The 113,392-nt window shown below is 64.8% G+C and carries 111 protein-coding genes, 1 tRNA gene and 1 pseudogene (2 of these 113 cut by a window edge); 65 read left to right on the top strand and 48 right to left on the bottom strand.

The features are described 5' to 3' along the window. The 4 genes in view from ACZ46K_RS04550 to ACZ46K_RS04535 are tightly spaced (at most 42 nt apart) and all read right to left on the bottom strand, a layout consistent with a single transcriptional unit that may run on beyond the window. Positions 1-312: the 5' portion of a metal-sensitive transcriptional regulator gene (locus tag ACZ46K_RS04550; protein ID WP_054805603.1), read on the bottom strand. The gene continues 36 nt to the left of window position 1, outside the view; only the first 312 of its 348 coding nucleotides appear in the window; the start codon lies at positions 310-312; its stop codon lies off the left edge, out of view. A gap of 42 nt (positions 313-354) precedes the next feature. After that, the gene (locus ACZ46K_RS04545) at positions 355-2,592 is read right to left on the bottom strand and encodes a heavy metal translocating P-type ATPase (RefSeq protein ID WP_464746893.1); all 2,238 of its coding nucleotides are present in this window, start codon (positions 2,590-2,592) and stop codon (positions 355-357) included. A gap of 26 nt (positions 2,593-2,618) precedes the next feature. Beyond that, a complete protein-coding gene (locus ACZ46K_RS04540; protein ID WP_464746891.1) occupies positions 2,619-3,548 on the bottom strand; it encodes a hypothetical protein in 930 nt (309 codons plus the stop codon). A gap of 35 nt (positions 3,549-3,583) precedes the next feature. Then, on the bottom strand, positions 3,584-3,790 hold the full coding sequence (locus ACZ46K_RS04535; protein WP_054805604.1) for a heavy-metal-associated domain-containing protein: 207 nt from the start codon (positions 3,788-3,790) through the stop codon (positions 3,584-3,586). A gap of 223 nt (positions 3,791-4,013) precedes the next feature. Between ACZ46K_RS04535 and ACZ46K_RS04530 the strand changes: the two genes are divergently transcribed. The 6 genes from ACZ46K_RS04530 to ACZ46K_RS04505 all read left to right on the top strand — a co-directional run bounded on the left by ACZ46K_RS04530 (position 4,014) and on the right by ACZ46K_RS04505 (position 8,924). Beyond that, positions 4,014-4,421, top strand: coding sequence for a YciI family protein (locus tag ACZ46K_RS04530; protein WP_054805609.1), 408 nt, complete (start codon positions 4,014-4,016; stop codon positions 4,419-4,421). 1 nt (position 4,422) lies between these two features. Beyond that, the gene (locus ACZ46K_RS04525; protein WP_054805605.1) at positions 4,423-5,568 is read left to right on the top strand and encodes an RNA polymerase sigma factor; all 1,146 of its coding nucleotides are present in this window, start codon (positions 4,423-4,425) and stop codon (positions 5,566-5,568) included. A gap of 65 nt (positions 5,569-5,633) precedes the next feature. After that, positions 5,634-6,137, top strand: a complete 504-nt coding sequence (locus ACZ46K_RS04520; protein ID WP_054805606.1) for a hypothetical protein — start codon at positions 5,634-5,636, stop codon at positions 6,135-6,137. Positions 6,138-6,230: 93 nt separating this feature from the next. Beyond that, positions 6,231-6,746: a copper chaperone PCu(A)C gene (locus ACZ46K_RS04515; RefSeq protein WP_464749235.1), complete on the top strand. Its 516-nt coding sequence runs from the start codon at positions 6,231-6,233 to the stop codon at positions 6,744-6,746. Beyond that, a complete protein-coding gene (locus ACZ46K_RS04510) occupies positions 6,739-7,911 on the top strand; it encodes a Dyp-type peroxidase (protein ID WP_464746889.1) in 1,173 nt (390 codons plus the stop codon). The genes ACZ46K_RS04515 and ACZ46K_RS04510 overlap by 8 nt, the downstream gene beginning before the upstream one ends. A 44-nt stretch (positions 7,912-7,955) precedes the next feature. Then, positions 7,956-8,924, top strand: coding sequence for a R2-like ligand-binding oxidase (locus ACZ46K_RS04505; RefSeq protein WP_464746887.1), 969 nt, complete (start codon positions 7,956-7,958; stop codon positions 8,922-8,924). An 18-nt stretch (positions 8,925-8,942) separates the two neighbouring features. Here ACZ46K_RS04505 and ACZ46K_RS04500 read toward each other — a convergent pair whose 3' ends face one another. Further along, positions 8,943-10,103, bottom strand: coding sequence for a hypothetical protein (locus tag ACZ46K_RS04500; protein ID WP_464746885.1), 1,161 nt, complete (start codon positions 10,101-10,103; stop codon positions 8,943-8,945). A gap of 121 nt (positions 10,104-10,224) precedes the next feature. On the opposite strand from ACZ46K_RS04500, the gene ACZ46K_RS04495 reads away from it, so the two are divergent. Then, on the top strand, positions 10,225-11,928 hold the full coding sequence (locus ACZ46K_RS04495) for an alpha/beta hydrolase (RefSeq protein WP_464746883.1): 1,704 nt from the start codon (positions 10,225-10,227) through the stop codon (positions 11,926-11,928). 61 nt (positions 11,929-11,989) lie between these two features. Continuing rightward, positions 11,990-13,282 carry a lipase family protein gene (locus ACZ46K_RS04490; RefSeq protein ID WP_054809839.1) on the top strand — a complete coding sequence of 431 codons (1,293 nt, stop codon included), beginning with the start codon at positions 11,990-11,992 and terminating at the stop codon, positions 13,280-13,282. Between the two features lie 87 nt (positions 13,283-13,369). Here the strand turns inward: ACZ46K_RS04490 and ACZ46K_RS04485 are convergent, their stop codons facing one another. Together ACZ46K_RS04485 and ACZ46K_RS04480 are read right to left on the bottom strand one after the other, a co-directional pair. Continuing rightward, a complete protein-coding gene (locus tag ACZ46K_RS04485) occupies positions 13,370-15,310 on the bottom strand; it encodes an acyl-CoA dehydrogenase family protein (RefSeq protein WP_464746881.1) in 1,941 nt (646 codons plus the stop codon). 199 nt (positions 15,311-15,509) lie between these two features. Continuing rightward, positions 15,510-16,217, bottom strand: coding sequence for a TetR/AcrR family transcriptional regulator C-terminal domain-containing protein (locus tag ACZ46K_RS04480; RefSeq protein WP_464746879.1), 708 nt, complete (start codon positions 16,215-16,217; stop codon positions 15,510-15,512). 117 nt (positions 16,218-16,334) lie between these two features. Between ACZ46K_RS04480 and ACZ46K_RS04475 the strand changes: the two genes are divergently transcribed. The 3 genes from ACZ46K_RS04475 to ACZ46K_RS04465 all read left to right on the top strand — a co-directional run bounded on the left by ACZ46K_RS04475 (position 16,335) and on the right by ACZ46K_RS04465 (position 19,042). Beyond that, positions 16,335-16,781 carry a hypothetical protein gene (locus tag ACZ46K_RS04475; protein WP_464749234.1) on the top strand — a complete coding sequence of 149 codons (447 nt, stop codon included), beginning with the start codon at positions 16,335-16,337 and terminating at the stop codon, positions 16,779-16,781. 142 nt (positions 16,782-16,923) lie between these two features. Next, the gene (locus ACZ46K_RS04470; RefSeq protein WP_054810802.1) at positions 16,924-18,195 is read left to right on the top strand and encodes an acyl-CoA desaturase; all 1,272 of its coding nucleotides are present in this window, start codon (positions 16,924-16,926) and stop codon (positions 18,193-18,195) included. Further along, positions 18,188-19,042, top strand: a complete 855-nt coding sequence (locus ACZ46K_RS04465) for a DUF1206 domain-containing protein (RefSeq protein WP_054810800.1) — start codon at positions 18,188-18,190, stop codon at positions 19,040-19,042. Before ACZ46K_RS04470 ends, ACZ46K_RS04465 begins: the two co-directional genes overlap by 8 nt. 19 nt (positions 19,043-19,061) lie before the next feature. Here ACZ46K_RS04465 and ACZ46K_RS04460 read toward each other — a convergent pair whose 3' ends face one another. Then, entirely contained in the window at positions 19,062-19,529 is a 468-nt protein-coding gene (locus ACZ46K_RS04460) for a hypothetical protein (protein ID WP_054810801.1), read from the bottom strand. A gap of 106 nt (positions 19,530-19,635) precedes the next feature. Between ACZ46K_RS04460 and ACZ46K_RS04455 the strand changes: the two genes are divergently transcribed. Together ACZ46K_RS04455 and ACZ46K_RS04450 are read left to right on the top strand one after the other, a co-directional pair. Then, positions 19,636-20,163, top strand: a complete 528-nt coding sequence (locus tag ACZ46K_RS04455) for a peptidylprolyl isomerase (protein WP_054810799.1) — start codon at positions 19,636-19,638, stop codon at positions 20,161-20,163. 45 nt (positions 20,164-20,208) lie between these two features. Further along, positions 20,209-21,135, top strand: coding sequence for a rhomboid family intramembrane serine protease (locus ACZ46K_RS04450; protein WP_464746876.1), 927 nt, complete (start codon positions 20,209-20,211; stop codon positions 21,133-21,135). Here the strand turns inward: ACZ46K_RS04450 and ACZ46K_RS04445 are convergent. Then, a complete protein-coding gene (locus ACZ46K_RS04445; RefSeq protein WP_054807071.1) occupies positions 21,120-21,590 on the bottom strand; it encodes a PH domain-containing protein in 471 nt (156 codons plus the stop codon). The genes ACZ46K_RS04450 and ACZ46K_RS04445 overlap by 16 nt on opposite strands. An 85-nt stretch (positions 21,591-21,675) precedes the next feature. Then, entirely contained in the window at positions 21,676-21,942 is a 267-nt protein-coding gene (gene crgA, locus ACZ46K_RS04440; RefSeq protein ID WP_054807072.1) for a cell division protein CrgA, read from the bottom strand. 104 nt (positions 21,943-22,046) lie between these two features. On the opposite strand from crgA, the gene ACZ46K_RS04435 reads away from it, so the two are divergent. Both ACZ46K_RS04435 and ACZ46K_RS04430 read left to right on the top strand, forming a co-directional pair. After that, positions 22,047-22,772: a DUF881 domain-containing protein gene (locus tag ACZ46K_RS04435; RefSeq protein ID WP_054810456.1), complete on the top strand. Its 726-nt coding sequence runs from the start codon at positions 22,047-22,049 to the stop codon at positions 22,770-22,772. A gap of 22 nt (positions 22,773-22,794) precedes the next feature. Then, positions 22,795-23,457, top strand: coding sequence for an aminodeoxychorismate/anthranilate synthase component II (locus tag ACZ46K_RS04430; protein ID WP_464746874.1), 663 nt, complete (start codon positions 22,795-22,797; stop codon positions 23,455-23,457). 28 nt (positions 23,458-23,485) lie between these two features. On the opposite strand, the gene ACZ46K_RS04425 is transcribed toward ACZ46K_RS04430, so the two are convergent. After that, positions 23,486-24,493: an ABC transporter substrate-binding protein gene (locus tag ACZ46K_RS04425; protein ID WP_464746872.1), complete on the bottom strand. Its 1,008-nt coding sequence runs from the start codon at positions 24,491-24,493 to the stop codon at positions 23,486-23,488. 133 nt (positions 24,494-24,626) lie between these two features. On the opposite strand from ACZ46K_RS04425, the gene ACZ46K_RS04420 reads away from it, so the two are divergent. Then, entirely contained in the window at positions 24,627-25,454 is an 828-nt protein-coding gene (locus ACZ46K_RS04420; protein WP_464746870.1) for an AraC family transcriptional regulator, read from the top strand. Positions 25,455-25,487: 33 nt separating this feature from the next. Here the strand turns inward: ACZ46K_RS04420 and pknB are convergent, their stop codons facing one another. From pknB to ACZ46K_RS04385, 7 genes are all read right to left on the bottom strand, one after another. Continuing rightward, positions 25,488-27,407, bottom strand: coding sequence for a Stk1 family PASTA domain-containing Ser/Thr kinase (pknB, locus tag ACZ46K_RS04415; protein ID WP_054810453.1), 1,920 nt, complete (start codon positions 27,405-27,407; stop codon positions 25,488-25,490). Further along, on the bottom strand, positions 27,404-28,984 hold the full coding sequence (locus ACZ46K_RS04410) for a serine/threonine-protein kinase (protein WP_464746869.1): 1,581 nt from the start codon (positions 28,982-28,984) through the stop codon (positions 27,404-27,406). The genes pknB and ACZ46K_RS04410 overlap by 4 nt, the downstream gene beginning before the upstream one ends. A 1-nt stretch (position 28,985) precedes the next feature. Further along, entirely contained in the window at positions 28,986-30,470 is a 1,485-nt protein-coding gene (locus ACZ46K_RS04405; protein ID WP_464746867.1) for a peptidoglycan D,D-transpeptidase FtsI family protein, read from the bottom strand. Further along, on the bottom strand, positions 30,467-31,915 hold the full coding sequence (locus ACZ46K_RS04400; protein ID WP_054807619.1) for an FtsW/RodA/SpoVE family cell cycle protein: 1,449 nt from the start codon (positions 31,913-31,915) through the stop codon (positions 30,467-30,469). The genes ACZ46K_RS04405 and ACZ46K_RS04400 overlap by 4 nt, the downstream gene beginning before the upstream one ends. Continuing rightward, a complete protein-coding gene (locus ACZ46K_RS04395; protein ID WP_464746865.1) occupies positions 31,915-33,417 on the bottom strand; it encodes a PP2C family protein-serine/threonine phosphatase in 1,503 nt (500 codons plus the stop codon). Before ACZ46K_RS04395 ends, ACZ46K_RS04400 begins: the two co-directional genes overlap by 1 nt. Beyond that, the gene (locus ACZ46K_RS04390; protein WP_054713680.1) at positions 33,414-33,875 is read right to left on the bottom strand and encodes an FHA domain-containing protein FhaB/FipA; all 462 of its coding nucleotides are present in this window, start codon (positions 33,873-33,875) and stop codon (positions 33,414-33,416) included. Before ACZ46K_RS04390 ends, ACZ46K_RS04395 begins: the two co-directional genes overlap by 4 nt. 156 nt (positions 33,876-34,031) lie before the next feature. Next, positions 34,032-35,402 carry a DUF3662 and FHA domain-containing protein gene (locus ACZ46K_RS04385; protein WP_464749233.1) on the bottom strand — a complete coding sequence of 457 codons (1,371 nt, stop codon included), beginning with the start codon at positions 35,400-35,402 and terminating at the stop codon, positions 34,032-34,034. Between ACZ46K_RS04385 and ACZ46K_RS04380 the strand changes: the two genes are divergently transcribed. Further along, complete coding sequence (locus ACZ46K_RS04380; protein ID WP_464749523.1) at positions 35,292-35,594, top strand: hypothetical protein; 303 nt, start codon at positions 35,292-35,294, stop codon at positions 35,592-35,594. The two genes, ACZ46K_RS04385 and ACZ46K_RS04380, sit on opposite strands and share 111 nt — an antisense overlap. 53 nt (positions 35,595-35,647) lie before the next feature. After that, positions 35,648-35,730 (top strand) — tRNA-Leu (locus ACZ46K_RS04375). A gap of 178 nt (positions 35,731-35,908) precedes the next feature. Here the strand turns inward: ACZ46K_RS04375 and ACZ46K_RS04370 are convergent. Then, positions 35,909-36,178: a metal-sensing transcriptional repressor gene (locus tag ACZ46K_RS04370; protein ID WP_054809871.1), complete on the bottom strand. Its 270-nt coding sequence runs from the start codon at positions 36,176-36,178 to the stop codon at positions 35,909-35,911. A gap of 227 nt (positions 36,179-36,405) precedes the next feature. Between ACZ46K_RS04370 and ACZ46K_RS04365 the strand changes: the two genes are divergently transcribed. Further along, positions 36,406-37,785 carry an MBL fold metallo-hydrolase gene (locus ACZ46K_RS04365; protein ID WP_464746863.1) on the top strand — a complete coding sequence of 460 codons (1,380 nt, stop codon included), beginning with the start codon at positions 36,406-36,408 and terminating at the stop codon, positions 37,783-37,785. Between the two features lie 544 nt (positions 37,786-38,329). Then, complete coding sequence (locus ACZ46K_RS04360) at positions 38,330-38,809, top strand: nucleoside deaminase (protein WP_054806892.1); 480 nt, start codon at positions 38,330-38,332, stop codon at positions 38,807-38,809. A gap of 30 nt (positions 38,810-38,839) precedes the next feature. Here the strand turns inward: ACZ46K_RS04360 and ACZ46K_RS04355 are convergent, their stop codons facing one another. Next, positions 38,840-39,277 carry a carboxymuconolactone decarboxylase family protein gene (locus tag ACZ46K_RS04355; protein ID WP_054806891.1) on the bottom strand — a complete coding sequence of 146 codons (438 nt, stop codon included), beginning with the start codon at positions 39,275-39,277 and terminating at the stop codon, positions 38,840-38,842. Positions 39,278-39,482: 205 nt separating this feature from the next. Here ACZ46K_RS04355 and ACZ46K_RS04350 point away from each other — a divergent pair, with 205 nt between their 5' ends. The 3 genes from ACZ46K_RS04350 (at position 39,483) to ACZ46K_RS04340 (ending at position 41,040) form a co-directional block, all read left to right on the top strand. Beyond that, positions 39,483-39,986 (top strand): NADPH-dependent FMN reductase, encoded by a 504-nt coding sequence (locus ACZ46K_RS04350; RefSeq protein WP_054806890.1) that lies wholly within the window; start codon positions 39,483-39,485, stop codon positions 39,984-39,986. Then, positions 39,983-40,465 (top strand): flavin reductase family protein, encoded by a 483-nt coding sequence (locus tag ACZ46K_RS04345; protein WP_054806889.1) that lies wholly within the window; start codon positions 39,983-39,985, stop codon positions 40,463-40,465. The genes ACZ46K_RS04350 and ACZ46K_RS04345 overlap by 4 nt, the downstream gene beginning before the upstream one ends. A gap of 179 nt (positions 40,466-40,644) precedes the next feature. Next, positions 40,645-41,040, top strand: coding sequence for a RidA family protein (locus tag ACZ46K_RS04340; protein ID WP_464749232.1), 396 nt, complete (start codon positions 40,645-40,647; stop codon positions 41,038-41,040). A gap of 20 nt (positions 41,041-41,060) precedes the next feature. Here the strand turns inward: ACZ46K_RS04340 and ACZ46K_RS04335 are convergent, their stop codons facing one another. Continuing rightward, positions 41,061-41,600, bottom strand: coding sequence for a putative immunity protein (locus ACZ46K_RS04335; RefSeq protein ID WP_054809868.1), 540 nt, complete (start codon positions 41,598-41,600; stop codon positions 41,061-41,063). 105 nt (positions 41,601-41,705) lie between these two features. Between ACZ46K_RS04335 and ACZ46K_RS04330 the strand changes: the two genes are divergently transcribed. Beyond that, a complete protein-coding gene (locus ACZ46K_RS04330; protein ID WP_054805675.1) occupies positions 41,706-41,894 on the top strand; it encodes a ChaB family protein in 189 nt (62 codons plus the stop codon). 171 nt (positions 41,895-42,065) lie between these two features. Here the strand turns inward: ACZ46K_RS04330 and ACZ46K_RS04325 are convergent, their stop codons facing one another. Then, the gene (locus ACZ46K_RS04325) at positions 42,066-42,542 is read right to left on the bottom strand and encodes an SRPBCC family protein (RefSeq protein WP_054809867.1); all 477 of its coding nucleotides are present in this window, start codon (positions 42,540-42,542) and stop codon (positions 42,066-42,068) included. Between the two features lie 470 nt (positions 42,543-43,012). Between ACZ46K_RS04325 and ACZ46K_RS04320 the strand changes: the two genes are divergently transcribed. From ACZ46K_RS04320 to ACZ46K_RS04290, 7 genes are all read left to right on the top strand, one after another. Continuing rightward, positions 43,013-43,750 (top strand): ABC transporter permease, encoded by a 738-nt coding sequence (locus tag ACZ46K_RS04320; protein WP_464746861.1) that lies wholly within the window; start codon positions 43,013-43,015, stop codon positions 43,748-43,750. Further along, positions 43,740-44,483, top strand: a complete 744-nt coding sequence (locus tag ACZ46K_RS04315) for an ABC transporter ATP-binding protein (RefSeq protein ID WP_054809866.1) — start codon at positions 43,740-43,742, stop codon at positions 44,481-44,483. The genes ACZ46K_RS04320 and ACZ46K_RS04315 overlap by 11 nt, the downstream gene beginning before the upstream one ends. A gap of 65 nt (positions 44,484-44,548) precedes the next feature. Then, on the top strand, positions 44,549-45,619 hold the full coding sequence (locus tag ACZ46K_RS04310; protein WP_464746859.1) for a PhnD/SsuA/transferrin family substrate-binding protein: 1,071 nt from the start codon (positions 44,549-44,551) through the stop codon (positions 45,617-45,619). Positions 45,620-45,687: 68 nt separating this feature from the next. Then, positions 45,688-46,605 (top strand): TauD/TfdA dioxygenase family protein, encoded by a 918-nt coding sequence (locus ACZ46K_RS04305; protein WP_054809865.1) that lies wholly within the window; start codon positions 45,688-45,690, stop codon positions 46,603-46,605. A gap of 19 nt (positions 46,606-46,624) precedes the next feature. Beyond that, positions 46,625-47,875, top strand: a complete 1,251-nt coding sequence (locus ACZ46K_RS04300; protein ID WP_464746857.1) for an MFS transporter — start codon at positions 46,625-46,627, stop codon at positions 47,873-47,875. A gap of 208 nt (positions 47,876-48,083) precedes the next feature. Then, entirely contained in the window at positions 48,084-48,437 is a 354-nt protein-coding gene (locus tag ACZ46K_RS04295) for a VOC family protein (RefSeq protein ID WP_054809870.1), read from the top strand. Positions 48,438-48,458: 21 nt separating this feature from the next. Beyond that, the gene (locus tag ACZ46K_RS04290) at positions 48,459-48,809 is read left to right on the top strand and encodes a hypothetical protein (protein ID WP_054805680.1); all 351 of its coding nucleotides are present in this window, start codon (positions 48,459-48,461) and stop codon (positions 48,807-48,809) included. Positions 48,810-48,821: 12 nt separating this feature from the next. Here the strand turns inward: ACZ46K_RS04290 and ACZ46K_RS04285 are convergent, their stop codons facing one another. Then, complete coding sequence (locus ACZ46K_RS04285; RefSeq protein ID WP_464746855.1) at positions 48,822-49,928, bottom strand: alpha/beta hydrolase; 1,107 nt, start codon at positions 49,926-49,928, stop codon at positions 48,822-48,824. 20 nt (positions 49,929-49,948) lie between these two features. Then, positions 49,949-50,383 (bottom strand): anthrone oxygenase family protein, encoded by a 435-nt coding sequence (locus ACZ46K_RS04280; protein ID WP_054805681.1) that lies wholly within the window; start codon positions 50,381-50,383, stop codon positions 49,949-49,951. Positions 50,384-50,633: 250 nt separating this feature from the next. Here ACZ46K_RS04280 and ACZ46K_RS04275 point away from each other — a divergent pair, with 250 nt between their 5' ends. Beyond that, on the top strand, positions 50,634-51,275 hold the full coding sequence (locus ACZ46K_RS04275) for a dihydrofolate reductase family protein (protein ID WP_054809869.1): 642 nt from the start codon (positions 50,634-50,636) through the stop codon (positions 51,273-51,275). A gap of 9 nt (positions 51,276-51,284) precedes the next feature. Here the strand turns inward: ACZ46K_RS04275 and ACZ46K_RS04270 are convergent, their stop codons facing one another. The 3 genes from ACZ46K_RS04270 to ACZ46K_RS04260 form a co-directional block, all read right to left on the bottom strand. Further along, the gene (locus tag ACZ46K_RS04270; protein ID WP_464746853.1) at positions 51,285-51,650 is read right to left on the bottom strand and encodes a hypothetical protein; all 366 of its coding nucleotides are present in this window, start codon (positions 51,648-51,650) and stop codon (positions 51,285-51,287) included. Positions 51,651-51,731: 81 nt separating this feature from the next. Beyond that, positions 51,732-52,382, bottom strand: a complete 651-nt coding sequence (locus tag ACZ46K_RS04265; RefSeq protein ID WP_464746851.1) for a PaaI family thioesterase — start codon at positions 52,380-52,382, stop codon at positions 51,732-51,734. 118 nt (positions 52,383-52,500) lie between these two features. Beyond that, on the bottom strand, positions 52,501-53,436 hold the full coding sequence (locus ACZ46K_RS04260) for an ABC transporter substrate-binding protein (RefSeq protein WP_464746850.1): 936 nt from the start codon (positions 53,434-53,436) through the stop codon (positions 52,501-52,503). Between the two features lie 107 nt (positions 53,437-53,543). On the opposite strand from ACZ46K_RS04260, the gene ACZ46K_RS04255 reads away from it, so the two are divergent. The 4 genes from ACZ46K_RS04255 (at position 53,544) to ACZ46K_RS04240 (ending at position 57,143) form a co-directional block, all read left to right on the top strand. Next, positions 53,544-54,494: a sucrase ferredoxin gene (locus ACZ46K_RS04255; RefSeq protein WP_464746848.1), complete on the top strand. Its 951-nt coding sequence runs from the start codon at positions 53,544-53,546 to the stop codon at positions 54,492-54,494. Positions 54,495-54,550: 56 nt separating this feature from the next. Further along, positions 54,551-56,116: an MFS transporter gene (locus ACZ46K_RS04250; RefSeq protein WP_464746847.1), complete on the top strand. Its 1,566-nt coding sequence runs from the start codon at positions 54,551-54,553 to the stop codon at positions 56,114-56,116. Between the two features lie 141 nt (positions 56,117-56,257). Further along, positions 56,258-56,530, top strand: a complete 273-nt coding sequence (locus ACZ46K_RS04245) for a GlsB/YeaQ/YmgE family stress response membrane protein (RefSeq protein ID WP_054805683.1) — start codon at positions 56,258-56,260, stop codon at positions 56,528-56,530. A 130-nt stretch (positions 56,531-56,660) separates the two neighbouring features. Continuing rightward, a complete protein-coding gene (locus tag ACZ46K_RS04240) occupies positions 56,661-57,143 on the top strand; it encodes a DinB family protein (RefSeq protein WP_464746845.1) in 483 nt (160 codons plus the stop codon). Between the two features lie 10 nt (positions 57,144-57,153). On the opposite strand, the gene ACZ46K_RS04235 is transcribed toward ACZ46K_RS04240, so the two are convergent. Then, positions 57,154-57,594 carry a winged helix-turn-helix transcriptional regulator gene (locus ACZ46K_RS04235; protein ID WP_054805684.1) on the bottom strand — a complete coding sequence of 147 codons (441 nt, stop codon included), beginning with the start codon at positions 57,592-57,594 and terminating at the stop codon, positions 57,154-57,156. Positions 57,595-57,713: 119 nt separating this feature from the next. Here ACZ46K_RS04235 and ACZ46K_RS04230 point away from each other — a divergent pair, with 119 nt between their 5' ends. The 6 genes from ACZ46K_RS04230 to ACZ46K_RS04205 all read left to right on the top strand — a co-directional run bounded on the left by ACZ46K_RS04230 (position 57,714) and on the right by ACZ46K_RS04205 (position 62,587). Next, positions 57,714-58,631, top strand: a complete 918-nt coding sequence (locus ACZ46K_RS04230; RefSeq protein ID WP_054805685.1) for an NADP-dependent oxidoreductase — start codon at positions 57,714-57,716, stop codon at positions 58,629-58,631. Positions 58,632-58,703: 72 nt separating this feature from the next. Beyond that, the gene (locus ACZ46K_RS04225; protein ID WP_054805693.1) at positions 58,704-59,276 is read left to right on the top strand and encodes a carboxymuconolactone decarboxylase family protein; all 573 of its coding nucleotides are present in this window, start codon (positions 58,704-58,706) and stop codon (positions 59,274-59,276) included. Beyond that, positions 59,273-60,136, top strand: coding sequence for an RNA polymerase sigma-70 factor (locus ACZ46K_RS04220; protein WP_464746843.1), 864 nt, complete (start codon positions 59,273-59,275; stop codon positions 60,134-60,136). Before ACZ46K_RS04225 ends, ACZ46K_RS04220 begins: the two co-directional genes overlap by 4 nt. A gap of 47 nt (positions 60,137-60,183) precedes the next feature. Beyond that, positions 60,184-60,519: a DUF6412 domain-containing protein gene (locus ACZ46K_RS04215; protein ID WP_054805686.1), complete on the top strand. Its 336-nt coding sequence runs from the start codon at positions 60,184-60,186 to the stop codon at positions 60,517-60,519. A 59-nt stretch (positions 60,520-60,578) separates the two neighbouring features. Then, positions 60,579-61,220, top strand: a complete 642-nt coding sequence (locus ACZ46K_RS04210) for an ABC transporter ATP-binding protein (RefSeq protein WP_054810584.1) — start codon at positions 60,579-60,581, stop codon at positions 61,218-61,220. After that, positions 61,211-62,587 (top strand): DUF6297 family protein, encoded by a 1,377-nt coding sequence (locus ACZ46K_RS04205; RefSeq protein WP_464746841.1) that lies wholly within the window; start codon positions 61,211-61,213, stop codon positions 62,585-62,587. Before ACZ46K_RS04210 ends, ACZ46K_RS04205 begins: the two co-directional genes overlap by 10 nt. A 44-nt stretch (positions 62,588-62,631) precedes the next feature. Here the strand turns inward: ACZ46K_RS04205 and ACZ46K_RS04200 are convergent, their stop codons facing one another. Next, positions 62,632-63,165, bottom strand: coding sequence for a hypothetical protein (locus ACZ46K_RS04200; protein WP_464746839.1), 534 nt, complete (start codon positions 63,163-63,165; stop codon positions 62,632-62,634). A 157-nt stretch (positions 63,166-63,322) separates the two neighbouring features. Between ACZ46K_RS04200 and ACZ46K_RS04195 the strand changes: the two genes are divergently transcribed. After that, the gene (locus ACZ46K_RS04195; RefSeq protein ID WP_054810581.1) at positions 63,323-63,676 is read left to right on the top strand and encodes a hypothetical protein; all 354 of its coding nucleotides are present in this window, start codon (positions 63,323-63,325) and stop codon (positions 63,674-63,676) included. Here ACZ46K_RS04195 and ACZ46K_RS04190 read toward each other — a convergent pair. Genes ACZ46K_RS04190 through ACZ46K_RS04175 form a run of 4 tightly spaced genes read right to left on the bottom strand, consistent with a single transcriptional unit; the run spans position 63,666 to position 67,682 of the window. Next, a complete protein-coding gene (locus ACZ46K_RS04190) occupies positions 63,666-64,337 on the bottom strand; it encodes an NUDIX domain-containing protein (protein ID WP_464746837.1) in 672 nt (223 codons plus the stop codon). The two genes, ACZ46K_RS04195 and ACZ46K_RS04190, sit on opposite strands and share 11 nt — an antisense overlap. A gap of 7 nt (positions 64,338-64,344) precedes the next feature. Next, positions 64,345-65,619: an adenylosuccinate synthetase gene (locus ACZ46K_RS04185; RefSeq protein ID WP_464746835.1), complete on the bottom strand. Its 1,275-nt coding sequence runs from the start codon at positions 65,617-65,619 to the stop codon at positions 64,345-64,347. Positions 65,620-65,631: 12 nt separating this feature from the next. Further along, complete coding sequence (locus ACZ46K_RS04180) at positions 65,632-66,618, bottom strand: hypothetical protein (RefSeq protein ID WP_464746833.1); 987 nt, start codon at positions 66,616-66,618, stop codon at positions 65,632-65,634. A 5-nt stretch (positions 66,619-66,623) separates the two neighbouring features. Then, the gene (locus tag ACZ46K_RS04175; RefSeq protein WP_464746832.1) at positions 66,624-67,682 is read right to left on the bottom strand and encodes a protein kinase family protein; all 1,059 of its coding nucleotides are present in this window, start codon (positions 67,680-67,682) and stop codon (positions 66,624-66,626) included. Between the two features lie 186 nt (positions 67,683-67,868). On the opposite strand from ACZ46K_RS04175, the gene ACZ46K_RS04170 reads away from it, so the two are divergent. The 15 genes and pseudogenes from ACZ46K_RS04170 to ACZ46K_RS04100 all read left to right on the top strand — a co-directional run bounded on the left by ACZ46K_RS04170 (position 67,869) and on the right by ACZ46K_RS04100 (position 82,733). Beyond that, complete coding sequence (locus ACZ46K_RS04170) at positions 67,869-68,351, top strand: nuclear transport factor 2 family protein (protein WP_054807449.1); 483 nt, start codon at positions 67,869-67,871, stop codon at positions 68,349-68,351. Between the two features lie 19 nt (positions 68,352-68,370). After that, positions 68,371-69,207, top strand: a complete 837-nt coding sequence (locus ACZ46K_RS04165; RefSeq protein WP_464746830.1) for an SDR family NAD(P)-dependent oxidoreductase — start codon at positions 68,371-68,373, stop codon at positions 69,205-69,207. Between the two features lie 86 nt (positions 69,208-69,293). After that, the gene (locus ACZ46K_RS04160; RefSeq protein ID WP_464746828.1) at positions 69,294-70,526 is read left to right on the top strand and encodes an HNH endonuclease signature motif containing protein; all 1,233 of its coding nucleotides are present in this window, start codon (positions 69,294-69,296) and stop codon (positions 70,524-70,526) included. A gap of 258 nt (positions 70,527-70,784) precedes the next feature. Beyond that, a complete protein-coding gene (locus tag ACZ46K_RS04155) occupies positions 70,785-71,516 on the top strand; it encodes a Clp protease N-terminal domain-containing protein (protein ID WP_054806216.1) in 732 nt (243 codons plus the stop codon). A 29-nt stretch (positions 71,517-71,545) separates the two neighbouring features. Next, the gene (locus ACZ46K_RS04150; RefSeq protein ID WP_054810097.1) at positions 71,546-72,208 is read left to right on the top strand and encodes a superoxide dismutase family protein; all 663 of its coding nucleotides are present in this window, start codon (positions 71,546-71,548) and stop codon (positions 72,206-72,208) included. 90 nt (positions 72,209-72,298) lie between these two features. After that, the gene (locus ACZ46K_RS04145) at positions 72,299-72,469 is read left to right on the top strand and encodes a hypothetical protein (RefSeq protein ID WP_464746825.1); all 171 of its coding nucleotides are present in this window, start codon (positions 72,299-72,301) and stop codon (positions 72,467-72,469) included. A 171-nt stretch (positions 72,470-72,640) separates the two neighbouring features. Further along, a complete protein-coding gene (locus tag ACZ46K_RS04140) occupies positions 72,641-72,808 on the top strand; it encodes a putative ATP-grasp target RiPP (protein ID WP_464746823.1) in 168 nt (55 codons plus the stop codon). Positions 72,809-72,867: 59 nt separating this feature from the next. Continuing rightward, positions 72,868-73,245 (top strand): annotated as a pseudogene (locus tag ACZ46K_RS04135) (MvdC/MvdD family ATP grasp protein); the annotation flags it as partial. Between the two features lie 27 nt (positions 73,246-73,272). After that, positions 73,273-73,932 carry a hypothetical protein gene (locus ACZ46K_RS04130; protein ID WP_464749522.1) on the top strand — a complete coding sequence of 220 codons (660 nt, stop codon included), beginning with the start codon at positions 73,273-73,275 and terminating at the stop codon, positions 73,930-73,932. Continuing rightward, a complete protein-coding gene (locus ACZ46K_RS04125) occupies positions 73,929-75,035 on the top strand; it encodes a TIGR04500 family putative peptide maturation system protein (RefSeq protein ID WP_464746822.1) in 1,107 nt (368 codons plus the stop codon). The genes ACZ46K_RS04130 and ACZ46K_RS04125 overlap by 4 nt, the downstream gene beginning before the upstream one ends. After that, positions 75,032-77,182 (top strand): peptidase domain-containing ABC transporter, encoded by a 2,151-nt coding sequence (locus tag ACZ46K_RS04120; protein ID WP_464746820.1) that lies wholly within the window; start codon positions 75,032-75,034, stop codon positions 77,180-77,182. Before ACZ46K_RS04125 ends, ACZ46K_RS04120 begins: the two co-directional genes overlap by 4 nt. Positions 77,183-77,238: 56 nt before the next feature. After that, the gene (locus ACZ46K_RS04115) at positions 77,239-80,064 is read left to right on the top strand and encodes a BTAD domain-containing putative transcriptional regulator (RefSeq protein WP_054810098.1); all 2,826 of its coding nucleotides are present in this window, start codon (positions 77,239-77,241) and stop codon (positions 80,062-80,064) included. Positions 80,065-80,073: 9 nt separating this feature from the next. Next, complete coding sequence (locus tag ACZ46K_RS04110; RefSeq protein WP_464746818.1) at positions 80,074-81,555, top strand: carboxylesterase/lipase family protein; 1,482 nt, start codon at positions 80,074-80,076, stop codon at positions 81,553-81,555. A gap of 287 nt (positions 81,556-81,842) precedes the next feature. Next, on the top strand, positions 81,843-82,346 hold the full coding sequence (locus ACZ46K_RS04105) for a DUF4383 domain-containing protein (protein WP_054806210.1): 504 nt from the start codon (positions 81,843-81,845) through the stop codon (positions 82,344-82,346). A gap of 117 nt (positions 82,347-82,463) precedes the next feature. After that, a complete protein-coding gene (locus ACZ46K_RS04100; protein WP_054806209.1) occupies positions 82,464-82,733 on the top strand; it encodes a DUF4235 domain-containing protein in 270 nt (89 codons plus the stop codon). Between the two features lie 164 nt (positions 82,734-82,897). Here the strand turns inward: ACZ46K_RS04100 and ACZ46K_RS04095 are convergent, their stop codons facing one another. The 5 genes from ACZ46K_RS04095 to ACZ46K_RS04075 all read right to left on the bottom strand — a co-directional run bounded on the left by ACZ46K_RS04095 (position 82,898) and on the right by ACZ46K_RS04075 (position 87,848). Further along, on the bottom strand, positions 82,898-83,221 hold the full coding sequence (locus tag ACZ46K_RS04095) for a YbaB/EbfC family nucleoid-associated protein (protein ID WP_464746815.1): 324 nt from the start codon (positions 83,219-83,221) through the stop codon (positions 82,898-82,900). A 16-nt stretch (positions 83,222-83,237) separates the two neighbouring features. Then, positions 83,238-84,020, bottom strand: coding sequence for a hypothetical protein (locus ACZ46K_RS04090; RefSeq protein ID WP_464746812.1), 783 nt, complete (start codon positions 84,018-84,020; stop codon positions 83,238-83,240). 20 nt (positions 84,021-84,040) lie between these two features. Beyond that, positions 84,041-86,404: a TPR repeat domain-containing protein gene (locus ACZ46K_RS04085; protein ID WP_464746810.1), complete on the bottom strand. Its 2,364-nt coding sequence runs from the start codon at positions 86,402-86,404 to the stop codon at positions 84,041-84,043. Then, positions 86,405-86,740 carry a hypothetical protein gene (locus ACZ46K_RS04080; protein WP_054805247.1) on the bottom strand — a complete coding sequence of 112 codons (336 nt, stop codon included), beginning with the start codon at positions 86,738-86,740 and terminating at the stop codon, positions 86,405-86,407. 76 nt (positions 86,741-86,816) lie between these two features. After that, entirely contained in the window at positions 86,817-87,848 is a 1,032-nt protein-coding gene (locus ACZ46K_RS04075; RefSeq protein ID WP_464746808.1) for an FAD-dependent oxidoreductase, read from the bottom strand. A gap of 67 nt (positions 87,849-87,915) precedes the next feature. Here ACZ46K_RS04075 and ACZ46K_RS04070 point away from each other — a divergent pair, with 67 nt between their 5' ends. From ACZ46K_RS04070 to ACZ46K_RS04050, 5 genes are all read left to right on the top strand, one after another. Next, a complete protein-coding gene (locus tag ACZ46K_RS04070) occupies positions 87,916-88,497 on the top strand; it encodes a TetR/AcrR family transcriptional regulator (RefSeq protein WP_054805248.1) in 582 nt (193 codons plus the stop codon). 302 nt (positions 88,498-88,799) lie between these two features. Continuing rightward, positions 88,800-93,395 carry a glutamate synthase large subunit gene (gene gltB / locus ACZ46K_RS04065; RefSeq protein ID WP_464746806.1) on the top strand — a complete coding sequence of 1,532 codons (4,596 nt, stop codon included), beginning with the start codon at positions 88,800-88,802 and terminating at the stop codon, positions 93,393-93,395. Next, positions 93,388-94,839: a glutamate synthase subunit beta gene (locus tag ACZ46K_RS04060; protein ID WP_464746804.1), complete on the top strand. Its 1,452-nt coding sequence runs from the start codon at positions 93,388-93,390 to the stop codon at positions 94,837-94,839. The genes gltB and ACZ46K_RS04060 overlap by 8 nt, the downstream gene beginning before the upstream one ends. A gap of 124 nt (positions 94,840-94,963) precedes the next feature. Further along, positions 94,964-95,758: a YncE family protein gene (locus ACZ46K_RS04055; RefSeq protein WP_464746802.1), complete on the top strand. Its 795-nt coding sequence runs from the start codon at positions 94,964-94,966 to the stop codon at positions 95,756-95,758. A gap of 116 nt (positions 95,759-95,874) precedes the next feature. Continuing rightward, positions 95,875-96,783 carry a cutinase family protein gene (locus tag ACZ46K_RS04050; protein ID WP_464746800.1) on the top strand — a complete coding sequence of 303 codons (909 nt, stop codon included), beginning with the start codon at positions 95,875-95,877 and terminating at the stop codon, positions 96,781-96,783. Between the two features lie 18 nt (positions 96,784-96,801). Here the strand turns inward: ACZ46K_RS04050 and ACZ46K_RS04045 are convergent, their stop codons facing one another. The 7 genes from ACZ46K_RS04045 to ACZ46K_RS04015 form a co-directional block, all read right to left on the bottom strand. Then, the gene (locus ACZ46K_RS04045; protein WP_054810087.1) at positions 96,802-97,710 is read right to left on the bottom strand and encodes an SDR family NAD(P)-dependent oxidoreductase; all 909 of its coding nucleotides are present in this window, start codon (positions 97,708-97,710) and stop codon (positions 96,802-96,804) included. 46 nt (positions 97,711-97,756) lie between these two features. Then, positions 97,757-99,352 (bottom strand): molybdopterin-dependent oxidoreductase, encoded by a 1,596-nt coding sequence (locus ACZ46K_RS04040; protein WP_054810086.1) that lies wholly within the window; start codon positions 99,350-99,352, stop codon positions 97,757-97,759. A 97-nt stretch (positions 99,353-99,449) separates the two neighbouring features. Further along, a complete protein-coding gene (locus ACZ46K_RS04035; RefSeq protein ID WP_464746797.1) occupies positions 99,450-99,806 on the bottom strand; it encodes a hypothetical protein in 357 nt (118 codons plus the stop codon). Positions 99,807-99,867: 61 nt separating this feature from the next. Continuing rightward, a complete protein-coding gene (locus ACZ46K_RS04030) occupies positions 99,868-100,467 on the bottom strand; it encodes a histidine phosphatase family protein (RefSeq protein WP_054805255.1) in 600 nt (199 codons plus the stop codon). 68 nt (positions 100,468-100,535) lie between these two features. Continuing rightward, positions 100,536-102,464 (bottom strand): sensor histidine kinase, encoded by a 1,929-nt coding sequence (locus ACZ46K_RS04025; RefSeq protein WP_054805250.1) that lies wholly within the window; start codon positions 102,462-102,464, stop codon positions 100,536-100,538. A gap of 172 nt (positions 102,465-102,636) precedes the next feature. Then, the gene (gene lysX / locus ACZ46K_RS04020; RefSeq protein ID WP_464746795.1) at positions 102,637-105,975 is read right to left on the bottom strand and encodes a bifunctional lysylphosphatidylglycerol synthetase/lysine--tRNA ligase LysX; all 3,339 of its coding nucleotides are present in this window, start codon (positions 105,973-105,975) and stop codon (positions 102,637-102,639) included. Between the two features lie 46 nt (positions 105,976-106,021). Then, positions 106,022-108,160 carry an MMPL family transporter gene (locus tag ACZ46K_RS04015; RefSeq protein WP_464746793.1) on the bottom strand — a complete coding sequence of 713 codons (2,139 nt, stop codon included), beginning with the start codon at positions 108,158-108,160 and terminating at the stop codon, positions 106,022-106,024. Between the two features lie 231 nt (positions 108,161-108,391). On the opposite strand from ACZ46K_RS04015, the gene ACZ46K_RS04010 reads away from it, so the two are divergent. After that, on the top strand, positions 108,392-109,693 hold the full coding sequence (locus ACZ46K_RS04010; protein ID WP_054805251.1) for a Fic family protein: 1,302 nt from the start codon (positions 108,392-108,394) through the stop codon (positions 109,691-109,693). Between the two features lie 202 nt (positions 109,694-109,895). On the opposite strand, the gene ACZ46K_RS04005 is transcribed toward ACZ46K_RS04010, so the two are convergent. Continuing rightward, positions 109,896-111,401 carry an HNH endonuclease signature motif containing protein gene (locus ACZ46K_RS04005; protein ID WP_054805252.1) on the bottom strand — a complete coding sequence of 502 codons (1,506 nt, stop codon included), beginning with the start codon at positions 111,399-111,401 and terminating at the stop codon, positions 109,896-109,898. Between the two features lie 178 nt (positions 111,402-111,579). On the opposite strand from ACZ46K_RS04005, the gene ACZ46K_RS04000 reads away from it, so the two are divergent. After that, the gene (locus ACZ46K_RS04000) at positions 111,580-112,380 is read left to right on the top strand and encodes a putative protein N(5)-glutamine methyltransferase (RefSeq protein WP_464746790.1); all 801 of its coding nucleotides are present in this window, start codon (positions 111,580-111,582) and stop codon (positions 112,378-112,380) included. 16 nt (positions 112,381-112,396) lie between these two features. On the opposite strand, the gene ACZ46K_RS03995 is transcribed toward ACZ46K_RS04000, so the two are convergent. Then, positions 112,397-113,140 (bottom strand): anti-sigma factor, encoded by a 744-nt coding sequence (locus ACZ46K_RS03995; protein WP_054810503.1) that lies wholly within the window; start codon positions 113,138-113,140, stop codon positions 112,397-112,399. Further along, positions 113,130-113,392: the 3' end of a sigma-70 family RNA polymerase sigma factor gene (locus ACZ46K_RS03990; protein WP_464746788.1), read on the bottom strand. 313 nt of this gene lie beyond the right edge of the window; 263 of the gene's 576 nt are visible here — the last part of the coding sequence; its start codon lies off the right edge, out of view — the gene reads right to left on this strand; it ends in the stop codon at positions 113,130-113,132. Before ACZ46K_RS03990 ends, ACZ46K_RS03995 begins: the two co-directional genes overlap by 11 nt.

Raw genomic sequence — 113,392 nt, 5'->3', positions numbered from 1 at the left:
TTCCTTGATCTTCGCGTCCGCTTCCGGCCCACCGGCGACCGCGGCGTCGACGACGCAATGGCTGATGTGGTCTTCGAGCAGGCCCATCGCGACGGCCTGCAGAGCCTTGGTCATCGCCGAGACCTGCGTGAGAATGTCGATGCAGTATTTCTCGTCTTCGACCATCCGCTGCAGTCCGCGGGCCTGGCCCTCGATGCGCTTGAGTCGCTTGAGATAGGCGTCCTTCTCGGTGATGTATCCGTGTCCCGCGTGCTCATGGCAGTCGGCTTCTGGAGCCTCGGGTGGTGTGGCCGAGGGGGTGGGGGTGGCCATGGTGTCCTCCTGGCTGTCATGTGGCACATCGTCGATTATGGCTCAGCGGAATCGGCGAAGCCGCAGGCTGTTGCTGACCACGAACACCGACGAGAAAGCCATGGCGGCGCCCGCGATCATCGGGTTGAGCAGACCCATCGCCGCCAGCGGCAGTGCTGCGACGTTGTAGGCGAAGGCCCAGAACAGGTTGCCTTTGATCGTGCCCAGGGTACGACGGGAGAGGCGAATCGCATCCGCTGCCGCCCGCAGGTCGCCGCGGACGAGAGTCAGATCGCTGGCCTCGATCGCGACGTCGGTGCCAGTGCCCATCGCGAGTCCGAGGTCGGCCTGCGCGAGGGCGGCGGCATCGTTGATCCCGTCGCCGACCATGGCTACGACCTTGCCCTGATCCTGCAGCCGTTTGACGACGTCTACCTTTTCGGACGGCAGTACTTCGGCGATGACCTCGTCGATTCCCACCTGCCCTGCGATCGTTGTGGCCGCGGCGGTGTTGTCGCCGGTGAGCATGATCGGTGTCAGACCGAGATCACGCAGCTGGGCGATTGCGTCGGCAGAGGTGGGCTTGACCACGTCGGCCACCACCAGCACTGCACGCGCAGCGCCGTCCCAGCCGACCGCGACGGCGGTCCTGCCCTCGGCTTCGGCTGCCTTCATGGCGGCGTCGAGTTCGGCGGGCAGATGCTGAGCGAAGTCGTCGAGCAGCCTGGCTCGGCCGACGAGTACCGCATGGCCGTCCACCGTGCCCTGTACGCCGAGACCCGCGATGTTGGTGAACTGGTCCGCTGTCGGCAGGTCGCCGACCTTCTCGCGGGCGCCCTTGGCGATGGCTTGTGCGATCGGGTGTTCGGACGAGTCCTCGAGGGCTCCTGCCAAGCGCATGACCTCGCCTGTGTCCACTCCGTCGGAAACGATCACGTCGACCAGGGTCATCCTGCCGGCGGTGACGGTGCCGGTCTTGTCGAGAACGACGGTGTCGACGCGGCGGGTCGATTCGAGGACCTCGGGGCCCTTGATCAGGATGCCGAGCTGGGCTCCGCGACCGGTGCCGACCATCAGTGCGGTGGGTGTCGCCAAACCGAGAGCACAGGGGCAGGCGATGATCAGCACGGCGACCGCTGCGGTGAACGCGGTCGCGACCGCGCCACCGGTGCCGAGCCAGAACCCCAGGGTGCCCACCGACAAGGCGATCACGATCGGGACGAAGACTCCGGAGATCCTGTCGGCCAGTCGCTGGGCCTGGGCTTTACCGGTTTGAGCGTCCTCGACGAGCTTGGCCATCTGCGCAAGTTGGGTATCGGATCCGATACGTTCGGCGCGCACGACGATCCGTCCGCCCACGTTCACGGTGGCGCCGACGACGTGGTCGTCCGGCCCGACCTCGACCGGTACGGATTCGCCGGTGATCATCGAGGCGTCCACAGCAGAAGAGCCGTCGACGACGACACCGTCGGTGGCGATCTTCTCGCCGGGACGGACCACGAACTCGTCACCGACAGTCAATTCCTCGATCGGGATCCGTTGTTCGGCGCCGTTGCGGAGCACCGAAACTTCCTTGGCGCCGACTTCGAGCAGTGCGCGCAGCGCAGCCCCGGCGCGACGCTTGGAGCGTGCTTCGAAGTATCGGCCGGCGAGGATGAAGGTGGTGACCCCGGCGGCGGCTTCGAGGTAGATGTTGCCCGAGCCGTCGGAGCGAGCGATGGTGAACTCGAACGGGTGCGTCATACCGGTGATTCCGGCTGTACCCCAGAACAGGGCGTAGATCGACCAGCCGAATGCGGCAAGTGTGCCGACGGAGACGAGGGTGTCCATCGTGGCGGCACCATGACGGAGGTTGGTGAAAGCGGCCTTGTGGAACGGCCAGGCACCCCATGCGACGACGGGAGCGGCGAGGGTCAGCGAGAGCCACTGCCAGTTCGGGAACTGCAGGGCAGGAGCCATGGCCATCGCGATCACGGGGACGCTGAGGACCAGTGAGATCAGCAGACGCTGTCGCAGCGCGGCGGTCGGATCCGGTTCCGCGACGGGTTCTGATTCTGCGGCGGCCGGAGGTGTGGGAAGTGACGCGGTGTATCCGGCTGCTTCGACAGTGGTGACGAGGTCGGTGGGCGACACGTCGCCGACGTAGTCGACGCGCGCCTTCTCTGTGGCGTAGTTGACGGTGGCTGTGACACCGTCGAGCTTGTTGAGTTTGCGTTCGATCCGGTTGGCGCAGGACGCGCAGGTCATGCCGCCGATGTCGAGTTCGATCCGACCGTCTGAAGCGTGGGTTACCGGGTTCATTCGGTTTCTCCTCTCGGATGTGGCGGTCAGTGTCCGTGCCCGTCGGGCGTAGGAGCGGTGCCGGTGGTGGTGTCGGGTGAAGGTGCGGGCCCGGCGGTCAGAGTGAACTCGGCGGTCCGCACCACTCCGTCATGTCGGAAGTCCAGGAACAGTCGGTAGTCGTCGGCGCTGGGAGTCGTGACCGAGAAGTCGATACCCGGGCCGGGGGGAGTGATCCCGTCACCCGGGTGTCCGTCCGGGTGCACGTGGAGATAACCCAGGTCGGTGGCTCGCAGCGCCACAAGATGTCCGTAGGCGCCGAGGTAGGGCTGCAGGTCGGTGACCGGGTGCCCGTCCCGCGACACCGTCGCGGTCACCGTGGAGGCCTGGCCGGGGGTCAGAACTCCGTCGAGTGTCACGGTGTAGCCGTCGACCGTGGTGGTCGCGGTCGTGGGAGGGAGTGGGCGGGGATCGAAGTGTCCGGCCACGTGTAGTTCGGCACCCAGCGTCAGGGGTGCGCCGCCGTCGGGCGTGAAGTCGGCGAAGAGTCGATACGTTCCCGCTTCGTCGAGGTCGAGCGGCACAGTCCAGGTTCCGGTGTCGTCGAGGACCGGGTGCACGTGCGCGTACTCGGTCAGGTCGCGTCGAACCGCGATCAGGTGGAGTTGCTTGTCGTGACTTTCGACGTACCGGGTGACCGGCTGTCCGTCGGGGCCTTTGATGCGGAAGTGCACCGGGACCTGTGTGCCCGCGTCGACATCGGCCGTCTCGAGGGAGAAGGTGTAACCGGCGTCGGTGGACGTCAGTCCTGCAAGGCTCCCGTCGGTGACCGGCGATGCCGTCCCGGTCGCGACTTCGTCGCCGGGGGTGTCGGGTGTGGTGTTCTCGGGGCCGGCCAGGGCGCCGGCCCCGAGGGCCAGAGCGAAGACTGCGGCCAGGCCGAGGATGAATCCGGCGACCTTCGTCGATGTGTTCATCGGGTGGGGCTCCTGTCCGAGTCCGAATGGGTGGATCAGTCGGCGATCTTGTAGCCGGCCTCATCGACGGCTGCTGCGATCGATGCACTGTCGATTTCGGTGCTCGACTCGATGTCGACGCGTCCGCTTTCCAGGTCGACGTTCACTCCGGTGACGCCGGGGATCCCGCTGATTTCTTCGCGAACCGACGAGACGCAGTGCCCGCAGGTCATGCCGGTCACGGTGATGGTGTTGGTGCTCATGAGTCCTCTTCTCGATCGCTGCACGTCGGTGTTCCGCAATTCAATATACCTATACCCCCCATGGGTATCAACCCTCGGTCGGAGTGGACCGCTCGATGACCGCGTGGTATCTCGAGGGCGAAAACTTTCGAGAATTTCTGACGAGGATGTCGAGACCGGACGAACAGCTCCGTCCCAGGTGTAGATGCGGCCACACCGGTTGCACAGAACCGAGGAGATCATGATGGCGAAGTACCTGCTGCTCAAGCACTACCGCGGCGCACCCGAGTCCGTGAACAGCGTCCCCATGGATCAGTGGACTCCGCAAGAGATCGACGACCACATGAAGTACATGCAGGATTTCGCGGCGAAACTCGAGAAGACCGGTGAATTCGTCGACGGTCAGGCACTCGCGCCCGAGGGTACGTTCGTGCGATACGACGGGGAAGGACGTCCGCCGGTCACGGACGGCCCCTTCGCGGAGACGAAGGATCTCATCGCCGGTTGGATGGTGATCGACGTCGACTCCTACGAGCGCGCCGTCGCCCTCGCCGGTGAGTTGTCGGCGGCGCCCGGCGCCGGCGGCAAGCCGATCCACGAGTGGCTCGAACTGCGTCCGTTCCTCACCGCACCTCCGACGATCACCGAGTGACATGGACGAACTGCTGCTGAGGGAGCTGACTCCCGCAGTGATCGGCGTCCTCGTGCATCGCGGAGTCGACTTCGCGACAGCCGAGGACGCCGTGCAGGAGGCGCTCATCGAGGCGACCCGGACCTGGCCGGATCGTCCACCGGCGGATCCGAAACGTTGGCTGGTCGCGGTGGCCTGGCGCAAGTTCCTCGACATGTACCGCTCCGAGGTCGCGCGGAGGGATCGCGAGCAGCGAGTCGAGATCGAGCCCCCACCCGGACCGACCGAGGCTGCCGACGACACGCTGCACCTGTTTCTGCTGTGTGCTCATCCAGCGCTGACCCCGACGTCGGCGGTGGCGCTCACGCTGCGCGCTATCGGAGGTCTGACGACCAAGCAGATCGCTTCGGCCTACCTCGTCCCGGAGTCGACGATGGCGCAACGGATCAGCCGTGCCAAGAAGACCGTCAGCGGTGTGCGATTCGAGGAATCGGGCGATCTCGCAACGGTGCGGCGCGTGCTCTACCTCGTCTTCAACGAGGGCTACACGGGAGATGTGGATCTGGCTGCCGAAGCGATCCGGCTCACTCGGCAGCTTGCGGACATGAGCGATGAGGAGGAGACCGCCGGGCTGCTGGCGTTGATGCTGCTGCACCATGCCCGACGCTTCGCACGCACACGCGAGGATGGGAGTCTGGTCCCGCTCGCGGAGCAGGATCGGTCGCGATGGGTCACCTCACTCATCGCCGAAGGAGTCGAGATTCTGCAGGCCGCTCTGGCTCGGGACCGGCTCGGCGAGTTCCAGGCCCAGGCTGCCATCGCTGCCCTGCACGCCGACGCAGTACGTGTCGAAGAAACCGATTGGGTGCAGATCGTCGGTTGGTACGACGAGCTTCTCGGGCTCACCGGAAGTCCGGTCGTGGCACTCAACCGCGCCGTCGCGGTCGGTGAGGCCGACGGACCGGCGGCAGGTCTTGCGGCCTTGGCTGCAGTGGATCCAGGCCTGCCGCGATACAGCGCAGCATCTGCGCACCTCCACGAGAAGGCCGGTGATCTCGAGGACGCTGTCCGGATGTACACCGAGGCAGCTCGGGCGGCTCCCAATCTGGCCGAACGTCACCATCTGGCGAGGCAAGCGGCGAGGGTGAGTCGGCTGCTGCACGGGTAATTGCATGTTTCACGTGAAACGGTGCCCCTGTACGACAGTCCGTAGTATCGACGTATTCTGGCTTCATGTCCACCGAATGGAGGCTCGTGGCGCGCATGCGCGGAGGCTTCGTCGGTGGCGCTTCCGGCGCGGTGAGCATCGCCGCTCACGCGGCGGCCGGGGGAGCGGTACCCGGTCAGAGTGCGGCCGTGCTCCTCCTTCTGGCATCGGTTGCCGTCGGAGCAGTCGCGGCGGGAACTCGGCTCCCCGTGATCGCGGTCCTCGCTGCGGGCCAGGTCGTCGGCCACCTCGCACTCGCTCTCGAATTCGGGCACATGCACGTGCCGAGCCCCGCCATGGTGGCCGCGCACATCGCAGCGGTGGGAGTCGCGGCCTTCTTGATCACCGGTGCCGAGCGGGGCTGCCGTATCGCCTTGGCAGCCCTGCATCGTCTCGTCCCTCGCGGCTACAACGCCCCACCCGTGCGCTCTCGCATCACCCCGTGCGTCGCGCACCGTCCGCACACCCGTCGTGTGCTTCTTCCCGCTGCCGGGCTCGGCACGCGAGGTCCACCGGTCGTCGCGGCCTGACCTCGACCTCGTTCACGAGTCCCTCCCGGGATCGCTGCCGTGCGGCGATCGGCGCTGCCGCATGCCCGGAAGACAGCATGGAGAACCACAGTGATCAAGACTTTCAGAACATCGCTACTGCTCACCGCCGCCGCCGTTCTCGTCGCGGGATGCAGTGCCGACAGCAATGACACCGCCGCCGCGGACTCGCTCGTCGTCTCGTCATCCTGGGCGAAGGCCGCCGACTCCGGCATGACGGCCGCATTCGCGGAACTCGAGAACACCGGTGACGAAGACCTGCACATCGTGGCGGCGACGAGCTCCGCTGCGGGCAGCACCGAACTGCACGAGATGGTCGCGGGCGACGGCGGCGCGATGGTCATGCGCGAATCCGAATCCGGGTTCGTCGTCGAGGCCGGCAGCGTGCACAGCCTTGCGCCCGGAGGAGACCACCTCATGCTCATGGACCTGACCGGGCCGATCGTCCCAGGATCGGATGTGAGCTTCACCCTCACCTTCGACGACGGTTCCACGAAGGACTTCACAGCGCAGGTCCGGGACTTCGCGGGTGCACAGGAGGAATACACCCCCGGGCACGGAGGCGGGGAGGGAACCGGTCACAGTGGCTGAATTCAGTCGTCGTCGACTGCTGGGTGGTGGTGCCGCGGTGCTGGGTGCGGCAGGTCTCGGCGCGGCGGGCGCGGGAGTTGCTGCCGCAACGCGGGAACCCGAGCGGATGGGCGCGAACAGCGTCGATCCCCACGGTGTGCACCAAGCAGGGATCGACACCGAACCGCAGGCGTTCGCTGCGTTCGTCGCACTCGACCTGAAGCCGGATGTCGATCGAGTGGGTGTGATCGGTGTCATGAAGGTGTGGGCGGAGGACACCCGCCGACTCGCCCGGGGCGTTCCTGCGCTGGGCGATACCGAACCCGAGCTGGCGGTGGACCCCGCGCGACTCACCGTCACAGTCGGCTACGGAAGCGCCGTGTTCGATGCGGCAGGCTCGGTTGCTGCGCGACCGGCGTGGCTTCGGCCGCTGCCGCCGTTCGACATCGACAGGCTCGAGGACCGGTGGTCGGGTGGAGACCTGCTGCTGCAGGTGTGCGGCGACGATCCGGTGACGGTGTCGCATGCGGTGCGCACACTCACGAAGAGCGTGCGGTCGCGTGCGTCGGTGAGGTGGGTACAGCGAGGCTTCCGTCATGCCGTGGGTACCCGACCCGACGGCCTGACGATGCGCAACCTCATGGGCCAGGTCGACGGCACTGTCAATCCGCAACCGACGACCCCGGATTTCGATCGCCAGGTCTGGAATGCGGGCGAACCGGCGTGGCTGGCCGGCGGGACGTCCCTCGTACTGCGTCGGATTCGTATGGAGCTCGACACGTGGGACGAGCTCGACCGTCCCGCGAAAGACCTCGTGATGGGGCGTAGGCAATCGGACGGTGCACCGCTCACCGGCACCTCCGAGCGCGACGACGCCGACTTCGAGGCGGTGGACGGCCACGGGATCCGGGTGATCCCACCCGAGTCTCATGTAGCCCGGGCTCGGCCGAGCAGCGCCGACGAACAGTTCCTCCGCCGGGCCTACAACTACGACGACGACGGTGCAGGCCTGCTGTTCGCTGCGTATCAGGGCGATGTGGATCGACAGTTCGTTCCCGTGCAGAGGCGGCTCGCGATGCACGACGCACTCAACACCTGGACCACTCCGGTCGGGTCCGCTGTCTTCCTCATACCACCTGGATATGGGCCCGATGGGTATCCGGGGGATGTGCTCTTGGAGAACTGACCGAAAGTGTGACTCCAGGCTCCGACAGCGCTAGCCTGATTGATGTGACCTGGATAACACAGGAACGTCAGGGGTTTGCGTCGCTGCGGGAAGGCGGCCTCAACTGGGACGCCTTCCCGCTTCGGCTCTTCTCGAAGGGCAACGCCAAGTTCTGGGATCCTCACGACCTCGACTTCTCCCGCGACGCCGCGGACTGGGCGGCTCTGAACTCGGAGCAACAGCGCAGCTCGACGTTCCTCGTGGCGCAGTTCGTTGCCGGTGAGGAGGCCGTCACCCAGGACATCCAGCCGTTCCTGCGTGCGATGGCGGCAGAGGGCAGGATCGGCGACGAGATGTACCTGACGCAGTTCTGCTTCGAGGAAGCCAAACACATGCAGGTGTTCCGGCTGTGGATGGACGAAGTGGGCCTCACGTCGGATCTGCATCCGTATGTGGCGGACAACCCGTACTACCGACAACTCTTCTATGAAGAACTACCGCACTCGCTCAAGGTGCTCGACTCAGATCCGTCACCCGCGAACCAGGTGCGGGCGAGTGTCACCTACAACCACGTGATCGAAGGCAGTCTCGCCCTGACCGGCTATTACGCCTGGCAGAAGGTGTGCACGACACGGGGAATCCTGCCGGGCATGCAGGAACTGGTAAAGCGCATCGGCGACGACGAGCGCCGTCACATGGCATGGGGGACGTTCACGTGCCGGCGACACGTCGCGGCCGACGACTCGAACTGGAATGTCGTGCAGGAGCGGATGAACGAGCTGCTCCCCATGGCTCTCGGGATGATCGGGTGGGTCAACGACCAGTTCGACGAACAGCCCTACGGTCTCGATCCCGAGGAGTTCGTCGCCTATGCGGCCGACAGAGCGCAGCGTCGTCTGGGGGCGATCGAATCCGCCCGTGGGCGACCCGTCCAGGAGATCGATCTCGACTACACCCCCGAGGTTCTCGAGGAGAAGTTCGGTGCCGAGGACGCAGCGGAACTTGCGTCGATCACCGGGGCGGGCACGGCCTAGTGGCCGGAACGCTGGTGGTCAGAGCATCAATGCGAGTATGAGGATCACGACGATCACTGCACCGATCCCGGCCAGCGCGTATGCGCGCGTCGACACCTTCGGTTCGGGGGGCGGCTCGGAGATGTTCGCGCCGGTCAACGCCGCTTGATCTTCGCCCACCACTTCGGACCTCGAGGGGCCTCCGGCCGACTTTCCTGCCGCAATCGAATCGGTGGTGGAGGCAATGGCCACAGGTGGGTCTTCCTCCGAGTCGGACTCGGCTTCGCGCACGCGGGCGAAGCCTCCGGTGAGAACGTCGGTTCGGTCGTACGACGGTGGAAGGCCGATGCGTGCCTTCTTCTCTCGCGCAGGTGTGAAGCCGGTTGCGAGGATCGCGGCGCCGAGCGCAGCGGTCTGCTCGGGCCCGGGACCGACGAGGCTCCGCACCATCAATTTGGTCGCGAGGCTGTTCGCGATGTCCTGAATGTGCGAACGGTCGCGTGCGATGAGTCCGTCGCCCATGACGACGACGGCGTCGAGGTTGTCGGGCATCCATCCGAACGCCCCGAGGGCCCTCGCGAGTTGCGCGGCCGGGGAGGGCGCACCTTTGGCCGCGACACGGAAGGCCTTTCCTGCCGGCACGCCGGAGCGAACCAGTGTGACCGTGGATCCGGCGTCGTCCACGTGGTAGACGCCGATGAGCAGACCTGGGGTTTCGGAGATTTCCGAGGCGTACCAGGTCGCGGCACCCTGGGCGTCGGAGACGAGGTCGACGTGCCTCAATTCGGCGTAGTCGAGCGCGGCGCGGAGCACCGAGACCCTCGTCGGATCCCAATGCGACGGGTAGGTGGCGGTGTAGCCGGGGTCGGTGTCCCGGTCCATGCCCCCGAAGGTCGGGAGCGGGTGGCATTCGTTGAGCAGGCAGTGAACCGCGGTTGCCATGGCGTCCTCGGCGCGGTAGACGCGGCCGTCGCTTGCTGCAATTCCCCCGGGGTCTCCGACACGGGACAGGAACCCGGACAGGGTGCGTGCCTCGTCGATCGTGCGTGTGGAACCACCGAGTTGCGAGTTGCCGTCGTGGTCGATGTGCAGAACCGTGTCGCGGGCGATGACAACGGGATCCGGGGTACCGGGTTCGTTGGACGCCACCACAGCTGTGGAGACGATCCTGCCTATCCGAAGCCCTACCCCGATCGCCATCCGAACCCTCCCTGTAACGATTTGCTTACATCATGCCCCCTTGTACTACCGGGAGGGCGTGGCACGCCGCATTGGCCACCGTAACCCGCACTTGCCCTGAATATCCCTTTAGACTCCAGCGATGACACAGCAGGAGGGACGATCGGGCACCAGGTCGTTCCGGGATATCGTCTATCGGCGCGCAGCTCATCCGGTCGGCCTCGCCGTCGCACTGTTCTTCTTTGCGCAGTCGATGACACCGTCGCTACTGCCGCGCGTGTGGTACCTGCAGGGCGTTGCCACAGGAATTTCGGTGGCCACAGGCTACGGACTCGGCTGTCTTGTCGCTTGGATTCTGCGCAGGTGCGGTGTGCACCCTCAATGGTCTGCCGAGACCCGCCGCCGCGGGTGGTGGGTGCTCGCCGCCGTCGCGGTGGTGGTGATCCCGACCTTCCTGATCCTCGGGTCGTGGTGGCAGCAGATCGTCCGTGAGCTGGTCGGCCTCGAACGACTCGAACGCCTTCTCTACCTGCCGGTTCTGCTCGTCGCCGCGGCGGTGGCACTCGTGCTGATCGCAGTGGCACGGCTCCTGCGGTTCGGGGTGGAATGGCTGTCGGCGTTCTCCGCGCGGTTCCTGCCCGACGGGGTCGCGAAGGTCGCCGCGGTCGTCGTCGTCGTGCTGTTGCTCGTCGTGGTTCTCGACCACGGGGTGTACCGAGGAATCCTCTCGGTTGCAGAGGGTTCCGCAGCTGCATCCGATCACGGGACGGCGAACGGCGTGAACAGGCCGAGTGCACCCGAGCGGTCGGGTTCACCCGACTCGCTCGAAGACTGGGACACGCTGGGAAGGGAAGGGCGCACCTTCGTCGCAGGTGGCCCCACGGCCGATGAGATCTCCGATGCCACCGGCGAACCCGCGCTGACGCCGATTCGCGCATACGTGGGAAAGGAATCCGCAGACACGGTCGCCGAAGGCGCCGAGAAAGTGGTCGCTGAGCTGGAGCGCACGGGCGCGTTCGATCGGTCGGTCTTGGCGGTGGTGACCACGACCGGACGTGGCTGGGTCAACGAGAATGTTGCAGGGGCATTCGAATTCGTGAGCGGTGGTGACTCCGCGATTGCGGCCATGCAGTATTCGTTCCTGCCGAGTCCGTTGGCCTTTCTTGCTGATCGTGAAACACCGCAGGATGCCGGACGCGCACTGTTCGACGCGGTGTACGAGCGGTGGGACGAACTGCCCGAGGATGCTCGCCCGAAACTCGTGGTATTCGGGGAAAGTCTCGGATCATACGGCGGTCAAGCGGCTTTCGCGTCCGGTGATGCGCTCGTCGAACTCACCGACGGCGCGTTGCTCGTGGGGACACCGAACTTCGCCGAGCCGTGGGGGAGGATCACCGAGGGGCGCGATGAAGGCACCTTCGAGCGTCTGCCGGTCGTCGACGGTGGCCGGAACATCAGGTTCGCATCCGTTCCGGGCGATGCGGATCTTCCCGCCGAGTGGGAGCTTCCGCGTGTGGTGTTCTGGCAGCACGCGAGTGACCCGATCACGTGGTGGTCGTTCGATCTGATCCTGCACAAGCCGGATTGGTTGCGGGAACCGCTCGGCCCCGACGTGGACCCCGGGATGCGCTGGATTCCGTTCGTGACGTTCTGGCAGGTGACGCTGGACATGGTCTTCTCCGCGGAGGTACCCGACGGCCACGGCCATTCGTACGGAGTGGACGCAGCGGATCTGTGGGTGGACATTCTGACTCCGCAGGGGTGGGACAGTGACGACACCATACGGGTGCAGGAAGCTCTTTCTGGCAGGTCACAGACGGCGGAGCTGGAAGCTACTGGAGAGTAGATACATGTTACATTTCGTACCGCCGTGATGGGCGGCACACAATTCGAGCATGGAGGAACCGATGGCAGGTCGAACCCGGCGATGGGGGATGACGGCGGGGTTGGCGTCTGCGGCGCTGATGGCAGGCCTGATGGTCACCCCGGCAATCGCGAATGCAGAAGGAGACTTCTATCAGCCGCCGGAGGTGCTCGGAGGAGCACCGGGCGACCTCATTCGTACCGAATCATCCGATCTTGCGATCCGCGTGCCCACGCCCGACGGTGTGTTCCCCGCTCAGGGAACACGGTTGCTCTACCGCAGCAACGACGCCAACGGCGCCGCGAACGCAGTGAGCGGCACCTACCTCGAACCGTCCATGGCGTGGAACGGGCCGGGTGAGCGACCGCTGATCGCGTTGGCACCCGGAACGCAAGGTCAGGGCGACCAGTGTGCACCGTCCAAGGCTCTCAATCAGGTCGTGCAGTACACGCCGCCACTCGATCTCTTCACTGAATACGAGCTGGTCTCGATCAACGCGATGCTGTTGCAGGGCATCGCCGTGGTGGTCACCGACTACGACGGCCTGGGCACCCCCGGACACCACACATACGTCAACCGCGCGGCCGAAGCCCACGCGTTGCTCGACTCCGTCCGCGCCGCCCAGAACCTGCCCGAGGCCTCCATCCCGGAAGACGGACCTGTCGGCCTCTTCGGCTACTCGCAGGGTGGTGGCGCTGTAGCGGCCGCGGCGGAACTTGCGCCCAGTTACGCCCCCGAACTCGATCTCGTGGGTGCCTATGCGGGAGCTCCGCCGGCAGATCTGGTCGCGACGCTCGAACAGATCGACGGCACTGCCCTCACCGGCGCTATCGGTTACACCATCAATGGTCTGGTGGAGGCGTACCCGCAGTTGTCGGACGTCCTCGATGCCGAGGTCAATGATCGCGGTCGCGAGATGCTCGCGGCGGTAGGGAATCAGTGCTTGCCCGAGACCCTGTTCCGTTTCGGATTCCAGCAGACCAGCGACTACACGCGCACGGGCGAACCGCTCGGCGTGGTGATCGGACGGATCCCCGAGGTCCAGGAGGTCATCGCAGAACAGCGTATCGGTTTGCGGGCGCCCCAGATTCCGGTCCTGGTGCAGCACGGCACCCAGGACGACACCGTGCCGTACGGTCAGGGACGGCAGATGGCGTTGGATTGGTGCGCGCAGGGCGCCACGGTGCAGTTCTCCCCGAACAACACCCCGCCGATCCTTCCCGGATTCATCGTCAACCATGCGCTGCCCATGCTCGGCGGAATGCCCGAGGCTGTTGCGTACATGAACGATCGCTTCGCGGACAGGCCCGCGCCGTCGAATTGCGGCGCATTCTGATCACTCCGAATTGCGGCGCATTCTGATCCTGACACAACCGTAGAGTTCGGCCCACATTCCTCGAATGTGGGCCGAATTCTGTTGCAGCTAAGCTGGGTTCTGCGTCAGACCGAAGCGGCGCGCCAGGTTCTCGTCCGAAGACGGTCCTGATGTCCATTCGGAAATCCACGGTCCGGTGCCTTCGCTCTGATCGAGCACCCCGTTCTCGAGCCAGGTGTAGCGACCCTCGAGTACGCCGTGGGTGAGTGCGACATCGGCGTCGTCGGTGTTGGCCCAGAGCCCGTCGAAGAGTGCATCGACTCGGACGCGTGCCTGGTTGCAGAACGTGTCGGCGAGCTCGAACGCACCGTCGGATCCGGGATGGCCGTCGGCACGTTGCCGTTCGGCGCGCACACAGCATGCCGACATTGCGAACAGTTCGGCACCGATATCCACGATGCGCCCCAAGAAATTCTGCCGCTTCTCGAGTCCGGCCTGCCAGCGGGCCATCCCGTAGAACGTCGAGCGTGCGAGCTTGCGAGACGCACGTTCCACATACCTGAGATGGTGGGCCAGAGAACCGAATTCGCCGTAGGCTTTCGGAAGCTGACCCTTGCCGGTCACCAGCTTGGGGAGCCACTTGGCGTAGAAACCGCTCGCCTTCGCTGCGGCCCTCGCCTTGGCCTCACCGGAGGCCTTCGGATCGGCGAGGTCGCCCGCAGCCTTCAAGTGCGCGTCGACCGCTTCTCTCGCGACGAGCAGCCGCATGATCTCGCTCGACCCTTCGAAGATCCGGTTGATACGCAGATCCCGCACCAATTGCTCTGTCGGCACGGCACGTTCGCCGCGTGCCGCAAGTGACTCCGCGGTCTCGTATCCGCGACCACCACGGATCTGTACGAGCTCATCGGCGATGATGCACGCCATCTCGCTGCACCAGAGTTTCGCAAGCGCGGCCTCGATGCGGATGTCGTTGCGCTTCTCGTCGCACATCTGCCCGGAGAGCTCCACGACGGACTCGAGCGCGTAGGTCGTTGCAGCGATGAACGAGATCTTCGACGCCACCGCGGCGTGCTCGCCGACCGGCCTGCCCCACTGGACTCTCGCCGCCGACCATTCGCGCGCGATCTTGAGCGACCACTTTCCCGCCCCCGCACACATCGCGGGAATCGCGAGGCGACCGGCATTGAGGGTGGTCAACGCGATCTTGAGGCCATCGCCTTCACGACCGATGAGGTTCCGGGCGGGGACACGCACCTTGTACATGCGCGTCACGCCGTTCTCGATGCCCTTCAGACCCATGAAGGTGTTGCGGCGTTCTACCGTGATGCCCGGTGAGTCGGCTTCGACGACGAACGCGGAGATCCCGCCTCTGTGGCCGTCGCTCCGTGGAACACGCGCCATGACGACGAGCAGTTCGGCAACGACCCCGTTGGTGGTCCACAGCTTGACCCCGTCGAGTTCGTACGCGTCGCCGTCGTCGATCGGGGTAGCCGTCGAGGCGAGTCGTGCGGGGTCGGAGCCGACGTCGGGTTCGGTGAGCAGGAACGCGGAGATGGCGCCTTTCGCGCATCTCGGGAGGTATTCCCGCTTCTGCTCGTCGGTGCCGGCGAGCGCGAGTGGCTCGGGCACGCCGATCGACTGGTGGGCCGATAGTAGGGCACCGATGCTCGGGTGCACGCTCGCCCCCAGCGTCAACGCGTGGTTGTAGGCCACCTGGGAGAGCCCGAGACCACCGTATTCGGGCTTGATCTTCATGCCGAAGCAACCGAGATCGGCGAGGCCGGCGACGTAGTCGTCGGGGATCCTCGCGTCGCGTTCGATGACGCCGCCGTCCATGGTCCGGCACAGGTTCCGAAGCTTCGTCAGGAACTCTTCGGTGCGTGCGTCCTCATCGGGGGTGGGTCGCGGGAACGGGTGGACGAGGTCGAGGGTGAGCCGGCCGAGGAACAACTCTTTCGCGAACGAGGGCTTGTCCCAGTCTGCTTCACGTGATTCTTCGGCGACTGCGCGCGCTTGTTCTTCGGTGACGTGCGCGGATCCGGTCATGATGCGCCTCCATCGGAGAGTGTCTACCCGCGAGTATCCACTCTTCTGTGGTAGGCGTCACTCGGTTCGGTGAATTCGATACCGGCCGGTAACCCACGCCGTCCCGCGGGAGAGGGAGGCGAGAGGTCCTTCTCCGTCGCGATGTGCAGCCCGCGGCGCTCTTCTCGCACCGGGTGCCGCCCGGCGCGTGCACCGCGCTTCAGGGGCGAGGGGGCGCGAGGGTTGCAGTCAGTCCGGCGAACACGATGTCGAGCCCACGCTCGAGTTCTGCCGCACCGTCGTACGAGGCGAGGACCGGTGCGAGACCGCGCAACAGCGGGAAGTCGCCGATCGGAAGTCTGTGCAGCCCCAGGCGTAGCACGTCGTCGGATTCTTCGGGTCGCTCGACCAGTTCTTGCAGTTCGTCGAGGACGTGGCCATGCAGGAACCCGAACAGTGCTCGATAGACGTGCAAGGCGTCCGACGAGCCGAAACCCGCACCGGTGAGCAGCCTCAGAATGTCCTCGAGTGGACGTAGTGTTCCCAGTGGACGAAGTCCGAGCGGCGTAGCCAAGGGTCGGGTGACCAACAGTGGCACCACGTGCGGATGGTCGAGCGCCAGCCGGCGGAAGTCGCGCGCGACCTCGCGGAGCTGTGCCACCCAGTCGCCGTCCGTCGAGCCGACAGTGAGCTGGGCGAGGACGATTTCGGCGACTCCGTCCAGGACGGCGGCCTTGCTCGGTGCGTGCCGGTACAACGTCATCGGATCGCGACCCAGGGCCTTTCCGAGACGTCGCATCGAGAACCCGTCGATTCCGTCGTGATCGATGATTTCGAGTGCGTGCGAAAGAATCAGCTCTCTGGTGACCGGTCCGTTGTCAGGAGGGCTGCCGGGGTCGGCCGTGCGACGCGCGGGTGTCCTCGCCATGACACGCTCTCCCTTCGTTCCCTGTCTACACAGTAGACCACAACCGTAGGTCTACACCGTTGACATACGATGGAATTCGGCGTTGACTGGTGCTACTACCAGGCCTTGGAGGCCGGCATGATCATCATCTTCGGACTCGTTCTTCTGCTCGCCGCCGTGGTCATCGGAACCACGGGTGTACTGAGCAACAGCGGAGCCGCACACACATTGACCGACGATTTCGCGGTGTTCGGTTACCACGTCACCGGCTCGACCGGTGTGTTGTTCCTCTACGGCATCGTCGTCGGCGCTGTCGGTCTGCTCGGCTTGAGCGTGTTGCTGGCCGGCGCGCGGCGCACCTCCCGGCGCGGCCACGCGGCCCGCCACGATCTGAAGGAAGCACGCCATGAAACCGAGGTCGTGAGCCGAGACCGCGATCATCTTGCCGCCCAGCGTGAGGTCGGGAGCGGCGATCTCGACCGGGGCGAAACCGCACCTCCGAGCGCCGCACGCAGCCACGCGTCCACGACAGGACGCGACTGGAGGCATCCGTTCGGCCACCGCACCGGTGGCGCCACCTCCTGACCGGCGGCCTCGGAACCGAACGGTAACCCTGATCCACCCAAATCATATGCATCACAATCTAATACGATGAGACATCCGGTCTTCATCGTGATCGGTGCCCGAGTTCGCGGGGTACCGGATGTCCGAATCGGAAGCGATCGCCATGGCTATCACCGACATCGAGGAATACGCCCACCTCACGCGGGAGGACGTTGAGGCACTCAGCGACGAACTGGACCGCATCCGCGGCGAGGTCACTGCCTCGCTCGGTGAAACGGACAGTACATATATTCGTCGCACCATTGCTTTTCAGAGAATTCTGGACATCTCGGCGCGGTTCGTGATCATCGGCAGCAGGTCCACGGCCGCGTGGGCTCTCGGGACGACTGCCCTCGCGGTGGCCAAGAGTGTGGAGAACATGGAGATCGGGCACAACGTGTCCCACGGCCAGTGGGACTGGATGAACGACCCGGAAATCCACTCGAGTACCTGGGAGTGGGATCAGGTGGGGCCGTCAGTGCAGTGGCGGTACGCGCACAATTACCGCCACCACAAGTACACCAATGTGGTCGGTATGGACGAGGATGTCGGGTTCGGAGTGATGCGAGTGACCCGTGACCAGGAATGGCGGCCGATCCACCTGATCCAACCGCTGCAGAACCTCCTGCTCGCCGCAACCTTCGAGTGGGGGATCGCGCTACACGACCTGCAACCGCCGGAGCAGGCCGACAGAGTCCGGCGAGGTCTGCGACCGCCGGTCCGGGCGCTGCTCGGCAAGATCGGTCGTCAGGCAGGCAAGGATTATCTGCTCTTCCCTGCGCTGAGCGGGCGCCGGTGGCGTAGAACCTTGAAGGCGAATCTCGTCGCGAATCTGCTGCGAAACGTCTGGGCGTACGTGGTGATCTTCTGCGGGCACTTCCCTGACGGAGCCGAGAAGTTCACCATCGAAGAACTCGAGAACGAGACCCGGGCGGAATGGTATCTGCGGCAGATGCTGGGGACTGCAAACTTTCGGGCCGGGAAGCTGATGGCATTCCTGTCCGGTAACCTCTGCTATCAGATCGAGCACCACCTCTTTCCCGATCTGCCCAGCAATCGGTACGCAGAGATATCCACTCGGGTGCGGGAGCTGTGCGCGAAGTACGAGCTGCCTTACACCACCGGTTCTCTTGCGCGCCAATACTTCTTGTCGATGCGCACCATCCACAAGCTCGCGCTGCCCGATCGTTTCCTGCTCGCGACCTCCGACGATGCGCCCGAGACCTCCTCGGAGCGAAAGTTCCGCACGCCCGGCGACGTACGGCTCACGGCGGCTAACCCCGACCGGACGATCGGCCTCGTCACCGCGCTACAGGCCCTGCGCACTTCCCGGCGCACCCGCCGGTGGAACCTTCTACCACCGTGCACACCGGAAGGGGTCGTGCATCATGGCTGACATCTCGTCCAGCCCGCCCACGGACGGATCGGCGTCGTATGCCAATTCTTCTTCCACCGCAGGCCGACTCGCTCAGAACAGTGTGTTCGAACGCTTCGCCCGCGCCGGCTTCGTCATGAGTGGCATCGTCCATCTGTTGATCGGATACATCGCCATTCGACTCGCTCTCGGCGGTGCTTCCGGCACTGCCGACCAATCCGGGGCAATGACCGAAGTGGCGGCCAAACCGGGCGGTGTCGTGGCCCTGTGGTTCGGTGTCGTCGCCTTTGCCATCATGGGACTCTGGCGGCTCGCCGAAGCTGCTCTGGGCAGTTCCTCACGGCCCGACGCCGATAGCAGGAAAGCGGAGCTTCTGGATCGTGTCAAGGCCTTCGCCCTTGCAGTGGTCTATTTCGCCTTCGCGTTCTCGGCGTTCGGATTCGCCCGCGGCGCCGGAACATCCAGCAGCGATCAGAGTACCGATATCACCGCCCGATTGATGAACACTGTCGCCGGTACGGTCGCGCTCGTCGCAGGCGCGTTGATCATCATCGGGATCGGTGGATATCACGTGTACAAAGGTGCGAGCCGGAGTTTCCTCGACGATCTCGCGGGATCGACGAGTCCTTTCGTACGGCGTCTCGGCACGGTCGGGTACATCGCGAAGGGACTGGCCATCGCGGCGATCGGTGTACTGGTGATCCTCGCCGTGGTTCGGTCTGCACCCGACGAAGCCACCGGACTCGACGGTGCCTTCAAGACGCTGGGAGCTCAGCCGTACGGCGTGGCTCTCCTCGTCGCGGCCGGCCTGGGGATCATCACCTACGGCCTCTACAGCTTCGCCATGGCCCGATCCGCCAAGATGTGACCGGTGCGACCCTCGTGGATCAGTTGCCGGTGGGCTCGTTGTCGGTGACGACCGGCTGCAACCGCGGCGGCTCCGGCGCCACGGGCGGGAAAGACGGGCGACGACTGCGGTAGAAGGCGACACCTCCGAGGACGACGGCGCCGAGGACACCGGTGATGAACAGCGCTTTCCGTCGACCCCGTGGCGTCGAGGTGGTCTTCTCGACGGCGCCCTTGTCGACCAGGGCCTTCTCGGTGGCCGCCTTGATCAGCGGCGATGCTTCTTCCCGTGCACGACGTGCGCGCGCAGCGAGCTCCTTGGATACCTCGACACCCTTGCGGGCGACGACGAGGCCGGCTGCTGCCGAACCCTGAGCCAACGCCACAGCACCGTCGCCGGCGACACGCAGTGCACCTCCGAGATCGGTGGTGTCGTCGATCGGACGTACGAGTTCGCGGAGAGACTCGGGGAGGTCGTATTCGGAACGGAACTCGCTCACACTCGGCATGGCTCCACATTGCCACAACGGTTCCTCCTTGCGGCAGATCTGCGCGAGGCGCATCACAGTCGGAGGAGTGCCGCGCCGAACCACACAAGGATGGCAACATGGGGGTGTGACTTCACCCAACCAGACAGCAACAGCCACTCTCCACACCAACCGGGGAGACATCGTCATCGCCCTGTTCGGCAACCACGCGCCGAAGACCGTCGAGAACTTCGTCGGCCTGGCCGATGGCTCGAAGGAGTACAAGACCCAGAACGCGAAGGGCGAGGCCACCGGCCCGTTCTACGACGGCGCGATCTTCCACCGCATCATCGACGGCTTCATGATCCAGGGTGGCGACCCGACCGGCACCGGTCGCGGCGGCCCGGGCTACCAGTTCGGTGACGAGTTCCACCCGGAGCTGCAGTTCGACCGCTCGTACCTCCTCGCAATGGCGAACGCGGGGCCGGGCACCAACGGCTCGCAGTTCTTCATCACCCTCGGCCCGACCCCGCACCTGAACCGTCGCCACACCATCTTCGGTGAGGTCGTCGATGCGGAGTCGAAGAAGGTCGTCGACGCCATCGGCGGCGCCGCGACCGATCGCGGCGACCGTCCGACCGAGGACATCGTGATCAACAGCATCACCATCGCCTGATCAGACGCACACTCTGATCAGAAATACAGTCTGAGAGAGATACATATGACGAACCCCGGCTGGGGCGAGGCGGCCGAGGGGGGCGGCCCCGCGTCCCAGCCGCGGTGCGTCCGTCACCCCGACCGCTCCACGCTGCTCGCGTGCACACGGTGCGGTCGACCGTTCTGCTCCGAGTGTCTCCGCCCCGCGTCGGTGGGGCATCAGTGCGTCGAGTGTGTCGCCACTGCACAGCGCTCCGTGCCGCAGGCCCGTACGGTCGCCGGTGCGCCGGTGCGCACCGACCGGCCGACTCCGCTGGTCACCTACATCCTCATCGCGCTCAACGTCGTGATCTTCGGGATCACCGCCGCGCAGTCCGGCAGTGTGATGAACAACGAGCAGGCGTCACGCCTGTTCTTCGATTGGGCGCTGTGGCCACCCATGATCGCCGCCAACGGCGACTACATCCGTGTCGTCGGCAGCGGTTTCCTGCACTACGGCCTGATACACCTCGCGGTCAACATGTTCGCGTTGTGGATCATCGGCCGTGACACCGAGTTGGTGCTCGGTCGTGCCCGCTATCTCGCGGTGTACGCGGTGTCGATCATCGGTGGTTCCGCCGCAGTGATGTTCCTGCAGCCTGATGCGGTCACCGTCGGAGCGTCGGGCGCTGTGTTCGGTCTGCTCGGCGCCCAGGCCATCATCTTGCTGCGGTTGCGCCGTAGCCCCGCGCCGGTCCTCGCCGTGGTCGTGCTCAACATCTTCATCAGCATCACGATCCCCGGCATCTCGCTGTGGGGACACCTCGGCGGCCTGGTCGCGGGCGCCGCATCGACGGCGGCCCTCCTCTACGCGCCGCAGTATCTCGGCGCCGGTACCGACCGGAAGAAGATCGTCAGCACGGGATGGATCGCGCTCGCAGCAGTGGCGGTGGTGTCGCTCGTGCTGGTGATGCTCGCCGTGCTGCGTCTGCGCTCTCAGTTGGGGGTGTGATCGGGCGCCAGGCCGTGCACCGCAAGTGCGTCGTACACGTCGCGCGGATCGGTGCCCAGATCCCAGCGTCCGAAGATCATCAGTCGTTCGTCGCCGGTTTCGGGGTCGAGCGTGTCGATTTCGAGCATCGGGACCCGCCGCCCGAGTCGTGGGTATCGGACGATGCGCACCCGGTGCAACTGAGCGCGCGGAAATTCGCGGCGACCGGTCAGACGGGTGGTCGCGATTCCCGATGCCGGTCCGTCGGAGTCGCCGAGTACCTCGAGACGAGGACGCTGACGGGCCGCCGTGAGCGCCATCGAAAGTACGAGTAGCGCAGCAAATCCGATCAGAACCTTGCCCACCGCGTCGGGGACCGCGAACATCGCGGCCACCGCAAGGACGACTCCGCCGACTGCAAGCGCCGCGACAGCGACGGGCGGCGTGGACCATTCGAGTGGAGATCGCTCGGTCATACCGCTACTTCCACACAGTTGTGCACAGGGTTCTCCACAGGTGGGGATGAATCACACGTGTGTAATCCGGGGCGATCCGCGGTCGTCAACGCCACTTCATCGTCATGATCAGACCTGCCACCATGAAGCCGAATCCGATGAGGAAGTTGTACGCACCGAGGCTGTCCATGAAGGAAATGTGCTCTGCGGCGAGGTAGTACACGATCAGCCACAGCAACCCGATGATCATCAGTCCGAGCATCACCGCGACGTAGATTGCGCTCGACGGCATGGCCTTCACCTTCACCGGTGTCCGGCTGACCGACCGTTCGACCGCATCGTCCTTCTTTTTCCTGACCTTCGACTTGGGCATGGTGTCCTCGCTGGTACGACTCCGCCTCCTGCAGGCCGGCAGAGTAGGTTGGGCATCTACCTGTGCTGTACACGCTAACGCAGTAGCCGAAACGGAGGTTCGACGTGTCGAACGGTCGGCTGCGCACTCTGGCCTGGGGATCGGCGACGGTCGTCGTGTGCCTGGTTGCGGGGCTTCTCCTCGGCACCACTCGCGGGGTTTCCGACGGCACCGAACTGCGCGCGAGTGACTCTCCGCGCCTGTCCGATCTCGTGCGCGTAGCGCAGTCCGAATCGGACGATCTCGCGGCCTCTCGCGACGCGCTGGCCACGCAGGTCGCGCGGCTCCAGAGCGGTGCGGCCACCAACGACGACGAGGTCGCCGCCGTGCTCGATCAGCTCGCCGAGCTAGAGGATCCGGCGGGACTGACCGAACAGCAGGGCACCGGCGTCACCGTCACATTGACCGATGCACCGCGTAACGTCGACGGCCGGTATCCGGCCGACGCCTCGCCCGACGACCTCGTCGTGCACCAGCAGGATGTGCAGAGCGTGCTCAACGCGATGTGGGCGGGCGGCGCCGAAGCCATCTCGATGCAGGATCAGCGGATCGTCGCGACCTCGGCGCCCCGCTGCATCGGCAACACCCTTCTCCTGCACGGCCGCACCTATTCGCCGCCGTATGTCATCACGGCACTGGGGGATTCCGCGAAGATCGCGGCATCACTCGACGCCGAACCCGGAGTGCGCATCTTCAAGCAGTACTCCACGCGCTATGGTCTGGGCTTCACACAGCAGGTGGGGTCCGAGCTCACTGTCCCCGCCTACACCGGTGGAGCCGCGGCGCGATAACTCGGTGAGTACTCTTCTCACCATGCGCATTCTCGTCGTCGACAACTACGACAGCTTCGTGTTCAACCTCGTGCAGTACCTCGGTCAGCTCGGGACACGGGCAGAAGTGTGGCGCAACGACGACGAGAGGCTGACTGCGCCCGGCGCACTCGAGAAGGTCGTCGACGAGTTCGACGGTATCCTGCTCAGCCCCGGCCCCGGCACCCCCGAACGTGCGGGTGCGAGCATCGACCTCGTCAAGGCCTGCGCCGCCTCACGCACCCCGCTGCTCGGTGTGTGCCTCGGCCACCAGTCGATCGGTGTCGCATTCGGCGGAACCGTCGATCGCGCCCCGGAACTCCTGCACGGCAAGACCAGCCTCGTACACCACGACGGCACCGGTGTCCTCGCCGGTCTCCCCGACCCGTTCACCGCAACCCGCTACCACTCGTTGACCGTGCTCCCGGAAACGATGCCCGACGAACTCGTCGTCACTGGGCAGACCGGTAGTGGTGTGATCATGGCGCTGCGGCACGCGGAACTGCCCATTCACGGTGTTCAGTTCCATCCCGAATCGGTGCTCACCCAGGGGGGTCATCGCATGCTGGCGAATTGGCTCGCAGTGTGCGGTCAGGCGCCGCAGGAATCACTCGTCGCGCAGCTCGAGGGCGAAATGGCCCGGGCGCTCGACGGCGGCGCAGCCTGACGCCCGGGCCACTACAGGGAGATCTGTCCTACTGTGCGGACGCCTCGGCGACCTGGGGTGCGAGTTGGTCGACGGCCCACGACAGGCTCAACGGTGACGGAAACGCGATTGCGAACGGAACACCCTCGGTTTTGGGAACGACGAAGTAGGCGCCACGCTGAACCGCGGGAAGAGCGTTCCACAGCGGGTTGTCCGTCAGAACGCCGAGCTGCTCCGGGTTGTCCGGGATGACCCACAGGAGATCTGCGTCCAGCTGGGGGACATTCTCCCAGGAGATAGCGGCCTTGCCGCCGTCGCACTCGACCGACTGCGCGTAGTCGCTGAGCTTCAACCCGAAGTCGGCCATCACGCGCCCCATGTTGTCCTCTTCGGAGCACAGGATGTAGATCTCGTCGGGGGACGGGGAGATGACCGCGTTGAAGGTCTTGCCCACCAGTTCGGGGTGGTCGACCGAAACCCGCTCGACCTTCTCGTCCGCATCCGAAATGGCTTCATCGGCTTCGCCGACGCGACCGACCGCTTCCGCAATCTTGCGGGTGGATTCCTGCCACCCGTCCGCGTTGGCCTCGGTGTCGTAGTGCACCACCGGTGCGATCGCGGCGAGGTGCGCGTAGGTCGCGTCCGTCAATCCCCAGAAGGCGGTGGCGACGATCAGGTCCGGCGCGGCCTCGGCGATGGCCTCGACGTTCACCTCGGTCGTCGACGCATCGATCTTCGGGGTGCCCGCGGGGTAGAGCGGCACCTGCCACGGGTACATGCTCGTGCCGTTCGTGGCGGCGTCGGTCTGTGGCATCGACGGGACCGCGATCGATGCCACACCGACAGAGAACAACATGTCGGCGTCGGTGGTCGACAGCGCGAGGACCCGCTCGGGCTGCTCGGTGACGACGGCATCGCCGAACGCTCCGGTCGTCGTGACCGTCTCCCAGGTGGAATCGGTACTGTCACCCTCCGTCTCCGAACCTCCGGAGCAGGAGGTCAGCGCCACCGTCGACGCGAGAAGGGCGGCGGCGACAGCCAATGATCGACCGGACACGCCGGAAAATTTCGGAGACATGGCAGTGGTGACTCTCTCTCATGTGATCAACGGTGGAAGCTCAACTTAGCCTTGGCTAATAAGTAACGCTATCCTTCGGAAACGACATGAAATCCTGAGCAGGAGACGACAAATGTCCGTTGAGGACGATCACGATGCCGTGCACAGCCCTGATAACTGCACACATACGTGTCGCCGGACATGGGATCAAGTTTCCGCGTTCCGGCACCGATTGGCATTCTCGGTGTCGTTTCCGGAGCACGTGCACGAAGAGAACCAGATCATGTGGATCACGCAGGGAAGCGCGATGATCTCGTCGGCGATGGGTTCGTGGATGGTCGCTCCCGGCAACGCCATCTGGATGCCGGCCGACACGGTCCACACGATGGCGATGGCCGCCCCGGCCGAGTTCCACAGCGTGTACCTCATGCCGGAGGTAGGTCTGCGGGAGTCCCGCTGGGCGTTCTCCCACACCTTCGAAATGGACGATCTCCTCGCGGCACTCATCGGGCGACTCGAGCTGCGCACCCTGAGCGATGTGCAGCGAGGAAGATGCGTCGACGTTCTCGTCGACGTTCTCGACGAGTCGGCCATCAGCAGCGGGACGGTTCCGTTGCCGCGTGACGAGCGCGCAGCAACGGTCGCGGCGGCGATTCTCAGTGACCCCGCGGATCGTCGTGAACTCCGATTCTGGGCCGACGAACTGAGCATCAGCACCAAGACCCTCGCCCGCGCTTTCCGGTCGGAGACCTCGCTGACATTCAGCGCGTGGCGCACACGTGCGCGCCTCAGCGCGTCGCTTACTCTCCTCGCCTCAGGTGTCTCCGTCGAGCAGGCCGCTCGAGAGGTCGGATACCTCACGACCTCGGCATTCATCGCAGCATTTCGCGCCCAGATCGGAATCAACCCTGGCGCCTACGCACGCCGCTCACGCGCCGCGGCGGCCCCTCCGATGGAGTAGGCCGCCGCGGCAGGTGACTTCGGGAGCGCTGTGTCAGCGGATACCGAGTACCCCGACGCCGATGCTCACGGTGTCGGTCTTGGAGATCTCCGAACCGGGCGGCTGCTGCTGGGTGATGACCGTGCCCACGAGACCGGCATCGAGTGTGGCCTCACGGGTCTGCACGAGCTGAGCAGCCGAGCCGGTCCAGCCGGCCGCACGGAGCGCCGACAGAGCCTGCGACACCGAGCGATTGGTCAGCACGGGCATCTCGATCCGGTCGCCGTTGGACACCTGGATCGTGACGGTTCCGCCATGATCGGTCGTGGCGCCACCGGACGGGCTGGTCGACACCACGGTGCCGGCCTGCTCGCTCGACTCGATCTGCTCGACGACGACCTCGAAGCCTGCCCCCTCGATGTTTCCGCGGGCAACCTCTTCGGCCTGGCCTACAACGTTCGGAACACGGACCTGTTCGGGCCCCGAACCGAGCGTGATGGTCACCGTGGACGCACGATCGATGTTCGCGCCGGCCGATGGGTTCTGCTCGACGACGGTGTCGATCTCGTCCTCGTCGGACGGTGCTCGCATCACATTCGGATCGAGACGCAGGCCGACCGCGTCGAGTTGCTGGGCGGCCTTCTCCTGCGAGAGTCCGTCGAGCCGCGGGATCTGCACTTGTTCGGGACCACTCGACACCTCGATGGTGACCGTCGAGCCTTCGTCGGCCTGGCTACCCGGAACCGGTCGTGTGTTGACCACGTTGCCTTCGGCCACCACCGAGTCGGGTTTCTCCTGCAACGACACCCGGAAGCCACTGTCCTGGAGCTGACCTTCGGCCTCACTCGCCGCGAGATTGCGGACGTCCGGAATGGCGACCTGCGCCGCGGTGGAACCCGGGCCCAACGACCACAGGAACACACCGACGATGCCCACGACGATCACGGCCGCAACACCGAGCAGGATCTTGCGTAGCGCCGAACCGCCACCACCTCCGGAATCGTCGCCGGCGGCGACACCACCTGCAGCGCCGGCTGCGGCGGCGGGACGGTAGTGCCGGCCGGTGTTCTGGTCGACCGAGTCGATCAGGGTGGTGCGGTCTTCGTCGGTCATGACCATCGGGGCACTGGGACGCTGACCGCTGAGGACTCGGATGAGGTCGCTGCGCATCTCTGCCGCGGACTGGTAGCGATTGGCGGGGTTCTTCGCCATCGCCTTGAGGATCACCGAATCCAGCTCGGGTGGGACCTGCCGGTTCACCGACGACGGCAGCGGCGGATCCTCACGAACATGCTGGTAGGCGACCGCGACCGGCGAATCACCTTTGAACGGGGGCTCTCCGGTCATGATCTCGAACAGCACGCAGCCCACGGAGTACACGTCGGAGCGCGCATCGACCTGTTCACCCCGCGCCTGCTCGGGTGACAGGTACTGAGCGGTGCCGATCACGGCGGCCGTCTGCGTCATCGGGCTCGACGCGTCGGAGATTGCGCGGGCGATGCCGAAGTCCATGACCTTGACCGCGCCGGCCTTGTTGATCATGACATTGGCGGGTTTGACGTCGCGGTGCACGATCCCGTTGCGGTGACTGAAGTCGAGCGCCGCGCACACGTCGGCGATCACCTCCATCGCCCGCTTCGGCGGCATCGGTCCCTCGCCGCGCACGATGTCGCGCAAGGTGTCGCCCTCGACGAACTCCATGACGATGTACGGGATCGGGCCGGCTTCCGTTTCGGCTTCACCGGTGTCGTACACGGCGACGATCGCCGGATGGTTCAACGCAGCCGCGTTCTGGGCTTCGCGACGGAACCGCAGGTAGAACGTAGGGTCTCGCGCGAGGTCGGCGCGCAGAACCTTGATTGCCACGTCACGGCCGAGCCGCAGATCCCGTGCCAAATGCACCTCGGACATGCCACCGAAGCCGAGGATCTCACCCAGCTCGTAGCGTGAGGAGAGCTTGCGCGGTGTGGTCATGACGTTCCTTGTGTGTCCGGCGGTGCGTTGTTCGTACCGTTGCTGGCTGCGGGCTCTTCGTCGCCTCCCGTACCTCCGTCGCCTTCCCCGCCACCCGAGGCGTCGCCTGGCGACTCCTCTCCTCCTTCGACGGGTTGCGTCGTGGTGGCGGTGGCGGTGGTTGTCGGTGTCGCGGTGGTCGTGGTCGGAGTTTGAGTGGTCGGAGTCGGAACCTCGACCGTGGTCGTCGGCTGGACTGTCGTCGGAACCTCGACCGTGGTCGTCGGCTCGAACGTCGGCGGTTCCGTCGGAACCGGGAGCGGAGCAGTCCACTCCGACGTCGTGGTCTGTGGTGCGCGCGTCGTCGTGGTGGGCCTTTGCGTCGTCGTGGTGATCTGCGTGGTCGGCGACTGCCCTGTCTCGGGTTCGTCCTTGTCGTTACTGGTCAAGACGATGAACAGGGTGACCACAGCAAGCACGATCGCGATGCCCGCGGCCCAGGCGAGTGCTGTGGGGCTGGGCATCTTCCGGTTGTCGTCCCCACCCGGCGAGGCAGCCGCGGCGGCACCGTACGGAGGCGGACCGGACGTCGGTGGCTGAGACGCCCCGGTGTACGGCGCCTGCGTGTACGCAGTGGGCGCGTACTGCTGCGTCTGCGGTTTCCCGGACTGCATGGGCACCGTGGTGGTCGCTCCCGGTACACCCGGAGGCAGCACCCGGTTCGCGCTCGTCACCGGCGGCACATTGCCCGGAGGAGGCGCGGGCCGGCCCGACCGCACGGCCGCCACGGCATCGGCGAACTCGCCGCCACTCGAGTACCGGTACTTCGGGTCCTTCGTCATCGCGATGTCGATGAGGTCGTGAACCTCGTGCGGGAGGTCGGCGGGCATGGGTGCAGGAGTTTCCTGCACATGCTTCATCGCGACCGTGACGACACTCTCCCCGAGGAAAGGGCGCCGACCCGACAGGACCTCGTAGCCGACGGCACCGAGCGAATACACGTCACTCGCCGAAGTCGCCTCCTGGCCGAGCGCCTGCTCCGGCGCGATGTACTGCGCCGTGCCCATGACCATGCCGGTGCGCGTCACAGGGGACGCATCCACGGCCTTCGCGATACCGAAGTCGGTGATCTTCACCTGGCCGGTCGGGGTGATCAGGATGTTTCCGGGCTTGACGTCGCGGTGCACGACACCCGCATTGTGCGCGGCCTGCAATGCGCGACCGGTCTGCTCGAGCATGTCGAGCGCCTGCGTCAGTGACAGCCTGCCCACACGGGAGAGAACTGCGTTGAGCGGCTCGCCGTGCACGAGTTCCATCACCAGATAGGCGACGGACTGCCCTTCTTCGTCGGTGGTCTCGCCGTAGTCGAACACTCCGGCGATACCCGGATGGTTGAGCTGCGCGGTGGTGCGTGCCTCGAACCGGAACCGAGTCAGGAAGTCCTGGTCATGGGACAGTTCTGCCTTGAGGACCTTCACCGCGACCCGACGGTCGAGTCGCGTGTCCAGACCTTCCCAGACCTGACCCATGCCGCCGGTTGCGATGAGTCGAGTGAGGCGATAGCGGTCGGCGACCATGGCGCCGCTGTACAAAGCCATGTCAGCCTCCCTGTATTCCGGCCGCAATCACGGCCCGTCCGATGGGTGCAGCCACTGAGCCGCCGGTCGCGGCGAGGGAGCGGTCGCCGCCGTTCTCCACGATCACAGCCACCGCCACTGTGGGCTGTTGCGCGGGTGCGAACCCGATATACAGCGTGTGGGGCGGGGTGTTACGCGGGTCGCTGCCGTGCTCGGCGGTGCCGGTCTTCGACGCGATCTGAACACCGGGAATCGCACCCTGCCCACCCGACCATTCTTCGGAACCGATCATCAGATCGGTCAGTGTTGCCGCGACCGAGGGGTCGATGGCCTGCCCGAGGGATTCGGGCTTGGTTTCCTCGAGGAGCGCAAGATCGGGCCCCTCGAGACGTTCGACGAGATACGGCTTCATGCGCACACCGCCGTTGGCGACGGTCGCTGCGATCACCGCGTTCTCCAGTGGAGTCAACGCAACGTCGCGCTGACCGATGGTGGACTGCCCGAGCGCGGCGCCGTCCGGGATGGACCCGACGGTGCTCTCCGCGACCGGCAGCGGGATGTCCATGGTCTCCCCGACACCCAGCGCCTCCGCCTGATCGATGAGAGCCTCACGACCGGTGTTGATGCCCATATCGACGAACGCGGTGTTGCACGAGCGTGCGAATGCCTCGCGCAGAGTCACCGTGGGTGCACTGCCACACGCAGCGCCGCCGTAGTTCTCCAGAGTCGTCGCCGTGTCGGGCAGCGTGATGTTCGGGGCCGCGGTGAACTGGTCGTCGGGGGTGACGCCGGCGTCGAGAGCCGCGGCGGTCGTGACCACCTTGAATGTCGACCCCGGCGGGTAGGTCTGGGAGATCGCACGGTTGAGCATCGGCTTGTCGGGGTCGGCGTTCAGCTCGTCCCATGCCTCCGACGTCGCTGCGCCGTCGTGGCCGGACAACCGGTTCGGGTCGTAGCTGGGCGTACTCACCATCGCGAGAATCCGGCCCGTCGACGGCTCGATGGCCACGACCGACCCGGTGTATCCCTTGGACGTCAGCTCGTCGTACGCGACCTGCTGCATGGCCGGATCGATCGTCGAGACCACATTGCCGCCGCGCGGGTTGCGCCCCGACACGAGATCGAACAACCGGCGTCCGAAGAGCAGGTTGTCGGATCCGTTGAGCAGTTCGTCCTCGCTGCGTTCGAGGCCGGTGCTGCCGTATTGCATCGAGTAGAACCCGGTGACCGGTGCGTATGCGAGCGGACTCATCGGCTGTGCGGGCGTCGACGGGTACTGACGTAAGTACTTGTAGCGGCTGTCGGTGGGGATCGAGACGGCCAGTGCCTGTCCGGCCGCAGAGATCTGGCCGCGCTGACGCGAGTACTCGTCGAGGAGCACACGCGAGTTGCGCGGGTCGGTACGCAGGTCGTCTGCCTTGATGACCTGGACATAGGTGGCGTTGGCGAGCAGCGCGACGACCATGAACATCACGGCCATCGCGACCTTACGGAGCGGTGTGTTCATTCGCGCCCCATCATTTCCGTCTGCGCTTCCGCGATGGGAGTCACCGGCTTCTTCCGTGGCTGGACGGGTTCGCGCGCGGCATGCGAGATCTTCATGAGCAGAGCGAGCAGTAGGTAGTTCGCGAGCAACGACGATCCGCCGTACGAGACGAACGGTGTGGTCAGGCCCGTGAGAGGAATCAGTTTCGTGACACCACCGACGACGACGAACAACTGGACGGCGAGCGTGAACGACAGACCGGCGGCGAGCAGCTTGCCGAAGCTGTCGCGCACTGCGAGGGCGGTGCGCAAACCGCGGATGACGAGGATGAGGAACAGCAGCAGGATCGCGGCGAGCCCGATCAGGCCGAGCTCCTCACCGATCGCGGCGATGATGAAGTCGGTCTTCGCGAACGGCACCTGTGCCGGTCGTCCGCTACCGAGACCCGTGCCCGCGACACCACCGGTGGCAAGGCCGAACAGCGACTGCGAAATCTGATAGCCCGTGTTGCTGTAGTCGGCGAGCGGGTCGGCCCACGTCTGGACGCGGACGCGGACGTGACCGAACATCTGATACGCGAACACGAAGCCGACGGCGAGCAACGAGAACCCGATGATCAGCCAACCCACCCGTTCCGTCGCGATGTAGAGCATCACGAGGACCGTGGTGAACAGCAGCAGCGACGTGCCGAGATCCTTCTCGAACACCATGACGCCGATGGAGATGATCCACGCGGCGAGGATCGGACCGAGGTCGCGTGCACGAGGGAAATCCATGCCGAGGAAATGTTTACCGGCCGTGGTGAACAGATCACGTTTCGCCACGAGGACGGACGCGAAGAAGATGATGAGCAGGATCTTCGCGAATTCACCCGGCTGGATGCTGAATCCGGGGAGCCGGATCCAGATTTTGGCGCCGTTGACCTCGGAGAACTGCGATGGCAGCAATGCGGGGATCGCGAGGGCGATCAACCCGATCAGACCGAGGGTGTAGCTGAAGCGGGCGAGCAGTCGGTAGTCGTGCAGGAATACGAGCACAGCGATGAACAGCGCGATACCGAACGCGGTCCACAGGATCTGCTGGTTGGCGTCGGGTGACGGCATCGACAGACCCATGTAGCGCGCGTTCTCCTGGTCGGCGAGGTCGAGCCGATGGATCAGCACGAGACCGAGACCGTTGAGCAACGCGACGATCGGCAGCAGTAGCGGATCGGCGTATTTGGCGTACCGCCTCACCGCCAGGTGCGCGACGAGGAACAACCCGGCGTAGGTGAGCCCGTACTTCGCGAGGTCGAACGTGAGCGCCTGCTCGAGCGATGCCTCGACGAGCATCATCGATACAGTCGTGATGCCGATCGCGACGAGCAACAGTCCCAGCTCGGTGTTGCGCTTCGTGGATTGAGCAGGGGCCGGAGCGAAACCACCGGGGGGGCTCGGAAAAGCCCCCGCACCATGGGTCACCGACATCAGGCGCCCACCCTGCAGTTCTGGCCGGGGACCTGGGGTACGGGCGCCGGTTCCGGTGCCGCCATCGTTTCGGTTCCACCGTTTTCGGGAGTCTGCTCGCCCGGCGCTGGCGCTGCCTCGCCCGGCGCTGGTTCGACAGGTGCGGGCTCGCTCGGCGGAGCCGGTGTCTCACCGGGCACGGGTGCACCTGGTGTGGGCTCACCGGGCGCAGGTGCGGGCGTCGGGGCCGGCTCGGGCTCCTCGACCTTGCACACCGGGAGCAGGTCCTGTTCGGCGAGACGCGCCATCTGCACGCTCGCGTCGTCGAGCGACCCGGACGGAAGCCCGGCGCGAACCTGTTCGCGCGCGGCGGGCTGAAGGTCGTCGACCATCATCACCCGGCACTGGGCGTTGCCCGGGTCGACGAGGGTCAGGTCACCTTCGTCGGTCACACACGCGATGCGCGCCGGGTCCTGCAGCGAGTACCCGAACACGTTGCCCGGAAGTCCGCGTAGCACGGTGACACGGGCATCGTCGGCGCTGACGTAGTAGTTGTTCTGGATCATCTGCCGACCGAAGAAGCCGCCGACGGCGATCAGGCCGAGCACCACGAGCGCGATGAGCGGAGCCCACCAGCGGCTACGACGCTTCTTCGGCTCCTCGGGAGCTTTGTTGATGACGCGCTTGGGCGTTGCGCGCGGCGGCCGCATTGCGGCGGCGCGACCGGCCGCAGTGTTCGGTCGGGGAGCGTCGTCCTCGTCCTCACCCGACGCTGCTCCAGCGACGATGGGGTTGCTCTGCCCGTAGTCGAGGTCGATGACGTCGGCGACGACCACGGTGATGTTGTCGGGACCGCCGCTGCGCAACGCAAGCTCGATGAGCCGGTCGGCGCACTCGTCGTGGCTGCCCTCGCCCAGGGTGTTGGCGATCGTCTCGTCGCTCACGACGTCGGACAGACCGTCGGAACAGATCAGGTAGCGGTCCCCGGCGCGTGCCTCGCGCACCGTCAGCGTCGGCTCCACCTCGGCGCCGGTGAGCGCCCGCATGATCAGCGAACGCTGCGGATGCGTGTGCGCCTGTTCCGCGGTGATGCGGCCCTCGTCGACGAGCGACTGCACGAACGTGTCGTCGCGGGTGATCTGGGTGAGTTGGTCGTCGCGCAGCAGGTAGGCGCGGGAGTCGCCGATATGGGCCAGGCCCAGTTTGCTTCCGGCGAAGAGGATGGCGGTGAGTGTGGTGCCCATGCCGTCGAGTTCGGGTTCTTCCTCGACCTGATCGGCGATCGCTGCGTTGCCTTCTCGCACTGCGTCGTCGAGCTTGCCGAGGAGGTCTCCACCCGGCTCGTCGTCGTCCAGATGCGCGAGCGCGGCGATCATCAGTTGCGAGGCAACTTCACCGGCGGCGTGGCCACCCATTCCGTCGGCCAGCGCAAGCAGGCGCGCGCCGGCGTAGACGGAGTCTTCGTTGTTGGAGCGAACGAGGCCGCGGTCACTTCGGGCGGCGTAGCGCAGTACAAGTGTCACGGGCGGAGCTCGATCACAGTCTTACCCACGCGCACAGGAGTGCCCAGGGGTACGCGGACAGCGGTGGTGACTTTCGCTCGGTCCAAGTACGTTCCATTCGTCGAGCCGAGGTCTTCGACGTACCAGTCGGAGCCGCGCGGAGAGAGCCGCGCATGACGAGTGGACGCGTAGTCATCGGTGAGTACGAGTGTCGAATCGTCGGCCCGACCGATCATCACCGGTTGCGTGCTGAGCGTGATCCGGGTGCCTGCGAGTGCGCCCTGCGTCACAACCAGATACTTGGCGGTCTTGTTGCGGCCGAGTGATGGCAATACCGACTGTTTGGGGGAGTAACGAGGTAGCGGTCGCGCAGATCCGGCATAGATATCCGAACGCAATGCACGCAGCACCGCCCACACGAACAGCCACAGCAGCAGAAGGAAACCTGCCCGGCTCAGCTGCAGAATCAGCCCCTGCACGGCATGTCCTCCTTCGGCATGTGCGACCGGTGCGCGGTCGTCCGGTTCGGTGCGGTCACTCACAATACGGACATCGACCGACTCCATGCAGAGTCAGATCCGCAGCTCGCGCTTCGGACGAGTTCTGCGGATCCGGTGAGCCGGTTTTCCCGCTGGTCAGAGGATGCGAACCAGGATTTCCGAGTGGCCTGCACGGATCACATCGCCGTCGGCGAGCTGCCAGTCCTGCACTGAAGCACTGTTCACCGTAGTGCCGTTGGTCGACCCGAGATCGGAGAGCATCGCGACCTGTCCGTCCCAGCGGATGTCGATGTGGCGGCGGGACACACCCGTGTCGGGGAGGCGGAACTGAGCGTCCTGCCCGCGACCGATGATGTTGCTGCCCTCGCGGAGCTGGTAGTAGCGCCCGCTGCCGTCCTCGAGTTGCAGGGTGGCCGTCAGAACGCGGCCGGCAGCGGCCGGGGGCTGCTGGTAGCCGCCACCTGCGTATGCCTGCTGTTGGTAGCCCGGGTCGGCTTGCTGGTAGCCGGGGTCTGCGTAGCCCTGATCTGCGTAGCCCTGCTGGCCGTATGCCTGCTGTTGGTAGCCCGGGTCGGCCTGCTGGTAGCCGGGGTCTGCGTAGCCCTGGTCGTAGCCCGCACCTGCTGCGTACCCCTGCTGCTGGTAGCCGGGGTCGGCCTGCTGGTAGCCCGGGTCGGCTTGCTGGTAGCCGGGGTCTGCGTAGCCCTGCTGGCCGTAGTCCTGGCTGTAGGCCTGCTGTCCGTAGGCCTGATCGGCCTGCTGGCCGTACGCCTGGTCCTGGCCGTAGGCCTGATCCTGCGGATAGCCGCCCTGGTCCTGCTGGTAGCCCTGTGCGCCGTAACCCTGCTGGTCGTACCCCGGCTGCTGGTAGCTCTGCTGGTCATAGGCCTGCTGGTCGTAACCCTGAGCGCCGTAGGCCTGCTGGTCGTAACCGCCCTGATCGTCGTACCCGCCGCCCTGGGGAGCGTAACCACCGTTGTAGCCCTGTGCGTAGCGCTGATCCTGGCCGCCGTGCGCGTGACCGTTTCGTGCGTACTGTGCTTCCGCCTCGGCGGGGTCACGGCTTGGTTCGTAGCCGGGGTTCTGCGTCATGGAGCCAACTCCTGGTTCGGGGGTCACTGTTGGACGGTTCTGCGGGGTCCGCTGTGACGGGGCGTGCGTCTGCGGACGCCCTGCCTCGGGGTCGACCGAGCCGTGTGTGCGGAACTGCCCGGTGTGCAGTGCCGAAGAAGACTCGAATACAACCTGGATCTCACCGTATGTCTGCCATCCCTGTTCGCGAATGAAGTCCTCAAGGTGACGCGCGAACGCCTTCACAGTCAAGTCCCGATCCGCCGCCAAGGCCTCGTGATCGGAGTCGCTGATGGTGATGACGTACTTGTTCGGGGCCAACATATGGCCACGATCAAGCTGCTGGACGCCGTCGGTTGCCTCCTGCTGGAGTGCAGCTTCGACTTCTTGGGGGACGACACCGCCACCGAAGACGCGGGCGAACGCGTCGCCGATCGCAGCCTGGAGCTTTCGCTCGAAGCGTTGGGCGATACCCATGACGACCCCCTTTCCGGTCACAGCGTGTCGTGGGTGCAGATCTCGCTACTGCATGGTATCTACTTTTGCTCGGATTCGACCGGGCGGATTACTCCGCGTGTTCAACCTGACATGTTGCATGCCTCGATCCACCCACAAAAATGGCCCTGACCTGGTGAATCGGTGTTTTGGTATGCCCTGTGTTACTGTTTTCTGCGTTGCTCGGGCGAGTGGCGGAATGGCAGACGCGCTGGCTTCAGGTGCCAGTGTCCTTCGGGACGTGGGGGTTCAAGTCCCCCTTCGCCCACAGAATGCAATTCGATGAATTGCAGCAGGCGAGGTCACGAACTCGAAAGAGTACGTGACCTCCTTTTGTATGCCGACCGTCGTATCTATGGACAAGCGCACGCTCCAGACAGATGCAACACGTCACGGGTGCTGTATCTGTCTGGAAGCAGCGGAAGTCTGCCTGCCATCACATTGCTTCAGGCCAGTGCCAGGAACAGTTTCTCGAGTTCCGCTTCGGTCATAGGTTCGCCCGACTCGGTCGAGTCGCCGGAGAGGCATTCACGCAAGCCGGTCGCCACAATTTTGAAGCCGGCGCGGTCGAGTGCTCGTGAGACAGCGGCGAGTTGAGTGACGACCTCTTTGCAGTCCCGTCCGTCCTCGATCATCGTGATCACACCCGCCAATTGACCCTGGGCGCGCTTGAGCCTGTTGAGTACGGTCTTGATGGCTTCGTCGTCTCCGACCATGGTGATGCCTTTCTCGATGGTTGCGTCCACAGTACCCCCGGGGGTATGTGGGTGCGGTCGTGGTGGCGGCGAGGTGTTGTCTCCGACCCGATTGATTTCAACGGACAGCATGTCCAATGGGACGTTTCGAGGTATACCCCCAGGGGTACTTGCATACCCCTGGGGGTATATGCCACCCTTGTCCAGGAGGCAGGGGGCCCTGCTGGTCAAGCCTGAAGGAGGAACGCATGATTCTCGAGCGGTACTACATCGAGTGCCTGTCGCACGCGTCGTACCTGATCGGCGACGAGTCCACCGGAAGGGCGATCGTGGTCGACCCACGCCGAGACATCGACGAATACCTTTCCGATGCAAAGAAATACGGACTTACGATAGTTGGTGTGATCAACACCCACTTCCACGCTGACTTCGTCTCCGGGCATCTCGAACTGGTGGATGCGACGGGTTCGTGGATCGGATTCGGAGAGGTCGCAGAGACCGACTACCCGATCCGTCGTTTGGTGGACGGCGAGCGCATCTCGCTCGGCACCGTCGAACTCGAGATCCTCGCTACACCGGGACACACCTGGGAGTCGATCTCGGTTCTCGTGCGTGAGAATCCCACCGCGACCCCGACTGCCGTCCTGACCGGTGACTCACTGTTCATCGGTGACGTGGGGCGCCCCGATCTGGTCAACATCGGAGATTCGTCGACCGAAGACCTGGCCAAGGCCATGTACAACACGGTGCACGAGAAGCTGCTGACGCTCCCCGATGAGATTGTCGTCATGCCTGCACACGGTGCCGGTTCCTCGTGCGGAAAGAACCTCTCGACCGAGCTCACCTCGACTATCGGCGAGCAGCGTGCCACCAACCCCTCGGTGCAGCCGATGAGCGAAGATGATTTCGTTGCACTGGTCACCGAAGGTCAGCCTGCCGCCCCGTCCTACTTCGCGGTAGACGCCGCGATGAACAAGCGGGTGCACCCCCTGCTTCCTCACGATCGCACCATCAGCGAGCTGAGCCTGACGGAGGCGCGTGTCGAACTCGAGTCCGGCACCAGGGTTCTCGATGCCCGCAGCGTCGACGACTTCGCCGCCGGACACCTGCGGGGATCGGTCAACGTCGGTTTCGACGGACGCTTCGCCGAAACCGGAGGCATGGTCGCCGACGTGGGGGCGAGGATCGTGCTGGTTACCTACCCCGGGGAAGGCCAGGACGCCGCAATGCGCCTCGCCCGGATCGGCTCCGACAACGCGATCGGTTATCTCGCCGTCGACCATGGCGGTGTGTTCCCGGTGGCACTGGAGGACCTGGTTCGATCCGCCCCGAGGGTGACCGTCGAGGAGCTCGACGAGCTCCGCGCCGAGGATGCTGTCACAGTCCTCGACATCCGCAACCCCGGCGAGCACGAGGCGGGGTGGATCCCCGGATCGTGCTCGATTCCGTTGGCACAGATCCGCGCTCGCATCCGTGAGGTGACCACCGACAAGCCGATCGTCGTGCACTGTGCCGGTGGATGGCGCTCGAGTGTTGCGGCATCGTTGTTGCGTGCCGAGGGCATCGAGAACGTGACGGATCTCGTCGGCGGATACGACGCCTGGGCCGCCGCGCGAATCCCGGCTTGATCACCACACCGGTCACCGACACCCCGACGATTCACCACCAGAGGAGAAACTCACAGTGTGCTATCCCGTTACCTGCCCGAACTGTGGAAAGACCGGCTGGGACGGATGCGGACAACACGTCGACGTAGTCATGCGTTCCGTGCCCGTTGCCGACCGTTGCACGTGCAGCACCGAAAGTACTCGGAGCGCAGAGCGTCCCCGGACGTGGCGACGGATCCTCCGCCGTTGATCCGGTCATCCATGGATGAGGTCGGGGCGAGACCAGGAACGGCCGGAGCGACTGCTTCCTCCCGCGCGCTCCGCGAGATTCAGCCCCGCGATGAGTACCACCGCTATCGTCGTGGCTCATCGAGGTCATGTGTTCATTGTTCGGCGCCGTCGACGAAGTGTCCTAGTGGCTCTGACTCGAGTCCGCGTCGATAATCCCGTGCTCTGGACCGTTGCCGATGGTTGCATGATCATGGCATGAATCACCGATCCATCGACGTGGTTGTGCGAGCGCAGCATGTGCTGCGCCGGCTACTCGAATGAAGGGACACGGACTGTGGTGAACGACGCGGATCTCGAGCGCCTGCATCGGTGCATCGAACTCGCTGAGGAGGCGCTGCTCGCAGGCGACGAGCCATTCGGATCGGTACTCGTCGATGCAGACGACCGAGTCCTCGCGGAGGATCGCAACCGTATCGCGGACGGTGACCACACTCGTCATCCCGAATTCGCCCTGGCCAGGTGGGCGGCTGAGAACATGACGCCCGACAGCCGCGCGGGCGCAACGGTCTACACCTCGGGAGAGCACTGCCCCATGTGTGCAGCTGCGCACGGCTGGGTCGGCCTCGGAAGAATCGTTTATGCCGCCTCCTCACAGCAGCTCAGCGGATGGCTCGAGGAAATGGGCGTGCCGCCGGCACCGGTGCGGCCCCTTCCCATCGAGGTGGTTGCTCCGGACATCATCGTGGAAGGTCCGGCACCTGAACTCGAGGACGCGATCCGTCGGTTGCATCGCAGATGCCATCTCGGTGAGTGACCTCGTTTCGGCTGCGCGGGGGACCATGGGTCAGGGGGCGACGGGATAGTGGCTGGTGATCGCCACCCGATTCCACGCGTTCATCACAATCGCAAGCCAGCTCACCGCTGACGCTTGTTCCGCGGTGAGGGATCCGTCGTCCCACGCATCGGATTCAGGAACCGGTAGTCGAGTGACCTGCTCGGCAAGGGCGAGCGCGGCCTGCTCCTGAGCGGTGAAGTACTGCGACTCCCACCACGCCGCGACCACGGCCAGCCGATCGGTCGTCTCACCCTTGGAGAGTGCGTCGCGCGTGTGCATCCGCAAGCAGAATGCGCACCCGTTGATCTGCGATATCCGGATCTTCACCAGTTCGGCGAGGAGCGGGTCCAGACCCGCCTCCTTCACCGCCGTCTCGGCCTGCTCGTTCAGGCTTGCCAATTGCTTGTACGCAGCGGGGTGCTGCTTGCTGAGATTCACATCGCTCATCTGTCGTCCTCGAGTTGGTACTACGCCGCGAATGCGGCCCGGACCTGGTGGCAACGGTAGCGAAATCGTCTGTGCGCCGCGGGGCATCAGGCGTCGGAGATTCACTCGAGGTGCGTGAAAGGGTTCCCGGAGGCGAGGTGAAAGTGGAGGATGGCGGGTGCCCTCGTCTTCCGAACGGTGGCATCCGAAGGATTGGAAGGTGACTATGTCGATCGTCGTCGTGGCGGGCAATCCGAAGCCCGGCTCCCGAACTCTCGATGCCGGAACTCGGCTCGCGACCGCGCTGACCGGGCGGGAACCCGACCACGTGATCGATGTGATCAGCCTCGGCGCAGGTCTCCTCGGGTGGGGTGACGAGGCCGTCGCCGCCGCGGTGTCGACCGTCGCCGAGGCCGACCTGGTGGTGTTCGCCAGCCCGACGTTCAAAGCCACATACACCGGCGTACTGAAACTGTTCCTCGATCAATTCGCCACCGGCGACGGACTGCGCAACGTGGTCGCGGTGCCACTCATGCTGGGTGCCGGTCCGGCGCATGCACTGGCGCCCGACCTGCTGCTCAAGCCGGTATTGGTGGAACTGGGCGCAACGACGCCGGCGCCGGGCCTGTACCTCCTCGACTCGACCTACACGACGGACACCGCCATCGCCGATTACACCGAACGCTGGTCGCCGGTGTTGGCTGCAGCAACCAGGACGGAGGCAGCATGAGCGCGCTCGACGGCACGGCACTGCGTGAGGCATTCGCCCACGTCCCATCGGGTGTGGTTGCGATCTGCGCTGACGTCGACGGCGAACGCGTCGGGATGGCGGCGAGCACGTTCGTGCCGGTGTCGCTCGACCCGCCGCTCGTCTCGTTCTGCGTGCAGCACACCTCGACCACTTGGCCGCGTTTGTCCGTTCTTCCACACCTGGGGATAAGTGTGTTGAGCGATGTGCACGACGGTGCCGCCAGGGTCCTCGCCTCGAAGAACGGCGACCGGTTCGCCGGTATCGACACCGAGACCCGCAATGGGGGAGCACTGTTCGTTTCGGGGACGAGTGTGCGGATGGATGTGACGGTCGAGCAGGAAGTTCCGGCGGGTGACCATTCGATCGTGGTGCTCCGAATCAAGGAACTGCTCACCGACTGCGATGTCGAACCGATCGTGTTCCACCGCAGTTCGTTCCGTCGCCTGATCGCGTCCTGACTTGTCAGGACGGCGCTCCGTAGAGGGTGGCGATCGCAGCGGCACGGTCATGGAAGGACGAGCGCAACCACTGCGTTCCTGCCAGGCTCGGTCCAGATCGACCCGAGTCGGTCGCGTCACGGTGGCTTCCGCGCTGTTGGACGTACGCACGGTCGAATCGAAATGGAGCTGATGTGGCAATGGAACGTATTGCGGTGAACCCGGTGAAGTGGTCGATGGAGATGGGTTTCAATCAGGGAGAGATCGTCTCCGGACAGACTCGGACGCTGTACTGCTCAGGGCAGACGGCGACGAACGGCGACGGTGAGCCTCAGCATGACGGCGACATGGCGGCTCAGTTGACGCTGAGTCTCGACAACCTGGAGGCCGTGCTCGGCGAGGGTGGTATGTCCCTTGCGAACCTCGTCCGGCTCAACGTCTACACCACCGACATCGACCTGCTTTTCCCCCACTACGGCCTACTGACCTCGCGGCTGGACGTCGCCGGGGTGGCACCTACCAGCACGTTGCTCGGAGTGGCACGGCTGGCGATCCCCAGTCTGATGGTCGAGTTGGAGGGGACCGCGGTCGGGTGACGGGTGGGTAGCGGCAGGAGTCAGCGGGATGCTCGGAGCGAGGCGTCCAGGACGGTCAAGAGGTGCGCGGCGCGGCTCCTGCCTGCCGGCGCGGCGGGATACCGGCACAGCACGTCGATCAACACCGGAGTGGCTCGTGTGCGCGCCCGCTCGATCATCTCGTCCCCGACGGCAGGGTCGTCGCCGGCTTCGATCTCGGCGATACGCGCTACGTTGACTGCCGCACGAAGGATGTGCCCGACCTGGTGGGCCTTCGCGATCGGGTGCAGATAGGCAGCCGACGCGGCGTCGCCGGCGGCTTGTGCCGCCAGACGGGTGACCTCGGTGGGAGCGTCGGCGGCCGCGCGGTGCGCGTCCATCGAGGTGACGCGCTGGAGCTTGGTGCGGCGTGCACCGCCGATGAACTCCCAGGCGGCATCCAGGGCGGCGCGAGGTCGGGGATCGTCGGGCCTGATCGTCTCGAACAGGGGCAGAACCTCCTGTGCAGACTCGGCGACGTAGCGGGCCACTACGCGCAGTTCCTCGTGCGTCAGTTCGAAGTCACCGATCACGGACGTCATGGCTCGATCCTCTCATCGTCGAACTCGCCCGATCGGCACCGCGCTGCGGCCGACCGACCCACAATGGGTGCACAGCATGTCCGTCGCCGAAGAAGGGATGCCCACGTGGATCGGTTCGAGCTTCCACACACGCTGCGTCGATCGTCGAAGGAGGTACAGGAGTTGTACGGCTCCGCCTATGAAGCCGCGGCGAAGAGGGTCGGTGAGGGCGAGGAGGCCGAGCGCGCCGCCTATGAGGCGGTCAAGGAGAAGTACGAGCTCGAGAACGACCATTGGGTGCCGAAGCAGGATTGATGCACGGCGACAGCTGTGGAGGCAGCTGATGGTGGCCGCGACCTCTGATGTGATCAGGAACCCCGAAATCCTCGTTCGAGCGCGTCGAATGCGTGCGCCACGGTGCGGGAGAGTTGCTGGTCGACATCGAATGCCTCCACCGTGCCCTCGGCGAGCGCGAATGGACTTTGATCAGTGTGGATATCCGCGGTGTACGGTGCGCGCGAGGATTCCGAGGGTTGCCTTCAAGGACCCTTCGGCGATGACCGGGAAGATCCCTGCCTCACGCCATTTCGGGTCGATATCGGACCAGTCGTAGTACGAGGTCACAAGGGAACCGCCGTCGACCGGTTCGATCCGGTAACCGTAGACGTGCCCGATCGGCGGGCGGATGGTTCCCAGGATGGTCCAGGCAATCTCACGGTTCGGAACAAAAGTCTCGATGGCCACCGTCACGTCGTATTCGCCCATGGGAATATCGCCGAGAGCTTCACGATCCATGTGTACGACGAAGCTGTCGCCGACCGAGTTCACCACGTCGCCGTCTGCATCCATCAGCATTCCGGATCCGTCGATGGCAACGTGCCCCTGAGGGTCACAGAGCACCGAGAATATCGATGCGGGATCGGCTTTGATGGTGCGTTGCACTTCGATGCGCTCAGTCGACATTCGACGATGCTGTCAGATGATCGGCGTCTGTGCACCTGCGGCTCCCGGAACTGAAGCGTCATTCGCCCGGCGGTTCGGGTCACGCGACAACGACAGCCCGTGGAACGACACGCTCGCCGTCCAGCAGGCAGGCCCGCGGAATCGACGAGTCCTTGTAATCAAGCCGATTTCAATGGTCGTCGCGCATCGCTCCCACGTTCTACATTCGACGAACACATGACCCGGAGTTGAACTTCCGGAGTCTGATTCAGAGTGACGAGGGAGTTCGCATGCCGCGCAACAACTCGCGACGCCGGTTGTTCGGCGCAGCGATCGAGGAGGGCTGAGCGATGGCGGCGATCCTCGACAGGGCACGGAAGTCGGATGTGCGAGTGCCGACGACGGCTGACGCGGAGTCCGCGCTCATCGATCCGACAGCGCTGAGCAGGAAGACTCAGAGCTCATCCCGCGTGCCTCGATCAGTACAGCGCATGATCGGTCCTGTCCTGATCATCGTGGTCTGGCAGCTCGTGGTGAGCACCGGGTTGTTCAACGAGAACACTCTCCCCAGGCCCTTGTCGGTGCTGTCCGCAGCGTGGCGTCTGATTGCGAACGGCGAACTGCAGGAGCATATGTCGATCAGTCTCCTGCGGGTGGGCTACGGCTTGCTGTTCGGCATCGTGCTCGGGCTGGTCCTCGCGTTGATATCCGGATTGTCGCGGGTCGGTGAGAACTTCGTCGACGCCAACATGGAGGTGCTGAGGGCCGTTCCGAACTTCGCGCTCGTTCCTCTCCTCATCGTGTGGTTCGGTATCAGCGAGACCCCGAAGGTACTGCTCATCACCCTTGCGGTTGCTGTCTCGATCTACATCAACACCTTCTCGGCAATTCGCAGCGTCGATGCCGGACTGGTGGAGGCTGCGCGCTCCTTCGGTGTGCAGCGCGCCGAACTGATCCGCCGAGTGATCCTTCCCGGGGCCCTCCCCGGATTCCTCATCGGGCTGCGGTTGGCGCTGACCGGCGCGTGGTTGTCGCTGATCTTCGCCGAAACGATCAACGCGAAACGCGGGCTCGGACGCATGATGAGCGATGCCCGCGAGTACTTCCAGCTCGACGTGGTTTTCGTGCTCATCGCGGTATATGCGATTCTCGGCCTGATTTCGATCTTCATCGTCCGCGCACTCGAAACGCGCCTGCTCACATGGAGGAGGTCGTTCGATGGGAACTGACCTGATCGAACCGACCAGGACGAATCCGGTGGTCGTCGCACGTGGGGTGCGACGTGTATTCGGCGAGCAGGTGGTGCTCGACGGCCTCGACCTCGACATCGCCCCCGGTGAATTCGTTGCGTTGCTCGGTCGGAGCGGATCCGGTAAATCGACCTTCCTGCGGGCACTGGGTGCGCTGGACGCCGATGTGGAGGGGCACCTCCGTGTTCCCGCCCAACAGGCGATCGTCTTTCAGGACCCACGCCTGCTTCCGTGGCAGAAGGTGTTGACCAACGTCAATATCGGCCGCCCCGACAATGCGCAGACCCGCGCGGATGCTCTCGCCGCGCTCGACGAGGTTCAGCTCGCAAGCAAGGCCAGGGCCTGGCCGCACACCCTTTCGGGAGGCGAGGCGCAGCGTGTGGCACTCGCGCGCGCCCTCGTCCGGGAACCCGAACTGCTCCTGCTCGATGAGCCGTTCGGTGCTCTGGACGCGCTCACCCGAATCAAGATGCACGGGCTTCTCCAGCAGCTCGTGGCCAAATACCGCCCTGCCGTGCTTCTGGTCACCCACGACGTCGACGAAGCAATCCTGTTGGCAGATCGCGTGATCGTACTGACCGACGGGGCGATCTCGCTGTCCTCACCCGTCGAGATACCGAAGCCCCGCTCTCGCGATTCCCGGGAATTCAATGAGCTGCGGCGACAGCTGCTCACCGAGCTCGGCGTGGGCGACGAACCGGACGCGCAATGATCCGCAGGCTCCTCGCTCTGGGTGCAGAGCACAACCACCACAGTTCGACGACGAAGGAACAGGCTGTGCCGAATACAGAAGGATCACGGTGGCTTCTGCTGCCCGCATTGGCGATCGCGTTCGCGGTCTCCGGATGTGGGCTGTCCGGGGCCGACGGGCAGGAAGCCCTCGCCGAGGCGACGATCGCCCACAGCAGCGATGACATTCCCGAGGGCACCTCGCTCGTCGTTGCCGAGCAGAATGCGAGCCGGTCTCTGCCGCTGCAGCTTTCAGGTGCCACCGAGGAACTTCCGTACTCACTCGAGTTTGCCGACTTCAGCGGTGGACCCGCGGTCATCGAAGCGCTCCGTTCCGGCGCTGCCGACATCGGAGCGGTCGGCGAGGCTCCTATTCCACTCGCAGTTGCCAGTGGCGTCACCGACATCGTCGCCATCGGCCTCGAAGCGAATCCGGGAAGCAGCGGCGGGTACTTCCTCGCCGCACAGCCCGGAAGTGGAATCGAGACCGTCGCCGACCTGAAGGACAAGAAGGTCGCGTATCCACCGGGGACCGGACGGCACATGATCGTCGCCGGTCTCCTCGCCCAGGCCGGGCTCGATCCGAAGACGGACATCGAGGCCGTCGAGCTCGCCGGCGCCGAGGTCGCGCCGACGTTCGCGTCGGGTGCCGTCGACGCCGCTATCCTCACGGGCGTCCAGTACTACAAGGTGGGTGCGCCGCCGATCATCGGCGACGGAACCGGAATCAACACCGGAATCAACACGCTGATCGTCCGCAGGGAGACGCTCGAGGATCCTGCGAAGTCTGCCGCCATCGGCGATCTCGTCGGGCGTTCCGTCGCAGCGAACAACTGGATCACTTCTCATCCCGACGAATGGGTCGATGCGTACTACGTGGGCACCCAGGGGATGACACCGGAGGACGGGAAGTCGTTGCTCGACCACATCGGTACCGGGAAGTACTACCCGATCGACGAGAAGTCGATCGCGCTGTTCCGGACGGTCGCCGACGGACTGCTCGAGACCGGAACCATGTCCACCGCGGTCGAAATCGAATCCTATGTGGACGACCGCTACAACGACATCGTCGACGCACAGAACAACGCGGATGGATCCGAACCGCAACCGTTGCCGTGACGCTCTGTGACTCCTGAAGCTTCTGAAGTTCCTACAGCCCAGATAATTTCGATGAAGGGAAGTTCACCATGACCCAGGCCGGCACCAGACTCGACATCATTCCCCAGTCCGGATACGCCGGTGCAGAGATTCGGGGTATCGACCTGACGCGCGACCTCACGGACGACGAGATCACCGCCGTCCGTGAGGCCCTGCTGAAGTGGAAGGTGGTGTTCTTCCGAGAGCAGTTCCTCGATCACGACCAGCACCTGCGGTTCGCGTCCTATTTCGGTAATCCGACCCCGGCTCACCCGTTGTTCGATTCGATTCCGGACGAGAACTACCCCACCATCTACCCGATCTTCCGAGATCGGTTCAAGGCTCGGGTCGCGAAGAACAGTGGTTACGACAAGGTGCGCTGGCACGCGGATGTGACCGCCGCGGTCAATCCGCCGTTCGCATCGATTCTGCGTGCCGAGGAACTGCCTCCCTACGGCGGTGACACACAGTGGTCCAACGCCGTCGCGGCGTACGACGGTCTGTCGGCGCCGGTGCAACGATTGGCCGACGAACTACGTGCGGTGCACCAGTTCACGCCGGGTGCCGGGTCGAAGCCCACCGAGGACTACCTCCGCCGTGTCGAGCGCCGTCCGCTGGTGACCGAGCATCCGGTGGTGCGTGTGCATCCGGAGACGGGGGAGAAGGCTCTGTACGTCAACCCCGGTTTCACCCAGTACATCGCCGGTGTCTCCGCGCATGAGAGCCGTCGTCTGCTCGGATTGTTCTACGAAGAGCTCGGCCGCCCCGAATACACCGTGCGCTTCAAGTGGGAGCCGGGCTCGGTTGCATTTTGGGACAACCGTTCCGCTGTGCATCTGGCACCGTCGGATCTCACGACCGAACACGACCGTCGGCTCTACCGCATCACTCTCGAGGGGGATGTGCCCGTCGGTCCCGACGGAACCGAGTCCGTTGCGCTCGAGGGCGACCCTTTCAACGCTGTCTGATCCACTATCTAGGAGTTCGATGTTCGCCCGCACACGGGAGACGGAACCCTCTGCGGGCCTACGTCCATTCTTCACGTCCCTGTTCATACCGTCCGCGATATTCGGTCTGGGTACCGGCGCGGGTGCTCCGATGATGGCCCTCCTCGCCCGAGATCTGGGTGCCTCGGTACCTGTCGCGGGCATGATCGTCGGGATGATCGCACTCGGTGCGGTCCTCGGCGATCTGCCATCGGGATCCATCGTGGCACGATTCGGGGAACAGCAGGCGATCATCGGAGGCACTGTTTTCGGTGCGACGGGTGTGCTCGTCTCGCTGTTGGCTCCGAACCCGGCAATCCTGGCCATCGGTGCAGTACTCACCGGGTTCGCAATGGCGGTGTGGGGCTTGGCCCGACAGAGCTATCTCGCAGGCGCCCTCCCGATACACATGCGTGCCCGCGGTATCTCGGCAAACGCGGCTATGCACCGCGCAGGATTTCTGGTCGGGCCGTTCGTCGGGGCCGTTGCCGTGCATCGATTCGGTATCCAAGGCGGATTGATGGTGGAGTTCGTGGCGATCATCGTCGCGGGCATACTCATCACGAGGTCGACGGTCCCGGAGCCGCAACGGTCCGATAAGGGTGGAGAGGGAGTTCTCGGTGTCGCGCGATCCCACCACGTCGTGCTCCTGACGCTGGGAGCGGGATCGATGCTCGTCGGAGCATCGCGCGCGTCGCGTGAAGCGGTACTGCCGCTATGGGCCGAGCACATCGGCGTTGCGCCTGCCACGGTGGCGCTGGTGTTCGGGATCAGCGGTGCGGTGGACCTGCTGCTTGCCTACCCCGCGGGTGTTCTCATGGACAAATGCGGTCGCCTCGTGACCGCGATACCGGCCTTGTTGCTGTTCGGCACCGCGTTTCTGATACTTCCGCTCATCCACGAATTATGGTGGCTCATCGTGGTCGCGGTAGTCCTCGGCGCCGGCAACGGCATGAGCAACGGGCTTGTGATGACACTCGGCGCCGACGTCTCTCCGCCGGATCGTCGCGCCGAGTTCCTCGCCGCATGGCGTCTGACCCACGACACCGGGTCGCTCACGGGCCCGCTGGTGGTCGGCGCGGTCGCGGCGGTCTCGCTCGCAGCGGGCGCCATGACGATCGATGCGCTCGGTATCGTGGGCGCAGCCGTGATGTGGCGGTACATTCCGCGATACGTGCCCTCCCCGAAGTCTCTTGCCACCAACGCAAAGGCCGAGAGCATGCCCTCGACGCCGTCCAACTTGTCCTGTTGATCGCTGCCGTCTGACTCGTTCGCAGAAATCGACCCGAGCTAGCTCCCACTCACCGTCTCGTCATCGGTTGCGCCGCTACGTGTACGAGTGTCCGGGCCACGGTCCGAGTTCGGACGGGAACGCCGACCCTCGCTGACGAGCCCTGAGTCATAGGCGTGTGTTCCCATTCGTCCAATACGGACTGCGGATGAACTGTGATGCTACGACGATGATCAAAAGAATCATTCCCTACGCCGACGGACACGATCTTGCAGCATCCAGAGCGTTCTACGTCGAGGTCTTCGGGCTGGATGTAGCGATGGACGATCCGGTGCTGGGGTTACAGTCCTCGGACAATCCCAGCGCGCAGGTCTTGATCCCGCCACACGGGATGGAGACCCCAGCGCCGCACTTCGGGATCGATGTCGGGACGCCGGCCGCCGTCGACGCCGCCCACGCCGAAGCGATACGCAGAGGCACGCCTGTGGTCTATCCGCTCACCGACGAACCATGGGGCGTGCGACGGTTCTTCGTGGAGGATCCGAGTGGCACAGTGATCAACGTGCTCGCACACCTGTATTGACCATCCGGATAGGGTGAGGCCATGAGCGACCTTCCCAGCCACTGGATTCCGCACCGTCGTGAGGATGGTGAGGTCATCGGTTGGATCGACATGGAATCTCAGGAACCGAACCTCATTCCCATCGACCGCCTGGGCCGGCCCCTCCCAACGGTCTCCGACTGGAATGCAGCCGAGGAAGTCCTCGAGGACTTGGGCCTGCGCTTCTTGATGAACCGATTCCACTACCGTGGGCACACGGTGCGGATCAGGCACCTCTACGAGGACCGTGTCATCGTCACCACCGCGGTGTCGGACGCGATCGGCGATGTCGGGCAGGAGTTCACGCTCCCTTTCCCCGCAGGACCCGATCTCACCGAAGCTCGAACACACTGACGGACCGGCAAATCACTGGCTAGGCGGCAAACCCAGTGCATCGGCGAGGAGCGGCCACGACTGGTAGAAGGCGTCCTGCCAATATCCCCACGAATGTGTCCCTCTGGGTTGTAGATCGAACGTCGCCGGGATATCGAGTTCGTTCAAACGGGTCTGCAGGTTCGTCGTGCACCAGTGCACCGCAGCCTCGATCACCCCGCCGACCACAACCTGGTTCGCCAACGCCAGCGCCTGATCCTCGACACTTGCGTCCGGTTCCACGACCGTGAACTCATTGCCGAGGGTTTCGTGCGGGCCGGGCAGCCCGGTGGCGTCGGAGATGAACAGCTCGGTTCCGCGTAGACCTTCGGCATTGACCACCGGATCGTTCTCCACCCATGCCGGATCGTCGTCCTCGCCGTACATGTTGCGAACGTCGCCGCCTCCCCAGGTTTCGACGACGAGTTTGACGAATTCCTTGCCGATCGGATCGGAGGTCTGTGCGCAGCCGCTGTAACCGGCCGCTGCGGAATAGAAACCGGGCTTGGCAATTGCGTATTGAAGTACCGCGGTCGCTGTCATCGAGTTCGCTGCGATGGCCTGCACGCCGTTGGTGCCCAGCGCGCCATCGATCAGTGGCGGAAGTTCCTCGAGGAAGAACGTCTGCCATTTGTTGAGACCCAGATTCGGGTCTTCGCGCTTCCAATCGGTGTAATACGAGAACGCGCCGCCGATGGGCATCACCACGTTGACGTCCTGTGTCTTCAGGAAATCGCCGACGTCGGTGTTGGCCCACCACGTTGCGGCATCGGTACCACCTCCGGCGCCGTTGACCAGGTACAACACGGGTCGAGCTGCAGACGCGTCGCGTGGGCGCTGGACTCGGACCGTGATGTCTTCGTCCATCGCTGCGGAGTGGACCTGCAGAGTCAGATACTGCCCGTCGAACTCGCTCGAGACAATTCGGGAACCATTCGGCGACACCGGATCTGCAAGCAAGGATTGAGCCGCGACAATAGGGTCGTTCGGCACTTGATCCTGTGCGAACGAGATGCCGCTACCCGCAGTGGCTGCAATCATCGTCGCGAGAGTTCCTGCGACGACGGTGGTCTTGATTCGCCTTGCAGATACCGACCGCATCCCGGTCCTTTCCGATTGCTTCAGCCGGTGAGCCCGACGCCGACAAGAACGAGTGACGCGACGGACGATACCGCACGCAGAACATTGAATGTGTTCCAGCGGGGATGAAATTCGGAGAATCCGATGCGTTTGGAATCGAGCGAGTTGTTCAGTGGAATGTTGACGACGACTGTAACGACAAGGGAGCCGACGAAGCTGACCGCGGCCGCGGCGAAGAACCACAGCGCTGACGACCCCTCTGCGAAGAGTCCGGATACGAGAGCCAGGATCGGGGCGCCGAAGAACGGGACGAACAGCCACGGGCTGAGGATCTTACGATTCATGCTCCGCATAGCAGTATCGGCTGCGTCGGCGTCGATCGCTTTGAGTCCGGGGATCACCGACATCGAGAACGAGTAGTACAGGCCGGCGAGGGTTCCGTGCAGGACGAGTGTGATGAGACCGAGTATCGACATGCAGCCATGATGCTCTTGTCGACCCGCAGTTCGCCGCATCCACAAAGACATCAGGCACGCCACCGACGCGGCACAGATCCGGGCACCTGTCCGAAATGCCTCCCGCCTGCCGGTGGTTCACCGATGATGATCTCTGACCGGTGCTTGTGCGGCCTGGGACGGAGTGCGTTCGCAGTTGTGACGCGCGATGACTTTCGTGGACTCGAGCAGTCTCACTCTGTGCCATCAACGACGAATAGTGGAGAACCGTATGAGTCAACTGCTGAGAGTCCAGAATTTCACCGTGTCGAGCGACGGCATCGCTGCAGGGGAAAATCAGAGTTTCGAGAGCCCGTTCGGTCTCGACCACGGCGAGCTGCTCGCGTGGGCCGGCGCTACGGCGAGCTGGCCCAATCGCACCGAGCCGGGTGGAAGTCGTGGCCTCGACGACTACTTCGCACGCGACTTCGCGCACAACATCGGCGCCGAGATCATGGGGCGTAACAAGTTCGGTCCGCAACGTGGCCCCTGGGCCGATCACGAGTGGCTCGGATGGTGGGGTGACGAACCGCCGTTCCACACGCCGGTCTTCGTGATGACCCACTACGAACGTCCGTCGTTCACGCTCGGCGACACCACGTTCCATTTCGTCGACGGAGACCCGGCCACGGTCCTCGAACAGGCAAAGAAGGTCGCGGACGGCAAAGACGTCCGACTCGGCGGTGGGGTCACCACCGTCAAGGAATTCCTCGACGCGGATCTCGTCGACACCCTGCATGTGGTGGTGTCGCCCGTGACCTTCGGTAGTGGCCTTCGCCTGTGGGAGTCGCCCGACGAGTTACTCGACCGATTCCATCTCGATGTGGTGCCCAGTCCGAGCGGCGTCACTCACCACTTGTTCTGGAGGAAGTGACGGCGTGGCTTACCGTGAGACTGCCTGCCGCGAGACTGCGCGGTCGGTGAGTCTCCTGCGGATCGCGTAGCCGGCCACGATCAATGCGATGAGCCCCGGTCCGGTGTGGACCGCGAAGACTCCGAGCAGACTCGGTCCACCCCAATCGTCGCGGTAACTCGCCGGATCGCGGTAGTCGATGATGAAGAATTCGGCGACTCCACGGACGATCAGGTACAGGCCGACCATGCAGCCGACGCTGATGGCCAGTCTTGTGAATATCCGCTTCCGATGGTGACTGAAGGCGACGACGATCAGCAGTACGACGAGCGCGACGAGTACTGCGGCCACGGAAATACCCACGAAGTGGGGTGGGTCTGCATCGGCAGCGGTCACGAAGTCCATGATCGGATTTCATCATGGTGGGCGCCGCGGCACATCAGGGAACTCCCGGATCTCTTCGGTCGGGGAAACACGTCACTCGGCGCGCGGCCGCGGAAGGTATCTGTCGATGAACAGCCCCTCGGCCGACACACAGACCTGACCGTCGGCGGTGCTGATCTCTCCGGTTGTGTGGATCTTTCGTCCGTCGCACGACACCTGGCGGGCTCTGACGGTCAAGGGTTCGAACAGGGGTGCCACGCGGTGGTACCGAACGGTGAGTTCTTTCGTCATACCGCGTTGGCCCGCGAAGTCGTTCGCGATTCCGAGGGTGTGGTCGAGGATCAGTGCCGACACGCCGCCGTGTACCTTCGCGGGCGGACCTTGGTAGGGAAGACCGAGAGTGGTGTCACCACTGACAGATCCGTCGTCGTACCCGCGGAGTTGCAGGGGAGGTGCGATGGGATTGTCGATGCCCGTGACCGGGCTGTGCCGGGTCGGGCCATCGACATCCCACATTTCGATCAGTCGGGCGCCGACGTCGGGGGAGTGCTCGTCGAGCGTATCGGCGATCTCGCGCAACGTGTCGCGGATGCGCGCGAGGTGCGGGTTGTCACGTCCGGTGTGCAGCACCGACGCCATGATGCGTCGTGTTGCGTCGACGACTTCCTCGATCACATGACCGGTGGGTGGGGAAGAAATCTCGACGCCTTCGCTGTGAGAATCCACCGGAGTAGAAGAGGTCATGATCTCCCTTGTCCTCGCCCGACCGAACACCGTGCGGGGTCGACGATAGGCCGTGGACGTGGTGGTTCTCGTCGCGTTTCCGCTGATCGGGACCGGGATTGTGTCCCTGTGCCGGTGATCAGTTCGAGTCAGCGGATTCGGTGAGTATCGCGTCCAGATCATTCAGAACCGCAAGTCCGCCGAGCGGGCCGACACCGGTGATCCAGTACGCCATGTCGACGACGTGCATGTTCGGGAAGATTTCCGAATCGGTCACGACCGGGGGAATCGATGTGGGGTCGTCAGGTGTCGCGCTGGTGACCAGCACGACATCGGCACGTGCTTCGGTGGCGTGCTCGTACGACACGTCGACCGAGATCGAGTTCTCCCAATCGCGGGGCGGGATGGTGAATCCCGCGCATTCGAGGGCGCTGCCGGCGAAGGATACGGGGCCGTAGAGCGTGAGCTGTTCGTCGCGGGGCCGGATCAGCTGTGCCGTCTTACCCTCGGTGTTGTGTTCGGTCGCGACCTCGTCGCAGCGATCGGTGTAATTGTCGAGCAATGCCTGCGCATCATCGCTGCGGCCGAGTGCGTCGGCGACGAAGCGGACGTTGTCCTGCCACGGGTCGGATTGCGAGGCCATGAAGATGGTCGGGGCGATGGCGGCGAACTGTTCGTACATCTCGCCGTGCCGGGTCTGGGTACCGATGATCAAGTCGGGGTCGAGTGCGGCGATTTTCTCGAGGTTCGGAGCCGCGACAGTTCCGGCAAGCTCGACCGTCGAGGCCTCATCGCCGAGGTAGGCCGGCACACCGGCCGACTCGCTGAGAACAGCTGCGCCGACAGGGACGACACCGAGCGCGATGGATGTGTCGAGTTGAACGGGTTCGAGGACAACGACGCGCTGGGGATTGCCCGGCACCTCTGTGCTGCCCCGAGCATGCTCGACGACGCGAGACGATGCCGTCTGGTCGGCTGTTTCCTCGGTTCCGCTACTGCACGCGGACAACGCGAGGGCGCCGACGACGGCTCCCGCCACCAAGCGTCCGACTCGTCGTCGTGTGTTCTGCTGCATTTGCGCTCCTCGATGCATGCACCGAACGCGGAGCATGTTCGGGTGCAGCGCGACCGGAATGTACTGCTCAGGTTTGGTGAGCCTAACTTACTTAGCGAAGAGGACCTGTGACACCCCACAGTGAGACCCCGGCTGTCGAGAATCACCAGACGAGCCGACGGTGCGATGCGTGCACGCGACGATCGTCGGAGGCCGGCGAGTCGATGCTGGCACGCGCGGGTCGCGCACGACTATGGGTGTTGATCGAACATGCGGGCCCGTGGCCGAAGTCGGCACCGGGTGAAGTTCTGCCGGACGCACTCGTCCGACGGATCGAATCGGCGGGCGGGCCTGTCCGCCTGGCGCTGATCCGACGCCCACGCGATCGCAACGTGGTGGAGCCGCGGTGGATCCTCGCGTGGTCCGATGGTGTGCGGCAATGGATGCGGGAGGGCACCGTCGCTGGTTATGGGGACCTTGTGGACCTGCCGTTCGAGTCGAGCGCCCGCGGTGAGGAACCGGACGTCGGTGTTGCACGGCACATACCGATTTTCGCAGTGTGCACGCACGGGAAGAAGGATGCCTGCTGCGCCGAACTCGGCCGACCGATCGTGAACGCGGTGGCCGCCGTCGACGGCGCCGACGTGTGGGAGTGCACGCACATCGGGGGAGATCGCTTTGCGGCGAACATGATCGCGCTCCCGGCCGGTCTGTACTTCAGCCGGTTGGGGCCGGAATCCGCGGTGGTCACCGCCCGGGAGGTACTCTCCGGCCGCATGCCACTCGGCCATCTACGTGGCCGTGCAGCCCTATCACCATCGGCGCAGGTCGCCGAGCACACCATTCGCGAAAGAACAGGCCTCGACGCAATCGATGCGATCGAGCAGGTATCTGAAACAACCACACCGGACGGTTCCGTGGCCGTCGACATGCGCATAGCCGGACGGGACTACCGGGTGCTGATCCGGCAGGGTCCACCCGAGCCTACCTTCGGGCACGGGTGCATAGTCGATTCGGCAGTGACCTGGCATCGCTGGATCGTCGACAGCGTTGAAGAGCGGTCTCCCTCGGATAGGTAGCCGACCACTTCCTGCGAACCGGACCGGACACGCAGCGAATCGCGCACCATTGTTCTGTGACCACACCCCACGAGGGCAGTCCCACCCGCGCACCGTTGGTCCTGGCATCGTTGATCCTCGTCGCAGCGGTGGCGAACCTGAATCTCGCCGTCGCGAACGTCGCGCTGCCCGACATCGGGAAGGCGTTCGATGCGACCCAGACGAGCCTGAACCTCATCGCTGTCGGATATTCGCTCGGTCTTGCGGCGTCCGTGCTCTATCTCGGTGCCATCGGCGACCGCTACGGACGCAAGTCCATGTTGATGCTCGGTATGGCACTGTCGGTCCCCGCGTCGCTCGTCGCAGGGTTCGCGCCGAACGAGGAGATCCTGTTCCTGGCGCGTGTGATCGGGGGGATCTCTGCCGGTCTGGCCTACCCGACGACGTTGGCGCTGATCACGGCGTTGTGGTCGGGTGCCGCGCGCACCCGTGCGATTGCGCTGTGGTCGTCGATCGGCGGCGGACTCACTGCCCTCGGACCGCTCGTCGCAGGCTCGCTGCTGGAAGGATTCTTCTGGGGGTCCGTCTTCCTCGTGACGATTCCGTTGGCGCTTCTGGCGCTCGGCCTGACGGTGGTGTTCGTGCCGAGTCACGTCAACGAATCGACCGATCCCGTCGATCATCTCGGCGGCATCGTGTCGGTGGTGCTGGTCGGGTCGCTCGTCGTCGGAATCAACTTCGCGCCGGTCGACGGAATGATGACCGTCGCGGTGTCCGCGTTGGTGATTGCCGTCGCGGCGTGTGTCCTGTTCGTGCTTCGGCAGCTACGCGCGCGGAATCCGCTGTTCGACCTGCGGGTGGCGCGTCGCCGGATCTTCTGGGTCGCGGCGGTCGCCGGCATCGTCGTGTTCGGCACGCTCATGGGAACGATGTACATCAGCCAGCAGTACCTGCAGAACGTGCTCGGCTACTCGACCCTGGCGGCAGGCTCGGCGGCGCTGCCTGCCGCAGTGGTGATGGTGTTGGTGGCGCCGCAGTCGGCGAAACTCGTGGAGTCGCACGGGGCGCGGTTCACATTGCTGTCGGGGTACGTCGCGATCGTGTTGGGGCTCGTGGTCGCACTGACGATGTGGGACGACGACGCCCACTATTGGGCGGTCGCGCTGGGCTTCATGTTCCTCGGCGCCGGTGTCGGTTTGGCAGGCACGCCGGCATCTCATTCGCTGACGGGTTCGGTGCCGGTATCGCGGGCGGGAATGGCGTCGGGCACCGCCGATCTGCAGCGTGACCTCGGCGGCGCGATCGTGCAGTCGATTCTCGGAGCGCTGCTCACGGCGGGGTACACGGCGTCGTTCGCAACCACCATCGCCGCGAATCCGCAGGCGTCGTCGGTCAGCGAGCAGACTCAGGCAGCATTGGAGAAGTCGTTCGCGGGTGCGGCGAACATCGCGGAGCAGTATCCGCAGTATGCGCCGCAGATCATTGCGGCAGCCCGGGAGGCGTTCCTCGACGGAGACACGCGCGCGTATGCAGCAGCGATCGCGATCGTCTTGATCGGTGCGGCTCTGGTGTTCTTCGTCTTTCCGAAGCGCGAGGCGGAGCGCGAGTTGTTGGCCCGCTATGCCGCCGAGGACTCGAAGTAGGGTGCCGTCGCGCAGTGACGAGAGTGGCATGTGTGAATTCGCCGTCCAATGGGTACTCGGCATCAATGCTGTTGAGGTCCGGTACGGGTTGCCCGATGCCGGACATCGACTGCATCCACATAGGAGAAGGGATTTGTAACGATGCTCGGACTGGGAATCCTCGGCTGGATCATCATAGGCGGTCTGGCCGGTTGGATCGGCAGCAAGATCATGGGGACCGACGCGCAGCAAGGCATCCTTCTCAACATCGTCGTGGGCATCGTCGGTGGGTTGCTCGGCGGATTCTTGTTGGGGCTGTTCGGAGTCGATGTCCAGGGCGGCGGCATGATCTTCAGCTTCCTGACGTGCCTGCTCGGTGCGGTGATCCTGTTGTTCGTTGTCAAGGCTGTCACCGGGCGTGGTGCTCGTCGTTGACAGTGAATACACACTGATCCGCCGCTGATGCGGTGTTCGAAATCGGAATTGCCGCGGCCGGCTAGAAGTCGGCCGCGGCAATCTTGTCTGTGTTCAGCGTAGGGGTGTGACCGGGGTTATCCTCGCGGGCATGGCAGGAACCGACGTCGACGAGATATGCCAAGCCGTGATGGCGATCGCGGACGAGTCACTGGATCACATGCGGAAGATCCTGTCTCGGATGAGCTATCAGCAGGCGAACACCGTTCCGGCGTTACCCGGTGCCAACAGCCCTTACGCGATTGTCACCCACTGTGTCGGTATGACCGACTACTGGGGCGGATCACTGATCGCCGGCCTGCGCATCCCACGCGATCGAGACGCCGAGTTCGAGGCGCACGGCGACCCGCGAGACCTGTGTGATGAGGTCGAGCGGCTGCGTCGACGATTCCCCGGCTGGGTGAGAATCGCATTGACCGAAGGCATCCGTGATCGCACCGCCGTAGGCACTACGCGAAGCAATACACAGACTGCCAGTCCGACGTGGGTTCTACTGCATATCGTGCGTGAACTGTCGCAGCACCTCGGGCAACTCGAGATCACTCGCGATCTGCTGGCCGCGAACGATCATTGACGATCTGCAGTCACTCGCTGTCGGCGTCGTATGTCTCGCGATGGGCGTGCACCTCGTCCATGTTCGCTTCGGCCCAATCCTTGATGCCACGGATCACCTGGTGCAGCGACAATCCGAGATCGGTCAGCTCGTAGCTGACGGTGATCGGCACGGTCGGCGTCACGGTGCGGGTGAGCATGCCGTCGCGTTCGAGGGAACGTAACGTCTGGGTGAGCATCTTCTGGCTGACTCCGGCCAGCCTGCGCGACAACTCGGAATACCGCATCGCGCGCGGATCACCAGCACATCTGCCAGGCCCCTGCGGGCCGTCGCTGCCGAGCGCGGCCATGATCAGCGCGACCCACTTGTTGGAGATCCGGTCGAGCAATTGGCGGCTGGGGCATTGCGCGAGGAATGCGTCGTACTCCTGGTGTTCCTGTGCTCGCTTCTGTGCTGCGGTCATCGTCGGCATCGAACGCTCTTTTCTTCCGAGGAGAGTTACGCACTTCGAAGTGCGTACTTCCCGTTGGAGAGTTACCCCTCAATAGTGAAGTGGTATCGCATTGAAACGCAAGACTCGAGGAGAGAATCATGGGGACATCCACTTTTCGCTCGGCAGTCGTTCGCACCCCGAACGGACCCGACTCGATCGAGATCGTCGACGTTCCCGTCGTCGAACCCGGTCCCGGTGAAATCCGTGTTCGGATCGCTGCCGCAACGATCAATCCCGTCGATCTCGCGGTCGCGAGCGGCTTCTTCCACACTGCGGGCCTGATCGACCAGCCCGAACGCACCGGTCTGGGTATGGATTTCGCCGGAACCGTCCTCGCAGCCGGGCCGGGGGCGGACCTGGCAGTCGGCGCCCGTGTCGCGGGAGCCGTCATCGGATTCGACCGCGACTTCGGCACCTACGCCGAGCAACTCGTCGTCGCCGCCGCTGACGTTGCCGTCGTGCCCGACGATCTCGAACTGGTCGACGCAGCGACGGTGCCGATCAACGGTCTCGCCGCGGCCCAGATCGTCGACCTGCTCGGTGACGCACCCGCGAGCGCCGACCGGTTGCTCGTCACCGGAGCAGCGGGCGCCGTCGGGGGATACCTGCTGTCGCTCGCACGTGACCGCGGCTGGCAGGTGACCGGTCTCGCCAGAGCCGAGGACGAAGAGTTCGTGCGCGGCCTCGGAGCCGACTTCACCACGCACGCCGAGTCGGGTTGGGACGCCGTCGCCGACGCTGCAGCCCTACAGGAGCAGGCGATACCCCTGATCCGCGACGGTGGGGCGTTCGTCGGTGTCCGGCCGAACGGCGAACCGCCCACGGAGCGCGGCATCACCACGACCGCGGTGGACACGACACCGAACGGGCCTCGACTGGCCGAACTACTCGCCCGCACCGCTTCGGGAGAACTACCGGCCCGCGTGCACGCGGTAGTGCCGTTGGAGCAGACCGCAGACGCACACCGAGCCGTTGCGAAGGGCGGGGTGCGCGGCCGCTACGTCATCGAGCCCTAGATTTCGCCACTGGTGTCACGTTTCGGCGATGGCCGGTGTCTTCATGTCGAAGCCACTTCGATCGGAGGAATGATGACCACCAGGATCGCGCCGGCGGAAATGACCGGACTCTACGGCGGCCTCGTCAAACGCATGTCGCGACGAATGGTCGGCAACGTGCCGGACGGCATAGCCGTGTTGTGGCACAACAAGAAGGTGATGAACTTCAGCCTCGGTGTCGGGCGCAAGGTGAAGAAATGGGATCGATGCGACGAGAATCTGAAGGCGTTCGCCAACATGGCCGTGGCGGCGTTCGTCGGATGTGAATTCTGCCTCGATTACGGATATTTCGAGGCACACAACAAGGGTCTCGATGTGAGGAAGGCGCGTGAGGTCCCGCGGTGGCGTGAATCCGATGCGTTCACATCGCTCGAACGCGACGTCATGGAGTACGCCGAGGCGATGAGCTCCACTCCTCCGACCGTCACCGACGAGTTGTCGGCCCGGCTGCTCGACGCACTCGGCCCGGCCGCGCTGGTCGAGCTGACGGCACACATCGCGTTCTCGAACTTCGCTACCCGCTCCAACATCGCACTCGGAGTGAGATCGGAGGAGTATGCGGCGAGCTGCAATCTCGCCCCGCTCGCCGTAGCGTCGAAGTCATGACCGACGATCCGTTCGTCACCCATCGCAGCCTGCTGTTCACGGTCGCGTACGAGATGCTCGGCTCCGCCGCCGACGCCGAGGACGTCGTCCAGGAGGCATGGCTGCGGTGGGACGCGGCGGACCGTGCCGAGGTGCGCGACGCCCGTGCCTATCTCGTTCGGATCGTGACGCGGTTGTCGCTCAATCAGATCCGGGCGTCGGCGCGACGACGCGAAGAGTACGTCGGGGAATGGTTGCCGGAGCCCTTGCTCACGGGTCCCGATATCGCCGACGACGTCGAACTTGCCGAGAGCGTCTCGATCGCGATGCTGACCGTGCTCGAGACACTCACGCCGGCCGAACGCGCGGTGTTCGTGTTGCGGGAGGTGTTCGAAACGCCGTACGAGGAGATCGCCGCGGCGGTGGAGAAGACTCCGGAATCGGTCCGGCAAATCGCTCACCGTGCCCGCAGACATGTCGCCGCGCGACGACCACGGATGGATGTCGATCCCGTCGAGCAATCCGCGGTGGTCGACAAGTTCCTGGCAGCGGTCACCACCGGTGATCTGCAGGCCTTGCTGGACGTCCTCGCCCCCGATGTGGTGGCGGTCGCCGACGGCGGTGGGCTGGCGCCTGCGTCGAGGAAGCCGATCGTCGGAGCCGACCGGTTGGCGTCGCTGCTGGTCCGGTACGTGAACGTTCGAGGATTTACGGTGACGACGGCCCGGATCAACGGGATGCCGGGTGCACGACTCTTCGCCGATGGCCGCACCGTGGCGGTGAGCATCGTGGTGGAGGGCGGCAGGATCACGCACCTCTACGGGATTGCCAATCCCCACAAGCTGGGACGGATGGACGAGACTGTCGACCTGCAGCGCTGAAGCCCTCCCAGGAACGGTAGGCACGACGCGGAGATAGACTGCGCGGTATGTTCTTCGGCACCCGCAACGGCGTAGAGGTCCTCCTCTTCGTCCTGACGTGGGCGGTCGCAGTCTTCTTCACCGTCGGCCTCGCATCGTCCGGCGACACGTCGGCGCTGTTGGCGGGGCTTCTCATAACCGTCGTGGCGGTCGCTGCGCTCGTGCTCGTGTGGCGGTCCGACGACCTGCTGTTCGCCCTCGGCCGCACCACCCGCGGGCCGACGGAGGAAGAGCATCGCCGGCACGGCGAACTTCGACGTCAGTCACACCCGGACACCGCCGGTAAACCACGACCTCGAGCTCCCGGCCCCCACGCGGGGACCGGATCGACTGCTGCGCTCTGACCGATCGGTCCCCGCTTCCTCGCACTCATCGTCAGTCACGAGGAATTCGGGAGATCCCCATGTCGTCACACAACCATGTCGTGTCCGTGCGCGACGCCGAACGCCACTTCGGTGGTCTACGCGTCTTCACCGAACTGAGTTTCGACGTCGCAGCGGGGCAATGCTGCGCGATTGTCGGCGCCAACGGTGCGGGCAAATCCACACTGCTGCGATGCATGGTCGGTGCCGAGCGGCTCGATCACGGCAGCATCACCGTCGACGGCGACCCTGTCGACGAGTCCTCTCCGGGTTTTCGGGCTGCGGTAGCCGCGGTCATAGGCGATGTCGCGGTGTTTGCGCATCTCACTGCGCACGAACATCTGCAGCTTGTCGCCACTGCCCACGGTGTACCGGATCCGTACGGTCAGGCCTCGCGGGTGCTCGAGGATGTCGGTCTCCTCGACGCGGCCGACCAATTGCCTGTGACGATGTCGAGTGGGCAACGACGCCGACTCGGCCTGGCATCGGCATTCGTTCGGCCGCGTCGACTATTGGTGCTCGATGAGCCCGAACAGCACCTCGACGTCAGTGGACGGACCTGGCTGTCCGATGCGATTCGCGACGAGACTCGCGCGGGCACCACGGTGCTGCTGGCATCCCACGATGCTGCGCTGGTGGATTCCGTCGCAGACCTGACCGTGGACGCAGACTCATGGCGCTGACGGACATACCGGGGGCCATCCCGTCGGTGCGCGTTGTGCACTCCGTGCGGCGCGGGTTCGAGCGCACACACACCCCGCAAACCCACCGTGAAGGCCTGATCGTTGTGTCGGTTCTGGGGTTGTACGTGTGCGGCGGCCTCGTGTGGTGGCTGGCCACGCGCCCCCCGACCGCCCTCGCCGAGTCGATTCTGTTTGCAGGACAAGAAGGCTGGAATCCGACGTGGGGCTGGGCGGTCTTCGCGATTCTCATTTCGCTGTCCACAGTCGCGACTCGTTCGCTCGGACCCGTCACCACCGTGAGCAATACGGCGTGGTGGGTGCTGTCCACACCGGTCGATCGTGGTGCTCTACTGCGGGCCCGTCTGCTCGCAGCGCTGAGCATCGGCGCGCTGGTCGGTGCAATTGAGGGGCGACTCGCTGCGTTCATCGGTGCGCTCGAAGGCTGGGTCCCGTTCACGGTATTCGGAATGTGTATCGGCATCGGTGTGGTCGCCTTCGCGATACTCGTTCAATGCAGGGTGCTGCCGGTATGGACGCTTCGAGCCATGGCCGGGGTGTTCGCGGTGCTCGGAGGTGCGACGTCGGCACTCGCTATCACGGGTGTGTCCGTACCGATGACGGTGGCGTGGGCTCCGGTTGTCGTTGTCGGAGTAGCGGTTGTCTCGGCCGGCGCAGCGGCGGTGAGCTTGTGTGGACGCATCGGTCTCGCCGACATGACGGTGGGATCCGATATGACCGTCGCAGTGAGTGCATCGATCACGACACTGGATCTGTCGGTGCTGACCGGGGCTGCTGAGCAGAGGGCGTGGCGGAAGGTGGCTCGCCGTCCCTCGCGTGCATTACCGACGAGCCGTACGCGGGCATTGATCTGTAGTGATGCACTTCGGCTTCGTCGCCGTCCGTCGTCGTTTCTCTACGTTGCAGGTGCGGTGTTCGTGGGCTCGGTTCTGGCTGCGGTACTGTCGCCGCCTGCTGCCGTCATTGCTCATCTCGCACTCGTGTTCGCTGTGGCAGTGGCGTTCAGCGGTGGACTGCGGGACCTGTCTGCCAACAGCGGGTTACGTGCGACGCTGGGTGCTCACGATCGGGCATTGCGCGTGCCCCTGATGGCTGTGCCGGCCGGTGTTGCCGCTGCAACGACCATTCTCACTGCGCCGCTGGTGGCAGCAGATCTCCTGGTCATGACCATCGTCCTGATGGGGGCGTGCGCCGCTGCCTATCGGGTTCGTACGCATCCCTACACCGACTACGACGGTCTGGTCCTCGACACCGCTGTGGGACAGATTCCTGTCGACCTGATCCGGCAACGGATGCGTGGGCCCGACGTACTTGCCGTCACCGCACTACTTCTCCTACTGGTGAGCTGAACGAGGCCGCCCGCGGACGCGGGCGGCCTCATTATCGGTCCCGATCAGGGTCGGGACACAACGTCGATGGTGCCCTGGCAGACCGCGTTCTGGGTGTTGATGAACCACCACCCCCCACCGGTCTGCACGGTCACGGTGAAGTCGACCGTTCCCGTCCCGGGGAAGGTGCGATTGATCGGGATGCCGGGGTTCTGATTCCACGCTGCCTGATCGCTGACACTGCGTCCGGACTCGCCGCTCGTCGTGTTGGTCCAGTCGACCAGCACCTGCGTCCCATACCAGTTCGGTCCGATGCTCGGGATGAGGCCACCCGGGGGGTAAGGCAGATCGTTTCCGCCGCTGAGCAGGAGTGATGGTTCCAGCACGTCACCACCCGGGGGAATCGATTCGCCGGACCCTGCGCGAACGTTCCATGTGAACGGCGGTGCCCAAGGGAGGGGATTCGCGCTCGTGCACGTCATATCCGTGGAAGTCGGTGCAGCAGTCGCTACACCACTTCCAGCAGCGACCATCGCCGCACCCATTCCGATTGCGGCGAGTGCAGAAGTCCCCCTGCGGCGCATCGTTCGTCTACTCATGAACACTCCTCAGATTCGGTGATACCTCGATACCTGTGCGTTCGGTCTATCGGAGTCAGGTTACGATTTGTCACACATCTCCGGACGAATGTGTATATGTCACAACCGACATTGATTCGGCCAGAAACGATATGCCAACAAACGCAAGGACATTCGCATGGACCTGCTTCGTGACTTTGTCGTACTTCTCCATATTGTCGGATTTGCGGCCACATTCGGTGCGTGGGTAAGCGAGTCGGCGGCTCGCCGGTTCCGCATGACGCGCGTGATGGATTACGGATTGCTGCTGTCGCTCGTCACCGGACTCGCGCTGGCAGCGCCGTGGCCTGCGGGAATCGAACTCGACTACACGAAGCTCGGCGTCAAACTCGTGGTCCTCGTGATACTCGGGGGTGTGATCGGGATGGGGAGTGCACGGCAACGGCGATCGGGTGAGCCGGCGCCGCGTCCACTGTTCTACGCGGTCGGCGCGCTGTCGATACTGAATGCGGGCATCGCCGTCATCTGGTGATCCCCACGTGGGATTCGCTCCACCGCCACACCACCGCGGGACGACCCGTGGACTGCACCCGCACCCGCTCGTCCGTACGTTCCAGCCCGTCGAGGGATTTGAGCGTCCGGTTGAGGTTCCCGGCGTCCGGCCGTACCCCGGTCAGCGACGTGGTGACCTCGATCGCGTAGGTCGCCGGGAACTCCTGTCCGAGAAGGCCGCGGGTGAAGGAAATATCCTTCCACAGCAGCGTGTTTCCGGCGATCGTGCGACCGTCGGTGACGATTCGGTTGTGGTCGAACGCGAGTTCGGCGGGGTGATCGAAGTCCTGCCACTGCGCGTCGATCGTGTCGTCGACGGGGACGTACTCGGTGTTGTCGACGACCGCCCACATCGCCACCGACAGGGTCGGGCCGCGCGGGTCGCGACTGGGTTCGTCGAACACGGTGAGCTGACCGACCGAGGCGATCGAGGCGGGAGGTACACCGAGTTTGGTGGTGACGGCACGCCGTGCGGCATCCGCGAGGCGCTCACCGGCGGTGAGGAGGACGCCGGGCAGCGCGAGCTGCCCGGCGTAGGGCTCCCACCGTCGCGGAGCCACACCGAACCGCAACCTGCCCGCCTCAGGGTTGCCGAAGCGGAGCGCGAGTACGTCGACGGAGACAGCTGACTGATCCTGCATACTGCGATCATGCGACAACCGGCGCGACGACGCGTCGGTCGGCCCGGCCGGGACCGTCTGCGGTGACGACCACGGGCGCACCCGTGACCGCTTCGAGGCGTCCCAGCAGATCGTCCGGGCGCTGTTCGAACTCGACATCGACCAGACCGAGGATGTCGGTCAAGAATTGTTGATGGTCGAGGTCACGCCACGCGCCGACCGGCAGGTGCTCTCCGAGTCCGGTATATCGCCGCCCCATCCGGACAGGTACACCCGCGGCGGTTGCGCGGTCGATAGCGTCGAGGTGGGTCACCGCGAGACCGTCGAGCCGGCCACATACCTCTGCCGCATAGCGCAGCAGGACCTCGTCGAGATGCCCAATCCGGAACGCGCCCTGGTACCGACCGGTGCCGTTGTGCGGTTCCGGGAGGGCCCCGGCGAGCGCAGGGTCCTCGGTCGGGTGCGGTCCCGCACCGTGCCGGGTCGTGTACGTGCGTGTAACCCCGAGCACCGCGCTGTCTCGGCCCAGTTCGGCGAGCATCCGGTGCGCGTTCGACGGTTCGACGGTCGACCACGTGGTGTGTGGATGGAAGCCGCGCCACTCGTCGAGCAGCACACCCTGCGCACCTTCGAACACGAGCCGGCCCTGCTGTGCGAGCGGTGCCAACACATCATCGGTGACGTGCACGGCCGCAGCGAACTTGCTGTACATCGTGACCATCGCGTCGATACCGGGGATGCGATGACCTCTCGTCAGTGGACGGTAGTGGCCTTCCAGGGTGTGCAGCTTCGCACGCAGGATCGCCGGAGATCTGCAATCGCCGACCGTGGGGGCGTCGGGGTGGTCGAGTGCATACGAAGCCGTTTCACCGACGCCCTTGCCGCACGAGCCGTGTCGCCCCGCACCCCGTGCCTCCTCACGCGCTCGGTTCGCGGCGACATGGATCGGCGTGGTCAGCAGTGCCCTTGCGTCGATGTGCACGAGCCGAAGCGGATCTGCCACACCGCGAGCGGCCAACGCTCGTGCCTCGGTGGCGAGCGCGATCGGTTCGACGAGCATATGGCGTGAGAGCACCGTCGGTTTACCGGAGAAGGTTCCCGAGCCGAACTGCGAAAACGTGTGGTGCCGCGAGCCGACCACGACGTTGTGTGCCGCCTGTGCCCCACCGTTGAACCGGACCACCGCGGCGACATCGAGGTCTGCGTCGGGGGAGCACAGCCAGTCCACGGTGGCGCCTTTGCCTGCATCACCGAAACCGAGGTCGACGACGATGATGTCGCGGTCGTCGTGGGTTGTGAACACGGATGATCCCTTTCACTCGAAGGAGATGTCGTCGCTGCTCGGATCGCCGAGGGGAAGTGCAGACGTCGCGACCGGCGGTCGGGCAGTGGTGACGCGCTCGAGCGCGGTGCCGACGGACGCGGCCTCGTGCGTCGAGCCGATCTCACGTAGGTCGGCCAGGCCTTCTCCGAGGTCGATGCGATCCTCGCCGATCCCGATTGTCAACGCGATCAATTCGCACACGGCAGCAGGGTCGTCGAGCTCGAGAAATCGTTCTCCGAGCAGTCGCGTCCAGTGTTCGACGATCTCCGGATCGCCGTAGTACGACGACTGATTCGGCAGGATGAAGAAGACATTCCAGCGTTGTTCGAGCTCGCGATACACCGACTCGACCGTGACGTCGTGGGGGAGGTCGTCACCGATCACAGCACGAACATGCCGGGCCGACAATCGCGGCTTGTTCAGCTCGTCGCCGATGACGAACAGGTACCCTTTCCTGCCGCGCTTCTCCCACGCGTCGGTGACGATGTGGCGCGCCATGAAATAGGCTGCCAACTCGTAGCTCTCGGACTTCTGGCCGCCACCGTTGCCTTCGAGGAAGATCGTGCGGAGCTGCTCGTCCATCGCATTGCCGGATTCGAACTGCCCTATCTGCAACGGAACACGGTCGCTGTCGGCGTCACCGATACCACCGAACAGGATCTGCGGGTCATCGGCGTAACCTTTTCGCTCGAGCAGGCCGTGCAGTTTACCCAGCTTCTCCTGCATGATGCGCGGTACCACACCCATCGAACCGGTCACGTCGAACAGGACCGCGATGGGCAGCGACGACTGGTGTCCCGCGGAGTCCCGGGATTCGCGGAACCCCACCTTGTACGGATCGAGAGTGGGATCCGCCTTCCATTCCGTGCGGGGGCGGTTCCGCAGTGTCGCTGTGTAGCGGAAATCGTCGACACCGTGAGCGGCGCGGAATGTCTTTGCCGCGGTGTATGTGTCGTCATCCCATTTGCCGTAACCCATGTCGATCACTGTCCTTTCGTCGGAGTCGTACTGAACGGGCGAAACCGCCGCCGTCCGTAGAGTCGGTCGAGCAGGTCGTCGAATTCGGTGAGGAGATCAACAGCGTCGGGCCGGGTACGTGGATCCGGATGCATGCACCCGTGCGCGAAGCGGCGCAGCGGCTCCGGGGGCTGGTCGCCGAGCATCGGCAGCATCAACGAGTGCGTCATGTACACGTCCCAACCTGTGCTCGCTGTGCCGTGCTCACGCGCTTCGGGTGGGTAGTGGTGACGCTGCGACGGGATGGTTGCGGTCGGCACCCGGCCGGGTGGGGTCGCGAAAGACCATCCCGCCAGAACAACACCGTGTCGCTGCGGATGGATCAGCACGTTGTCGGCGGTGATTGCGGTGTGTATCCAGCCTGCGCGGTGCGCTGCCGCAACCGCCCGCAGGAGCCGACGGTGCATCCACGCCCAGTCCCTCGGGTCGAGTCCGGCCGGGTAAGCGGTGTGGACCTCGGCGAGCGTGACGAATCCGGAGGTGAGGTCGTCGAGGACATTCACGACACGTCGCGCGCCATCCGTCGGGTCGAGGTGGACGAGGTGATCGATCAGGCACGGAAAGTACGCCAGCAGCCACTCATGTCCATTGTCGGCGGAGGCGGCGATGTCGCAGAGTGCTGCTTGCTCGTTGTCCAGCAAGGTGTTCGACGTGACTGCGCGTGGGATCTTGACGATCACAGCGGTCCCGTCCTTGCGTGTCGCGTGGTGCAGGTTGCTCGTCGAGCCACGCGCATGCAGTGGGCCGAGGACGTACTGCGCCGCTGATCCGGTGAGGACGGGGCAGGGGTCGGTGGTGACGGTGCTCGCGAGCCAGCGACGGTAGAGATCCGAAGCTCGGGTGAACGCGGCGGCGGCACGAGCCCGCTCTGCCGGGGCGACACGGTCAGGATGGATGTGCGCCGTCAACCGGTGGAAGCGTCGGCGCGCGGCACGCACGGATTCGGTGCCGGACAGGGTGGGACCGAACAGGTCGCCCGGCGCTCTCGCCGCCTCTACTTCCTCGATTACCTCGGCCGTGTTCATGCTTTTAGTCTTACAGACTAAAAGATGGATGCGCAAGGGTATCGCGATGGCACGCTGTGGAGTGGACGTGACTGCTACCTGGCCGATGGTCGGGACGAGGGGTGTTTTCTGAAACACGTTCCATGTAAGGATGGCGCAGCGGGCACGGCCGGTGCCTGTTGCACATCCGTCGGAAGGACCAGGAAAATGCCGACCGTGGAGGACCGCCTCGCACGTCTCGAGGCGGTCGAAGAGATCCGGATGCTGAAGCATCGATACTTCCGCGCATGCGATGCCAAGGATCCCGAGGTGATGCGCACCTGCTTCATCGCGAAAGGTGCCGACATCTATTACGGGCCCGCGCTCGGCAGCTTCGACGACGCCGACGGACTCGTCGACATCTATTCGCGTATCGCACTTCAGCGCGTCGACGACCAGTACATCATCCTCGATATGCATCACGGGATGCACCCGAGTATCTCCATTGAAGGCCCGGATTCCGCGAAGGGTGAATGGACCCTGCGATTCCGGCAGGTAGATCTTCGTGCCCGCACCGAGAGGGTCACCGCACTCGATTACGACGACGACTACGTCATCGAGAACGGCGAGTGGAAGATCTCCAGATGCCACGTGAAGGTGCTGTGGTCGATCGAACGCACTCTGACCGACGATGTGAAAGTGGTTCAGTGACATGGCAGAACACGGGGACATGACAGAACGGAAGGTAGCGCTCGTCACCGGAGCGAGCCGCAGCGTCGGCAAGGGTATTGCCTGCGCTCTCGGATCCGACGGCTGGACGGTGTACGTCACTGCGCGCGGATCGGTCGGGCAAGGAGGTCCGCTCGACGAAACGGCCGAGGCGGTCACCGGACGCGGCGGTCATGGCATTGCGGTGCAGTGCGATCACCGCGACGATAAGCAGATCCACGAACTCTTCACCCGTATCGCCGACGAGCAGAACGGTCGAATCGACCTGCTGGTGAACAACGTGTGGGCGAGTCCGAAAGGATTCGCCGGCTTCACCGATCCGTTCTGGAAACGCCCTGTCGATGACTGGGACAGCCTCATCGGCGTGGGTTTACGAGCCCACTACGTCGCCTCGGTCGAGGCTGCCCAGCTCATGGTGCCGCAGGGAAGCGGGATGATGGTCAACATCTCGTCGTTCGGCACGCGCGGGTACCTGCACTCGGTGTTGTACGGGATGTCCAAGGCGGGCCTGGACAAGATGGCCGCCGACATGGCCGTCGACCTGCGCGACACGGGCGTGACGGCGCTGTCGCTGTGGCCGGGACTCGTGAAGAACGAGGCCATGTCGGCCCGCGGACTCGACAACTTCCAGGGCTTTCCGCTCGCTAATGCCGAGACCCCCGAGTTCATCGGACGTGTTGTCGTCGCATTGGCCGGTGACCCGAATGTGCACGAACGCAGTGGTTCCACGCTGATCACCGCGGAAGCAGCACTCGACTACGGAGTAGTGGATGTCGAAGGGAATCAACCGGATTCGCACAGGGCTCTGTTCGGTGGTGGTCCCGTGTTCGGGCGATGAACAGAACTCCGCGTCTCACCGGACTGTATCGAACGAATATTCGTATATATCTCGAAACTCGAATGTCAGTTCTATAGAATTCGGTCATGGGTGGGGAACTCTGGAAACTCGACGACAAGCAACTGATGGCCGAGACACTCGCCGTCTCCGCCGAAATCCATGCGTCGCAGGTGCACCGCGTGGATCTGATGATCGCGATGTACGAACGCGACACCGTCAAAGACCACGGCTACCGCAGCCCCGCCCACTGGCTCGCCGCAGCAACCAACCTCGAACTCGGTGAATGCCACCGCATCGAATCACTGGCTCGTCTACTACGACTCGAACCGGAAGTGCGTGAGGCATACAGCTCGGGGCTGCTCGACGCAGACAAAGCTCGCCAGATCGCCTACTTCTGCCAGCACTACCCACGGAATATGAACCCGTGCGACTTCGAGAAAGCCCGCACCATCCTCATCGACCACGCCAGCAAGACCGTCGCCACCAAGGCGACCGTCCGCGCCCTGATCCGCCGCCTCGAACACCTCTACGGCACCGGCGACGGACCACCACCCGGTGAAGACTCGACCCGCAACGAACTGTTCGTCTCCACCACCCTGCACGGGCGTGTGGTGATCGCAGGCGAGTTCGATGCCGTCACCGGCGCCCGCCTGCGGCACCTGCTCTCACCACTGTCGGCACCGAGGCCCGAAACGAACGGCATCACCGACGACCGGCCGGCCTCCAGACGCACCGCCGATGCGTTCGAGCAACTCCTGCAGTGCGTCGAAGCCGCCGGACTCGTCCCCGTCGAAGGCGGTGTGAAACCGCATGTGACGGTCACCGCGTCGATCACGGATCTGACCAAGAACACCGCCGTCAAAGAACTCTTCGCGAACTCCCCAGAACAGGGATACGCCACCGAACCGTGGGCCGGACCGTTGTCGATCGACACCGCCCGGATGCTCGCCTGCGACTGCCAGGTCACTCGGATCCTGCTCGACGAACACGGCGTGCCGTTGGCGCACGGCCGGACGCACCGTTCCGCGACGGTCGCGCAACGCCGCGCCCTCGCAGTGCGAGATGGCGGATGTGCTTTCCCGGGGTGCACCACCCCACCGGCGTGGGCGGATGCGCATCATGTGCGGCATTGGGTCGATGGTGGTGATACCGACCTCGACAATCTGGTGTTGTTGTGCGGACACCACCACCGGTTGATGCATCACACCGAGTGGGAAGTCGAGATGACCGAAGAGCTTCGGCCGCAGTTCATTCCGCCCGCGAGCATCGATCTGTTCCGGACACCGATACCAGGGAACAGACCGGAGTTGGTCGCCTAGTTCACACCAGATCACAAAGACAGCCACCGTTACCAGGGCACCCGTGTGCCCTGGCAGCGGTGGCTGCTTGTATTCAGTTCGGGTCCGCGAGGTCGCCCGATGCCTCGAGGAACCGTTCCAACAGTGCGGCCAGCCGCCGCCCGTCATCCGAGGGCGGTTGCTGTGGATGGTGTTCCCTGCGATGTGCTTGCGGTCGGCCGGTGACAAGATCGTCAACTAGTGGTTGACGATCAAGCTTCGTCAACCTACGGTTGACGTATGACTGAACCAACGCGTAGTACCCACCCGGTTCGCCTCGACGACCTCATCGAAGCGATCAAGAAAGTCCACCCCGACGCCCTCGATCAACTCCAGGACGCCATGATCGCCGCCGATCACCTCGGAGACGTGGCCGATCACCTCATCGGCCACTTCGTCGACCAGGCCCGACGCTCCGGCGCATCGTGGTCGGAGATCGGCCAACGCATGGGGGTGTCCAAACAGGCCGCTCAGAAACGATTCGTGTCGAAGGCCGACAACGATCTCGACCCTAACGAAGGCTTCAACCGGTTCACGCCGCGCGCGAAGAACGTTGTGATGTCGTCGATGAACGAAGCGCGCGCCGCAGGCAACGCCGAGATCGCGCCCGAACACCTTGCGCTGGGCTTGCTGGCAGATCCTGCCGGCCTCGCTGCTCGCGCGATCGTCGCGCAGGGAATCACGCTCGACGATCTGCGGCGTGCTGTCCACGCGGCCCTGCCGGAGAAATCGACCGTTCAACTCCCAGAGCTCATTCCGTATGACGCACAGGCCAGGAAGGCTCTCGAGCTGACCTTCCGCGAGGCGTTGCGACTCGGGCACAACTACATCGGCACCGAACACATCCTGCTGGCGCTTCTGGAACTGGAGGACGGTACGGGACCACTGTCATCGGCCGGCGTCGACAAGTCGAAGGCCGAAGCGAACATCACCGAAGCACTCGCGGCAATCGTGGCGGCTCAGGAGGACTGAACGACTGCTGAATGGGTATATCTCCTGTCATGAATTCTCGAACGACTGCGTTCCTGACAGGAATCTCGCTGGCTGCGCTCTTCGTGGCCGGGTGCGGCGACGACGCGAACGACAACGCCGTGACTATCGTCGAGTCTCCTCCCGCCACCACGGCGGAGTCGGCGACATCAGCGCCGGCAGCCTCAGCGACGTCCGCACCCGGCTCCGAACTCGACGACGATGATGTGTTCGCTCTTCCTGGAGGTGACGACGTCGACGCCGTGACCTACGACGAGGTCGCCGTGCCGGTCGGAGCGAGGGCGGATGTGGACACCGAGGACGACGACGGCCGCACCACCGTGACCCTCACCGTGACAGGCCTCCAACCCGACCGCGAATTCGGTGCGCATGTGCATACGAGGCGGTGTGGACCGGACCCCGCAGATGCCGGACCGCACTATCAGAACCAGGCCGACCCTGCGGCGACACCGGACTCGCCGTCCACCGACCCGGCCTACGCCAACCCCCAGAACGAGATCTGGCTGGACTTCACTACCGATGACAGCGGCAATGCCCGCGCGACCAGCACCGTCGAGTGGGAGTTCCGCGACGATGAAGCCGAATCCGTGGTGATCCACGATCACCACACCATGACGGCACCGGGAGAAGCCGGCATGGCGGGGGATCGTCTCGCCTGTATCGACGAGGACTGAGTGCGGTTGCTCAGAAGTTGCTAGGTGCCCTCCCCGACAGTTGTGCGTGCGCCGGACCGCCGGCACACGCACAACTCGAGGAGGCATGCCATGCGTAAGTTCGACATCGACACCATCTCGGCAGACGGCACAGAGCTCGACGAATCGCGACTTGCTCGGATTCTGGGTGGTCGAGGAATCATCCGGGATGACAAGGGACGGACCGGCTGCATTCCGGATCTGGATGGCTCCATCCGCGCGGACGATCCCATCTTGGGTTGAGCCCGAGCCTCACACTCTTGGCGTGGGACGCACGGTGCGTTCCACGCCAGATGTGTCTCTGTGTCAGTGACAGAGTTGGCGCTCATCCGTTGCTCAGAGTCTGCACAGTCATCCTCGTGACGATATCCGTGCTGCCGGGTGGTCCGGCACGGAACATGCAAGGAGAGCTGAATGAGCAAGTTCACGATCGACACGATTTCCGCGATCGGCATCGAACTGGACGAGTCCCGCCTGGCCCGCGTGGCGGGTGGTAAGGCGAAGACCAAGGAAAAGTCCGAGATCATCATCAACCAAGAGACCTGCCAACCTGAGGGGCCCGATGTCATCGTTCAGGGCTAGTTGACGGATAGTCGACTGCTCTGTGCCCTCTTCCGTTTTACGGAAGATCGCGTCGGATCGTGGCCCGGGGCGTGGTATTGCGCCCCGGGCAGTCCCCGGAGGTCTTCGTAGTGACTCATGTCCTTGTTCTCACCTGTCCCGGTGATGTGCACGCAGATGCCGTCGTCGAGCGGTTGGTCCAGCGCCGTGCGGGATTCACAGTTTTCGATCCAGGTGAATTCCCTGTCAACGCAGCACTTTCAGTATCGTATTCCCGATGCGGGCCAATCGTACGTACACTCTCGAGCTCTGCGGGCCGCCTTGATCTCGATGCTGTTGACAGCATTTGGTTTCGGCGACCCAACCTGCCCAGTCCGGATCCTGGGATCGACGATCCCGTTTCGCGAGAATGTATCCGGGACGAGACCCGTACGTTCTCCTCCTACGTATGGGACAGTCTGGATTGCCTGGCAGTACCGGGAACGATGCGGGCGATCCGGTATGCATCGCACAAGCCTGCTCAGCTGGCGCTTGCGGGTGTACTCGGTTTGGCTGTTCCCCCGACCCTCATCACCTCAGATCCGCAGGAGTTCATGGACTTCTGGGATCGCCATGGAGGGCAGATCATCACGAAACCGCTCGATAATCCTTCGATCGGAGTGAGTGGACGGATGTTCGCCCGATACTCCGAGACCCCGGCCACCATGGATCTCGCCGCGGCAGATGCCATCCGCTTCTGCCCGGTGATCATTCAGGCGTATGTACCCAAGCTCGTCGAACTCCGGGTGACGGTTGTCGGTGATCGCGCATTCGCGGTCGAAATCGACAGCCAACGAAGCAATCACGCGCGAGGTGACTGGCGCAAGTACGATTCCACACAGGGTCTGTATGCAGTCCACTCCCTGCCTGACGAAACAGCCGAGAGCTGCGTCCGGCTGGTGTCCGAGTTCGACCTGAACTATGGCGCACTGGATCTGATCCTCACACCCGACGGCCGTTACGTCTTCCTCGAGATCAACCCGGCCGGACAATGGCTGTGGCTCGAGTCGGCCACAGGTATCCCGATAGCGGATGCCGTCGCAGATCTGCTGCTCTCTGCCGCGGACCGATCACCACAATCGTTGACGAACGGAGCTTTTCGATGACCCTCACCACGTCGCAGCGACACCACTGCCTCGACGCGAGTCTGCTGTCCGACCTCCTGGACATGATCCGCCTGGAGAACAATGCATCCGGCGACGTGCACGCCGACTCGTCGGAAGCCCTCCGCGTCCTACGTGAGAACAATCCCGAACTCCGGCTGCGGCTCGTGCGACACGTCGAGCCTTTCGACGGGTCGAGCCAGAGTGCGCTGCTCATCACCGATGCGGACGGATCCGTCACAACCCTGTCATGGTCCCCGCCATCACTTCTTCCGTGGCCCCTCCGTGGTGCACGCCGCGTCGGTGAATCAGACCTCCTGTCGGTGAACGGAGAAACCCTCACGGTCGGCGACGCCATTCTGCACATCGAAGGGTTGTGGGATCGTCCTGACCTCCTCACGGGCCTCATCGATGCCTGCGCGATTCGCATTGAGCTCGAAGAAGAACCCGTCGAGCTGACCGACGCGCAGTTGCAGGAGTCGTTCGATGCGTTCCGTCGGGCACGAGGCCTGCTCACTCGCGACGCGACCGAGGCCTGGATGGCGCGAAATCATCTGAGCCCGAACATGTTCGAGCGAACGGTGCGCCAAGAAGCTGAACTTGCGATGCTTCGCAGGCGCATTGTCGGCGATCGCGCCTCGGTGTGGCTCCAGGAGCACCCCGATGCGCTCGACCGCGCACGCATCGCCCGGGTGGTCTTCCCGAGCCGTGCGGAAGCATCCGAGTTCGCGGCACGGGTGGCCGACGTTCATACCTATGATGCGGACGACGCGATCCGCTACTTCACCGGTGAACTCGGTCTTGCTGTGGCTGCGGGCCGTGGGCAGGCGGAATTCTCCGAGATCGGACGCGGTGACCTCGACGGAGAACTCTCGAGCCTGGTCCTCGCCGCGAAGCCTGGAACTGTCATGGCGGCACGGGCCGGTAACGGCGGATGGGAGGTCGTACAGGTCCTGGCGGTGCAACGTGCGCAGGTCGATGTGTCGGCGATGAGGATGGCCGAACAGCGTGTGTTCGACGAGTGGCTCGCCGATCGTAGGCGGTCTGCACGCGTCGAGTGGTTCTGGGGTGAAGCCGAGAAGACAGATCGGGTCGCGGCATCGTGACACGCAGGGTTCGCCTACGGCATCAGTCGGGAATGTCGGACTGCGGCGCAGCATGTCTCGCGATGATTCTCGACTACTACGGCGCGCCGAGGCCGGTGAACGAAGTGGCCGACGACCTCGCGGTGGGTCGCGACGGGACGACGGCCCTCGCGCTGGTCCAGGCAGCCCGAGGCTACGGATTGGAGGTACGGGCGTTCGGCCGGCCCGCGGAATCGATCGTTGGCGGACACACTATGCTGCCCGCGCTCGTGCACTGGGAACACAATCATTTCGTAGTCGTCGACCGGGTCACGGCACGACACGTTGTGGTGGTGGACCCGAGCCGAGGTCGACAGCGCCTGGCGCACGACTACTTCGCGGAGCGGTATTCGGGCGTGGTGCTCGAGTTCGCGGCGGGCGACGTGGCAGGGAAGAACCTACCGTCACGCCCTCGAGATACCCGTTGGCGACGAGAGTTCCTCGCACTCGTATGGCGGAACAACCGCGCCTCGTTGGTCGGGATTCTGTGTGCGTCAGTGGTCCTGCAGCTCGTCGGCATTGTGATTCCGTTGCTGACTGCGGTGTTCGTCGACAGGGTCATCCCTGAATCCGATCTCGGGCTTCTGAGCCTGCTTGCTGTGGCGTTGGCCGGTATCGTATTCGTGGTGCTGACGGTGGGGGCATTGCGCACCATCGTCATCGCACTGATGCGTCGACGTGTCGATGCTGCCCTCAGCGGATACTCGGTCGAGAGACTGTTCTCTCTGCCCTTCGCCTATTTCATGCGAAGGGGCACGAATGACGTTGCCCAAAGGGTCGGGGGTATCGGCACCATTCGAGATCTGCTCACCGAGAGGGTCGTGTCCGCTCTGATCGACGGTCCACTCGCAATCGCCTACATCGCGATCGTGATGTGGTGGGCGCCAGGAGTCGGCGCGGGTCTTCTTGCTCTCACTGCGGTGCAGGCACTTCTGATCTGCGTGGTGCATCGACGCGTGGTCGATCTGAAGCAGCGTGAGGCTGCCACCGCTGCTGAAGCGGAAGGCCTGCTCATCGAGAACATTCGCGGTATCGAAACGGTGAAGGCGTCCGGCACCGAGGCAGCAGTGATTGCTCGGTGGACGGCACGGTTCGAACTGGCGCTCTCCGTTTCGGTCCGGAGTTCCCTCGTGTCCGGTCTGGTCGATGCCGCGCAGACTTCGCTGCGTGCGGCTGCGCCGGCGGTGCTGCTGTTCGTCGGCGCAGTCCATGTGCTGGACGGTCGGCTGTCGCTCGGGCAACTGATTGCGGTGAACGGGATGGCAGTGGCTGCAATGGGTTTCGTAACATCGCTGCTCACGCTCGTGCAGTACCTGCAATCTGCCGCGGCGTACGCGCGGCGTCTCCAGGACATCCTCGAATCCGATCCGGAACAGCAGGGGCTCGAGGTCTCTGCTGCGCCGTTGCTGTCGGGTTCGATCAGCCTTCGCGGTGTGGGATTCCGGTACGGTCCGAGATCCCCATGGGTGCTCCGCGGAATCGACTGCGACATTCCGGCGGGTGCCACGGTTGCGCTCGTGGGGCGGTCCGGTTCGGGGAAGAGCACGCTCGCGCGCCTACTGCTCGGGTTGTACGTCCCCGAGGAAGGCGCGGTTCTCTACGACGGCATCGACGCGCAGCGCATCGAGGCCCGGTCGTTGCGCGCACAGTTCGGTGTCGTCACGCAGGACTCCACGTTGTTCACCGGCAGCGTCGCCGAAAACATTGCCACCGGGAACCCCGACGCACCGTTCGAAGAGATCGTGCGGGCTGCCTCCCTCGCACAGATCCATGAGGACATTGCTGATTTGCCGATGGGTTACGACACCGTTCTTCGTGAAGGCGGTGGTCTTTCCGGTGGTCAGCGTCAGAGGGTGACAATTGCTCGTGCGCTCTTGACCCGGCCGCGGGTGCTGTTGTTCGACGAGGCGACGAGTGCTCTCGATTCGGTGACCGAAGCCGCCGTCGTCGAGGGAATCGGCGGGTTACGCCAAACCCGTATCGTCATTGCACATCGCCTGTCCACGGTGCGCACTGCAGATCTGATCTTGGTGCTGGACGCCGGACGAGTCGTCGAATCCGGCACCTACGCCGAGTTGCTGATGCGGAAGGGTATTTTTGCGGATCTGTGCGCCGAATCAGCGCGGTAACCTCGACGTCGACAGGCCCCGAGGCGGGGCCGTGACGAGTCGGGGGTGCAGAACTCGTGGACGTGCAGATCTCAGTGGGTGTTCTCGGTCCTGTCGCGGCGCTCCGTGACGGTGCACCCATCGATCTCGGTGGACCACGCCAACGCGCCTTGCTTGCTGCACTTGCTGTGGCATATCCGCACTCGGTGAGCGCGGATCAGCTTCTCGCCGAAGTGTGGAACGACGTCCCGGAACCGACGGTCAACGCTCTGCACTTTGCTGTGTCGAAACTGCGTCGTCACCTCGATCCACAGCGTAACCGTGGGCAGGGTGGCCCGGTTGTGCGCAGCGGACCCCATTATGCGTTGCGGATCGCCGAACTCGACTCGGCCCGATTCGATGCTCTCATCAGGACGGCCCATGAGGTTCGTACGGCACAGACGCCTACAGCTTCGGAGGATGCCGCAGCGATTCTGAACGAGGCACTCGGGCTGTGGCGAGGCGAACCGTTTCAGGACGTCGCGCACCTCGCGTGTGTGGCTCCCGAGCGGACACGCCTGGACGGGCTGTATCGCGACGCATCGAGTGCACTCGTCGATATCGATCTTGCGCGTGGACGCACGCGCGATGCCCTGCGCGGTGCGGAGGCACTCGTCGAGCGGTATCCACTCGACGAGCATGCGTGGGAACTGTTGGCGCTCTCGATGTACCGAAGTGGACGCCAGGCCGACGCGCTCGCGGCGATTCGGCGTGTTCGGCGAGCACTGATGGACGAACTCGGCGTAGATCCCGGTGTCGCGATACAGGAGCTCGAGCAACGGATTCTCACGCACCAGGTTGCGCAGGTGTCGCCGGACGAACCCCCGCCTCCCGTGCTGCCGGTATTTCGTACCCGGCTGATCGGAAGGACGGCGGACCTGTCGACAGTGTCCGATCTGCTGGACAGTCATGCGCTGGTGACCCTGTTCGGCCCTGGAGGTGTGGGGAAGACGCGGCTTGCACTCGAGGTGGCGCGAAGCCCCCGAACCGGGGACGATACCTGGTTCGTCGACCTCGCCGGAGTCGCAGAAGGGTCGCCGATCGCGACGCCGGTTGCCGAGGCCCTCTGCCTACCGGGTGTGGAGACGGTCGAAGAGATTGCCGCTCTGATCGGCCGCCGCGGGATGTTCCTCATCCTCGACAACTGCGAGCATCTAGTCGTCGCAGCGGCACACCTCGTCTCGATGCTTCTGGAACGTTGTCCTCGCGTCCGCATGCTTGCCACGAGCCGAGAGTTACTGGACGTCGACGGCGAAGTCGGATACGAGATCAGGCCGCTCGATCTCGCCTCCGCCGTCGAACTGTTCGCTGATCGTGCCGTTCGATTCGACCCGGGTTGGTCGCCTGCGACGGCTGACTCCACATCAGTGCATCGGATTTGTGAAGGCCTGGACGGACTTCCGCTTGCGCTCGAGCTTGCCGCCGCACAGCTGTGTGTGTTGTCCGAAAGTCAGATCGCGGACGGACTCGCCGACCGGTTCACGATGCTCAGCGCAGGACCACGTTTCGCCGGAGCGCGCCAACGACGTCTCATCGATACCGTCGACTGGAGTTACCGAATGCTCGACGCACCGTCGTCGTGGGCGTTGCGGGCAATCTCGGTCTTTGCAGGAAGCTTCGACATCCACGGCGTCGCTGCCGTACTCGGTGTAGACGATCCGATTCGCGTGGTCGACACTGTGCGAGTGTTGGTGCGTCGCTCGTTGCTGTCGGTTGTGCCCGATACCATGCCCAGGCGATACGTGATGCTACAGACCATCAAACACTTTGCCGCACAACAGCGTACTCCGGATGAGGAGGTTCATCTTGTGGCCGCGTACCGCAATCGAGTCCTCCGGAGGGCAGTCGCCCTGGCGGCCGAACTCCGTGGGCCCGGTGCGCGGGATGCCGTGTCCGAACTGGTCGCCGACCGCGCGGAGCATCGAGCGGCACTGACCGCTGCGCTCGAACACGGCGACCCGCATTATGTACTCGAACTGTCCGGTGCTCTGTATTGGTTCTGGTATCGCAAGGCGAACGTGTCGGAGGGGCTGGGTTTCCTGCGCGCCGCGATCGAGAGGGTCGACCAGCATCCGATCGCACCCAAGCCGGAAAACCTCGGCAGGGCGCTGATGGGGATGGCACTTCTCACCGACCTCACCGGCGACTCCGAGACCGCGCAGCGCCACAGCGACCGTGCCCGCGAGGTACTGCTCGAAACCGGCGACGCTGCGGACGTCGCCTATGCGGACTCACTGGGGGCCTACTACCGCGCCGTGTGCGGTGATCACGACGGCGCAGTGGATATCGTGCAGCGAAGTCTCATCGATGCACGCCGCCTCGGAGTCGACTGGATCGAAGCCTCCCTTCTGATGGTCATGGGAATCGCTCAGCGCAGCAGCGGAGCTATTGAGGCGGAAGAGACGCTGCGTAGGTCGGTCGAAGTCGGTCGCCGATGTGGCTATCAGTGGGTGCCGATCTGCTCGTTGTGGGCGCTGGCGAAAATCGCGGCAGACTCGCGAGACCACGCTGCGGGGCTCGAGCTTGCGCGCGAGATCCTCCCGATTCTCGAATTCGACAGTGAAGTGACCGGGTGGATCGTCACGATGCACACTGCGGCGGCCGCGCTTGCGCAAGCGGGACGCACTGCCGACGCAGCACGCGTGTTGGGAGCGGCCCGTGCGCACGGTGAGCGAGTAGGGGTGCAAGCCGACCTTCTCGATCCGTACAGCCCTGCGGAGGACGCGGCGATCACAGCGGCGTCGCGCACCGACAACTTCGACGTCTACTACGAGGAAGGTGCCTGCCTGACTCGTGAGGAAGCGAATGCTCTACTCATGGTCGGCTCGGCGTGCGATGCTGACGATCAAACGGCCCGAACATGAGGAGAGCAAATGAATCCCGTCGTCGAGACCACATGCGGCCGGGTGAAGGGAACGGCCGAGGGCGGTACGGCGGTCTTCAAGGGCATCCCGTATGCGGCTGCACCGTTCGGCGACCTTCGGTTCGCGGCACCTGAACCCGCACCGAAATGGGATGACGTGCGAGACGCGGTCGATTTCGGCCCCACCGCACCCAAGGCGGCCTACGGTGCGCCGTTCGACAGGCTCTTCGAAGATCCGGCGATTCCCGGTGAGAACCCGCTGAATCTGAATGTGTGGACGCCCGGTATCGATGCGTCGTTGCCGGTGCTCGTCTGGATCCACGGCGGCGCGTTCGTTCGTGGTAGCAGTGCGGTGCCACTGTACGACGGCGCGAACTTCGCCCGCGACGGCGTCGTCTTCGTCAGCATCAATTATCGACTCGGTGCGGAGGGGTTCGCCTTCCTCGCCGACGCACCCGCCAACCGTGGGCTGCTCGATCAGGTGGCTGCACTCGAATGGGTCCGCGACAACATCGCCGCGTTCGGCGGGAACCCCGAGGCTGTGACGATCGTCGGTGAATCTGCGGGCGCGATGAGCGTCGGATCGCTACTGGCGATGCCCTCTGCAGAAGGGCTGTTCCGTCGGGCGATCGCCCAGAGCGGAGCCGGGCATTCGGTGATGTCGGCGGACACAGCGCGAAAGGTGTCGCGGGCGTTGGCGGAAGCGCTCGACGTCGAACCCACACGCGCAGGCCTCTCGACGATCGATCCCGATCAACTTGTCGAGGCTCAGGAGGCGTTGGTCGCGCGGATCCGCGGCGAGTCGGATCCGCAGGTGTGGGGCGAGATCCCGACTCATGCGATGGCCTTCGAACCGTGCATCGACGGCACAGTGCTGCCGGAGTTGCCCATCGATCGGATCGCTGCTGGGGTGTCGTCCGATGTCGACGTTCTCGTCGGCCACAACGGTGACGAGATGACGCTGTTCCTGGTGCCCACCGGAATTGCCGACGCAGTCGACGACAAGATGCTCCCCGCACTCGTGGCGCCCTATGGTCTTACGGAATCCGCAGCCCTCGACACCTACCGCTCGGCCCGACCGGAAGCGACGCCCGGTGAGGTGCTCATGCATGTGGTACGCGACTGGATGTATCGGATTCCGGTCGTCCGCGTCGCCGAGGCGCGCTCTGCGTTCGACGCTGCCACCTACGTGTATCGCTTCGATTGGAAGTCACCCGAGTACGACGACCGGCTCGGCGCGACGCACGCTCTGGACATCGGGTTCGTGTTCGACAACCTCCGTGTCTCGGGAAACACTGCGTTGGCGGGTCCGAATCCTCCGCAGGATCTTGCCCAGCGGATGCATCAGGCCTGGGTGACGTTTGTGACGACAGGCGCACCGGGGTGGGCGCCGTACGGATCGGTGCGCACCGAGATGGTCTTCGCCGATACGTGCGGGGCCGTCGACGATGCGGAGTCGGAGCTGCGTGTGCTGTGGGATGGGATCCGCTGACGGCGTTTGACCTCCGAACCATCGGGTAGTCGGCGGGCGAACCGAGCACAACGCACAGTCCACGAATCGGAGCCACGACATGTCCGCGATGTCTCCGCGGTTCCTGGTACTCCTTCGACTATCGAGCCGAGTGTCGACGAGCCGACCGTGCCGGTGGATCCGCCCGGCGTCAAGCCCGATCAGAGCCGGCCGGTGTGACTGCTATCGGCGCCGCCGTTTGATCCCCCGGCGAGTGGGTATTCCTGTTGTTCCCAGAATTGGTTCAGCGCAGCGACTTCGAGGTTCCCATGAGTACCGATGATCCGATCTTCGCGGCTCGGCGTCGAGCCCAGGGCTACGCACTCGTTGTCGCGTTCGTGTTCCTGATCATCGGCGTCATCGGATTCGTACCCGGACTGACTTCGAACTACAGCACGATTCTGCGGGTGGGAGTGGATTCCCACGCCCATCTACTGGGTTTCTTCCAGGTCTCGTTGGTCCACAACGCCGTGCATCTCGCGTTCGGCGTGGCCGGTGTGATCGCGGCGCGCCGATTGCTCTGGTCGCGCGTGTATCTCGCCGCCGGCGGGAGCATCTATCTGGGATTGGCTGTGTACGGCATGCTCATCGAGCATCACAGCACCGCCAACATCCTGCCGGTCAACAACGCCGATAATTGGCTGCATCTGGCGCTCGGCGTCGTGATGCTTCTCCTCGCCGTGGACCCTCGCGGCGGGCAACGTCCGCTCCTGCCGGGGAAGCAACCACCGAGAAGGAGATGGCACCGTGGTCGACGTCTTCGGGAGCCGTGAAACCGGTGGTGGAGTCGGGTGGTCGGATGTCGGCTGTTTGCGGGAGGGAAGCGGTGGGTAATTCGGTCGGGAGATCGTGGCGCCGGACCGGTGCTGCTACGGAGGAGGAATCGACAGATGGCCGATGCGCGCGTGATCTTCTACAAGCCACTCGCTCTTGCAGCAAGTGTCGGCGGAGGCCTGCTCGCAGGTGCGGTCTTCGGCCAGGTATGGAAACGGCTCGGTAAGGGCGCCGAGAAACCTGAACCGCAGGACCTGTCGCAGAGCACCCGCGACGTGCTTGTCGCGGCGGCAGTGCAGGGATTGATCTTCGGAATCGTGAAGGCCGGTGTGGACCGAGCCACCGCGAGTGGCTTCAAGAAGGTGACGCACGTGTCGCCGGAGTGACGGCCGGTCGCCGGTCATCTCGAGTTCTCCGCACGCTGCGTGCGTCATGTGATGGAGTTCACCGGAACCAGGGCTTACAAAGTTGGGGCACCCCAAGTTATTCTTTCGTTACCTCTGGCCGCAGCTGATATTCTCGCTGCGGCCAGTTGTTATTCACGGGTAGTTCACCTGACGCTGGAACTGCTGGTCAGCGAGTTTTCGGTCTCGGACATGATGCGACGGACCCTGGGGTCCTCAGCCAGTTCCGCTCTGATGTTCCGTGCCCTCTCGTCCGCGTCCGCATAGGCAGATGCGTGCGCGTTCGCGATGTGGTCGGCGAGGACGCGGGGCGAAAGGTCGTACGCGTGGGGAGGGATCTCGAGTCCCACGATCCGTCCGGTGGGTGACACGGTCATCACGATCCCGTTCGAGGTCCCGTTGCCTCTGATCATGTCGATCTCGTCCTGGATCCTGCGGACCTTCGACGAGAACTCTTCGGTTCGAGTCACGACGTTCTCCTTCGGCTCACCAGCCGGGGTAGGCCGGCAGGGTCTTGGGTGGGGTGGGGGAGAGGATGGTTTCGGAGCCTTCGGCAGGGACGTCGGGTTCGATGCTGCGTCCCCAGTCTTCGCAGCGGTGCATGGTCTCGCCGAGGTCGGCGCCGAAGGTGATGGTCCAGCCGGTACCGGTGAAGAGGTCTTCGGTTGGGGCGGACCATTGGTGTTCGGATGCGGGGAGGCCTGGTGGCTCCGGAAATGGTCCGGTGTTGTGTACGGTCGGCCAGAAGTCCTCGGGGTCGAGTCTTGGGTTGTAGCGGGTGTAGACGATGTGGTCGAACTGGATGTATTCCTCTCGTCCGGACCCGTTGGTGATGCGGTACGTTCCGTCGGCTTCCCGTATCGCGAAGTGAGAAGGCTGGCTACATACAGTGGCTTTGAATCCGATGTCGGTCTCGGTGATCTGGAGGATGTGCGATTGCATCGTGCCAGCGAGTGATCTGTCCCAGCGTGTGTTGATTTGGGAAGCGAACTCAGGATCGAGTACCTCCGCAAATCCAGGGTAGGTCGCGTCCATGCCTCCGTAGTGCGCGATGATCATGGACTCGTGTGCGGCGCGGACGAGTTGGCCACGTTCGTCGAGCAAATCGATACCGTTTTCAGCGGACCATGCATACGTGGCGTTGCGGACCTGCGCGGGGGGTTGGTACTCCGAAGACTCGGGCGTTCTGGTGGTCGTCCCCTCCGGGACATTGTGCGAGCAGGAAGCGAGCACAAGAATGCTCAACGCTGCAGCGGCAGAACGAATCATCTGTACCGAGAGTTCATTCACTATGAGTAGTCCCATCGTCCACCTCCAGAGGCGACCACGTCGCCGAGGAGTACCTCGCGGAAACCGGATTCACCATCCCTTTGGTCGGCATAGATGATGTTGCGCAGATCTTGGCTACCAGCAGCGGCCGTGATGAGATAGGTGCCTTGCACGTCTCGAGGAATTCCAGCGTCAGCCAGGATCCAGGTTGCTTCTCTGGTCAGTTCGGTGTCCGAAATACTATTGCGTTCGTTGAGTGTTCCATTTTCAATCCAATCGATCGGGAGTGTCGAAGCCTCCAAATGCTCAGAGTCGCTGAGTCCTCGCAACATGTTGTACCGTATCGTGTTCTGTGCACTTGATTCCGTCAGATACATCGACGTGTCCAAGCCGTCTATTCCCGACGGTCGACCCACGTATTGCCCTTCGGCATCGATGATTTCGGAGTCCACAAGAACTCCGGCCGAGTAGACGATCGGCCCGGTGACCATACCGCCGGGAAGTGCTGTGACCGTGCCGGTGACAAGAGTCTGCGCGACCGCGAAAGCATCGGAACGGTATTGGTTCCGCGAGTCGATCGCGGCCTGTTCGGTCATCCTCTCGTTCTCGTACGCACTGCTCAAACCGACCTCGACGAGACTCTGCAACCGGCCCGAATACGTTCCGTAGGTGTATTTCCCCTCGCCGCCCAGTTGATCCAGCGCGAATCGACGATCGAAGTCGGTGGCCTGCGCGAGCGCTGCGCCGTTGATGAGTGCCCCGGCTGCGGGGTCGGTGTCGAGGAGAGTGAACACGCGGGTTGCCGGGACAGGGCCGAGGTCGCCGAAGCCGTGAGTGGGTGTGGCATGCTCGTCAGCTCCGGCCATGTCGGATGCATACGGTGCGAGTGCTTCCGAAAACGACTGGACTGCACGAGGGTTGATCTCTCCGAGGGTCCGGTCGGAGAGGCTCCCGCCAGGTTCGGGCATGTGGAGGAAACGGTCGAAGTTGTTGCCTCCATCCCAAGCCGATTCGGGTGATGACAATACTTCGGCCAGACCGTACGCTGCCTGTCCGGCTCGTTCTGCCCGCTCGATGTCGTCGGGATCGGTCGGGTCGGCAGGGACTGCGTCGGCAGCGATCCACTCGGTGAGACCGGCCAGGGTTGCTCCGTCGTCCTCCCACTCGCGGGTGAGCAGGGGCACGAGCACTTCGTCGCGGTCGAAGTCCGAAGGAGTGCCGTCGACATCGGTACCCGTCAACAGGTGGTGCGAGGCATCGGGATTGCGCGTGCCGATGTCGAGGAATGTGCGCGCGGTCTCGTCGTAGTACGACGGATCCGGGGTGGGGACCAAGTGTGGATCGGCATAGGTGGGTATGCCCGCCATGTATCCCGCGACGCGGTTCAGCTCGATTCCCATCTCGGTGCCGGGCCGATACTCGGGATTCGCTTCGCCGAGCACCGCACCGAGCGCATCGAGACGGTCGAATCGGTTTCCCGAACCGGGTTCACGAGGCCCGGGTTCGTATCCGTACTGGATGGTGTCGCGGATGTCCTGTGGCACCTGTTCCCAGCTGCCGCCGTAGTCGGGGTTCGACAACGTGAGTAGACCGTTACCCACCGCGTCCGCCCAACCTGCAGCAGTCGGATCGCCGTCGGCCTCCCATTCCTTGAATGTCGTGAACAGTTCCGTCAACTCGTCCTGCCCGAGCCCGTTGTAGAAGGCGTCGAGGTATTCGATACCGGCGCCGCTGTCGGCGGACAGGGCTCGTCCGATGCGTTCGAGGTCGGAGTCGCGGGCGCGGCCCGACATGATGAGTTCGGCGTCCTCGTCACCGCCTGGTCCGCTCAGCGTCCAGACGCCTTGGGTCCGGAAGTCTCCTCCGAATGTCGACAGTCGGATGGAGATCTGGTCGATCGTGTCGGCTGCGCCGCTGTCCAGTTCGTCGAAGGTACTCAGCGCGGACTTCAACTGCACTTCGAATGTGGCGGCTTCGTCGTCGAGGCATGCCTGCGCGACGACATCGGCGCGGGAGTCTCCCGTGTCGCATCGGGGTGGGGCGACGCTGCCGTCGTCATGGACGGTGAACCCGGCACCGAGCGCGTTGTCGGCGATGAGGACGACGGTGTCCCGCGCGGGAACCAGTGCGGCCGCTGCGGCACGAAGTGCCTCGACCTGTTCGGCGACTGCGTTGGCGATTCCACGGCCGACGACTCGATCGCTCCACGCGCGCGCCGCTGCGGCCGCGGCAGCCTCGCCCTGCCATGTGCTGAACGCGCGGTCGACATGGCGGTCGACCTGGTCGGTTGCTCTGCCGAATGTGATGTTGGAGGCTTCGACGCTGTCGGCTGTGGATGCCAGCGCCGCGAGGTCGAGTGTTCGGATCTGCGAGAGCGTCGACATCTACGACACTGTGCTTTCAGAGACTCCTGTGCGCTCGAAGCTGCTTCCCACTGCCTCGACCTGCCGCCTGAATTCGTCCTCTGCGGTCTCGTAGTTCCTCGCGCCGGCGGATGTTGCTTCGGCCATGCGGTGCAAGCAGATGGACATGGCGTGGTAGGCGGTGTGCAGTGGAGCTTCGGCGCGCGTGAGAGCGCCACCGACCGCTGACGACGTCATCGTTGTGGCCGCCGCAGCGAGCGGAGCTCCGGGCTCCAGCTCGCCGATGAGTTCGGCCTCCGACGTCAATGCCGACGCCAGGGCTCTCAGCGCGTCGATGTCCACTTGCAACCACGTCATCCGCAACCAGCTCCTGATCTTGAAACAGTCCCATCAGGATTGGACGCAGCAGAGGTCCGATCGGTTCCCTCGGACGTCAGGCGAATCTGACGGCGGTCCCCACCACGGCGTTGCGCACGCCGGTGAGCCGGGTCGCCGTCGCCACCCGCGCGACCGTCCGCGACGTCCGAACCAGGCGCTGTGTGCGACGACGTCGTGCCCGGTCGTAGCGGCCGAGAGCCTCGATGACCGGATGCTCGGTCAGCAACGTCGCGAGTGTGACACCGTCCACCATCGCTTCGCACGCGCCTCGACCGAGGTTGGGAGTCATCGCGTGCGCTGCGTCGCCGATCAGTGCTGTGGTTCCGCGCACGTACGACGGCAGAGCCGGCGACTCGTACAGATCGTGGTGCAGGACTTCGGCGGGGTCGAGCCGGTCGAGGACGTCGCGCACGCTGCGGTGCCAGTCGCCGAAGCGTGCGCGGAGCTCGTGGACCGTGCCTGCTCCACCCGCGGGCGTGCGGACGGCTGCGAACCAGTTGGTCAGGTCGCCGTCGCGCGGGGTGATGCCGAAGAGTGCGCCCGGGCCCCATGTCTCGCTCATCGCGGTGGTGGCTCCGGGCACCCAGCCGCGCCAGGCTGCGTAGCCGGAGTGCACGGGGCGATACGAAGGTCCGAAGATCTGGTCTCGGACCGCGCTGCCTATGCCGTCGGCGCCGATCACGACGTCGTAGCCCGTGAGGTCGGTGAGTTCGGGAGCGGCGGTCCCGAACCGGAGGGTATCGGAGGGAAGGGCTCCGACGAGGAGCTCGAGCAGAACAGGACGTGACAGCAGGATCGCCGGCGCCCGGATGTCGCTGAAGCGTCCGAGCACTTTCCCGTCCCACCTCATGAGTGCGCCGGATTCCTGCAGCACACCGAGGCGCTGCGCCTGTCCGCCCAGGCCGGCGAGTTCGAGCGCCTCGACGGCTTCGGGCCACAGTCCCAGTGCGGTGCCGGTGGTGGGCGGTGCTGCGGCCCGTTCGAAGACGTCGACGTGCCAGCCGCGGGTGGCGAGGGCGTTCGCGGTGGTGAGCCCGCCGATTCCTCCGCCGAGCACCGCGGCTTTCCCTGCGTATCCGGTGGCCATGCCTGCAAGATACTACTGATGTAGTGCGGTGTCACTACATTCGTAGTGTCGGTCGTAGGATCGTGAGGTGACCGACAAACGCACCACAGTGCTCGACGCCGCGATCGAACTGCTCGGGACAGAAGGCCTGCGCGCACTCACGCACCGGCGCGTCGACTCGATCGCCGACGTTCCGGCGGGGTCGACGTCGAATTACTTCCGCACGCGTCAGGCGTTGGTCGAAGGAGTTCTCGATCGCCTTCTCGAACGCGACCGGGTCGACGTGGCGGCTCTTGCCGGCGCCGCATCGGCAGCACCGCGCGACGAACGTGAGCTCGAAGATCTGCTGTGCGGATACGTGCTGTTCGCGACCGACAGTGACACGGTGCGGACCCGGGCGCGCTTCGCGATGTTCGTCGAGGCCATGTCCGTTCCGGAACTTCGCACTGCGGTGGAGATCAGACGCGGCGAGCTGAGGGCGTGGGGCGCGGCGATGCTGGCAGATCTCGGAGCAGATGGCCCGGGTGAATCCGACGCCGGTGCGCGGCTTCTCGTCGATTATCTCGACGGGGTGATCCTGCATCGGCTGACGTCCGGAAGCGATCCGGATCCGAGGGAGGGGATTCGCCGCATCCTCGACGCCGTGCTGCGTCCGCAGCACGCGCAGTGACGCCCCCGCTACGGGCCTGTTACCGGCATATTTCCGCTGTTCACGTGCAAAGTAGGGCAGCCTTGCTTGCGTAACCCCCGGTGGCCTGGCATATCGTTTGTTGCGAGGCGGTGGGCCCACGATGTCCCACCGATCGTCAGGTTCGATCCCGCGCTGCCGAAAAAGGCACCCGCACCGTCGCGGATGGGCGGATACTGACGAGGACAAGGTATCGGCGCACCCGGGTCGGTACCCATCTACAGCAGTAGATGGCCATCAGTGTTGCTGGTCGTCAGTTGCCATCACCGCAACGAAGGCTAGGTATGACTCATCTTCCCGGGCCTCGAGGGCTCTACCACCCGGCAAACGAGCACGACTCCTGTGGCGTCGCGTTCGTCGTGGACATGCACGGTCGACGCAGCCGCGACATCGTCGAGAAGGCGATCACCGCGCTGGTCAATCTCGAACACCGCGGTGCTGCGGGCGCAGAACAGAACACCGGCGACGGCGCCGGAATTCTCATCCAGGTCCCCGACGCGTACTTCCGCGCGGTCGTGGACTTCGACCTGCCCGCCGCCGGCGCCTACGCCACCGGCATGGCGTTCCTGCCCCAGGGCACGGATGCAGCCGACGCGGCGCAGGAAGCGGTGGATCGGATCGTCGAAGAAGAGGGCCTCGAGGTCCTCGGCTGGCGCGAGGTGCCGATCGACACCTCCGATCTCGGCTCGATGGCCAAGGACGCCATGCCGACGTTCCGCCAGATCTTCATCGCGTCGGGCGCGCGGGCCCTCACCGGCCTGGACCTCGAGCGACGTGCGTACGTGGTGCGCAAGCGCACCGAGCACGAACTCGGCAACAGCGGCTCCGGCCAGGACGGCCCCGGCAGCGAGACCGTGTACTTCCCGAGCCTGTCGGCGTCGACGTTCGTCTACAAGGGCATGCTCACGACGCCGCAGCTCAAGGGCTTCTTCTGCGATCTGCAGGACGAGCGCGTCGAGTCGGCGCTGGGCCTCGTGCACTCGCGCTTCTCCACCAACACGTTCCCGTCGTGGCCGCTCGCGCACCCGTTCCGCCGTGTCGCGCACAACGGTGAGATCAACACCGTCATCGGGAACTCGAACTGGATGCGTGCCCGCGAGGCACTCATCGACACCGACGTCTTCGGTGGTCGCGGCAAGCTCGAGAAGATCTTCCCTGTCGTCACCCCGGACGCATCCGATACCGCTCGTTTCGACGAGGTGCTCGAGCTACTGCACCTCGGTGGCCGCAGCCTGCCGCACGCGGTGCTCATGATGATCCCCGAGGCGTGGGAGCGGAACGAGGCGATGGATCCCGCCCGTCGTGCGTTCTACGAGTACCACTCGGCACTCATGGAGCCGTGGGACGGACCGGCATCGGTGTGCTTCACCGATGGCACGGTCATCGGTGCCGTACTCGACCGCAACGGCCTGCGCCCGTCGCGCGCGTGGGTCACCGACGACGGTCTAGTCGTCATGGCCTCCGAGGTCGGCGTGCTCGACATCCCGGCCGAGAAGATCATCAGCAAGCGACGCCTCCAGCCGGGTCGTATGTTCCTCGTCGACACCGCAAAGGGGCGGATCGTCGAGGACGAGGAGATCAAGTCGGAGCTCGCTGCCGAGCATCCGTACGAGGAATGGGTCGAGAAGGGTGTGTCTCGTCTCGAGGACCTCCCGCCGTCCCGCTACACGTACATGTCGCACGAGCGCGTCGTGCTGCGCCAGCAGGTGTTCGGATACACACGCGAAGAAGTGGATCTGCTGATCAAGCCGATGGCAGCGACCGGTGGTGAGGCGCTCGGCTCGATGGGGACCGACACTCCCATCGCAGTGCTCTCGTCGCGTCCGAGGATGTTGTTCGACTTCTTCTCGCAGCTCTTCGCCCAGGTCACCAACCCGCCGCTCGACGCCATCCGCGAGGAGATCGTCACGAGCCTCGGTGGCATGCTCGGCCCCGAGGGCGACGTGCTGCGGCCGACCGCGGAGTCGTGCCGCCAGATCCTGCTGTCGGCGCCGGTCATCGACAACGACGACCTGCAGAAACTCATCCACGTCAACGACAAGAAGCAGTACCCGGGATTCAACAGCGTCATCGTGCGCGGTCTCTACCCGGTCGCGGAAGGTGCGCGGGGTCTGCACACCGCGCTCGAGAGCATCCGCGAACAGGTGTCGCAGGCGATCGACAAGGGCGCCCGCCTGATCGTGCTGTCCGACCGCGAGTCCGACGCGAAGCTTGCGCCCATCCCGTCGCTGCTGTTGACCTCAGCCGTGCACCACCACCTCGTGCGCGAGAAGACCCGCACCCAGGTGGGCCTGCTCGTCGAGGCCGGTGACGCTCGCGAGGTGCACCACATTGCCGCCCTGTGCGGTTTCGGTGCGGCCGTGGTGAATCCCTACATGGCGTTCGAGAGCATCGACGAGCTGTTGCAGAACGGCGACCTGCCCGAGGGCATCACCCTCGACAAGGCCATCGCCAACTACATCAAGGGCGCGTCGAAGGGCGTGCTCAAGGTGATGTCCAAGATGGGCATCTCCACACTCGCGTCCTACACCGGCGCGCAGCTGTTCCAGGTCATCGGCCTGTCGCAGGAGCTCGTCGACGAGTACTTCACCGGACTGCAGAGTCAGCTCGGCGGCGTCGGCCTCGAGGAGATCGCGGCGGATGTCGCTGCGCGGCACCGGATGGCGTTCCTCGATCGCCCGTCCGAGCATGCGCACCGAGAGCTCGAGGTGGGCGGCGAGTACCAGTGGCGCCGTGAAGGCGAGTACCACCTGTTCAATCCGGACACGGTGTTCAAGCTCCAGCACGCCACTCGCACAGGCCAGTACAAGATCTTCAAGGAGTACACGAAACTGGTCGACGATCAGTCGGAGCAGCTCGCGTCGCTGCGTGGACTCTTCGAGTTCAAGACGGGGCTGCGTCCGTCGATTCCGATCGAAGAGGTCGAGCCGGCCGCCGAGATCGTGAAGCGGTTCTCCACGGGCGCGATGAGTTACGGCTCGATCTCGGCCGAGGCACACGAAACCCTCGCGATCGCCATGAACCGGCTCGGTGGACGCTCCAACTCCGGTGAGGGCGGCGAGCATCCGTCGCGCTTCACTCCCGACGAGAACGGCGACTTCCGTCGCTCGGCGATCAAGCAGGTCGCGTCCGGACGTTTCGGTGTGTCGTCGCACTATCTGACGAACTGCACCGACATCCAGATCAAGATGGCGCAGGGTGCCAAGCCCGGTGAGGGTGGCCAGCTGCCGCCGCACAAGGTGTATCCGTGGGTCGCCGAGGTGCGTGGCTCGACGCCGGGCGTCGGCCTCATCTCACCTCCGCCGCACCACGACATCTACTCCATCGAAGATCTCGCGCAGCTGATCCACGACCTGAAGAACGCGAACCCGCAGGCTCGCATCCACGTCAAGCTCGTCTCCGAGCTCGGTGTGGGCACGGTCGCAGCCGGTGTCTCGAAGGCGCACGCCGACGTCGTGCTCATCTCGGGCCACGACGGTGGCACGGGTGCCTCGCCGCTGACGTCGCTCAAGCACGCCGGTGCACCGTGGGAGATCGGCCTCGCCGAGACTCAGCAGACCCTCATGCTCAACGGTCTGCGCGACCGCATCGTCGTGCAGGTCGACGGCCAGATGAAGACGGGTCGCGACGTGATGGTCGCGGCGCTGCTCGGTGGCGAAGAGTTCGGGTTCGCGACCGCACCGCTCGTCGTCTCGGGCTGCATCATGATGCGCGTGTGCCATCTCGACACATGCCCGGTGGGTGTGGCGACGCAGAACCCGGTGCTGCGCAAGCGGTTCACGGGTAAGCCGGAGTTCGTCGAGAACTTCATGCTGTACATCGCCGAGGAGGTGCGCGAGTATCTTGCCGAGCTCGGATTCCGCAGCCTCGCCGAGGCCATCGGTCAGGTCGACTTCCTCGACACCGTGAAGGCCGTCGACCACTATCGCGCATCGAAGCTCGATCTGTCGCCGCTGCTCGAGAAGGTGACATCGCCGATCTTCACCGAGCAGGACATGCATTGCACCAAGGAGCAGTACCACGCGCTCGACAAGGCGCTCGACAACGAGCTGATCGTCAAGGCGCAGGCCGCTCTGGAGTCGGGTACCCCGGTATCGATTGCCACGACCATCACCAACGTCAACCGCACGGTGGGCACGATGCTCGGACACGAGCTCACCAAGCGTTACGGCGCGGAGGGTCTGCCGGACAACACGATCGACATCACCCTGACCGGCTCGGCGGGTAACAGCTTCGGCGCGTACGTCCCTCAGGGCATCACGCTGAAACTACTCGGCGATGCCAACGACTTCGTAGGCAAGGGCCTGTCGGGTGGCCGTATCGTGGTGCGCCCGCCGGAGAAGGTGGCGGCCGGATTCGTCGCCGAGGACAACATCATTGCCGGCAACGTGATCCTGTTCGGCGCGACCGGTGGTGAAGCACTCATCCGCGGTGTCGCCGGTGAACGCTTCGCTGTGCGTAACTCCGGAGCCACGGCCGTCGTCGAAGGCGTCGGCGACCACGGCTGCGAGTACATGACCGGTGGCAAAGTCGTGATCCTGGGCAGGACCGGACGCAACTTCGGCGCAGGAATGTCGGGTGGTGTCGCGTTCGTGTACAACCCGGACAAGGAATTCGAAGACAACCTGAACACCGAGCTGGTCGATCTCGAAGACCTCGAAGGCGAGGACTTCGTCTGGCTCAAGGGTGCCGTCGAACGACATCGTGACGAAACGGGCTCCGAGGTCGCAGCCCGCATCCTGGCCGACTGGTCACAGCAGGTCGGGCACTTCGCGAAGGTGATGCCTCGCGATTACAAGAAGGTTCTCATGGCTATCAAGGACGCCACCATTCGTGGTGGGAACGTGGACGAAGCGATCATGGAGGCGGCTCGTGGCTGATCCGAACGGCTTCCTGAAGCACGGTTCTCGCGAGACACCGGTACGTCGTCCGGTTCCGCTGCGACTGCTCGATTGGAAGGAGGTCTACGAGCCGTTCCCGCTCGAGACCCTCCAGGTCCAGGCGAGCCGCTGCATGGACTGCGGTATTCCCTTCTGCCACAACGGTTGCCCCCTCGGGAACTTGATTCCCGAGTGGAACGATCTTGCCTACAAGGGCAAGTGGGACGACGGCATCGAACGGCTCCACGCCACGAACAACTTCCCGGAGTTCACGGGCCGGTTGTGCCCCGCTCCGTGTGAGGCGTCGTGCGTGCTGGGCATCAACCAGGACCCCGTCACCATCAAGCAGGTCGAGGTCGAGCTCGTCGAGAAGGCGTTCGACGAGGGCAAGGTCACCCCGATCCCGCCGTCGAAGCTCACCGGACGCAAAGTCGCGGTCGTGGGCTCGGGCCCGGCCGGACTTGCTGCAGCTCAGCAGCTCACCCGTGCCGGTCACAACGTCACGGTGTTCGAGCGTGCCGACCGCATCGGCGGTCTGCTCCGCTACGGCATCCCCGAATTCAAGATGGAGAAGCGCTTCATCGACCGGCGTCTCGCGCAGATGGAGGCCGAAGGCACCGTCTTCCGCACCGGCGTGAACGTGGGCGTCGACATCACCGCCGACCAGCTGCGTGAGCAGTTCGACGCGGTCGTCCTCGCCGGCGGTGCCACTGTTGCACGCGACCTGCCCATCCCGGGACGCGAACTCGACGGTATCCACCAGGCGATGGAGTTCCTGCCCATCGCCAACCGCGTCCAGCTCGGCGATCTGCCTGCACCCACGATCACGGCGACGGGAAAGAAGGTCGTCATCATCGGTGGCGGCGACACCGGTGCCGACTGCCTGGGAACGTCGCACCGGCAGGGCGCCGAAAGTATTCACCAGTTCGAGATCATGCCGCGCCCGCCGGAGCAGCGCGCCGACTCGACCCCGTGGCCGACCTACCCGCTCATGTACCGGGTGTCGTCCGCGCACGAGGAAGGCGGCGAGCGAGTCTTCTCGGTCAACACCGAGCAGTTCGTCGGCAAGGACGGCAAGGTCACCGCGCTGAAGGCACACGAAGTGCAGATGGTGGACGGCAAGTTCGAGAAGGTCGAGGGTAGCGACTTCGAGCTCGAGGCGGACCTCGTGCTGCTCGCGATGGGCTTCACCGGTGCCGAGAAGCCCGGACTGCTCACCGATCTGGGTGTGGACTTCGACCAGCGCGGCAACGTCGCCCGCTCGTCGGAGTGGAACACCAACGTCGACGGTGTATTCGTTGCCGGCGACATGGGTCGCGGTCAGTCTCTGATCGTGTGGGCCATCGCGGAAGGCCGCTCGTGCGCGGCCGCGGTCGATCAGTACCTCGAGGGAGCAACGGCGCTTCCCGTCCCGATCACCACGCGGACCGTGCCGCAGCGCTGATGCAGAACCAGCGTTGATGTAGAACAGCGCTGACGTACCCGTACTGGGCCGCCCACCGGACGCCGGTGGGCGGCCCGGTGTGTTCCGGCGTCGCCCCGGTGCCTGAGCAGTTATCGTTCTGCGCATGAGTGCATCACGGAGTGTCACGACACGGGCACTGACGGTGGTCGCGGTCGGCGCCGGCGCTACCGCGATGGCCGTGCTGGCGGCACCGACGGCGGCGGCCGACCCCCTGAGCGAGTGCGTCCGTAACGGTGGGGGCACGGTCTCGGTGGACGGGGCCGCCCCGGTGGCACCGATTTTCGGCTTCGACGGTCTGCAACTGCTGGGTGTCGACGGCGGCAGCGGCAATTCCTGCATCACCAACGTCGGGCCGGGCGCTGTGCATGTCACTCACCCGGAGGGACGCGAACCGGGCCGCAACTACGTGGCGGATGCTCCGCTCGAGATGCGTGTCGATGGTGGCCTCGGCAATATCGCGGTCACGAACCTCGGAACGGGCGCAGTGACGGTCGATCGCAACTCGGCTGCCCCACGACCCCAGGCTGCTTCGGGCCGACAGCCCGCCGCGAACACACCTGATGCGCTGCCACAGTTGACGCTCGACGCCGGTAGCGACGGGGTGTTCGTCACCAACATCGGAACGGGCTCGGTCGACGTGGTCGATTGGGATCACGCGACGGGTCCGCTGCCGGACGAGATTCCGGCTCCGCCCGGCATGGTCGTCACCGACCCGATCACCGGCAACGTCTACGTCACCAACTTGTTCGGTCCGGCAGTGACCGTGGTGGATCGAGCGGGAGGGCCGGTCTCGCGGGTCGTCGAGAAACCCGATCCGGTCACCTCCCTCGACCACGGCACCAGCAATGTGTTCGTCACCAACATCGGGGGCGGCGCCGTCACCGTCGTGCGCGGATAGCGTCACTTGCCCCGCGAAAATATCGACTGATATCACGCCGCGTTCACGGATGTGTCATATTCGTTATGGAGACTTGGGCGCGGCGTGATGTGACGAACGATGGGCGGGGGATTCCGATGGGGTTCGGTAGGGGATCGGCGTTGTTGGCGGCGGCAGCAGTCGTCGCAGGTGCTGTCGTGGCAGCTCCTGCCGCGCAGGCAGATCCGGGTGGTTGCCCGACGTTGAATGTGATCGCGGTACCCGGAACGTGGGAAACGTCGAGCACCCCGGATCCGGAGCGCGGTAACGGCATGCTGGCCCAGGTCACGTCCGGATTACCGGCAGGTGCCCGGGTCGACTACGTGCAGTACCCCGCCACCGCTTTCCCATGGGAAGGCGACGTCTACGGCGCCTCCCGCAACCGGGCGGTCGACAATGCACGCAACCTGATCGCAGGGACCGCAGCGCATTGCCCCGGCACCGAGTTCGCGCTCGTCGGTTACAGCCAGGGTGCCGACGCCGCGGGTGATCTCGCCGCCGAGATCGGAACCGGACTCGGCGTGGTCCCGCCGCACCGACTTGCTGCAGTCGGCCTGATCTCCGATCCGCGTCGCTCCGAAGCCGATGCGCTCATCGGACCTCCGGTGCCCGGCAACGGTGCCGGCGGATCCCGCGTCGGCGGATTCGGATTCGTGAGCCCCAACGTCCGCACCATCTGCGCCGTCGGAGACCTGTACTGCTCGACGCCCCGAGAGGACTACGTGACGCGCCTCGCGGGGTTCCTCGCGATCACCGCGGGGACGGGTCCCGATGCGGTCGAGCACTACCGCGACGAGGCCACCATCCTCTACAACGACATCATGGCCGCCGGTGGAGTACCGACACTGCAGTTGCAGATCAGCCCCGAGGCGAACGTCGAACGGGAGACGCAGATCCGCGAGTTCTACGGGTCGCAGATCCACCAGGACTACTCGAACTACGCGGTCGACGACCGCGGCACGACGGCAACGATCTGGCTCAACAACTGGCTTGCGTCGAAGGTGTGACGCGAGCACTGCCGCCGTTCAATCGAGATCGAAACGCGATCCCACTCGCACTACTCGGGGAGCCAAGCGGCTCAGCCACTTCCGGGCCTTCGCGCCCGGAGCGACGGTGACGATGGGCCGATTGTGGCGCACCGCGGAGACGATCGCATCGGCCACACGCTCTGGTTCGACGTGCAGTCTGCGGTAGATCGACTGCGCGCGCTCGCGGCGAGCGACGCGCTTCTCCCTGCTGGGAGCGACGTATTCGGTGTTCCGGGTCAGGTTCGTGTTCACCAGGTCCGGGCACACCACGGTCACACCGATGCCGTGTTCGATCAGCTCGGCGCGTAGACACTCCGACAGCATGAACACCGCCGCTTTGCTCGTCGAATAGGCAGTGAGGTTCCGTTGCGTCATGAATGCTGCTGCCGACGCCACATTCACGATGTGTCCGCCGGTGCCGCGTTCGATCATCTGCGTGGTGAACGCGCGGCACCCGTACACCGCGCCCCAGAAGTTGGTGTTCATGACGTCCTCGAAGAGCGACTGCGGCGTCTCGACGAACGCACCGATCACACCGAACCCTGCGTTGTTGACGAGCACGTCGGGAATTCCGTGTCGTGACCGGACGGTTGCCGCGAACTCGAGTACCTGCTTCTCATCCGCAACATCGAGTTCGTAGGCGTGCGCACCGCCACCGAAGACGGCGGTCGAGCCACCGGCCGAGTCAGGATTGTCGATGAGGTTCACTGTGTCGAGCGCGCCGTCGAGATCTTTGTCGGCGACCACGACGATCGCGCCTTGGGCTGCGAAGGCGCGGGCTGCGGCGCGGCCGATTCCGCTCGCGCCGCCGGTGACCACGACCAGTGTTCCGGTGAGATCGTGGAGGCGGGCGCGGATAGCCGTACCGGCTCGCCATCTGCGGATCTGCGCGTACCGAGTGGGCATACCTTCCATCCAACACGACAGAACCGGGTGTGTCCGGCTTCCCTGCTCACACCACAGTGATCGAGCGGGTGTGCCATCCACTGGCGCCATCAGGGATCGGCTCGACACGCATTTCGGTCTGGACCTCGCCGTCCCGATCGGTGGCCCGTACCTGAAGTCTGTGCGTGCCGGGGGACGCCTGCCACCTCCAGTACCACTGTCGCCAGGTGTCGATGGAGTACTCCTCGGAGAGGGTTGCGTCGTCCCATGGTCCGTCGTCGGCTCGTACCTCGACCCGTGCGATACCGCGGTGCTGTGCCCATGCGGTGCCTGCGACCAGCACCTCGCCGGCGGAGACCCGCGCGAACGATGCCGGGGCATCGATCCGGGATGCTGTCTTGATGGGTGCCTGTTCGGCCCAACCGCGACGCGTCCAGTACGCCTGCGCCCGGTCGAACCGGGTTACTTCCCAGTCCACCACCCATTTGGTGGCCGAGACGAATCCGTACAGGCCGGGCACCACCTGTCGGGCCGGATAGCCGTGCTCGAACGGCAGCGGCTCACCGTTCATCGCCACCGCGAGCAGTGCGTCCCGGCCGTCCCGCAGGATTGCGATCGGCGTTCCCACGGTGAAGCCGTCGGCACTGGTCGACAACAGCATGTCGGCGTCGGGCGAGATGCCGGCCTCGTCGAGCAGGTCCTTGATCGGATAGCCGACCCAGGTGGCAGTGCCGGCGAGAGCGCCGCCGATCTCGTTGGACACGCAGGTCAAAGTGATGGTCCGTTCGATCGGTGTGCGGGCCAACAGATCGCTCCAGCTCAACATGATCTCTCGGTCGACCATGCCGTGTATCCGCAGAGTCCAGTCGTCGGTGCTGAGCATCGGAACCTGCAGTGCGGTGTCGATGCGGTAGAAGGCGTTGTTGCCGGTGACGAACGGCGTCGCCCCGGGGACCGCGATGTCGGTGCCCGGCGGGACGGCCGGAGCCCGGTTCCTCGCCGAGACGAGCGGGGCGACGAATGCCATGCGGTTGCTGATGGCTCCCGCGATCGTGCCTGCCAGGTTGCGACCTGCCACGCCCGCGGCTACTGCGACGGTCGCAGCGGCACCTGCCAGTACAAGGAAATGTCGGCGGGGCACTCCTGCGCCGGTGTGAGCTGCATCGTCGATCTCGTCGGCGCGACGTGTGAGGAGCGTCAGGGCCAGGACGCCGGCGGCGACACCCGTGAGCGTCGGGACTGCATCGACGACGGTCGCCCCGGGACGGGTCGTGGCCGCGTACATCCCGACGATGCCGAGGGTCACGAGTACGAGACTGCCGTAGGGGCGCCGCGGCCGTTCGACGACTCCGGCAAGCGCGGCGAGTATCGCGATCAGGATGCTCATCCCGATGAACAGCGCCGCCTTGTCGTTGGTGCCGAAGGCGGTGATCGCGATCTCTCGTGCCCACGAGGGGCTTCGATCGACAGTCGTGGATCCTACCGCGAAGAACGGAGACGCCGACGATCCGAACGGCACCGCCACAAGTTCGCCGACACCGAGCGTGACCGCAGCTGCCAGCACTCCGGAGAGCACACGCGCCAGGAGGCGGGGCCGCGCACGCGGGCGACGATCACCTGATTCATCGGACCCCTCGTGCGCACGTTCCTCATTCGTCGTCATGCCGTCTTCCTTCCACCATGTCGGGGAGGACTTCGGCACCGATCATGAATCGGATGGGTGCGCCGGGTGCGGCAGCGGACGACGCCGCTTTCCGATATCAGCCGAGATACACGAAGTGCGACGGACCGCCACCCGGCTGCGAGGAACCGGTGACCGCCGGGAAGTTGAACGGGAGTTCGGTGAGCTTGTGCGGATTCCCGTTCCCGTCGGCCTGCCAGCACTCGAGGAGCACGCCGTGGAACTGCGTGCACGCGATGCGTGTCGAGAGGCCGTACGGCGAGGTGAGCCTGTTCTCGGCGACCAGCGGATTCCAGAATTCGCCGTCGGCCGGAACGAGGAATGCGGGATTCTCGACTACGCTGACCGCGCCGTTGTCGGAGGGCCATTCCTCCGCAGCGGCGGTGCCTGCGGCGCCGAGTGCCGCTGCACCGGTGAGGGCAACGATCGAAACCATTCGAGTGAGGGTTCGCATGATCCCTCAGCGTAGGTGCCCACGCTCGCTGCCGCGCCAGGATTCACACACGCAATGTGTCGCGCACGTGCCCTGTCTCGTTGATCGATGCGACCCGACGTCTGCCGGTGCGGGAGACGAGAATGCGCGTGATCGATGCGTACTCGATCGGGAATGCCAGCGGTAGTTCGAGCCCGAGGAGGTCCTGCAGCACGATGTTGATGACACCGCCGTGCGCGAAGATCACTGCGGTGTCCTCGTGTGGGCACGAGGACACGACCTGGTCGACGGAGGTCAGCACGCGGGTGCGGAAAAGTTCCGCATCGACGAAATCGGGCAGGTGGCCTGCGAGGATGCGCTTGTAGGCATCGGATCCGAGTTCTTGTGCGGTTTCGAACGGAATGTAGTGATCGAGGTCGTAGTCGTACTCTGCGAGGCCCTTGATCTGCTCGACCGGCAGCTCCTGCTGGTCGGCGAGCGGCTGTGCTGTCTGGAGTGCGCGGAGTTGCGGACTCGAGAACAACCGCGAGATTCGGTAGGGCGCCAGTGCTTCCCGCAGCCGTCCGGCCTGAACCAGGCCCTGTTCGGTGAGGGACGGATCAGCGCGCCCCAGGTTCACACGGGCGTACTCCGGCTGGGCATGGCGGATCAGGAGAAGCTGCACGGTGTCCACCATGCCAGGTGAGCCCACGCACGGGGGAACGCCCCCGTTTCACGTGAAACAGTGGGTCTTCAGCGGCCACCTTGTGTGTACTGCACCTGGTCGTCCTCTCGGGACAGTCGCCTCGGGCGTTCTGTGATCGCCGTGGTCGTCGGTGCCTGGATCTCGGCGAGCAAGTGTGATGGGAAATAGATCGCCGCCGTCACACCGGCATTGGTATCCGAATCGAACGTGGGGCGGAGCCGGACGCTCATACCGTTACGAGCGGCGAGCCGCCCCACCACGAACAGTCCCATCTGTCGGGGTGCGTTGACATCGGCCTCGTCGCCGTCGGAGAGACGGGTGTTGATCTGGTCGAGCGCATCGCGTGGGATACCGATTCCGACGTCGGCGATCTCGAGGAGGAGTCCGCCGCCCTCCGCATTCGAGAACTCGAGCCGCACAGGGCTGTTCGGAGGTGATGCCCGCAGGGCATTGTCGACGAGTTCGGCGATCAGGTGCACGACGTCTTCGATGGCATTCCCGAGGAGATATCCGTGCGGGGTGCGCCCGATGTGGACCCGCTGGTAGTTCTCGACCTGGGAGACCGCACCGCGCAATACGTCCGTGAGCGGTGCCGGGGCGTTGCGAGTTCGGGGGCGGGTGCCCGCCAGCACGAGCAACGACTCGCCTGTGCGACGCATTCGTGTGGCGAGGTGGTCGAGGGAGAACAGGCTTTGCAGGCGGGCGGGGTCCTTCTCCTGGTATTCGAGCGAGTCGATGAGTGAGAGCTGTTGCTCGACCAGGGTCTTGTTTCGTCGCGCAAGTGTCTCGAACATGACATTCACTTGCTGCCGCAGGTGCGCCTGTTCGCCGGCGAGCCGAAGCGATTGGCCCTTCATCGAATCCACGGCTCGCGCCACTTCGCCGATTTCCTCGTCGGTGTCGACGCCGATCGGAGCGAGCTGAACATGGTTCACGTCGGCGCCGTCCTTCACCGCGGCGATCGCGGCGGGCAGATCGGTCTCCGACGCCGTGAGGGTGTCGTTGCGGAGGCGGCGGAGTGGGACGCCCAGCGACCGCGCCACGAGAAGCGCGATGACGAGCGCGAGGACGAGCATCGCACCGACCAGGATCGAGTCGCGAATGGCTGCGGACTGCGCATCGGCGGTAAGGCGGTCGAGTGTCGACGTGATCTGCTGGCCGGCGTAGACGATGGCATCGGCATACGGCTGCGAGGCCGACACCATCGCACCGCGAAGTTGTTCTCCGAATGCGGCGGTCGGCGAGTAGTTCTGGATCAGTGACCGACGCGACTCGACGTCGGCGAGCATTCCTTCGATCTGACCGGTGTCCAGTCGTGACCCGAGGAGAAGCCCCAGTGTCGATGCTTCCCGGTTGATCGCGTTCTCGGCAATCATCTGTCCGACCTCGGCGTCGGTGGCAAACAATCTCAGTGTTTCCAGCTCGTCCTGCAGATTGAGCTGCGCGTCCCACACGGTGAGCAGATTGTTGGCGTCGACGAGTGCTTCGTTGTCTTCGAGAAGGTCGAAGATGTCGCGAAAGATGTCCTTGCATCGCACAAGGAAGTCGATCGTGAGCCGACCACGTTCCGCCGTGCTGACGCCGGGGTTCATCACTGTTTGGTTGAGGATCGCGCCGTCGGCGAGGAGCGCGTCGAGTTCTTCTGCGATGGCAGGCTCGAGGTCGTTCGCGTCGGCGGTCTCGATCACGTTCTGCATTGTCGAGGTGACATCGTCCGATGTGGCCAACGAGGGTGCGATGCCGAGGCTGGTCACAGTCGCCATGCTGACCAGGGCGGTGGAGTACTCGAGCAGGGCCGGTGCGACGGCGATCTGGTGGGCCAGGGTGTCGTACCTGTTTGCTTCTTCGAGCTGGGTGGTGATGCGGAGAGCGCCGAGGACCACTGCGGCGAGCAACGGAACGGCCAGGACGACACCGAGTTTGTATTTCAGCCGCCAGTTGCCGAGCTGAAGGACACGGTTACGGCGGATTCTCACGCTCGGATTGCCCCTTCGAAAGGATGATGACGATTCCCGCGCAGAGCGCGCTGGAATACGTTCTACTCCTCCCGGGTGATCTTGTACATATCCCATCCCAATGTTCGGGTAAAGAGCGATGTGATATGCGCGACCTGAGGGTAATCGCGCATCAAATGTTCTGTATGTCCTATTAGTGAGGTTTTACGAACGGGAATGCCAGTGATTCACGAATGCTGCCACCGAGGATCAGCATCACGATCCGATCGACACCCATGCCGAGGCCACCCGTCGGGGGCATCGCGTGCTCGAGTGCGCGCAGGAAGTCGTCGTCGAGTTCCATCGCTTCCTCGTCGCCGCCTGCTGCAAGGAGCGACTGTTCGGTGAGTCGCGCCCGTTGATCGATCGGATCGGTCAATTCGCTGTAGGCGGTGCCGAGTTCGATACCCCACGCGACCAGGTCCCACTTCGCCGCGACACCTCGTTTCCGCGGATGAGGCCTGGTCAGTGGTGAGACGGACGTGGGGAAATCGGTGTAGAACGTGGGAAACTCGGTGCGGGATTCGACGAGATGCTCGTAGAGTTCCTGTGCCGTGGCGCCCGCCTCCCAGGCCGGGTCGTAGGCGATCGAGCGTTCGTCGCACATCCGGCGCAGTACCTCGACCGGAGTCTCGGCGTCGACGAACGTGCCGAGAGCCTCGGACAGCGCGTCGTGGAACGTCTTCACCGGCCACTCGCCCGAAATATCGATTTCCACCGGTGTTCCGTCGCTCCCCGGTCGCACTATGATCTCGCGGCCGTGCGCGGCAACGGCCGCCTGCTGGATCAGCGTGCGCGCGAGCGTGAGCATCTTCTCGTAATCGCTGTGGGCCTCGTACGCCTCGAGAATCGTGAACTCCGGGTTGTGCTTGAAATCGGCACCCTCGTTGCGGAATACGCGCCCGATCTCGAACACCTTCTCCATCCCGGCCACGCACAGGCGCTTGAGATACAGCTCGGGTGCGATACGCAGGTACAGGTCTGTGTCGTACGCATTGATGTGGGTCGTGAAGGGCGCGGCATTGGCCCCGCCGTGTACGGACTGCAGGATCGGCGTCTCTACTTCGAGATAGCCGCGGGTCTGCAACTGGTCGCGCAACGACCGGACCACCGCGCTGCGCGCCGCGATCAGGCGACGGGCATCGAGATCGATCGCCAGATCCACATACCGTCGACGTACCTTGGCCTCCGGGTCGACCAGCCCGCGCCACTTGTCCGGCAGCGGATGCAAGCATTTGCCATTGATCCGCCAGGAGTCGGCCAGCAGCGAGATCTCGCCGGTACGGCTACGCCCCATTTCGCCGGAGACCTCCACGAGGTCGCCGAGGTCGAACAGGAAGCGGCGCCCGGCAACACGTTCGCGGTCGACGAGAACCTGGAGATCGCCGGACCAGTCGCGTATCACCGCGAAAAGCACTCCGCCGAAATCGCGGATCCGCAGGATGCGGCCAGCGACCTGCGCCGAGGTCCCTCGGTTCGCTGTTCGTGCTTCGGCATTGGTGTGTGACGGCGGGTCGGCACTCGGATACGGGTCGACGCCGTACTCGATGATCCGCTCCAGCGTGTTCATCCGCAGGCGGTCCTGTTCGGGGCGTCGATGCAGGACAGGTGAGTTCGCCGGACGAGATGCGGCAGAATCGATCTGCGACGCGCTGCCGTCCTCGTGCACTGCTCCGGATTCGATGAGTTCTTCCGGGACCTGGGAGTGGGTCCCGGTGTGCTTCCGGATGTTTCGGCGCCCGAAGCTCGGGACGGTGAGAAATCCTTCAGCTACCGCGGAGGCCAATGCGACGCGCGGGATCTCGCGGTTGTCGCGGAAGCAGAGGAAACGCGGAATCCACTCCGGGTGGTACTTGACGTTGGATCGGTAGAGCGCCTCGAGCTGCCACCATCGGGAGAAGAACAGTAGGATCGATCGCCACAACCGCATGATCGGACCGGCTCCGATGCGCGCGCCTTCTTCGAACGCCGAGCGGAACACTGCGAAGTTCAGGGAGATCCGTGTGATACCGAAAAGTGGTGCATGTGTGGCAAGTTCGGTCACCATGAATTCGATGACACCGTTGGGTGCCTGCGGATCGCGACGCATGAGGTCGAGCGAGACACCGTTCTCACCCCACGGTGCGAGCGACAGCATCGCGACAGGCAACCCGTCGACGACAGCCTCGACGAGCAGGCAGTTCGCGTCGAGCGGATCACCCAGTCGTCCGAGTGCCATCGAGAAGCCGCGTTCGTTGTCGGTGTCGCGCCAGGCGTCGGCGAGACGGATGACGTTGGCCATCTCGACGGTACCGACATCGTAGTGTCGTCGAATCCGCACGGAGACACCATGTTTACGCGCCCTGTTGACTGCCTGCCGAACGGGCTTCATATCGTGTCCGGCGAGCGAGAAGTTCTGGGTGTGCAGGACGGCTTCGTCGCCGAGCTGAAGTACCGACAGCCCCGCGCGGTGATACGCCTGCGCGCCGTCCTCGCTCGCACCCATTACGGACGGTGTCCATCCGTACGCGCGAGTGAGTTCGAGCCATTCGTCGATCGCGTGTGGCCACGCTTCGCGGTCGCCGATCGGGTCGCCGGAGGCCAGGCACACGCCGATCTCGACACGATAGGTCACCGCGGCCTTGCCGCTCGGTGCGAACACGACCGCCTTGTCGCGTCGGGTCGCGAAGTATCCGAGAGAGTCGTCGCCGTGTCGCTCGAGGAGTCCCCGAATGGCTGATTCGTCGTTGCCGGTGAGGGCATTCGACGAGCGCTGTGAACGGAACAGCACGAGCAGGGCGGCGAGCAGGGCGAGCGCGCCCAGCAATCCGAGGGCGGTGCTGACGAGCCAATGAGTGTGGCCGGGGAACTGGTCGTTGTCGATGAAAGTCAGGGCGGTGACGCGATTGACTGCCCACAACAAGCGGTCGGACGGCGGCAACGATCCGGGGAACAGTTCGACGAGACCCCATCCGAGCAGGGTGGCTGCGACAAGACCGCCCACGAGCACCGCCAGCGACAGCGGAATCGACCCCGGCCGCACACGCGTGGTGAACTCACCGAATGCGAGCAGGAGCACACCGATGGCCACGAGGTGCACGATCAGTGCCACGAAATGACCCAGATCGCGATCCATGACCGCGAGCATCAGGTTCGTGATCGCGAACCCGCCGAGATAGATGGTGAGGATCCACCAGGCGATGCGCTTGCGGCCGGCGATCGCGGCGGCGAGCACCGCGACGACGAGCGCGAACGACAGACTCGTGTCGGGGGCATCGAAGTAGTACTCGTCGACGTAATTGCGTGGCGTGTGAATCCAATAGCGCAGGGTCGGGGACAGTGACCAGAGCGTCACCATTACCGCGTACACAGCGAGCAGAACCCCCGCGATGTGCGGGACGGCGGTCACACGACCCCCGAAATGTGAGGGTGCTGTGCGGCGCGCAGGTGCTGTGGGAGACGGGCCCGTCACCGGAGACGGTGGATCCGGCCTCGCGGTGAGATCCGCAGACATGCTCCTGACCGTAGCGCTGTCGGGCCCGCCTCGCGAACAGGACGGGTCAGGTTTTCGCGAGCGTGTCGGTGTCGGTCCGGGTGTCGGGCTCGTTGCGGGAGAGCGCGCTCGGCCACCAGATCTTTCGGCCGATGTCGATCGTCAGTGCCGGGACCACCAGCGACCGCACCAGCAACGCGTCGAGTAGTACGCCGAATGCCACGATGAACGCGAGCTGCGCCAGGAACAGCAGCGGTATCACCGCCAACGCCGAGAACGTTGCGGCGAGGACGATTCCCGCCGACGTGATCACCCCGCCGGTGACGGTGAGCGCACGCAGCGTGCCGATGCGCGTCCCCACCTTCTTCGTTTCCTCGCGTACTCGTGTCATGAGGAAGATGTTGTAGTCGACGCCGAGCGCAACCAGGAACACGAATGCGAACAGTGGCACCACGGGGTCGGCGCCCGGGAAGCCGAATACATGGTTGAACAGCAGCGAAGACACACCGAGCGTGGCCGCGAACGACACGATGACGGTGAGCATCAGCAGGACCGGTGCGACGATCGCCCTCAGGAGCACGATGAGCACCAGCAGCACCACGAGCGCGACCACCGGAATGATCAACGTGCGGTCGCGGGTAGCGGTGTCCTTGGTGTCGAGATCGACCGCGGTGGGTCCACCGACCAGCGCATCGGCACCGGGCACCGGGTGCACGGCGTCGCGGAGACGTTCGACGGTCTGCTCGGCGTCGAGTGAGTCGGCCGGATCGGAGAGAGTGGCCTGCACGGCGATCCGCCCGTCGACGATCGTCGGGGTGCCGTCGGGCCGGGTGACCGGTTCGACGGTGGTGACGCCTTCGATCCGGGCGGCGTCGGTGACGGCGTCGAGCGACGATTCGTTCGCGATGATCACCGTGGGGGAGCCACTACCGGCATCGAAGTGCTCGCCGAGGACCTGCTGACCGGACTTCGAATCGGTCTGGAGCAGGAACAGATCGGAGGAGGCGACACCGCTGGCCTTGAACTGCGGCAGCAACAGGGCGAACGCGACGAGGACGAGGCTGCACACGATCCAGATCGGGCGAGGCGTCGCTCCCACCCGACCGGCGATCCGGCTCCAGAAGCGGTGGGTCTGTTCGAGGTCCTCATGGTCGAAGCCGGGCTCGTACTTCGGCCTCGTGGGCCAGAACGCGACCCGACCGAGCAGGACAAGTGCGGCGGGCAGGAATGTCATGGACGCGACGAACGACGCTGCGATACCGATCGCGGCGACGGGGCCGAGCCCGCGGTTGGAGTTCAGGTCGGACAGCAGGAGGCACAGCACGCCGAGGATGACGGTGCCCGCGGAGGCCGCGATGGGTTCGAGCGATGCGCGCCAGGCGACGCGCATCGCGGCGTACTTGTCTTCCTGGAAACGCAGTTCCTCCCGGAAGCGGGAGACGAGCAGCAGCGCGTAGTCGGTGGCCGCGCCGAAAACGAGAATGAACATGATGCCCTGGCTCTGCCCGTTGAGCGCGATCGTGCCGGCGTCGGCGAGCAGGTAGACGAGCAGGCTGGCGAGCGCGAGCGCGAACACGGCGGAGACGATGACGACGAACGGCAGGATCGGGCTGCGGTAGACGACTATCAGGATGAGCAGCACCACGCCGCCTGCGACGAGCAACAGCAGACCGTCGATTCCGGCGAACGCGGCCGACAGGTCGGCGGCCTGACCTGCAGGGCCGGTGACATGTACGGTGAGTCCCTCGGGTGCCCCTTCGAGTGCGGTGCGCAGTTCGGAGACGGCGTCCTTGACCTCGACGTTGCTGTCGATCGGCACGATCATCTGCGCGGCTTGCCCGTCCTCGGAAGGAATGGGCGGTGGCCCCGCCGATTCGGTGGCGAGGAATGCGAGGTCGTTCGGGGTGATCCCGCCGTCGCGCTCGGCGACGACGATCGCCGGGATGGCATCGCTGTCCCTGAACTCGGCGTAGATCTCGTCGGCACGGGTGGATTCTGCTGACGCGGGGAGGAAGGAGCTCGCGTCGGTCGAGGCGACCTCGCTGAGTTTGCCGGCGAAGGGCCCGCCGCCGCCCGCGATCCCGAGCCACACCAGAAGCAGGACCGCGGGTATCAGCCAACGCAAACGCGAACGGCGTGGACTCGGTGTCGTCGTGGTGCTCAAGCGTCCTCCTGGTCTGGCAAGCACGAAACCTGCAGGCACCATGTTGCCCCATCGGTGTCTGTGTCCTGAGATTCGGAGTACTACCCGTTTCGGATGGGTGCACGCGCGCACAGGAGGAATTCGTTGACAAGCAGTCTCTGGTCAGGCGGTGGCTGCTCCTGCAGAGTCACTGATCGAGCGAGTGACGCCGGCAACCTTCAACGCGGCCGTCGCGTATTAAAGATTGAGATACTAAACTTTGATTGCATCGGGCTGGATGAAGGGATTTGCACAGTGGCCGAGCTGTGTCGCGCGTATTGGGAGTCGAATCCCGGCTCCGGTCTGGTTGCGCGCGATCGCCGCGGCGGTCACTACGACCGCTACCTTCCCGACCTGGTGACGGACCGACCACTGATCGTGCCTCCAGACCTTGCTGCGCGCGCCGCGTCCGCAGAGCGTGACATCCGACAACTCGGGACAGGTCCCGGTTCGGGCGGACTGCAGTCGATCGCTCGATTTCTGCTGCGGTCTGAGGCGATTGCCAGCTCGATGATCGAGGGGATCGCCCCCTCACCTCAGCAGGTCGCCCTGGCCGAATTGGCGCAGGACGAGGACATCCGCGGGTTCAGCGACCAGGCGCGCCTCGTGGCCAACAACATCTCGGTCCTCCGGCACGCGTCGAGCAGTCTGGTCGACACCGACGCCGTCACCGTGGATGACGTGGTCGCGCTGCACGCAGCGCTACTGCCCGACGAACGGCATCACGGCCTCCGGCAGGTTCAGAACTGGATCGGAGGCTCGAATTGGCATCCGCTCGAAGCCGATTTCGTCCACCCTTCGCCCGAGGATGTCGGACCGCTGATGACCGACCTTGTCGACTATCTCAACGGATCCCTGCACGGACCGCTGATTCAAGCCGGGATCGTGCACGCCCAGTTCGAAACGATCCATCCGTTCACCGACGGCAACGGCAGGGTCGGGCGCGCGTTGATCCACACCGTTCTTGCCCGGCGCGGTCTGGCACCGGAGGCGGTGCTCCCGATCAGTCTCGTGCTGTCGACTCTCAGCGACCGCTACGTCGGCGGGTTGAGCGCCTACCGGTACGTCGGCAACCCTGTCGACCCCGACGCCGTCGCTGGCGTGAACGACTGGCTCTCGACGTTCATCGAGTCTGCTGTCATCGCATCGGAGCACGCGCAACGCCTGGCACGAGACATCGACGAGCTGGCGCTCGAGTGGGCTGGCCGCCTTGCCAGCAACCGCGAGGAGCAAGGACTTCGAGGGGAGCCCCGCGCAGGATCCGCGACAGCACGCATCCTTCCGGTGCTCGCCGAGGCACCGATCATGACTGCGCGCACCGTGCAGCGCATCCTCGGGGTGTCGTTCCCCGCAGCGCGAGCCGCGCTCGACGAACTTGCGGACGCCGGAGTCCTGTTCCGAAAAAGCGTCGAACGCGGCACCACAGGGTACGTCGCGCGCGACGTCCTCGACCTGATCGGGCTCACCGAACGCCGGCTCGCAAGTACGCGTTTCGATACGAGAGTCTCTGCGCCGAGCCCTCGCGCGCCCGCCGTTCCGCCACCGCGGCGGCGCTGACCGGTTGCTATCGACAGTGGCGGACCCGATTGTGGACCTACACCAAATGCCGCCTACCGACAGGCCGGCAAGTCGCATAGTTTTTGCAAAGTAATGCGCATGATTACGGCGTGGATGCAGCAGATGTCCGTGCACATCAACGCGGGCAAGCCGATGACAACCGAGTTCAAACGACGGCACTCTCAACGGGTGCGCCTCTGCGTCAAGGGTGTGGGCCGTTGTCATCGCTCCGAGTGGTGCCGGAGGCATCTCTCCGGCTCGGCCGTTCCCGCCGGTACCGGTGCCTGGCAAGGGCGCCGGCGACGAAATGATCCATGTGGTGTCGGTGGTTGATCCGCGGGCGCCGGTCCGGGTCGATGTGAGGTGGCGCGATCCATTCGACGCGGCCCGGATGCGCAGCATCGGGCGGTGCGACGCGGGTTTTCCAGCCGCCGGGACCGTCGTGAACGAGGGCATGGCAGCTGTCGCAGGCGAGATCCTCGTTGGTGATGTCGGTGGCGCCGCCGTACTTCCACTCGGTTACGTGGTGCACGGCTGTGAGGGAGGCAGGAGCATCGCAACCGGGGCGCGTGCACCCGCGAGACGCTGCAATGAGGGCGAGTCGCTGATCTACCGAGGCAAGACGCCGGGCGCGACCGAGGTGAAGTGGGCGGCCGTTGTGGTCGAATAGGGCGAGTACCGGGTGGGCGTTCTGCGCCATGCGCATTGCATCCTTGACGGGCACGATTCCGCCGGTGGCGGTGGTCGCCACGCCGGACGCCTTCTCGAGTTGGTGCACCGACATCGTGATGATCGCCGTCACCGGTAGACCGCGATGACTGCCCAGCACACCGGACGCGAGCATCTGCCGCAATGCAAAGGTGAGAGCGTCATGGTTGCGTTGCACCGCTGTGCGGGTGTCGCGGTCGGCGGCCTTCGCCATCGCCGTACGGTCCAGATTCGGGGAATCGACATCCCCAGAGGGTGATTCAGGGTCGCCGGGGTTGTTCATGCCGGGGCGGGCGAGTTTGGCGAGCACCGGTTCGAGGAGGGCCCGCGTCTCCGGGTCCAGCAGTCCGGAGATCGGGGTCATGAGGTCGGTGCCCTGCTTGCCGAGCCGCAGGCCGCGGCGACGCTTACGTTCGCGCTCGTCGGGGGCGTTGCCGTCGGGATTGAGGTGGGCGAGCAGGTGGATGCCAATCTTGGTGACGTCTTCAGGAGTGGTGGAGCGGGCCGCGTCGGCGAGGATCTGCTCTGCGGCATCGATTTCGTCGGAGGTGGTACCGCTCGGGAGCTGCCGCATGGTTCTGGCGATTGCGGCAACGTGGTCGGGGCCGATGGCGCCTTCGCGGCCGGCCGACGCGGTGGCGGGCAGGGTAGCGTCCATCGGCTCACCGCTGAGGGTGTGCCAGGTGCCGGTCTTGGTGGCGCCCTTCACGCGTTTCGCGGCGTCGGCTCCCGAGATGCGGAGCGTCGAGACGAGGAAGTCGTTGATGGAGCGGCAGGCGAGGTTTGCCGGGATGGACCGTTCGACGGATTCGACGACGAACCGGTGCCCGACGGCGGCGGCCTTCCTCAGGGAGACCTCCATCCGTTGCAGTGCTTCGACGACATCGGCTTCGGATAGGCCCGTCAGCGGTTCGGCGAGCAGACCTTCGACGGCGGCGTCGAGGGTGGCCAGGTGGTGTCCCACTTGGCCGAGCCCGTTGCCGCCATCGTCCGAAAGCATGTTCGAAGTGTAGTCGGACCCTCCGACAAGAAATGGAAGTCCACAAAGAAGTGGAAGTCCGGGCGATGCTTCCGAATCTGGAGAACACACATTTGGGTCCTCTCCTCACGAGACTGCGGCTGATCGGACGGCCTGAAATTCAATGGTTGTGCCGGAGTCGACGCGGTTAGGGTGTGCTGTGACCGAAATCGGAGACGGTCCGAACCGGCTGTCGCCCCCCGCGACCCTGATCACACGGCTGAGGTCCGCCGGGTGCGTTTTCGCCGAGGACGAGGCCCGGCTACTCGCAACTGCTGCACACACCCCGTCGGATCTGGAAGCGCTCGTGCAGCAGCGGATCGACGGCCGCCCCCTCGAACACGTGCTGGGCTGGGTGGAATTCTGTGGTGTGCGGATCGCGGTCGATCCCGGGGTGTTCGTTCCCCGCCGTCGTACGGAATTCCTTGTTCGCTGCGCCGCCGACGTGGTGGTGCCGGGGGCGCTCGTCGTCGACATGTGCTGTGGATGCGGGGCGGTGGGGGCTGTGCTTACGGACTCCGTGCCCGGCATCCGGCTGCATGCCGCCGATATCGACCCCGAGGCGGTCCGCTGCGCGCGCCGCAACGTCGCACCATGTGACGGCGACGTGCACTGTGGCGACCTCTATGCGGCGCTGCCCGACTCGATGCGAGGCCGGGTCGATGTGGTCGTCGCCAACGCCCCCTACGTGCCGACGGCTGCGATCGGCACCATGCCGCCCGAGGCACGGATACACGAGCCACGTGTCGCGCTGGATGGCGGCGACGACGGACTCGACGTGCATCGACGGTTGGCGGTGTCCGCAACGGAGTGGCTCGCGCCAGGGGGACATCTGCTGGTGGAAGCCAGCTCCGGGCAGGCCACAGACGCGACGAAAATTCTCGTCGCGGCCGGTCTGGCACCGGTGATCCGCCGGTCGGAGGAGTTCGACGCCACTGTGGTCATCGGCACCCGGCCGTGACCCGTCGGCGGCGTGCTCAGCCCAGCGGCAACTGCGCGAAGATGGCGGTCGGCTGGGGCGATCCGCCGGAGGGCTCCACGCTGAATCCCAAAGCGGTGGCATCCGAAATACCTTCGAGGACAGCGGTGGTCGACGGAGCGACGTCGTCGGGCGTCATGGTGCCCGCAGCGGTTGCGCCGTCCGGCCCGATCAGCCACATCTGGTAGACCGTGCCGTCGGTCGGCGGCGCGACGTTGTTCATCACCAGCACGCCGGCATCGACGTCCTTCGAATACACGACAGTAGCCGTGCCTCCACCCTCGATGGAACCAGAGGTCGTACGCACGTCGTCGGCTGCCAGGACCTGGGCGGATGTGGGAGGCAACTCATCTCGGAGTTGCGTTGCAATACCGATGCCGCCGATCGCGATCACTACGGCGGCCGCGGCGGCGAGCAGGAAGTAGCGTCGCCGGTTCCGGCGTGCCGCGAGGGAGATCGGGGCGTCGGCCACGTGAGGATCGGGCGTCGTGATGGCGTCGAGGAGATGTTGCCGCACGTGCGCCGGTGGGTCGACGGCAGTCGCGTCCGACACCGCCGCCATGGATTCGCGGATCTCGCGGACCTCTCGCAGGAATGCCGCAGCGACGTCTGAGTCGACTTCCGCCAGGCGGGCTTCGATCGCGCGACGTTCGTCGTCGGAAACCGCATCCAAGGCGTATACAGCGGCGAGATCGAGCAGGTTGTCTTCGTCGTCGAAGCCGGATCGTGTGCTACTCGTCATCGCTGTTCACCCCCAGGCAGTTCTTCAGGCGGAGCAGGCCGTCCCTGATCCTGGATTTGATGGTCGGCAGCGTCGCGGACAGGCGTTCCGATACTTCCCGGTAGGTGAGGCCGCCGTAATACGCGAGTTCGACGGACTGGCGTTGTAGTTCGGTCAGCGTGCCCAGACACTCGATCACCTGTCGTGTGTCGTCTCGGCGGAGTGCTTCGTCGCTGACGCTGTCGAACTCGGTGGCCGTGGTCAGGGCGCCGT

Source organism: Rhodococcus sp. JCM 9793, assembly GCF_055380405.1.
Note: the sequence above shows the minus strand (reverse complement) of the source record. Positions and strands in the feature narration are given on the sequence as shown.

Bases quoted from the DNA above. Each gene is read 5' to 3' on its own strand.
- ACZ46K_RS04285 (WP_464746855.1), bottom strand. From the start codon at position 49,928: ATGCGGTCGGTATCTGCAAGGCGAATCAAGACCACCGTCGTCGCAGGA.
- ACZ46K_RS04345 (WP_054806889.1), top strand. From the start codon at position 39,983: ATGAGCGCGCTCGACGGCACGGCACTGCGTGAGGCATTCGCCCACGTC.
- ACZ46K_RS04520 (WP_054805606.1), top strand. From the start codon at position 5,634: ATGTCCACCGAATGGAGGCTCGTGGCGCGCATGCGCGGAGGCTTCGTC.
- ACZ46K_RS04200 (WP_464746839.1), bottom strand. From the start codon at position 63,165: ATGAGTAGACGAACGATGCGCCGCAGGGGGACTTCTGCACTCGCCGCA.
- ACZ46K_RS04180 (WP_464746833.1), bottom strand. From the start codon at position 66,618: ATGGGTTACGGCAAATGGGATGACGACACATACACCGCGGCAAAGACA.
- ACZ46K_RS04145 (WP_464746825.1), top strand. From the start codon at position 72,299: ATGCGTAAGTTCGACATCGACACCATCTCGGCAGACGGCACAGAGCTC.
- ACZ46K_RS04275 (WP_054809869.1), top strand. From the start codon at position 50,634: ATGAGTCAACTGCTGAGAGTCCAGAATTTCACCGTGTCGAGCGACGGC.
- ACZ46K_RS04210 (WP_054810584.1), top strand. From the start codon at position 60,579: ATGTCGTCACACAACCATGTCGTGTCCGTGCGCGACGCCGAACGCCAC.
- lysX (WP_464746795.1), bottom strand. From the start codon at position 105,975: ATGTCTGCGGATCTCACCGCGAGGCCGGATCCACCGTCTCCGGTGACG.
- ACZ46K_RS04370 (WP_054809871.1), bottom strand. From the start codon at position 36,178: ATGGTCGGAGACGACGAAGCCATCAAGACCGTACTCAACAGGCTCAAG.
- ACZ46K_RS04130 (WP_464749522.1), top strand. From the start codon at position 73,273: ATGCGGGCGATCCGGTATGCATCGCACAAGCCTGCTCAGCTGGCGCTT.
- ACZ46K_RS04280 (WP_054805681.1), bottom strand. From the start codon at position 50,383: ATGTCGATACTCGGTCTCATCACACTCGTCCTGCACGGAACCCTCGCC.
- ACZ46K_RS04035 (WP_464746797.1), bottom strand. From the start codon at position 99,806: ATGGTTTCGATCGTTGCCCTCACCGGTGCAGCGGCACTCGGCGCCGCA.
- ACZ46K_RS04465 (WP_054810800.1), top strand. From the start codon at position 18,188: ATGGCTGACATCTCGTCCAGCCCGCCCACGGACGGATCGGCGTCGTAT.
- ACZ46K_RS04420 (WP_464746870.1), top strand. From the start codon at position 24,627: ATGTCCGTTGAGGACGATCACGATGCCGTGCACAGCCCTGATAACTGC.
- ACZ46K_RS04315 (WP_054809866.1), top strand. From the start codon at position 43,740: ATGGGAACTGACCTGATCGAACCGACCAGGACGAATCCGGTGGTCGTC.
- ACZ46K_RS04050 (WP_464746800.1), top strand. From the start codon at position 95,875: ATGGGGTTCGGTAGGGGATCGGCGTTGTTGGCGGCGGCAGCAGTCGTC.
- ACZ46K_RS04045 (WP_054810087.1), bottom strand. From the start codon at position 97,710: ATGCCCACTCGGTACGCGCAGATCCGCAGATGGCGAGCCGGTACGGCT.
- ACZ46K_RS04245 (WP_054805683.1), top strand. From the start codon at position 56,258: ATGCTCGGACTGGGAATCCTCGGCTGGATCATCATAGGCGGTCTGGCC.
- ACZ46K_RS04225 (WP_054805693.1), top strand. From the start codon at position 58,704: ATGACCACCAGGATCGCGCCGGCGGAAATGACCGGACTCTACGGCGGC.
- ACZ46K_RS04485 (WP_464746881.1), bottom strand. From the start codon at position 15,310: ATGACCGGATCCGCGCACGTCACCGAAGAACAAGCGCGCGCAGTCGCC.
- ACZ46K_RS04365 (WP_464746863.1), top strand. From the start codon at position 36,406: ATGATTCTCGAGCGGTACTACATCGAGTGCCTGTCGCACGCGTCGTAC.
- ACZ46K_RS04295 (WP_054809870.1), top strand. From the start codon at position 48,084: ATGATCAAAAGAATCATTCCCTACGCCGACGGACACGATCTTGCAGCA.
- ACZ46K_RS04100 (WP_054806209.1), top strand. From the start codon at position 82,464: ATGGCCGATGCGCGCGTGATCTTCTACAAGCCACTCGCTCTTGCAGCA.
- ACZ46K_RS04015 (WP_464746793.1), bottom strand. From the start codon at position 108,160: ATGGTGCCTGCAGGTTTCGTGCTTGCCAGACCAGGAGGACGCTTGAGC.
- ACZ46K_RS04235 (WP_054805684.1), bottom strand. From the start codon at position 57,594: ATGCCGACGATGACCGCAGCACAGAAGCGAGCACAGGAACACCAGGAG.
- ACZ46K_RS04165 (WP_464746830.1), top strand. From the start codon at position 68,371: ATGACAGAACGGAAGGTAGCGCTCGTCACCGGAGCGAGCCGCAGCGTC.
- ACZ46K_RS04475 (WP_464749234.1), top strand. From the start codon at position 16,335: ATGATCATCATCTTCGGACTCGTTCTTCTGCTCGCCGCCGTGGTCATC.
- ACZ46K_RS04110 (WP_464746818.1), top strand. From the start codon at position 80,074: ATGAATCCCGTCGTCGAGACCACATGCGGCCGGGTGAAGGGAACGGCC.
- ACZ46K_RS04215 (WP_054805686.1), top strand. From the start codon at position 60,184: ATGTTCTTCGGCACCCGCAACGGCGTAGAGGTCCTCCTCTTCGTCCTG.
- ACZ46K_RS04155 (WP_054806216.1), top strand. From the start codon at position 70,785: ATGACTGAACCAACGCGTAGTACCCACCCGGTTCGCCTCGACGACCTC.
- ACZ46K_RS04240 (WP_464746845.1), top strand. From the start codon at position 56,661: ATGGCAGGAACCGACGTCGACGAGATATGCCAAGCCGTGATGGCGATC.
- ACZ46K_RS04125 (WP_464746822.1), top strand. From the start codon at position 73,929: ATGACCCTCACCACGTCGCAGCGACACCACTGCCTCGACGCGAGTCTG.
- ACZ46K_RS04040 (WP_054810086.1), bottom strand. From the start codon at position 99,352: ATGACGACGAATGAGGAACGTGCGCACGAGGGGTCCGATGAATCAGGT.
- ACZ46K_RS04500 (WP_464746885.1), bottom strand. From the start codon at position 10,103: ATGGCGATCGGGGTAGGGCTTCGGATAGGCAGGATCGTCTCCACAGCT.
- ACZ46K_RS04460 (WP_054810801.1), bottom strand. From the start codon at position 19,529: ATGCCGAGTGTGAGCGAGTTCCGTTCCGAATACGACCTCCCCGAGTCT.
- ACZ46K_RS04535 (WP_054805604.1), bottom strand. From the start codon at position 3,790: ATGAGCACCAACACCATCACCGTGACCGGCATGACCTGCGGGCACTGC.
- ACZ46K_RS04055 (WP_464746802.1), top strand. From the start codon at position 94,964: ATGAGTGCATCACGGAGTGTCACGACACGGGCACTGACGGTGGTCGCG.
- ACZ46K_RS04480 (WP_464746879.1), bottom strand. From the start codon at position 16,217: ATGGCGAGGACACCCGCGCGTCGCACGGCCGACCCCGGCAGCCCTCCT.
- ACZ46K_RS04220 (WP_464746843.1), top strand. From the start codon at position 59,273: ATGACCGACGATCCGTTCGTCACCCATCGCAGCCTGCTGTTCACGGTC.
- ACZ46K_RS04150 (WP_054810097.1), top strand. From the start codon at position 71,546: ATGAATTCTCGAACGACTGCGTTCCTGACAGGAATCTCGCTGGCTGCG.
- ACZ46K_RS04005 (WP_054805252.1), bottom strand. From the start codon at position 111,401: ATGCTTTCGGACGATGGCGGCAACGGGCTCGGCCAAGTGGGACACCAC.
- ACZ46K_RS04445 (WP_054807071.1), bottom strand. From the start codon at position 21,590: ATGACCGAGCGATCTCCACTCGAATGGTCCACGCCGCCCGTCGCTGTC.
- ACZ46K_RS04540 (WP_464746891.1), bottom strand. From the start codon at position 3,548: ATGAACACATCGACGAAGGTCGCCGGATTCATCCTCGGCCTGGCCGCA.
- ACZ46K_RS04190 (WP_464746837.1), bottom strand. From the start codon at position 64,337: ATGCAGGATCAGTCAGCTGTCTCCGTCGACGTACTCGCGCTCCGCTTC.
- ACZ46K_RS04335 (WP_054809868.1), bottom strand. From the start codon at position 41,600: ATGACGTCCGTGATCGGTGACTTCGAACTGACGCACGAGGAACTGCGC.
- ACZ46K_RS04350 (WP_054806890.1), top strand. From the start codon at position 39,483: ATGTCGATCGTCGTCGTGGCGGGCAATCCGAAGCCCGGCTCCCGAACT.
- ACZ46K_RS04140 (WP_464746823.1), top strand. From the start codon at position 72,641: ATGAGCAAGTTCACGATCGACACGATTTCCGCGATCGGCATCGAACTG.
- ACZ46K_RS04530 (WP_054805609.1), top strand. From the start codon at position 4,014: ATGGCGAAGTACCTGCTGCTCAAGCACTACCGCGGCGCACCCGAGTCC.
- ACZ46K_RS04355 (WP_054806891.1), bottom strand. From the start codon at position 39,277: ATGAGCGATGTGAATCTCAGCAAGCAGCACCCCGCTGCGTACAAGCAA.
- ACZ46K_RS04320 (WP_464746861.1), top strand. From the start codon at position 43,013: ATGATCGGTCCTGTCCTGATCATCGTGGTCTGGCAGCTCGTGGTGAGC.
- ACZ46K_RS04405 (WP_464746867.1), bottom strand. From the start codon at position 30,470: ATGAACACACCGCTCCGTAAGGTCGCGATGGCCGTGATGTTCATGGTC.
- ACZ46K_RS04325 (WP_054809867.1), bottom strand. From the start codon at position 42,542: ATGTCGACTGAGCGCATCGAAGTGCAACGCACCATCAAAGCCGATCCC.
- ACZ46K_RS04080 (WP_054805247.1), bottom strand. From the start codon at position 86,740: ATGACGTGGTTGCAAGTGGACATCGACGCGCTGAGAGCCCTGGCGTCG.
- ACZ46K_RS04410 (WP_464746869.1), bottom strand. From the start codon at position 28,984: ATGGCTTTGTACAGCGGCGCCATGGTCGCCGACCGCTATCGCCTCACT.
- ACZ46K_RS04160 (WP_464746828.1), top strand. From the start codon at position 69,294: ATGGGTGGGGAACTCTGGAAACTCGACGACAAGCAACTGATGGCCGAG.
- ACZ46K_RS04105 (WP_054806210.1), top strand. From the start codon at position 81,843: ATGAGTACCGATGATCCGATCTTCGCGGCTCGGCGTCGAGCCCAGGGC.
- ACZ46K_RS03995 (WP_054810503.1), bottom strand. From the start codon at position 113,140: ATGACGAGTAGCACACGATCCGGCTTCGACGACGAAGACAACCTGCTC.
- crgA (WP_054807072.1), bottom strand. From the start codon at position 21,942: ATGCCCAAGTCGAAGGTCAGGAAAAAGAAGGACGATGCGGTCGAACGG.
- ACZ46K_RS04090 (WP_464746812.1), bottom strand. From the start codon at position 84,020: ATGATTCGTTCTGCCGCTGCAGCGTTGAGCATTCTTGTGCTCGCTTCC.
- ACZ46K_RS04205 (WP_464746841.1), top strand. From the start codon at position 61,211: ATGGCGCTGACGGACATACCGGGGGCCATCCCGTCGGTGCGCGTTGTG.
- ACZ46K_RS04085 (WP_464746810.1), bottom strand. From the start codon at position 86,404: ATGTCGACGCTCTCGCAGATCCGAACACTCGACCTCGCGGCGCTGGCA.
- ACZ46K_RS04495 (WP_464746883.1), top strand. From the start codon at position 10,225: ATGACACAGCAGGAGGGACGATCGGGCACCAGGTCGTTCCGGGATATC.
- gltB (WP_464746806.1), top strand. From the start codon at position 88,800: ATGACTCATCTTCCCGGGCCTCGAGGGCTCTACCACCCGGCAAACGAG.
- ACZ46K_RS04260 (WP_464746850.1), bottom strand. From the start codon at position 53,436: ATGCAGCAGAACACACGACGACGAGTCGGACGCTTGGTGGCGGGAGCC.
- ACZ46K_RS04430 (WP_464746874.1), top strand. From the start codon at position 22,795: ATGCGCATTCTCGTCGTCGACAACTACGACAGCTTCGTGTTCAACCTC.
- ACZ46K_RS04170 (WP_054807449.1), top strand. From the start codon at position 67,869: ATGCCGACCGTGGAGGACCGCCTCGCACGTCTCGAGGCGGTCGAAGAG.
- ACZ46K_RS04400 (WP_054807619.1), bottom strand. From the start codon at position 31,915: ATGTCGGTGACCCATGGTGCGGGGGCTTTTCCGAGCCCCCCCGGTGGT.
- ACZ46K_RS04305 (WP_054809865.1), top strand. From the start codon at position 45,688: ATGACCCAGGCCGGCACCAGACTCGACATCATTCCCCAGTCCGGATAC.
- ACZ46K_RS04290 (WP_054805680.1), top strand. From the start codon at position 48,459: ATGAGCGACCTTCCCAGCCACTGGATTCCGCACCGTCGTGAGGATGGT.
- pknB (WP_054810453.1), bottom strand. From the start codon at position 27,407: ATGACCACACCGCGCAAGCTCTCCTCACGCTACGAGCTGGGTGAGATC.
- ACZ46K_RS04175 (WP_464746832.1), bottom strand. From the start codon at position 67,682: ATGAACACGGCCGAGGTAATCGAGGAAGTAGAGGCGGCGAGAGCGCCG.
- ACZ46K_RS04195 (WP_054810581.1), top strand. From the start codon at position 63,323: ATGGACCTGCTTCGTGACTTTGTCGTACTTCTCCATATTGTCGGATTT.
- ACZ46K_RS04545 (WP_464746893.1), bottom strand. From the start codon at position 2,592: ATGAACCCGGTAACCCACGCTTCAGACGGTCGGATCGAACTCGACATC.
- ACZ46K_RS04265 (WP_464746851.1), bottom strand. From the start codon at position 52,382: ATGACCTCTTCTACTCCGGTGGATTCTCACAGCGAAGGCGTCGAGATT.
- ACZ46K_RS04490 (WP_054809839.1), top strand. From the start codon at position 11,990: ATGGCAGGTCGAACCCGGCGATGGGGGATGACGGCGGGGTTGGCGTCT.
- ACZ46K_RS04450 (WP_464746876.1), top strand. From the start codon at position 20,209: ATGACGAACCCCGGCTGGGGCGAGGCGGCCGAGGGGGGCGGCCCCGCG.
- ACZ46K_RS04340 (WP_464749232.1), top strand. From the start codon at position 40,645: ATGGAACGTATTGCGGTGAACCCGGTGAAGTGGTCGATGGAGATGGGT.
- ACZ46K_RS04525 (WP_054805605.1), top strand. From the start codon at position 4,423: ATGGACGAACTGCTGCTGAGGGAGCTGACTCCCGCAGTGATCGGCGTC.
- ACZ46K_RS04380 (WP_464749523.1), top strand. From the start codon at position 35,292: ATGGCCACGATCAAGCTGCTGGACGCCGTCGGTTGCCTCCTGCTGGAG.
- ACZ46K_RS04300 (WP_464746857.1), top strand. From the start codon at position 46,625: ATGTTCGCCCGCACACGGGAGACGGAACCCTCTGCGGGCCTACGTCCA.
- ACZ46K_RS04230 (WP_054805685.1), top strand. From the start codon at position 57,714: ATGGGGACATCCACTTTTCGCTCGGCAGTCGTTCGCACCCCGAACGGA.
- ACZ46K_RS04470 (WP_054810802.1), top strand. From the start codon at position 16,924: ATGGCTATCACCGACATCGAGGAATACGCCCACCTCACGCGGGAGGAC.
- ACZ46K_RS04075 (WP_464746808.1), bottom strand. From the start codon at position 87,848: ATGGCCACCGGATACGCAGGGAAAGCCGCGGTGCTCGGCGGAGGAATC.